The 115343-nt window shown below is 40.1% G+C and carries 90 protein-coding genes, 1 tRNA gene, 1 pseudogene and 2 CRISPR repeat arrays (1 of these 94 running past the window's edge); of the genes and pseudogenes, 48 read left to right on the forward strand and 44 right to left on the reverse strand.

What is annotated here, in order from left to right:
• Window positions 1-641: the 5' portion of a CobW family GTP-binding protein gene (locus MSVAZ_RS01145; RefSeq protein WP_052727841.1), read on the reverse strand. The gene continues 31 nt to the left of window position 1, outside the view; only the first 641 of its 672 coding nucleotides appear in the window; it begins with the start codon at window positions 639-641; its stop codon lies off the left edge, out of view.
• A gap of 1023 nt (window positions 642-1664) precedes the next feature.
• Here MSVAZ_RS01145 and MSVAZ_RS01155 point away from each other — a divergent pair.
• Window positions 1665-2438, forward strand: coding sequence for a helix-turn-helix transcriptional regulator (locus MSVAZ_RS01155; RefSeq protein WP_232316170.1), 774 nt, complete (start codon window positions 1665-1667; stop codon window positions 2436-2438).
• 85 nt (window positions 2439-2523) lie between these two features.
• Here MSVAZ_RS01155 and MSVAZ_RS01160 read toward each other — a convergent pair whose 3' ends face one another.
• From MSVAZ_RS01160 to mtaA, 3 genes are all read right to left on the reverse strand, one after another.
• Entirely contained in the window at window positions 2524-3867 is a 1344-nt protein-coding gene (locus MSVAZ_RS01160; RefSeq protein ID WP_048116990.1) for a GTP-binding protein, read from the reverse strand.
• 108 nt (window positions 3868-3975) lie between these two features.
• Window positions 3976-5595 carry a methylamine methyltransferase corrinoid protein reductive activase gene (locus MSVAZ_RS01165; protein WP_048116995.1) on the reverse strand — a complete coding sequence of 540 codons (1620 nt, stop codon included), beginning with the start codon at window positions 5593-5595 and terminating at the stop codon, window positions 3976-3978.
• A gap of 295 nt (window positions 5596-5890) precedes the next feature.
• Window positions 5891-6910: a methylcobamide:CoM methyltransferase MtaA gene (mtaA, locus tag MSVAZ_RS01170; RefSeq protein ID WP_197078800.1), complete on the reverse strand. Its 1020-nt coding sequence runs from the start codon at window positions 6908-6910 to the stop codon at window positions 5891-5893.
• Window positions 6911-7503: 593 nt separating this feature from the next.
• Between mtaA and MSVAZ_RS01175 the strand changes: the two genes are divergently transcribed.
• From MSVAZ_RS01175 to MSVAZ_RS01185, 3 genes are all read left to right on the forward strand, one after another.
• On the forward strand, window positions 7504-10353 hold the full coding sequence (locus MSVAZ_RS01175) for a cation-translocating P-type ATPase (RefSeq protein ID WP_048117005.1): 2850 nt from the start codon (window positions 7504-7506) through the stop codon (window positions 10351-10353).
• Window positions 10354-10815: 462 nt separating this feature from the next.
• Window positions 10816-14127: a response regulator gene (locus MSVAZ_RS01180; protein WP_048117007.1), complete on the forward strand. Its 3312-nt coding sequence runs from the start codon at window positions 10816-10818 to the stop codon at window positions 14125-14127.
• Entirely contained in the window at window positions 14099-14467 is a 369-nt protein-coding gene (locus MSVAZ_RS01185; protein ID WP_048117011.1) for a response regulator, read from the forward strand. Before MSVAZ_RS01180 ends, MSVAZ_RS01185 begins: the two co-directional genes overlap by 29 nt.
• Window positions 14468-14487: 20 nt before the next feature.
• Here MSVAZ_RS01185 and MSVAZ_RS01190 read toward each other — a convergent pair whose 3' ends face one another.
• The 9 genes from MSVAZ_RS01190 to MSVAZ_RS01225 are packed head-to-tail and all read right to left on the reverse strand — an operon-like array spanning window position 14488 to window position 23656.
• On the reverse strand, window positions 14488-15273 hold the full coding sequence (locus tag MSVAZ_RS01190; protein WP_048117014.1) for a helix-turn-helix transcriptional regulator: 786 nt from the start codon (window positions 15271-15273) through the stop codon (window positions 14488-14490).
• The gene (locus tag MSVAZ_RS19895; protein WP_156150927.1) at window positions 15270-15449 is read right to left on the reverse strand and encodes a hypothetical protein; all 180 of its coding nucleotides are present in this window, start codon (window positions 15447-15449) and stop codon (window positions 15270-15272) included. Before MSVAZ_RS19895 ends, MSVAZ_RS01190 begins: the two co-directional genes overlap by 4 nt.
• Window positions 15450-15455: 6 nt before the next feature.
• The gene (locus MSVAZ_RS01195) at window positions 15456-16328 is read right to left on the reverse strand and encodes a class I SAM-dependent methyltransferase (protein ID WP_052727842.1); all 873 of its coding nucleotides are present in this window, start codon (window positions 16326-16328) and stop codon (window positions 15456-15458) included.
• Between the two features lie 43 nt (window positions 16329-16371).
• A complete protein-coding gene (locus MSVAZ_RS01200) occupies window positions 16372-16890 on the reverse strand; it encodes an NADH-quinone oxidoreductase subunit B family protein (RefSeq protein ID WP_048117017.1) in 519 nt (172 codons plus the stop codon).
• A 10-nt stretch (window positions 16891-16900) separates the two neighbouring features.
• Entirely contained in the window at window positions 16901-18592 is a 1692-nt protein-coding gene (locus MSVAZ_RS01205) for a hydrogenase large subunit (RefSeq protein WP_232316171.1), read from the reverse strand.
• An 18-nt stretch (window positions 18593-18610) separates the two neighbouring features.
• Window positions 18611-20089, reverse strand: coding sequence for a proton-conducting transporter transmembrane domain-containing protein (locus MSVAZ_RS01210; protein WP_232316172.1), 1479 nt, complete (start codon window positions 20087-20089; stop codon window positions 18611-18613).
• Window positions 20089-20787 (reverse strand): hydrogenase subunit, encoded by a 699-nt coding sequence (locus MSVAZ_RS01215; RefSeq protein WP_232316173.1) that lies wholly within the window; start codon window positions 20785-20787, stop codon window positions 20089-20091. The genes MSVAZ_RS01210 and MSVAZ_RS01215 overlap by 1 nt, the downstream gene beginning before the upstream one ends.
• A complete protein-coding gene (locus MSVAZ_RS01220; protein ID WP_048117022.1) occupies window positions 20784-21725 on the reverse strand; it encodes a respiratory chain complex I subunit 1 family protein in 942 nt (313 codons plus the stop codon). The genes MSVAZ_RS01215 and MSVAZ_RS01220 overlap by 4 nt, the downstream gene beginning before the upstream one ends.
• Window positions 21722-23656 carry a proton-conducting transporter transmembrane domain-containing protein gene (locus MSVAZ_RS01225; RefSeq protein ID WP_048117031.1) on the reverse strand — a complete coding sequence of 645 codons (1935 nt, stop codon included), beginning with the start codon at window positions 23654-23656 and terminating at the stop codon, window positions 21722-21724. Before MSVAZ_RS01225 ends, MSVAZ_RS01220 begins: the two co-directional genes overlap by 4 nt.
• Before the next feature lie 514 nt (window positions 23657-24170).
• Here MSVAZ_RS01225 and MSVAZ_RS01230 point away from each other — a divergent pair.
• Window positions 24171-25757 (forward strand): IS1634 family transposase, encoded by a 1587-nt coding sequence (locus MSVAZ_RS01230; protein ID WP_048117034.1) that lies wholly within the window; start codon window positions 24171-24173, stop codon window positions 25755-25757.
• Between the two features lie 276 nt (window positions 25758-26033).
• Here the strand turns inward: MSVAZ_RS01230 and MSVAZ_RS01235 are convergent, their stop codons facing one another.
• Window positions 26034-26705, reverse strand: coding sequence for a dihydrofolate reductase family protein (locus MSVAZ_RS01235; protein ID WP_048117037.1), 672 nt, complete (start codon window positions 26703-26705; stop codon window positions 26034-26036).
• Between the two features lie 156 nt (window positions 26706-26861).
• On the opposite strand from MSVAZ_RS01235, the gene MSVAZ_RS01240 reads away from it, so the two are divergent.
• Complete coding sequence (locus MSVAZ_RS01240) at window positions 26862-27773, forward strand: ABC transporter ATP-binding protein (protein ID WP_048117050.1); 912 nt, start codon at window positions 26862-26864, stop codon at window positions 27771-27773.
• Entirely contained in the window at window positions 27766-29037 is a 1272-nt protein-coding gene (locus tag MSVAZ_RS01245; protein ID WP_232316174.1) for an ABC transporter permease, read from the forward strand. The genes MSVAZ_RS01240 and MSVAZ_RS01245 overlap by 8 nt, the downstream gene beginning before the upstream one ends.
• A gap of 236 nt (window positions 29038-29273) precedes the next feature.
• Here the strand turns inward: MSVAZ_RS01245 and MSVAZ_RS21720 are convergent, their stop codons facing one another.
• The 3 genes from MSVAZ_RS21720 to MSVAZ_RS19905 form a co-directional block, all read right to left on the reverse strand.
• The gene (locus MSVAZ_RS21720) at window positions 29274-29426 is read right to left on the reverse strand and encodes a hypothetical protein (protein WP_198146831.1); all 153 of its coding nucleotides are present in this window, start codon (window positions 29424-29426) and stop codon (window positions 29274-29276) included.
• A 912-nt stretch (window positions 29427-30338) separates the two neighbouring features.
• A complete protein-coding gene (locus MSVAZ_RS01255) occupies window positions 30339-31919 on the reverse strand; it encodes a PAS domain-containing protein (RefSeq protein WP_048117055.1) in 1581 nt (526 codons plus the stop codon).
• A 252-nt stretch (window positions 31920-32171) separates the two neighbouring features.
• Window positions 32172-32348 carry a hypothetical protein gene (locus MSVAZ_RS19905; RefSeq protein WP_157205987.1) on the reverse strand — a complete coding sequence of 59 codons (177 nt, stop codon included), beginning with the start codon at window positions 32346-32348 and terminating at the stop codon, window positions 32172-32174.
• A gap of 118 nt (window positions 32349-32466) precedes the next feature.
• Here MSVAZ_RS19905 and MSVAZ_RS01260 point away from each other — a divergent pair, with 118 nt between their 5' ends.
• Both MSVAZ_RS01260 and MSVAZ_RS01265 read left to right on the forward strand, forming a co-directional pair.
• Entirely contained in the window at window positions 32467-33534 is a 1068-nt protein-coding gene (locus MSVAZ_RS01260; protein WP_048117058.1) for a TRM11 family SAM-dependent methyltransferase, read from the forward strand.
• A 337-nt stretch (window positions 33535-33871) separates the two neighbouring features.
• The gene (locus MSVAZ_RS01265; protein WP_048117060.1) at window positions 33872-35131 is read left to right on the forward strand and encodes a hypothetical protein; all 1260 of its coding nucleotides are present in this window, start codon (window positions 33872-33874) and stop codon (window positions 35129-35131) included.
• Window positions 35132-35431: 300 nt separating this feature from the next.
• On the opposite strand, the gene truA is transcribed toward MSVAZ_RS01265, so the two are convergent.
• Complete coding sequence (gene truA, locus MSVAZ_RS01270; protein WP_048117062.1) at window positions 35432-36241, reverse strand: tRNA pseudouridine(38-40) synthase TruA; 810 nt, start codon at window positions 36239-36241, stop codon at window positions 35432-35434.
• A gap of 8 nt (window positions 36242-36249) precedes the next feature.
• Window positions 36250-37167, reverse strand: a complete 918-nt coding sequence (locus MSVAZ_RS01275) for an ArsR/SmtB family transcription factor (protein ID WP_048117065.1) — start codon at window positions 37165-37167, stop codon at window positions 36250-36252.
• A 189-nt stretch (window positions 37168-37356) separates the two neighbouring features.
• Here MSVAZ_RS01275 and MSVAZ_RS01280 point away from each other — a divergent pair, with 189 nt between their 5' ends.
• Entirely contained in the window at window positions 37357-38427 is a 1071-nt protein-coding gene (locus MSVAZ_RS01280) for a formate--phosphoribosylaminoimidazolecarboxamide ligase (protein WP_048117067.1), read from the forward strand.
• 96 nt (window positions 38428-38523) lie between these two features.
• On the opposite strand, the gene MSVAZ_RS01285 is transcribed toward MSVAZ_RS01280, so the two are convergent.
• Window positions 38524-39159: an NAD(P)H-dependent oxidoreductase gene (locus MSVAZ_RS01285; protein ID WP_048117068.1), complete on the reverse strand. Its 636-nt coding sequence runs from the start codon at window positions 39157-39159 to the stop codon at window positions 38524-38526.
• Between the two features lie 215 nt (window positions 39160-39374).
• Here MSVAZ_RS01285 and MSVAZ_RS01290 point away from each other — a divergent pair, with 215 nt between their 5' ends.
• The 3 genes from MSVAZ_RS01290 (at window position 39375) to MSVAZ_RS01300 (ending at window position 42609) form a co-directional block, all read left to right on the forward strand.
• A complete protein-coding gene (locus MSVAZ_RS01290; protein ID WP_048117076.1) occupies window positions 39375-40706 on the forward strand; it encodes an ATP-binding protein in 1332 nt (443 codons plus the stop codon).
• Window positions 40707-40897: 191 nt separating this feature from the next.
• Window positions 40898-41386: a 3-isopropylmalate dehydratase small subunit gene (locus tag MSVAZ_RS01295; protein ID WP_048117079.1), complete on the forward strand. Its 489-nt coding sequence runs from the start codon at window positions 40898-40900 to the stop codon at window positions 41384-41386.
• A 95-nt stretch (window positions 41387-41481) separates the two neighbouring features.
• Window positions 41482-42609 (forward strand): isocitrate/isopropylmalate dehydrogenase family protein, encoded by a 1128-nt coding sequence (locus MSVAZ_RS01300; RefSeq protein ID WP_048117085.1) that lies wholly within the window; start codon window positions 41482-41484, stop codon window positions 42607-42609.
• On the opposite strand, the gene MSVAZ_RS19910 is transcribed toward MSVAZ_RS01300, so the two are convergent.
• Window positions 42565-42867, reverse strand: a complete 303-nt coding sequence (locus MSVAZ_RS19910) for a hypothetical protein (RefSeq protein WP_157205988.1) — start codon at window positions 42865-42867, stop codon at window positions 42565-42567. The two genes, MSVAZ_RS01300 and MSVAZ_RS19910, sit on opposite strands and share 45 nt — an antisense overlap.
• A 120-nt stretch (window positions 42868-42987) precedes the next feature.
• Here MSVAZ_RS19910 and MSVAZ_RS01305 point away from each other — a divergent pair, with 120 nt between their 5' ends.
• Window positions 42988-44088, forward strand: a complete 1101-nt coding sequence (locus tag MSVAZ_RS01305; protein ID WP_048117087.1) for a GNAT family N-acetyltransferase — start codon at window positions 42988-42990, stop codon at window positions 44086-44088.
• Window positions 44089-44798: 710 nt separating this feature from the next.
• Here the strand turns inward: MSVAZ_RS01305 and MSVAZ_RS01310 are convergent.
• The 6 genes from MSVAZ_RS01310 to MSVAZ_RS01335 form a co-directional block, all read right to left on the reverse strand.
• Window positions 44799-45410, reverse strand: a complete 612-nt coding sequence (locus MSVAZ_RS01310) for an ABC transporter ATP-binding protein (RefSeq protein WP_048117090.1) — start codon at window positions 45408-45410, stop codon at window positions 44799-44801.
• Window positions 45400-46437: an ABC transporter ATP-binding protein gene (locus tag MSVAZ_RS01315; protein ID WP_232316175.1), complete on the reverse strand. Its 1038-nt coding sequence runs from the start codon at window positions 46435-46437 to the stop codon at window positions 45400-45402. The genes MSVAZ_RS01310 and MSVAZ_RS01315 overlap by 11 nt, the downstream gene beginning before the upstream one ends.
• A gap of 217 nt (window positions 46438-46654) precedes the next feature.
• Window positions 46655-47512 (reverse strand): ABC transporter permease, encoded by an 858-nt coding sequence (locus MSVAZ_RS01320; RefSeq protein WP_048117092.1) that lies wholly within the window; start codon window positions 47510-47512, stop codon window positions 46655-46657.
• Complete coding sequence (locus tag MSVAZ_RS01325) at window positions 47509-48501, reverse strand: ABC transporter permease (RefSeq protein WP_048117094.1); 993 nt, start codon at window positions 48499-48501, stop codon at window positions 47509-47511. The genes MSVAZ_RS01320 and MSVAZ_RS01325 overlap by 4 nt, the downstream gene beginning before the upstream one ends.
• Before the next feature lie 421 nt (window positions 48502-48922).
• The gene (locus MSVAZ_RS01330; RefSeq protein WP_232316176.1) at window positions 48923-50542 is read right to left on the reverse strand and encodes an ABC transporter substrate-binding protein; all 1620 of its coding nucleotides are present in this window, start codon (window positions 50540-50542) and stop codon (window positions 48923-48925) included.
• 635 nt (window positions 50543-51177) lie between these two features.
• Complete coding sequence (locus MSVAZ_RS01335; RefSeq protein WP_232316177.1) at window positions 51178-52839, reverse strand: ABC transporter substrate-binding protein; 1662 nt, start codon at window positions 52837-52839, stop codon at window positions 51178-51180.
• A gap of 567 nt (window positions 52840-53406) precedes the next feature.
• A CRISPR array of direct repeats spans window positions 53407-57321; the repeat unit is 37 nt; unit sequence ATTCGTGAGCAAGATCCACTAAAACAAGGATTGAAAC.
• Window positions 57322-57957: 636 nt separating this feature from the next.
• On the opposite strand from MSVAZ_RS01335, the gene MSVAZ_RS01340 reads away from it, so the two are divergent.
• The 15 genes and pseudogenes from MSVAZ_RS01340 (at window position 57958) to MSVAZ_RS01410 (ending at window position 74873) form a co-directional block, all read left to right on the forward strand.
• Window positions 57958-58524, forward strand: coding sequence for a plasmid pRiA4b ORF-3 family protein (locus MSVAZ_RS01340; protein WP_048117097.1), 567 nt, complete (start codon window positions 57958-57960; stop codon window positions 58522-58524).
• A 515-nt stretch (window positions 58525-59039) separates the two neighbouring features.
• The gene (locus MSVAZ_RS01345) at window positions 59040-59957 is read left to right on the forward strand and encodes a YecA family protein (RefSeq protein ID WP_084626041.1); all 918 of its coding nucleotides are present in this window, start codon (window positions 59040-59042) and stop codon (window positions 59955-59957) included.
• Window positions 59958-60243: 286 nt separating this feature from the next.
• Window positions 60244-60495 carry a hypothetical protein gene (locus MSVAZ_RS01350; protein WP_048117098.1) on the forward strand — a complete coding sequence of 84 codons (252 nt, stop codon included), beginning with the start codon at window positions 60244-60246 and terminating at the stop codon, window positions 60493-60495.
• A gap of 93 nt (window positions 60496-60588) precedes the next feature.
• Window positions 60589-60858, forward strand: a pseudogene (locus MSVAZ_RS01355) (hypothetical protein); the annotation flags it as partial.
• Window positions 60859-61510: 652 nt separating this feature from the next.
• Window positions 61511-62223: a CRISPR direct-repeat array (repeat unit 37 nt; unit sequence GTCGAAAAGTAGCTTCCACTAAAACAAGGATTGAAAC).
• A gap of 348 nt (window positions 62224-62571) precedes the next feature.
• A complete protein-coding gene (locus MSVAZ_RS19080; protein ID WP_232316178.1) occupies window positions 62572-63666 on the forward strand; it encodes a reverse transcriptase domain-containing protein in 1095 nt (364 codons plus the stop codon).
• 138 nt (window positions 63667-63804) lie between these two features.
• A complete protein-coding gene (locus MSVAZ_RS01365) occupies window positions 63805-64503 on the forward strand; it encodes a CRISPR-associated endonuclease Cas6 (protein ID WP_048123519.1) in 699 nt (232 codons plus the stop codon).
• Between the two features lie 53 nt (window positions 64504-64556).
• Entirely contained in the window at window positions 64557-65657 is a 1101-nt protein-coding gene (gene cmr1 / locus MSVAZ_RS01370; RefSeq protein ID WP_048117101.1) for a type III-B CRISPR module RAMP protein Cmr1, read from the forward strand.
• Window positions 65658-66932: an RAMP superfamily CRISPR-associated protein gene (locus MSVAZ_RS01375; RefSeq protein ID WP_232316179.1), complete on the forward strand. Its 1275-nt coding sequence runs from the start codon at window positions 65658-65660 to the stop codon at window positions 66930-66932.
• Window positions 66922-69708, forward strand: coding sequence for a CRISPR-associated protein Csx11 (locus MSVAZ_RS01380; RefSeq protein ID WP_048117102.1), 2787 nt, complete (start codon window positions 66922-66924; stop codon window positions 69706-69708). Before MSVAZ_RS01375 ends, MSVAZ_RS01380 begins: the two co-directional genes overlap by 11 nt.
• Entirely contained in the window at window positions 69709-70677 is a 969-nt protein-coding gene (cmr4, locus tag MSVAZ_RS01385) for a type III-B CRISPR module RAMP protein Cmr4 (RefSeq protein WP_048117105.1), read from the forward strand. It begins immediately after the preceding gene.
• Complete coding sequence (locus tag MSVAZ_RS01390; RefSeq protein ID WP_048117108.1) at window positions 70667-71059, forward strand: hypothetical protein; 393 nt, start codon at window positions 70667-70669, stop codon at window positions 71057-71059. The genes cmr4 and MSVAZ_RS01390 overlap by 11 nt, the downstream gene beginning before the upstream one ends.
• A gap of 1 nt (window position 71060) precedes the next feature.
• Window positions 71061-71885: an RAMP superfamily CRISPR-associated protein gene (locus MSVAZ_RS01395; protein WP_048117116.1), complete on the forward strand. Its 825-nt coding sequence runs from the start codon at window positions 71061-71063 to the stop codon at window positions 71883-71885.
• A 578-nt stretch (window positions 71886-72463) separates the two neighbouring features.
• Window positions 72464-72946, forward strand: coding sequence for a hydrolase (locus tag MSVAZ_RS01400; RefSeq protein ID WP_048117119.1), 483 nt, complete (start codon window positions 72464-72466; stop codon window positions 72944-72946).
• Window positions 72947-73106: 160 nt separating this feature from the next.
• Complete coding sequence (locus tag MSVAZ_RS01405) at window positions 73107-73574, forward strand: OsmC family protein (protein WP_048117124.1); 468 nt, start codon at window positions 73107-73109, stop codon at window positions 73572-73574.
• A 219-nt stretch (window positions 73575-73793) separates the two neighbouring features.
• Window positions 73794-74873 carry a class I SAM-dependent methyltransferase gene (locus MSVAZ_RS01410; protein ID WP_198146777.1) on the forward strand — a complete coding sequence of 360 codons (1080 nt, stop codon included), beginning with the start codon at window positions 73794-73796 and terminating at the stop codon, window positions 74871-74873.
• A 233-nt stretch (window positions 74874-75106) separates the two neighbouring features.
• On the opposite strand, the gene alaS is transcribed toward MSVAZ_RS01410, so the two are convergent.
• Window positions 75107-77878, reverse strand: a complete 2772-nt coding sequence (gene alaS / locus MSVAZ_RS01415; RefSeq protein WP_048117127.1) for an alanine--tRNA ligase — start codon at window positions 77876-77878, stop codon at window positions 75107-75109.
• Between the two features lie 634 nt (window positions 77879-78512).
• Window positions 78513-78773 (reverse strand): YhbY family RNA-binding protein, encoded by a 261-nt coding sequence (locus MSVAZ_RS01425; RefSeq protein WP_048117132.1) that lies wholly within the window; start codon window positions 78771-78773, stop codon window positions 78513-78515.
• 931 nt (window positions 78774-79704) lie between these two features.
• Here MSVAZ_RS01425 and MSVAZ_RS01430 point away from each other — a divergent pair.
• Window positions 79705-80496 carry a helix-turn-helix transcriptional regulator gene (locus MSVAZ_RS01430; RefSeq protein ID WP_048117135.1) on the forward strand — a complete coding sequence of 264 codons (792 nt, stop codon included), beginning with the start codon at window positions 79705-79707 and terminating at the stop codon, window positions 80494-80496.
• 134 nt (window positions 80497-80630) lie between these two features.
• Here MSVAZ_RS01430 and MSVAZ_RS01435 read toward each other — a convergent pair whose 3' ends face one another.
• The 3 genes from MSVAZ_RS01435 to MSVAZ_RS01445 all read right to left on the reverse strand — a co-directional run bounded on the left by MSVAZ_RS01435 (window position 80631) and on the right by MSVAZ_RS01445 (window position 85312).
• Window positions 80631-83087: a copper-translocating P-type ATPase gene (locus MSVAZ_RS01435; RefSeq protein ID WP_394297472.1), complete on the reverse strand. Its 2457-nt coding sequence runs from the start codon at window positions 83085-83087 to the stop codon at window positions 80631-80633.
• Window positions 83088-84160: 1073 nt separating this feature from the next.
• Window positions 84161-84397 (reverse strand): hypothetical protein, encoded by a 237-nt coding sequence (locus tag MSVAZ_RS01440; RefSeq protein WP_048117138.1) that lies wholly within the window; start codon window positions 84395-84397, stop codon window positions 84161-84163.
• A gap of 669 nt (window positions 84398-85066) precedes the next feature.
• Window positions 85067-85312: a hypothetical protein gene (locus MSVAZ_RS01445; RefSeq protein ID WP_048117140.1), complete on the reverse strand. Its 246-nt coding sequence runs from the start codon at window positions 85310-85312 to the stop codon at window positions 85067-85069.
• Window positions 85313-85475: 163 nt separating this feature from the next.
• On the opposite strand from MSVAZ_RS01445, the gene MSVAZ_RS01450 reads away from it, so the two are divergent.
• On the forward strand, window positions 85476-85781 hold the full coding sequence (locus MSVAZ_RS01450) for a signal recognition particle protein Srp19 (RefSeq protein ID WP_048123527.1): 306 nt from the start codon (window positions 85476-85478) through the stop codon (window positions 85779-85781).
• A 264-nt stretch (window positions 85782-86045) separates the two neighbouring features.
• Here the strand turns inward: MSVAZ_RS01450 and MSVAZ_RS01455 are convergent, their stop codons facing one another.
• The 3 genes from MSVAZ_RS01455 to MSVAZ_RS01465 form a co-directional block, all read right to left on the reverse strand.
• Window positions 86046-86369 carry a ribonuclease P protein component 4 gene (locus MSVAZ_RS01455; RefSeq protein ID WP_048117141.1) on the reverse strand — a complete coding sequence of 108 codons (324 nt, stop codon included), beginning with the start codon at window positions 86367-86369 and terminating at the stop codon, window positions 86046-86048.
• 63 nt (window positions 86370-86432) lie between these two features.
• On the reverse strand, window positions 86433-87095 hold the full coding sequence (locus MSVAZ_RS01460; RefSeq protein WP_048117144.1) for an MBL fold metallo-hydrolase: 663 nt from the start codon (window positions 87093-87095) through the stop codon (window positions 86433-86435).
• 365 nt (window positions 87096-87460) lie between these two features.
• Entirely contained in the window at window positions 87461-88231 is a 771-nt protein-coding gene (locus MSVAZ_RS01465; RefSeq protein ID WP_048117146.1) for a TrmB family transcriptional regulator, read from the reverse strand.
• 300 nt (window positions 88232-88531) lie between these two features.
• Between MSVAZ_RS01465 and MSVAZ_RS01470 the strand changes: the two genes are divergently transcribed.
• From MSVAZ_RS01470 to MSVAZ_RS01485, 4 genes are all read left to right on the forward strand, one after another.
• Window positions 88532-90892 carry an efflux RND transporter permease subunit gene (locus MSVAZ_RS01470; protein ID WP_052725298.1) on the forward strand — a complete coding sequence of 787 codons (2361 nt, stop codon included), beginning with the start codon at window positions 88532-88534 and terminating at the stop codon, window positions 90890-90892.
• Window positions 90889-92034, forward strand: a complete 1146-nt coding sequence (locus MSVAZ_RS01475; RefSeq protein ID WP_048117152.1) for a COG1361 S-layer family protein — start codon at window positions 90889-90891, stop codon at window positions 92032-92034. The genes MSVAZ_RS01470 and MSVAZ_RS01475 overlap by 4 nt, the downstream gene beginning before the upstream one ends.
• Complete coding sequence (locus tag MSVAZ_RS01480; RefSeq protein ID WP_048117154.1) at window positions 92027-93085, forward strand: COG1361 S-layer family protein; 1059 nt, start codon at window positions 92027-92029, stop codon at window positions 93083-93085. The genes MSVAZ_RS01475 and MSVAZ_RS01480 overlap by 8 nt, the downstream gene beginning before the upstream one ends.
• 271 nt (window positions 93086-93356) lie before the next feature.
• The gene (locus MSVAZ_RS01485) at window positions 93357-93809 is read left to right on the forward strand and encodes a universal stress protein (protein WP_048117157.1); all 453 of its coding nucleotides are present in this window, start codon (window positions 93357-93359) and stop codon (window positions 93807-93809) included.
• A 204-nt stretch (window positions 93810-94013) separates the two neighbouring features.
• On the opposite strand, the gene MSVAZ_RS01490 is transcribed toward MSVAZ_RS01485, so the two are convergent.
• From MSVAZ_RS01490 to MSVAZ_RS01495, 3 genes are all read right to left on the reverse strand, one after another.
• Complete coding sequence (locus tag MSVAZ_RS01490; RefSeq protein WP_048123529.1) at window positions 94014-94601, reverse strand: TOBE domain-containing protein; 588 nt, start codon at window positions 94599-94601, stop codon at window positions 94014-94016.
• 5 nt (window positions 94602-94606) lie between these two features.
• On the reverse strand, window positions 94607-94765 hold the full coding sequence (locus MSVAZ_RS19085) for a TOBE domain-containing protein (RefSeq protein ID WP_084626042.1): 159 nt from the start codon (window positions 94763-94765) through the stop codon (window positions 94607-94609).
• Between the two features lie 164 nt (window positions 94766-94929).
• The gene (locus MSVAZ_RS01495; RefSeq protein ID WP_048117160.1) at window positions 94930-95121 is read right to left on the reverse strand and encodes a P-loop NTPase family protein; all 192 of its coding nucleotides are present in this window, start codon (window positions 95119-95121) and stop codon (window positions 94930-94932) included.
• A 328-nt stretch (window positions 95122-95449) separates the two neighbouring features.
• Here MSVAZ_RS01495 and MSVAZ_RS01500 point away from each other — a divergent pair, with 328 nt between their 5' ends.
• Window positions 95450-97369, forward strand: coding sequence for a sodium:solute symporter family protein (locus MSVAZ_RS01500; protein WP_048117163.1), 1920 nt, complete (start codon window positions 95450-95452; stop codon window positions 97367-97369).
• A gap of 61 nt (window positions 97370-97430) precedes the next feature.
• On the opposite strand, the gene MSVAZ_RS01505 is transcribed toward MSVAZ_RS01500, so the two are convergent.
• On the reverse strand, window positions 97431-98240 hold the full coding sequence (locus MSVAZ_RS01505; protein ID WP_048117165.1) for a sugar phosphate isomerase/epimerase family protein: 810 nt from the start codon (window positions 98238-98240) through the stop codon (window positions 97431-97433).
• An 803-nt stretch (window positions 98241-99043) separates the two neighbouring features.
• Between MSVAZ_RS01505 and mtrE the strand changes: the two genes are divergently transcribed.
• From mtrE to MSVAZ_RS01550, 9 genes are all read left to right on the forward strand, one after another.
• Entirely contained in the window at window positions 99044-99958 is a 915-nt protein-coding gene (gene mtrE, locus MSVAZ_RS01510; protein ID WP_048117168.1) for a tetrahydromethanopterin S-methyltransferase subunit E, read from the forward strand.
• On the forward strand, window positions 99955-100707 hold the full coding sequence (mtrD, locus tag MSVAZ_RS01515) for a tetrahydromethanopterin S-methyltransferase subunit D (RefSeq protein WP_048117171.1): 753 nt from the start codon (window positions 99955-99957) through the stop codon (window positions 100705-100707). Before mtrE ends, mtrD begins: the two co-directional genes overlap by 4 nt.
• Before the next feature lies 1 nt (window position 100708).
• Window positions 100709-101509 (forward strand): tetrahydromethanopterin S-methyltransferase subunit MtrC, encoded by an 801-nt coding sequence (mtrC, locus tag MSVAZ_RS01520; protein WP_048117173.1) that lies wholly within the window; start codon window positions 100709-100711, stop codon window positions 101507-101509.
• On the forward strand, window positions 101506-101832 hold the full coding sequence (locus MSVAZ_RS01525; RefSeq protein WP_048117176.1) for a tetrahydromethanopterin S-methyltransferase subunit B: 327 nt from the start codon (window positions 101506-101508) through the stop codon (window positions 101830-101832). The genes mtrC and MSVAZ_RS01525 overlap by 4 nt, the downstream gene beginning before the upstream one ends.
• A gap of 1 nt (window position 101833) precedes the next feature.
• The gene (gene mtrA, locus MSVAZ_RS01530; RefSeq protein ID WP_048117178.1) at window positions 101834-102556 is read left to right on the forward strand and encodes a tetrahydromethanopterin S-methyltransferase subunit A; all 723 of its coding nucleotides are present in this window, start codon (window positions 101834-101836) and stop codon (window positions 102554-102556) included.
• Window positions 102556-102777: a tetrahydromethanopterin S-methyltransferase subunit F gene (locus MSVAZ_RS01535; protein ID WP_048117182.1), complete on the forward strand. Its 222-nt coding sequence runs from the start codon at window positions 102556-102558 to the stop codon at window positions 102775-102777. Before mtrA ends, MSVAZ_RS01535 begins: the two co-directional genes overlap by 1 nt.
• A 13-nt stretch (window positions 102778-102790) precedes the next feature.
• Complete coding sequence (mtrG, locus tag MSVAZ_RS01540; protein WP_011306266.1) at window positions 102791-103009, forward strand: tetrahydromethanopterin S-methyltransferase subunit MtrG; 219 nt, start codon at window positions 102791-102793, stop codon at window positions 103007-103009.
• Between the two features lie 13 nt (window positions 103010-103022).
• Window positions 103023-103973, forward strand: coding sequence for a tetrahydromethanopterin S-methyltransferase subunit H (mtrH, locus tag MSVAZ_RS01545; RefSeq protein ID WP_048117186.1), 951 nt, complete (start codon window positions 103023-103025; stop codon window positions 103971-103973).
• Window positions 103974-105324: 1351 nt separating this feature from the next.
• Window positions 105325-106437 (forward strand): hypothetical protein, encoded by a 1113-nt coding sequence (locus tag MSVAZ_RS01550; protein ID WP_048117189.1) that lies wholly within the window; start codon window positions 105325-105327, stop codon window positions 106435-106437.
• Window positions 106438-106702: 265 nt separating this feature from the next.
• On the opposite strand, the gene MSVAZ_RS01555 is transcribed toward MSVAZ_RS01550, so the two are convergent.
• The 5 genes from MSVAZ_RS01555 to MSVAZ_RS01575 form a co-directional block, all read right to left on the reverse strand.
• Entirely contained in the window at window positions 106703-108205 is a 1503-nt protein-coding gene (locus MSVAZ_RS01555) for an RtcB family protein (protein WP_048117191.1), read from the reverse strand.
• Between the two features lie 453 nt (window positions 108206-108658).
• Window positions 108659-109099: an archease gene (locus tag MSVAZ_RS01560; RefSeq protein WP_048117194.1), complete on the reverse strand. Its 441-nt coding sequence runs from the start codon at window positions 109097-109099 to the stop codon at window positions 108659-108661.
• 228 nt (window positions 109100-109327) lie between these two features.
• Window positions 109328-109939, reverse strand: a complete 612-nt coding sequence (locus MSVAZ_RS01565; RefSeq protein ID WP_048117197.1) for a CDP-alcohol phosphatidyltransferase family protein — start codon at window positions 109937-109939, stop codon at window positions 109328-109330.
• Window positions 109940-110271: 332 nt separating this feature from the next.
• On the reverse strand, window positions 110272-110862 hold the full coding sequence (locus MSVAZ_RS01570; protein ID WP_332310032.1) for an aldolase: 591 nt from the start codon (window positions 110860-110862) through the stop codon (window positions 110272-110274).
• Between the two features lie 290 nt (window positions 110863-111152).
• Window positions 111153-111707, reverse strand: a complete 555-nt coding sequence (locus MSVAZ_RS01575) for a YkgJ family cysteine cluster protein (protein WP_048117203.1) — start codon at window positions 111705-111707, stop codon at window positions 111153-111155.
• 332 nt (window positions 111708-112039) lie between these two features.
• Here MSVAZ_RS01575 and MSVAZ_RS01580 point away from each other — a divergent pair.
• The 3 genes from MSVAZ_RS01580 to MSVAZ_RS01590 all read left to right on the forward strand — a co-directional run bounded on the left by MSVAZ_RS01580 (window position 112040) and on the right by MSVAZ_RS01590 (window position 115250).
• Window positions 112040-112113, forward strand: a tRNA-Thr gene (locus MSVAZ_RS01580).
• An 804-nt stretch (window positions 112114-112917) separates the two neighbouring features.
• Window positions 112918-113940, forward strand: coding sequence for an alpha/beta hydrolase (locus MSVAZ_RS01585; protein WP_048117205.1), 1023 nt, complete (start codon window positions 112918-112920; stop codon window positions 113938-113940).
• A gap of 107 nt (window positions 113941-114047) precedes the next feature.
• On the forward strand, window positions 114048-115250 hold the full coding sequence (locus MSVAZ_RS01590) for an aldo/keto reductase (protein ID WP_048117208.1): 1203 nt from the start codon (window positions 114048-114050) through the stop codon (window positions 115248-115250).
• Window positions 115251-115343: the final 93 nt, after the last annotated feature.

Raw genomic sequence — 115343 nt, forward strand, 5'->3', positions numbered from 1 at the left:
TGAATCGAGTTTTCTCTGCCCAGGGCTATTTTTCTCCCACTGGTTTCTTCCAGCAGTCCGAGCAATTTGTCTAAATTTTCTCCTCCCTGTCGGGCTGAAAAATGAATCATTCTTGCTCTGGGGTTTAATTTGCGCAGGAACAGGCAGATTTCCAGGAGTTCTTCACGGTTGTTTATAAGTTCAACTTTATTGATGCCCAGGATATCGGCCTCGCCTATCTGATTTTTCATGAAATTATGCAGCTCTCCTGTCTCCTTACTCAGGCGGGCAGCGTCCACAAGATTCAATATCGGGGCAAAAGTTATTCCCGGGATTCCCATATTTTCAATATTTCTTTTTATTTGTCCAGGGGGAGTTATTCCTGCGGGTTCTATTATAATAGTGTCCGGATTGTAAGATTCAATGATATTTCTCAAGGTGTATTCCATGCTGGTTTTCAGGGGACAGTAGACACAGTCACTTGTAATTTCCCTGGTTTCAACTTCCCCTTCCGAGATCGTATCTCCATCGATCCCTATTTCTCCGATCTCGTTAACGATAACTGCCACTTTCTGTCCCTGTTTTCCCAAATGTTCAACAAGTTTTCTTATCAGTGTGGTTTTCCCGCTTCCCGAGAATCCTCCGATTAACATACATTTCATGCCTTTACACCTTCCATAAGTTAAGCAAGAGTCCGAATAACTCTCTGGGTAGTGATAATGTCTCTATAGGGTGGCGAAAGTGGGGAGACATTGCCACAAGTGTTTAAGAACGTTTTTTCGGGGTTATCTCCAGAGAGTGTTATTCTTTTTGACTCTATAATTAAAGATTCTCTCAATTGTATATAGCTTAACCGACACTGTTTTTTTATTGAGGTCCAATATTTTCTCCTTTTAAAAATAAGCTTTTCCTCAAATTTCATACTTGCCTGAATTTTCCAACACATTGTATTTTCGATATTCCAGGGGGATAACAAAATTCCGCAGGCTAGAAAAAAGAAGTCATCAAATATTGAAGGGTATTGAAAATTTGAAGGCTTGACTTGCATATTTAATATATACAATCCAGAGTCTTGAGTATCTAGATTCCTGAGTATCCAGATTCCTGAGTATCCAGATTCCTGAATATCCAGAGGTTTGAAGAGCTTGACCCTGCTTACAGTTCAATGGCATTTATAATATTCTATGATCAAGGTTTTTCGTTGTTTTGTGTAGATATCCTCATAATGTCTTTATAAAAACCAATGCGGTCTCGAATTGAAAGGTATTTTCTCCACAGGGAATGACAAAGAGCCCAAATCAATAAAAGAGCTCTCTTTTCAATATACTTTAAATATGATCTCCACAATATACATTATATATTATCAGAAATTAAATATAATCCTCACAATATTTATTTAGTTCTGGTTGAAAATTATTCCACGTTTTTAAGACGAGAGAGTTCTATCAATTGATACACGGATATATGTCTCTGAGCAGGACCCGAATAAGCAAGAATAAAATCTTAATTGCTTTTAATATTGATTAACGTGATATGTATCGTTGATATGAAACGCTTTTTATTTCATCATCTCTTGACTAAAGGCTGAAACTATGCTGCCTCCATGATCGTGGTGGTTTTTAGGGCAAATTCTGGCGAATTTGTTCCGGTTTAGACAATATATGAGTAATTGGAAGCTGATAAACATGAGTTCACTTATAGACCTGATTTTTTTCTCTGAAAAAAGAAAAAATCTTCTTGTTCAGTTAGCTAATGGGCCGATGGATATTAACGAGATAAAAGAAGTTCTTAATGTAAACTCCTGTGCTCTAATGCCTCAAATTAAAAAACTGAAAGATATGGATATGATAGTGCAGAAGGGAAGTATCTACCAACTTTCGGATATAGGAACAGTAATTGTTGAGAGAATGCTCCCTCTTAAAGCTGTTCTTGACGTTTTTGATGGAAACAAGGACTACTGGTCAAAGCATGACAGGTCTCCTATTCCCGAACACCTGATTAAGAAAATTGATATGCTGGAAAAATGTAACCTGGACGAGCCTGATCTTGACCACCTTTTCGAGTTTCCAGGGTATTTGCGTGACAAGCTAAATGATTCAAAAACTATAAAATCCTTTTACTCTTATTTCTGTCCTGATTGCCCATCGATCCATGCTGCCTGTGCGGAAAACGGGGCCGAAGTACACCTTATGCTCGATGAAAAAGTGTATAACAGATTTAAAAACGACTTCACCGAAGAATTTAATGTATTGCTTGAAAATAAAGTATCGCTTTATATATACTCCGGCAAAATAAGGCCTTCTTCCTTCATGGTTACTGATAATTTCTTTATGCTGAAACTCTTCGGAAAAGAAGGAGAATTCGATCACCGGAAGATCACGAGTTTTACTCCAGGTGCCCTGGAGTGGGGTAATGAACTGGCCCAGTATTATATAGACCGTTCCACGAAGATCAATTAAAAAATTAAGGCTAATTCAAAGATCAGTTAAAACCGGAGATCAGTTAAAACCGGAGATCAATTAAAAAATGTGAGGAAAAATTTCTTTACTCACGAATTTCTTCTTCCTTATTACCATGCTTATGTTTTTCATGGTTTTCATGTTCATGTTCATGATGTTCATGTTCATGGTTTTCATGTTCATGTTCATGATGTTCATGTTCATGGTTTTCATGTTCATGTTCATGATGTTCATGTTCATGGTTTTCATGTTCATGTTCATGATGTTCATGTTCATGGTTTTCATGTTCATGTTCATGATGTTCATGTTCATGGTTTTCATGTTCATGGTGCTCATGTTCGTGGTTATGTTCATGCTCGATTTTGTTTACTTTTATTTGTTTTCTCTCAAAGACCTCATGTACCGAATTTTTTACAGCAGCTTTAACAGCTTCCTTGTCAACGTTTGAGACCGCGGAAAGTATCTTGAGGGTAGGGGCGGCTCCTTCCTTTGATTTGATCACATCTTCCTGCGGCTCTTCATAATATACTGTAACGCTCTGTTTCACGGTTTCTGACCCATTGTCCAGGAAAAGCTTAATGTGCCCTATAAATTCGGGATTTAGTTGCAGCACCTTCGCTTTTATCGTGTTCATCAGTTCGGTTGTTAATTCCCTGGCAGCCTCAGTACTTAGACTTCCGTTTTCAACTGCAAATTCTGCAGAATAACTGCCTACTTTTGAGGCTTCAATTGAACTTTCGGTCTCCTCCGGTGCGGAAGGTTCAGCTTTAGAAGGTTTTTCTTCTTCTGTTATCTCAGCTCCAGGCGCTTCTCTGGATAGTTCTTCAAGATCCGGAAGCACTAACCGCATAAAATTCTCAAAGCTCTCGCCCGTGTCTTTTCCCGAAAGCAGGACTATTTTGGATTTCGGGTTCAGTTGCTGAACCGAGGCTTCAAGTATTGGAATCCGAATAGGTTCTATCAGGTCTATCTTATTTATCCCGAGAATTTCCGCATCAATAATCTGCCTCATGGCAAATTCTTTTACTTCTTTCATCAGGTGCTTGAAACGGCTGCCATCAATCAGGGTCACAAGAGGAGCGATTTTTACCTGCTCGCCAAGGTTCATGAGTTCGATTTCTTTCTTTATTATATTCGGGAAAGCTATACCTGTGGGTTCGATCATGAGGATGTCAGGCTTGTATTCATTTGCAAGATAAGTAACTGTTACCCTTAACCCTACTTTCAGAGAACAGCAGATGCACCCACTCGTGATTTCCTTCGTATCGAACCCGAACTTTTTTATCACATCCCCGTCAATTCCGACTTCCCCGATCTCGTTCACTATAATGGCAACTTTTTTTCCTTTCTCTGCCAGGTATTTGCCCATATTGATAATAGTGGTGGTTTTCCCGCTTCCCAGAAATCCCCCCACCACAATGACCTGCACGTTTTTTCCTCCCTTCGTACCTTCTTGCCTATTGATTATTGCCTATTGATTATTGCCTATTGATTATTTTTCCTTTATTTGTTTTTAATCTCAATAAGCTTACCCGTTTTACTTTCCTGCGACTGTTAGATTTTCCCATTTAAATCTATCATCAGGGCAGGCGTGCAGACAGCGCTGGCAATTTGCACCATCACAGAGGTCAGTCCTTATTTTTACGGTTCCGTTTTCTTCCATTCTCAGGGCTCCGTTAGGGCAGACCTTTACGCACTTATGGCAGCCTTCACATCCCTCGATTACCATAGTAAGGTAAGTCCCGACTTTTTCCAGTACTTCAAGCCCTTCTTCTCCAAGTTCGGGAATATCCCTTTCAACCTGGCGGTCAATTTTGAGAATAGAAGAAGGTTCACCAATTATGGGCAGTTTTTTCTTTTTCAGGAATTTCTGAAGCATCTTAAAGGCCATACCCTCGTTCCAGTAAGCAAGCTCCAGCATATAAGCCTCCTTAAACGCATCGGAGGTTGCAAACATTACATGGGTGCCCACTATTTCCTTTGCAATTGTCTGCAGTTCCCAGAGCCTGTCTTCAGAAAGCAGGATTTCCCTGGCAACGGTTAGGGAGGTATTTCCTATCTGGGAAACATAATTCGCATTGTAAGGGATCATTCCCACCTTATGGGCTTTTGCAGCGTCCATATAAGTACCCGCAGCGCCTGACATGTGAGCGGTCTGAAGTTCTTCCATGTCTATGCCTGCAGATGCACAGAGTGTAATATGTCCTGCCCTGATTGCACCTATTGCTCTTCCTGCTTCAATAAGGTCCTTATTCGTGAATTTTATTCCGTCTTGAAGGTGGAGAACGCCATCTGGAGTTTGAATCTTTGGCAGCACAATTAATTTGTTTCTCATGCCTGCTTCTATAAGGGCAATAACTCCGGTACCAGTGATGCCTTTTGCAGTAAGTTCTCCCTTTTCTATGATTTCTCCTGTTTTTGGATTTACAAGGTCACCCCTGGTGGCTGTCATATCCCTGTCAAGTACGTAACACCGCAGATTTTCTCCTTCAAATTCCACATCAGAAATTGTATGAGGGGAAGCAATAGATCCGTATTCTATCTCCTGTCCCTCAAGAGCTGGGCCTGCAGCGGCTGAACCGGTATATATAACACCGTTTGCTTTAAGAGCCATTTCGGCATTTGTGCCGTAGTCCGTCGCAATAGCGATCTCATTACTCTCAATCATGCCAGCCTTTACAATAAGAGCAAGAGCATCGGCTCCAACTTCGTGTTTAATTGCCGGGGGCACAAATAGTTTGCAATTTGCAGCTTCTTCAAATCCCTCTATTTCAGCCAGGGGTATTATGCGAGCATCCCTGTTTTGCTCTTCTATGTGGTATTTTTGCTTTTTACGCTCTCCTGCGTATGCCAGGTCTTCGATTGGAATACCCTGAAAGATGGAAAGCTGAATTGGATTTCCGCAAATCGAAAATTTTTCCATTTCTGCCAGGTCCACTCCAAGTTCAGCAAGAATATTTTTTACCGCGGTTGCCGAGAGCCCGTGGGCCTTGTCAAGCCCGTAATGGATTGCAAAATCAAGATGGTCCATTACGTTTGCTCCGGGCAGGGGATTTCTCAGTGTTATAACGGTTTTCTTAATTTCACCGGTCTCCAGGTCAATTTTCTGGGCCCTAAAACCGCTGGTTCCGAGGTCAATTGCAACTCCTATTCTCATATCTTAACCTCCTCCAAAAAAAGTTTAAGATTTATTAGCCAGTACGTTTTAGACATATTCTGAGTTTAATATATTTAGATATGTATTATGTTGAATTAGATCTAAAGCTATTTAACTGAATTGTTTATTCTAAACGACTCTCTTCAGTTCACAACCTGTCAGAGTCTGGCTCTAGAGTTTTCACTCCACCTGCTAAAACTAAAAAAATATGAAGTAGGACATAATTCCAGGTATTTTAAAATTCTTAGAGCTATGGAATGTGTCCTTAAAAAAATAAATAAATTTTTGTGCCTTTTCAGGCGTAGTACTCGTCTCTTGCTGCAACCATTGCTTTGATGTTTTCGAGAGGGGTCATGGGTGCAATCCCACAGCCAGGTGCGAGTACATCGATGCCGCCTTCCAGAGCTGCTTTTGCTTCAGCTTTTATCTTGTCAATAGGCCCGGGCAGCAGGGTAAAAGGACTGGAAACGTTTCCTACTAATCTTGCTCTGTCTCCAATGGCTTTCTTTCCTTCCGCTGCATTACCGATCTTTTCTTCTACGCTGAGGCCTTCAAAACCGCAGTCTGCCATGTCACTGAGGATCGCGTTAACCTTACCACAGATGTGGAGTACGGTCACTGAGTTAACGCTGGCGGAGAACTTCTGTAACCTTGCCTGGAGGAACTGTCTGAAACTGTCAGGGCTCATGAGGTCAGGGGAAGCAACAGGGTCTGCAATGGCGATAACATCTGCACCGGCTTCAACCATTGCATTTGCGTAAGCGATTGCAGCTTCTGTGGCGATATCAAGGGCCTGTTCAAAGAGGTCAGTCTTTTTAATGGACCATTTCATGAAGGATTTTACACTTACCAGGTCAGAAGCGACTGTAATAGGGCCTTCCATACCTCCAATAATTGGAACATCAGGACCTACTTTCTCCCTGACAATCTTAATGGCTTCGAGTACGGCTGGGATTCTACCCTTCTGCAGAAGGTCTGCGGGGACGGCTGCGCCATCGAGGCTTTTGGGGTAGGGGTGTTCTATGACAGAAGGCTGTCTGTTCTTGGTACCCATATTGATTTGACAGCCCATTGCTTCAACAAGCACGGTAAGACAGTAAGGAAGCCTTACAGCTTCAAGTCCGCTAAGTTCATAGTTGGCGATTGCCAGCTTTGCCATAAGCTCGGGATTGGTGTGAGCTTCAGGCCAGGCAGCTCCAACTTCATCCATAAGTTCTACAATCCCGGTCTGGGTTACGGAGCAGACAGGTACTTTGTCAACGGGCTTGCCTTCAAGGGCAGCTAAGAGTCTCGTTTTAAGTGTAAATTCGCTCATAGTCATACCTTTTTAAGTTATCTCAATTTATTTTTATTAGGATTTTATTGCCTATTTGACAATATTATTGTTTAGACCTTTTATATCCAAAAGGTTTCACGCCCCGGAATAAAAAATCCAGAGTTTTGAAACACAGTTAAAATCTCAGGTTTTGCCTGGGAACTCAAAAATAAATTCGAATCTCCCTTTCCACCTCACCCGAGTGGAGATGAAAACAAGGGTACTAAAAATAATTCTCAGGCTCCTTTGATTACATTAGAGTACGGGCATTTTTTTAGTTAACAACTTATAAAAGCTATTTGTCAAGAATATTTTTTTACCATATTTCTAATAAATAGGGTCATAAATTTCGACCTCGTTGTTCAGCTTTCTACGGTATCTGAGTTCTCCATTTTACGGTATCTGGGTTCTCTATTTTTCACTTTACTTTGTTAATGGATCAAGCCTGATCTGATAACGAATCAGATGTAATTTTTCTCTGCCTTATTTTCTCTTTTACTTTACTGCCTCTCTTACTTTGGATTTCGAGATGTTTTCGGAATCTATGTCAAGCTTCTTATTCTTGTATCACATTAAATCACAATGGGGATTCGATGGGGAAGAATCTGACTGGCGATAACAGCAAGATTTGTTCGCCCCAGGGGAACGAGCACAGTATTCCACTTTCGGTTTTTCTTCAAAAACTAGGGGTTGACGAAAACGGACTCCGCGATCAGGAGGCTGCCAGTCGGCTCAAAGAATGCGGAGCGAATATTCTTGAGGAAACAGGAAAAGAGAGCATAATTAAAAAGTATCTCAGGCAGTTTCGGAATTTATTCTCGATCCTGTTAACTGTGGGATTTATTCTGTCTTTCATTGGAGAATACATTGATCCAGGGAAGGGAAACCTGTATATAGGAATTGCTCTTGCAGGCGTTGTAGTCATCAATGGGACCTTTACATTCATACAGGAGTACCAGGCTGAAAAAACAATGGAAAGCTTTCGTCAGCTTCTTCCGCCCCATGCCAGGACCCTGAGGGAAGGAAAGGTAAAGGAGATTCTGGCATCGGAGCTTGTGGTAGGAGACGTCATCCTTCTTGAGGAAGGAGATAAGGTTCCTGCCGATGGGCGTTTGATTGAAATTAATACTCTGAAAGTGGATAACTCGGCTATTACTGGCGAATCCGAGCCTCAGCTTCGGTCCCTTGAATGCACTCATCCAAATATGCTGGAGTGCAGAAACATGGTTTTCTCAGGGACTCTGATACAGAGCGGGAATGGAAAAGCTGTTATCTTTGCCACTGGACAAAATACTCAGATCGGAAGCCTTGCAACACTCACACAACAGACTTCGGGCGTGGATACTCCCATTCGAAGAGAAATAAATTATTTCATAAAAGTCATATCTACAATTGCGATTTCCCTGGGAATAGTTTTCTTTATACTTGCTTCTCTTCTTCAGGATGTTTTTCTTACGAGCCTGATCTTTGCGATTGGAATTATTGTCGCCAATGTGCCTGAAGGACTTTTGCCCACAGTCACTCTTGCCCTTAGCCTTGCGTCCAAGCGAATGGCTTCGCGGAATGCCCTTATAAAACAGCTTGAGTCCGTAGAAACTCTGGGCTCGACAACGGTTATCTGTACGGATAAGACCGGTACCCTGACTCAGAATAAGATGGCAGTAAACTCTATCATGATCGGTTTTGAATGTCTCGTTCTCGAAAACCCTGCCAGCACTAAAAAAACAATCACAGAACAGGACATCAGCGAAAGTACAAACAAAGCGGATGTGGAAAAACTTGCAGATTCAGGGGCAGAAGAATTCTGTGCCCTAAAAAAACCTGTATGGGACCCTGAAAAATTGCCCTCTGTTTTCATAAGAGTTTCAGGGCTATGTAATAATGCAAAACTTCGCGAGTCTGCCCCGGGATATACCGGTGACCCAACCGAAGGCGCACTTCTCGTTTTTGCAAATGGCCTGGAGGATATCGGAAAGCTTAAACATGATTATCCGAGGCTGGAAGAATTTCCTTTTGATTCGCTGACCAAAAGAATGGAAGTTATCTGCCGCACTCCGGAAGGAAAACTTGAAGTTTATCTCAAGGGCGCCCCGGAAGTAGTTGTGAAAATGTGCAGTTCATCCCTGGATTCAGGAGGGACCCGGAAGCTGGATGAAACTGAGCAACAGGAGCTTCTTAACCGGCACCTGAACCTTGCAAAAAAAGGAGAACGAATTATAGCCCTTGCGTACAGGCCGATAGAAGAACTAAGGGAATATACAGGGGACTTCATCTTCCTGGGATTTGTAGGAATTGTAGATCCTCCACGCCCTGAAGCCAGAGAAGCTATAGCAAAGTGCCATACAGCCGGGATCAAGGTTGTCATGATCACAGGCGATCACTCTGTCACTGCAGAATCAATAGCAAAGGATGTGGGACTTGCAAACTCCGGAAACCTGGAGATTATTACCGGAAATGAACTGGCAACGCTATCACGCGCAGACCTTGCTTCAAGATTAAAAAATCCGAGCATTGTCTTTGCCCGCACTTCTCCTGTACAAAAACTGAAAATTGTAAAGCTCTTTCAGGCCGAAGGGGAGATAGTGACCATGACAGGAGACGGGGTAAATGATGCTCCTGCAATCAAGAATGCGGATATGGGCGTTGCTATGGGCAGCGGTACGGATGTGGCGCGCGAAGCTGCGGATATGGTACTCCTTGATGACAATTTCGCTACGATTGTGAATGCTGTAGAAGAAGGCAGGACGGTTTTTGATAATATTAAAAAATTCATCGTATACATCCTTGCCAGCAATATTCCTGAGATCCTGCCTTTCATAGCCTTCGTCCTCTTTGCCCTGCCCCTTCCCATGCCTGTACAGCTGATCCTGGCAATCGACCTGGGCACGGATATGCTGCCTGCGATTGCCCTGGGAAAAGAAAAAGGGGAAGGAGATATTATGAAAAGACCTCCCAGAGCGAAAGAAGAAAAGCTTTTGACTCCTCCTCTGCTTTTTACAGCTTACGCAATAAAGGGTCCTGTAGAAGCTATTGCAGGCTTTTTCTGTTATTTTGCCGTACTTTTTGAGGGGGGCTGGAGTTTTGGAGAGCAGCTTGCAAATAACAATCCCCTTTATATGCAGTCAATAACCGCTTTCTTTTCAGCAGTGATTATATGCCAGATTGCTAATGTTTTTGCTTCCCGAACACGTTATCAATCAGTCTTCTCAATGGGTTTATTCAGCAACCGTACTGTCCTGGTAGGAATTGCAAGTGAACTCTTGATTCTGGCATTTATTATCTGGAATCCGTCGGCAAATCTTATTTTCAATACTTCTCCTCTTGACCTCAGATATTTGCTAATTGCTGTTCCTTTTGCGATATTATTGCTCGGAATCGATGAATTAAGAAAATATCTGTTGAGAAAGAATGTAATCTGGGTGACCAGATACCTTAAGTGGTAAATCAAAGTTACAAAAAGCGGGATTTACAATGAAAATTGCAATGCTGGTCAAGGTAGCAAACATAAGTGAGTCCCGATTTTTTCTTCATCTTTCAGATTACTTAATATATCATTCTTAATATATATTATCGATTATATAATGTATGAGCTCCGTAATCAGTATCATTTTGCTAGTATTAAAGCGCCAAAATTAGTATTATTTTGTTAATGATTACTGTTTAAGCCTTTTTTTCCGTAAAAAACTCTAATATCTACTTATAATTGATATCGTGAATTTTGTTGACCTTTAATTTTTGATTTTAGAAAGATATTTTGTTATGAATGAATATAGAAAACTTTTATATAGATTCCAATTTAATTTCATCTGTCAATTATTTTATTACATTATAAAGTTCTCTGCAGACCCACCCCGTGTCTCACCTCCGGTTTAGTTAACCCGAAGCCCCAGCACCGAGCTTAAAATATGAACGTTAGTAGAAAGATCCTTGCTATTATCTATATCATCTTTGCTCTTCTCATTTCAGTTGTTATTTTTGCGTCTCAGAGCATTCTCGGTTCCACTTTTTCCGACTTGCAGGAAAAAGAGGCAGCTGACAACGTAGAAAATATAGAGAATATGATTAATCTTCAGGTCCTACAACTTGAGAAGATTAATTCTGCTCTCTCTTCAAGAGATGATGTCAGGAATTTAATACTTAATCCGGACCCTCAAAATCTCAGCAGTGGGACTTCACTCGGTGACATCTTTTCCGTCAGTGGATGTGATTTTATTTTTCTGGTAAATAATTCAGGGTATATTGTGTATTCTGAAATTTCGGGTCCTGAGCTCTCTACTCTTAATGCTTCTACTCTTGATGCTTCCTCTCTTAATTCTTCTACTCTTAATGCTTCCTCTCTTAATTCTTCTACTCTTGATGCTTCTTCTCTTAGTGCTTCCTCTCTTAGTGCTTCTTCTCTTAATGCTTCTACTCTTGATGCTTCTACTCTTGATGCTTCTTCTCTTAATGCTTCTACTCTTAGTGCTTCTACTCTTGATGCTTCTTCTCTTAATGCTTCTACTCTTAGTGCTTCTACTCTTGATGCTTCCGCTCTTCTCAAAGTCCGTCAAAGAATTAATGATGGCAGTTTACTCTGTACGGGGGCTGAAACTTCTTTAAAAGGTATACTACTGTTTGAAAATGGTCTTGCAGTAATCTCCGGCCAGCCTGTGCTCACTTCGCCAGAAAATAACGAAGTCTCAGGGACAATCATTCTTGGAAAATATCTTGATTCGAGCTTTATCGAATCCGTTCAGGAAAGTACAGGAAGTACATTTACAATTTCCAGTTTCAACAATGCGTCCTCGGATCTTATGCAGGCTTTTTTTGAAAACCCTGGTCCGAACTTCACATATGCGGTAACTGGAGAAAACGTTACCTGTTATTCTGTGCTTGAGGATTTTTCTGGAAGGCCAGCTATTGTAATCCAGGCTGGCGCAGACAGCAGTATCTATGCCAGGGGTCAGAAGGCTCTCAGATACATAGTGTTTTTCCTTCTGTTCGCAGGCCTCATGATTGGGGCAAGTTGCAAGGTTCTTCTTGATAGGGAGGTGGTATCCCGAATAGTTGCAATTGATAATTTCGTGGAGAAAGTAAGACTGAATGAAAATTTCTCCGAGCGATTTTCTACGTATGGGAATGATGAGCTCTCAAGGCTGTCCGAAGGAATAAACCAGACCCTTGACCGCCTGAGAACTACTTCTGATGAATTTAAAGCCCAGGAACACGAAAAAAAGCTAATTCTTGATTCTCTCAGTGAACTGGTAGTCTTTATGGACTCCGACTTGAAGATAATCTGGCTAAATAAAGCAGCTCTTGATCACATGGGCATGAAAATGGGTGACGTTATCGGGCGTCGTTATCAAGATATGTATATTTTATATAAAGAAAACCCGAGTAAGTCACCGGTACTGAAAGTACTGGAGTCCGGGAACGAAGAATTCGGGGAAGTAGTTACGCAGGATGGAAAAGTCTGGACAGTCACTGCGATTCCCATAAAGAACGAAGATGGCAGGATTACAGGGGTCCTGAAAACAGGGCTTGATATTACTGCACACAGGCGTTCGGAAGAAAAACTAATTCAGGCAAAACTGGAAGCTGAAGAAGCAAACAATTTCAAGAGCGAATTTCTTGCAAATGTGAGCCATGAGTTGCGGACACCTTTGAATTCCATTATAGGTTTTTCAGATATTCTTATTGACAAAGTTTTTGGAGAACTTAACGAAAAGCAGTTCCGATACGTAAACAATATCTCAACCAGTGGGAAACATTTGCTGGTACTTATAAATGATATCCTCGATCTCTCAAAAGTAGAAGCCGGGAAAATGGAACTTCACTACAGTGAATTTTCGATTGATTGCGTTTTTGAAGAAGTTAAAGCCGTTCTCTCCCCTCTTATACAGGTAAAATCTCTTGAAGCAACTTTTAATGTAGAATCCGACTGTACAACGCTTGAAGCCGACAGAGGCCGCATAATTCAGATTCTTTACAACCTCGTAAGTAATGCAATAAAATTTACCCCGAATGGTGGGAAAGTCTCAGTATATTGCAAAGAAAGTGGAAACCGGGCGCTTATTTCAGTCATAGATACCGGTATAGGCATTTCTGCTGAAGACCAGGTAAAGCTTTTCAAGCCCTTTACCCAGCTCGATGCATCAACAACAAGGCAGTATTGCGGCACAGGACTTGGGCTTGCTCTTGTGAAGAAAATCGTGAACTTGCACCAGGGAGATATCTGGGTTGAGAGCGATCCTGGGAAAGGTAGTAACTTTACCTTTTCACTTCCTCTCAGGAAACCGCTGGAGCTCAGAAAAGCTGGGATTGAAGATGTAATCATAGAATTCGAAATGAATAAAGCAGAAGCCCTTTCAGTAAAAGAAAACGTTGAGGATTTGCAGGAAGAAGTAGAGCTGCCCGAAATCTGTTTCTCTGAAAAGGGAGATGTTAAGCAGGAACTTATTCTGGTAGTTGATGATGACAAAAGTTCCAGTGAACTTCTCTCCATTATCCTTAAGGACGCAGGATATAGTGTGGCTCTCCTTTATAATGGAAAAAGAGTTTTAAAGGTTGCAAAGATCCTGAAACCCGATATTATCACCCTGGATGTTTTCCTGCCAGATACTAATGGCTGGCTTGTCCTGAGGCAGCTAAAGAATGACCCCTGTACGGCTTCTATACCTGTACTTATTATCTCCATGACCAATAATAATGAGCTCGGAATTACCCTCGGAGCAACCTACTCTTTTGCAAAACCGGTAAAAAGAGTTGAACTGGTAAATTCTCTCCAGGAAATTACCGGAAAGTTCCGGTTTGAATATCCTAAAGTTCTTATAGTAGATGACGATGAAAATACTGTAGAACTGTTGAGTTCGATGATTGAGCCCGAGGGCTTTGAGGCTATAAAAGCTTACAGCGGGAGAGAAGGTCTTCAGAAGCTTTTCTCAGAGCAGCGTCCCGATATTCTGATTCTTGACCTCATGATGCCGGAAATTAGCGGATTTGATGTTATATCCAGCATGAGGGCCGATGTACGCACGAAAGATATACCTCTTATTGTATGCACTTCTGGCGAGCTTACTGAGAAGAATCTCGAAGAACTGAACAGTGAGCTAAAAGGACATCTTATTTCTATTCTGAAGAAAGGCACTTTTGGAAGAAAAGAGTTAATTAATATCATAAAACAATTAGCTATGCTGAAGAGGCGTAATGATGAAAAAAATCCTGATTGTCGAAGATAATCCCATGAACATGGAACTGATCCTGGACCTTCTGGAATTCTACGGACATAACATAACTAAAGCCGAGGATGGAGTAAAGGCCCTTGAACGCCTTGCTGAAACAAAATTCGATATTATCCTGCTGGATATGCAACTTCCGAAGATGGACGGACTTGAGGTTCTCGACCGAATTAAGAAAAATCCTGCGACTGCAGATATCCCTGTGATAGCGGTTACTGCCCATGCTATGAAAGGCAGTGAAGAACATTTCATAGAAATGGGCTGCGTGGACTATGTCTCCAAACCTATAGATATTCACAAATTCAGGGCTCTGATAGATAAGTATCTGGGAGAGAACTAATCTTAACTTCAGAAGGGCAGTTATAGTTTTTCCAGTTGTGTGGACCTGTCCTTATAGTATAAAAAGAGTTCTTCGCACCATTTCAGTGCACTCTCGTCAAAACTCATCAGGCGTTGATGGTCAAACTTTCCCTTCTTGTCGAAAAGCACAAGTGAGCAGAAACGCTCTGTTACTACGTCTTTCAGGGTTACGCTTTTTTCACAGATGTAAATCTCAACATTTTTTGATTCCAGAAGAAATTTCAGATCCGCATAATAATCTTTTTTCATCCTGTCAAAAACAGGTTCTGTCAGGATAAGATCTATTTCAGCCTCTTTTCTTACAAGTTCCAGGTACATTTCAACGTGAAGAGGGTTGAAATATGAGAGAAACATCTTGACGTGTTTTGATTCCAGAAGGTTGCTTCTGAAATCTTCAGGAATTTCAAAAAGCCGGTTAAGGTCGGGTTCAAGCATGAAATAGTTCCCTAATTCATCAATCCTGTTAAGGAGAGCCTCGGGAATTGCGGTAAAGTCATGGTTTGTCCAGTAATCGTAATTTTCTTCAAAAACCCTTACGGTATTTAGCAAAGGTTCCATCTTTTCAACTACTATCTCTCCTATCTCAGAGAGTTTGTAGGTGTTTCTATCGTCCTGTATTATCAGGCGTCCTTCTTTTAGTTTTTTGATCTGGGGCATTATCGATGTCGAGTTGACGTTGAGGGCTGTTTTTATTTCGTCTCCGGTCTTTGGCCCTTCTTCTAGCAGGAGTAATACATCTTTCCTTTTTTCTGAAAGAAACGCCAGATCAATAAGTGATGTTTTCATTTTGTTCCATCTCCCCGGGAAAGTTTTATATTTAGAAGAGATATTTCCCCTTTATTTCTTTTCAGAAAGCAGTCTGAGTTAGTAAAAAATTCTTTCTTCCTCCAGAAGAACTTTGAAGGAACTTCTTGCAACATTATTGCGCTACTTTTCAATTGATCCTTTATATTTTTTTCCAAAAAACCTTATTTTTTTCCCGTAGCCAATACATAACCCACATATTTTGAGGTTAATTTCTTTCGGAATAAAATTTTTTTACTTTTTTCCAGTCTTTTGAACCTGTATCGGACCTTTTTGCTTAAGAAGTAGTACTTAGCCATTTTCGAGATCGTGTCTATAAGGTACTTTATAAAGCTCCAGGTCCCTCCCATCGCTTCTGCCATGTATTTTGTTTCCTGAAGGTACCGGATAGGTTTGCACATTCTTACATTAACATCTTTCAGACCTGCTCTTTCAAGTTCTTCTTTCCATTCTTCAGGCGACAGCAGGGAAAATGGAAGTCCTGTTATTTCTCCAATTATTTTTTCGGCTTGAGCAATTTCTTTGGCGGCTTTAGCAGGAATCTCCTTTTCTCTATACATTTCGTTAATCCCCACATAAGCCCCAAACCTCAGAACCCTTGCGAATTCTTTGAAAGCTGTTTCCCTATCTAAAAACTGGGACACAAACTCTGTTATCACGGCATCGAAAGCCCCTACTTCAAAGGGCAGGGCGTGAGCATCCCCTACTATGAATTTTGCTTTGTCCGAAACTCCCTGGTTTTTTGCCCTTTCTTTTGCTTCCTCAATCGAAAGTTTTGAAATATCAATTCCTACTACCTCACAGCCGATTTCTCTGGCAAGGTAACAGGCAGAAAAACCGCTTCCACATCCAACCATCAGGACTTTTTTTGTAGAGTCAATCCTGCATAATTCAGCAAGTTTTCTGGTGGAGGTAAGGCCGCCTACATGATAATAAGGTACTCCCAGATAACTCATAAAGTCATAATATCCCAGAGCTTCGGCTTGTTTAACTGAAAGTTTTTGTTCTCTGTGTGGAATGTTTCTCTCTGCCTGCATATCAAATCTGCCAGTTTCTCAAATAATTTAGCATTCCAAATGATCAGTTCTCATTTTCCTTATTTTTTACCAGGGCAAAGATCCCGCGCAGGATTTCTTTTGGAGAGGGAGGGTTTCCAGGAATTTTTATATTCACAGGCAGGATTTTATCGACTCCGCCAAGTACGGCATAAGAGCCCTTATAAATCCCTCCGTCACAGGCATCATCCCCGACTGCGACCACGAATTTAGGAAAGGGCATGGCTTCATAGGTTTTTAGAACGGCTTCGGCCATATTCAGAGTGACTGCACCTGTAACCAGCAGGACATCAGCATGCCTTGGGGAAGCCACAAAAGAGATCCCAAATCTCTCAACATCATAATGCGGGGCTCCGAGGTTTGAAACCTCAATTTCTGTTGAATTGTCGCTGCCTGAATCCAGTTCGCGGATTGCAAGGCTGTGCCCGAAAACCCTGTTGACTTTAGTTCTCAGTTTGGAGCCTAGAGATTCAAGTTCACTATCTGAAAACTCAAATTTTTCCGTTACTTTCGGACGGAAGACGTATGTAAGTGGGTTTACCATCCATTTCACCTCAGAGATCAGTTCCAGCATAGGAAAGGTTAAAGCTCTTATTTATCAGAGGAAAATCAGGAACAATATTCCCGAGCACTGCATGTTCTATGGCCTGCCAGTTGCAGAAGGAGGCTGTTCTCACCTTATAGCGGTCGATTAGCCCGCTTCTGACATAAACCCAGTGAAGGTTCTGTCCCCGTGCAGCTTCAACCATTGAAAGGGCATATCCATCTGGAATATTTGAAATTGAAAATTCGGTTGTCTCGGAAATGATTGCGCCTTCCAGGATTGACGCTATAAGTTTCTTTATCAGAGAAGCTGAGTTAAGAACTTCGGCAGCTTTAACCTCAAACCGAGAAAGGACATCGCCTGCCATTTTAATTGCTCTTTCCGGAGGCATATCTTTGTATATACAGTAGGGATGGTCAAGTCTGACATCATATGTAGCTCCGGCCGCCCGAGCAATAGGGCCTGTAAGATTAAGCGGAGCTATCAATTTCTTTTTTAAAACTCCGGTTGTTGAAAATCTGTCAATAAGTGACGAGGAAGTATAAACAGCGGTAATCGCGGATTCAAATTGTGGTACAAATATTTTCAAATAAAGGTCGAGTTTTGAAAGAGATTCGCCTGAAATCTCCTTTTTTACTCCTCCTATATCTATAGTGCCTCTCATAAATCGGGAGCCTGTGAGAAACTCGTTTTGCCTGAAAATATTTTCACGGAGGATAAGGAAAGGCGTTGTCATTCTCGGAAATCCTATATCGGTAATCATGCCCGAGAGATCTCCCATATGCGAGTAAATGCGCTCGAGTTCCAGGAGAATAGCCCTTAAGTAGTTCGCTCTTTCCGGAATTTCAATTCCCGCAATTTTTTCTACGGCCGTACAGAAGGCAACGGCATTGGAAACGGTCTCATCCCCACTTATTGCCTCCGCAATAGGAATACAGGCAGAGGGGCTTTTTCCCTCGGCAAGCTTTTCGATTCCCCGGTGTTTATAAAAGAGCCGGATTTCGAGATTGAAGATTGGTTCTCCGATGACACTGAACCTGAAATGTCCAGGCTCAATAATTCCTGCATGTACAGGCCCGACAGGGATCTGGTAAACGCCGTCTCCCTCTAGCTGTTTAAAAGGATATGCTTCCTCCGGGCTTTCAACAGTCTGGATTTTCCTGTTTTTAAAGGATTTAAGGAGAGGATGAAAGCCTTCAGGATAGGCCTCATGTAAAAAGAGTCTTCTTTTGTCAAAAGCATCTGTAAATTCTATACCAAATCCGTCCCGAATTTCCCGTTCATACCAGCATGCCGAAGGAAAAACCGTGGCAATAGATGTAGTTTCCTTTCTGACATGCCGCATAAACGCAAATACGTCAGTAGAACTGTTCATTCTGAAGATATAAAAGAGAGTAAAACCAGGTTTTCCTTCTAAATCCTGAACGCAGAACAGACTTGTCAGGATAAAACCCTTCTCGGAAAGCGCAGGTACGGTTTTTAAAAACTCCTCTTCTGCCAGGGGGATATAGAATTCATTATTTTTTCCCTTTTCGATCTGCGGCTCTTTACCTGCAATGTCAATCATTAAATCTGTAGCGTGCCGGGTCGCCAGAACCGAAGGAGTCTCCAAAACTGCAGAATTACCTGAAATCTGGTAATTCCCTCTTAATTTCGGGCCTGCCGGCATCAGGGAACTTACTGTGTCTTTGTTTGAACTCATTTTCTTTTTGCCTCCCATTCACAGGTATCCAAGTTCGTACACGATTATGTTCAACAGTTTTTCCAGAGGTTCCGGAAAGACAACTCCAAGGGCCAGAATCATAAAAAGAATGGACAATATTGGAAATTTCATGCCTCCTCGGACTGTATAGGGGATAATCGGAGTTTCCGTGCCTTCGGTTCCAGCATCTTTCGAGCTCTGGGTAAAGGCTTCGATTAAAAATCTTGCAAATGCAGCCGACGCTATGACCAGGAGGAGGAGAACTGCAAAGACAAGCGGTTTCGAAAATCCGAAAGCTTCCAGCAGGATAAAAAATTTGGCCGAAAAAATCGGGAAAGGAGGCATGCCTATGATTGCAAAGCTACCAATAACAAAGCCCCAGCCTGCAACGGGCTGAAGTGAAAAAACATCTTTTATGTCCTTAATCAGGTTACTTTCGTATTGCCTGTGTAGAATGCCTGCCGAAAAAAAGAGTGAGGCTTTGGTCAGTGAGTGGGCAAGGATGTAAAAAAGTGTCCAGAAGAGAGCAAGAGGCGTTCCAATCCCTATTCCAAGGAGGAGAATGCCCATGTGTTCCACACTTGAAAATGCAATCAGCATCTTCAGGTTTTTCTGCAAAAGCATATTCAGGACCGCAACTGTGATGGTAAGCAGGCCAAAACCCAGAAGGAACTGAGATATCATAGTCTCGGCCTGAGTCTGCCTGACAATTGCGTACATCCGCAGAATTCCGTACATGCCTATATTCAACAGGACTCCGGATAAGATGGCGCTTACTGCTGAAGGGGCTTTTGAGTGGGCATCTGGAAGCCAGGTATGGAAGGGGAAAATCCCAGATTTTGCTGCAAACCCGATAAAAAGAAACACAAAACTTGCAGTCAACATTTTAGGTGACAGGAGGGCTGCATTTTTAGCCAGTATTGTCCAGTTCAGAGTCCCGCTGCCCAGTACTTCCCCGGAAAGTGTGTATAAAAAGATCAGTCCTATGAACGAAAAGAGCATGGCTCCCGAGGCTATGAAGATGTATTTGATGGCTGCGTCGATGTTTTCTTTGGCAGACAGGATTGCTACGAGTGCGGCTGAAAAAACTGTTGTCAGCTCGGCAAAGATCCAGAACAGAGCAAGGTTGTCCGAAAAGAAAGCCAGGGTCACTGTCGTAAGCAGGAGGCTGAAAACCATATAAAAGATTTTCAGGTTATTCCTGTGCAGTTCCTGGGCCTGCATCAGGCTCTCCACGTAACCATTTGCATAGACCGAAGCCAGGAAAAACAGCAAGGCCGCAATCAGAACTTCATAGAGGCTGAGATGGTCCACATAAAAGTATTCACTTCCGGTTTCAAAAATCGGGAATGGAGCAGTGAGCAAAACATAAACCCCGATTGTAAGAGACGCAAGGGTGTGTAGAATGAAGAAGGCATTCATTGCCCTGTGAGACTTTGAAAGCGTGATAAGGGCAAGAGCTATGGCTCCCACAGCCAGATAACTGAGTATTATCATTAATCTTCCCTCACTGACCAGATTCTAAGTGTCTGGAGGCGCTGATGATATTCTTCAATTGTAGAATCTATACCAATTGCCAGGATAGTTGTTAACAGTACAAGGATCATCAGGTCTATTACGATCAGGATTTCTATAATAAAAGGGAGATCCGCAACAAAAATCCCGAAAAGAAGAACTCCGTTTTCCATTGTCAGATAACCGATGGCTTTTGTAATCACTTTCCTCCGGCTGAATATCACAAGCATACCCATGAGAGTCAGCGATAAGCCTATAACAGCCCCCATGAAAAACAACTTTCCCAGAATAAATTCACTGAAAAAGCCCGAGAGAAAGACATAGGCAAGCAGAATCAGGCCCATGCTAACAATGAGGGAAGCTGTTGGTTCCAGGTAATTAAACTTCAGGTCTCTGCTAATCTTGATTTTTTCCCCGATATGGTTTATAAAAAGAGGAATTAGCAGTACCTTGGTTACAAGTGTAAGAACTGCTATCGAAAGCAGTGTTTGGCTGCCCTCGATCAGGTAGAGAAATAAAGCGATCAGGACCAGTAGTAAGGACTGGGAAGCGTATACGTTCAGCAGAGAGGCAATGTTCCTTGTGGAAAGGGTAAAAGCTGCAGTGATCAATACAAAGACAAAGAAAATCCTGATTATGTCTTCTAGAAATGCTGGATCTGCCAGTAAAGGAGATATCATGCAAATACCTCCAGCAGGATGGTAAGTGCGGAAAAGAAAAATGCCATCATATAGAAGCTGGGCAATCTGAAAAGCCGCATTTTTGCAATGGAAGACTCAAAAAGGCCTATTAATCCTGCAAGCAAGCTGGCTTTTACAAGGAAATAGAGGCATGAGACTGAAAGGCTTGCAAAGGTGATCTCGGTTGCAAGCCCCCAGGGGGCCAGAATATTTATCAGGACTGCCATCAGGATTGTCTGTTTAACGGCATGGGCAAGCTCTATTAAAGCCAGGTTTTTCCCGGACTGTTCCAGAATCATGGCTTCGTTCATCATGGTAAGCTCAAGATGCGTTGCAGGGTTGTCCACAGGGATCCTTCCTGTCTCCACTATGATTATAATAAAAAGGGAAATCGAAATAAGGGTAAGGGTCGGGCTTTCCGGAATCGTTGACCCGGCAGTTATTGCAAACATCTCATGAAGATTTACGGTTCTTAAGACATATGCAAGTGCAGCAAAGGCTATGACCATCGTAGGTTCAATGACTGCCGAGAGGCTCATTAAGCGGGAGCTTCCCATGCCCCCGAAAGTGCTTCCAGCATCAAGCCCGCAGAGTGCCGTAAAAAAACGTTCTATTGCGAGCAGGTAGAGGAAAACTATTATGTTTCCGATTCCTGCATGGGTATCAGGGATAAAGACTATGGGGACAAAGAGTGAGGCCAGAAGGAGAACTGCCAGGTTGAGGTAGGGAGTAATTCTCATGATTCCGGAAGAGTTGGGTGAGTACACAACCTCTTTTTGCATAAGCTTGCGTAAATCTAAATAGTTCTGCAGGAGACCTGGACCTTTTCTTCCCTGAGCGGATGCCTTGACTTTTTTAATCAGGCTCATAAAAAGTGGGGAAACCAGCAGGATAAAGCCCGTATTTAGCAGGGCGAATAAAAGGAATGAAGCATTCATGCGAAATACCTCGTAAATGTCATCAGTGTTAGTACCGCAATGAAAACGTAGAGTACATAGGTGTCCAGCTTCCCATTCTGCATTCTGGAAACCTGGGAAGAGATAAGGCTGACTGCATAGGCTACGGGAATATACAGGCGCTCTTCAAAGAATTTAATCAGGTGAATTCTCGCAGTTCCATTCTTAAAAATACTTCCTTTAGTATCTGAATATGTTCTTGTACTGGATATTTCAGTCCTGTAAATTTTTTTGAAAATGACTACAAGAGGCTCCGAAAAGCCTGTAGAGGTGTATTCCATTGTCGGGTGCTGGGCCAGGATTCCGCATCCCCAGGTTTCTTTGCTTATCCTTGTTTTTGAAGGGCCGGAATTGCGGACCATAATCCATACAAGCCCGCATGCTCCGACAAGAATCAACCCGAGAAGCAGCATGTCCGGAATCCCAAGGTCAAAGCCTAGCAGAGCCAGAATCCTGGATGAAAACAGCCCTGAAAGGATACAGAAAGCTGCAGGCACAGCTTCTCCGAACAGCATGGGTTTCGGGACTTCGGTGGCTCCCTGTGCACATTTTGTCCTCGGAAGGGCAAGGAAGGTAATTCCGAAAAGCTTTACAAAAAGAGCTGCTGCAAGCGCACTGGTGAGGGCAAATACCGAGAGGGTAATAATTAAAAGCACCTTTATTAGAGGGTCTGGAAGCTCAGAGGAATAAAAGTAAGCTTGAAAAAGCATCATCTCACTTACAAAGCCGCTTGTTGGAGGAAGGCCAGCAATTGAGACCGAACCTATCAGAAAAAGAGCGGCGGTTTGGGGCATTCGTTTTACAAGGCCTCCGAAGGCTTCGATGTTCCGTGTGCCAGTAGCATGGACCACTGAGCCTGCACCGAGAAATAGCAAACTTTTGAAAAGGGCGTGGTTGAAAGCGTGGAAGCAGGCTCCTGCAAGGCTTAAGAGTGCAAGGCTTTCAACTCCTTCCAGTTTAAATATCAAATACAGGCCAATTCCTGTGAAAATGATCCCGATATTTTCTATGCTGCTGTAAGCAAGCAGCCTTTTTATATCGCTTTCTTTAACAGCGTAAATAACTCCCAGTACGGCTGAGAGAGTCCCTGCTATAAGGATCAATGTACCCCACCAGAGTTCTGGGGTGGAGACCGAGAGCAAAAACCGCAGGAAACCGTAGATTGCAACCTTCAGCATAACTCCTGACATCAGAGCCGAAATGCTAGACGGGGCTGCAGGATGAGCATAGGGCAGCCATTTGTGGAAAGGAACAAGTCCTGCTTTGATTCCGAAACCGGTAAAGAGGCAGAGGAAAGACAAAGTCAGGTCGCTTGCCGGGTAATCCAGTGGTCCGAACTCGGCAGAGCCCGTCAGCCTGAACAGACTTATAAAACCCATAAAAAGAAAAGCTGTACTCAGACTTGTCATTATAAAGTAGAAAAGCCCTGCTTTTTTGTTTTCTTCCGAGGTATAATCGTGGAGTACCAGCATCAAGGAAGATAGGGACATCACTTCCCAGAAAACCAGGAAACCTACCATATTTCCTGCAAGTACGACCATCAACATGGCAAGGATAAAGAGGTTTGTGAGGGCTGCCTGAAGATCTTTTCTTGCTTCACTTTTAGCATGCTCCACATATTCAACGGAATATATTGAAACCCCTGACGTAACGGCTGCAATCAGCAGAATAAAACCTGCCGAAAGCTTGTCTGCGGCCAGGGTGAAATCCAGCCCTGGAAGAAATCCGATGGCTGGAAAAGCAGGCTCTTTTCCGGTGTACAGGATGATGCCTGCAAAAGCCAGAAGCAAGATCGAAGAAAGAAATGATAGGCCAAAAGAAGCTTTTCTTGCGTTTTTACTGCGGCACAGGAGAGGCAAGACAACTCCAGCTATAAGGGCTATAATAGCGCTGTAAATAAAAGCTTCTAGCAAACTCTTTCACTCCTTAAGCTGGCTAACCAAGTGTTCAGCCTTTTCAGCCTGTGTTTACTTAAGGCAAGATTACTTAAAGCAAGATTTTTGGAACTGGCTCCCCTATTATAAATTATGAAAACAATATCGTGGTTCGTATTTACACTCCACCCAAAATTTCGATTTCAAAAATTTTCGCTCGAATATTTTTCGCCTAAATCTTCCTAACATTACACAGATTTACATTATAAACTTTTTTGTAATTAATGCTACTTTTTCATTTTTGACACTTGCTTTCTAAAAATAGGGTGTATAGAGCTTCTCAACATTTAATAAAAAAGATTTTTTCCTGCTTTAAGATGAAAAATCTTCATTTTTTACACCATATCTACCCTTAATTCCCAAATTTTAAGCGCATACTTTTTGTATCCCTATTTTGCTCATTTAATTCGTGTGCAGATGCATACTAACTTACTCATTTCCAAACAACAATTCAAAAACTATCTATACTATTATGCGCTTATTATATAAGCGCATGAAGTCTATCCTCCGCATCAAGAAAATAAATGGAATTGAGTACTGGTACGAAGATATTCCTTATTACGATAAGGAAAAGAAACAAATTCGCCATAAATCCAAATATGTTGGCAGAAACATAAACGGTAAACCTGTTAGAGTTCGTGACGCATTAAACTCTTCCGATGAAATCGTGCAAGATGAGACTTCTTTCGTTTCCAGCAAACCTGTAAATGCTTATAACTATGGTGAGTTCCTTCCATTACAGAAAATAGTAGAAGAACTCAAAATTGAAGAGTATCTTGGTGATCTGTTCAATGAAAAAGACAGGAACATGATACTTTCAATGGCACTTAATCGTGTAATTCGTCCTACAGCTATGTATAACCTTAAAACCTGGTATGAGAATTCTGTTCTTTCTCTCCAGTGGCCTGAGTTACCCTTGAAAAGTCAAAACATCAGTAATCTACTTGCAAAAGTAGGTAATAGCGACATTCCATCCATGTTTATGGGTAAAATGTTTAGAAATCTTGGGACAAAACGCACATTAATGTACGATCTTACCAGTTTATCGAGCTACTCACAACTAATTAATCTTCTTGAATACGGATACAATAGAGACAATTGCGATCTTCCTCAAATAAATCTCTCCATGATTGTGGATAAGGAAAAAGGAATTCCGGTGATGTATGACATCTATCCTGGAAGTATTGTAGACGTTACAACTCTTAAAAATACTCTAAAAAAGATAGAAGCTCATGGAATGGAAAACTATACACTGGTAATGGATAGAGGCTTTTTCAGCAAGGGAAACATTGAGGAATTAGTAAGGGAAAAGATTCCTTTTATTATGCCAGCTACAATGGCACTTAAAAGTGTCAAAGAGCTTATGAGTTCAGTACAAAAAGACATCGAAAGTCCGGAATATCTTCATAAGTTTCACAAAAAACCAATATTTGTAAAGCCAGTGACTCTTGAGGAAAAGGAATTCAAGATCAATGGATACTGTTTCTATGATCCAAAGAGAGAAATGGAAGAAAAAAGCACATTTTACTCCCGTCTTTATGATATGAAGGAAAAACTGGAAGAAACAGCAATACCAGGATGGAGAAATGCGGCAGAGGTGTTCAAAGAGAGAGCAAGGGAAATGGCAAGTTTCTATTCGTGGAAAAAGATAGATGACCATTTCAAAATCAATATCAAGAAAAATGCAGTATCGCAGAGAATAAACAGAATGGGAAAGTTTTTCCTTTTTTATTATGGAGAACGTGATTGGGTAGAATGTCTCACTTACTACAGAGAAAGAGATATTGTTGAGAAAGGATTCAAAGTAATGAAAAATGATATTCAGTCGCTTCCACTAAACACAAACAAAGATTCAACAACAAAGGGATTCATTTTTGTCTGCTTTATCGGACTAATTATTAGAATGAAGCTACTGAGTATGATGAAGGAAACAAAAATTATTGAGGATTATACAGTAGAGAGTTTACTTTTAGAGCTTGAGAAGATCAGAAAAGTAGAACTGCAAAATGGAGAGGTAATAGTTACAGAACTCACAAGAAAGCAAAAAGAAATTATGGAAAAATTGAATTTATGCGCTTAAAAAAGCGGAAGTCAGGATCTACCTATATATATTAAAAATGTTTATGCTCTTTAAGTGACCATTGCCTTAGAATGACATTGATCAGAGAGAAAAAAGCTATTAAAAGAGAAAAGCTATTAAAAGAGAAAAGTTTGTATTAAAAGAGAATAGTTTGTATTAAAAGAGAAAATTTTGTATCAAAAGATCGGATTTCATATTAATAAAAAAATTTTGTATTAAAAGAGATAAGCTATTAAAAGAGAAAAGTTTGTATTAAAAAATATGTTTTTAACTTTTTTATTCTTTCAAAACCCGATATACCAGATGTACACATTGCTTTTCCACGATTTCATTTCTTAAAAGTTCAAGCCGAATACCGCTTTTTCCCAGTGTCCTGAAAAGATTTGTTCCATTCTTCCCTACAATTTCGGGAGTGAGAATAAGGCTGATTTCGTCGACAAGTCCATGTTCGAGTAATATACTGTTCAGAACTCCCCCGCTATCTGAAACTACAAGTTCAAAACCATATCTTTCATTTGCAATTTCAAGTGCCTGTCTTATGTTTACACGGTCTGAGCCTGTCCGGATGAAATCATAATTTCTTTCTTTGAGGTAATTGATGTAAGCTTCAGGAGTCTTTTGCGAGACCAGAACGATTGCGTCTTTGCTGAACTCGGAACGCCTGAACACATGCATTAACCCTTCAAGGATTCCCTTTGAGTCCGCAATCAGCCAGTATGCCCTGGGGTCGTCAGGATGAATTTCAGGTTTCTTGAAATCCGCTTCCTCTTCAGGTGGAATTTTTTCGCAGAAGAACTGGGTTCCGGTTTTCGCAGTGTTCGAGCCTACTATCATGGCATCGGGCAGATAACTGCTCAGGATTTTGTAGTGAACTCCAATATTTGCTTCGAAGCCCGTAGTAGAGCCGTCGAGACTTATACTGTTGTGAATAATTACTTTTGGTATCATACTATCCCCTGAATTTTCCTTATTTATCCGATTGAACTCCCATTAACCCTTTTAATACTGAAAAATTACTTTTAAAAGTCAAATCAGCTTTTAATTCCTTTAAAATTTCTATAATATATCGAAGAAGTTATCTGTATTGGAATGTATTTAATTTTAATGCATACTATAGAATTTGAAAGCGTATCAAAGTCTTTTTCAGAAAAGACTATTCTCGAGGATATATCGTTTTCAGTGAATCAGGGCGAGATCTTCGGGCTTCTCGGGCCAAACGGGGCGGGAAAAACCACGCTTATAAGGCTTCTTCTTGATATTCTCAGGCCGGACTCCGGGGAAATACGCGTTTTTGGAGATTTTCTGAGCCCGGATGCAAAAAACAGAATCGGGTACCTTCCCGAAGAACGGGGGTTGTATAAGAAAACGAGACTTCTTGATATGCTGGTTTATCTTGCACAGCTTAAAGGCGTACCAGAAAAACAGGCACATTTAAAAGCCGAATCCCTTCTCAAATCCCTGGAATTAGATCAACATAAAAACAAAAAAGTTGAAGAACTTTCCAAGGGAATGCAGCAGAAAATCCAGTTCCTTTCCGCAATTATCCATGAACCTGAACTCTTAATCCTTGATGAACCCTTTTCCGGGCTTGACCCTGTAAATACGAAGACAGTTATGGACAGAATCCTGGGACTCAGGGCAGCAGGAAAAACAATAATCCTCTCCACACATATGATGGAACAGGCCCAGGCACTTTGTGACAGGATCCTTATGCTTAATAAAGGCAGGAGAGTACTTTACGGTTCTGTAGATGATATCCGGAGAGAGCATGGAAAAAACTCTCTGATTGTAGAATTTGCAGAAAAAGGAGATTTGAACGCAATTCGGGAAATTTCTGGCATAAAGAAAGTAATAGAACATGGAAAATCGGTTGAAATTTTCCCTGAAGAAGAAATAAGCGTCCAGATCCTTCTTGAGGAGCTTGTCCAGAAAGCAAACCTCATACGTTTTGAAAAAAAGCTTCCTTCTCTTAATGAGATCTTTATTCAAACTCTGGAGAGTGCTTCCAATGAATAGTTTTTCCAAAAAAACCTTTATTGTTGCAAGGCATGAGTTCCTGAAAACAATAAAGCGTAAAGAATTTCTTTTTATGACCCTCTTCTTTCCCGTCCTGTTTGCAGGAATCAGTGTTGTTCCTGCAATGATTTCAGGTATGAGCCCAACTGAAGACCAGAGAGTAGGTTATATTGATATGACTGGCTCTTTCGAATTTCCAGAATCAATACAGAGCGAAGGCTTTTCTCTAGAGCCCTCAGAGACAAAAACCTCAGTTGTAGAATTTGTAATGTACAGGGACATTTCCGATGCAAGTCAAGCCTTACAGGCAGGAAAGATTTCTTCCTACCTCGTTATTCCTGAAGACTTTCTTAAAACCGGAACAATAGAACTGTATAGCCTTGAAAAAGAATCATCTATGCAAAATATGGGGCTGTCCTCCGGACTCTCGAATATCGTTATTACTTCCCTCCTTAAGGACAAAGTGGACGAGCTAACTCTCAACAGGGTCCAGGATCCGGTTAACATCAAGTTTTATAATGTGGGAGAGACCGGAGAGTCTTCTGAGCAGGGTATTAATGATATCTTTGCCAGCTTTGGTCTTCCTTTTCTTACAGCTTTTTTCCTCTTCTTCAGCATTTTTTCATCATCCGGCTTTCTGCTTCGCGGAGTTGCCGAAGAAAAAGAAAATAGGATTATAGAAATTTTGTTGTCCTCGGCAACTCCTTTTGAAATCCTTACAGGCAAGATCTTTGGCCTTGGCGCAGTCGGCCTTCTGCAGGTTGTAATCTGGCTTGCGGTAATATCGCTCAGTAGCGGGTATGCCCTTACTGTAAAAATCGAGCCTGTTACTCTCTTCCTTGCTGTCATTTATTTCATATTTGGTTTCCTATTTTTTGCCAGTGTGATGGCAGGAATCGGGGCTATCACCAGTTCCCTTCAGGAGAGCCAGCAAATTGCAGGAATTTTTACGTTTGTAGCTGCATTTCCCCTCATATTCGTGCAAATGATCGTTACAAGCCCGAACAGCTTATTTTCAGTCTTTCTTTCTCTCTTTCCCATTAGTGCGCCTGTAGCCATGCTTGCCAGGATGGGAACTACATCTGTGCCTCTTTACCAGATCCTTGCCAGCATCTTCATCCTGTTGATTTCGGTTTATGTTGTGATCCTGCTTTCCAGCCGGATTTTCAGGACTTATCTACTCATGTACGGGAAAAGACCGAAAGTAAAGGAAATATGGAAGAATATATGGACGGAATCCAGATCAATGAACAAAGGAACCTAATGCCACACATAATAATTGGTCAAATAATAATTGGTCAAATAATAACTGGTCAAATAAACTAGAGTTTTATCAACAGGATTTTATAATATTGAGTACATAGTATAAATTGGTTCATAGGGGAGTAGCTGTGAAATGGAGGGAAATACCGGACAGCTTCAAAACTGATCCAGTAATAAACTTCATTGACATAGAATAAACCTTGTGAACCACCTAACTGATTTTAATTCAACTTTTGTTCAATGCCTAAATTTTGCGAATTCTGTATCTACGAATCCTGAATCTACGAATCCTGAATCTACGAATCCTGAATCTACGAATCCTGTATCTACAAATCCTGAATCTACGAATCCTGAATCTACGAATCCTGAATCTACGAATCCTATATCTATGAATCCTGTATCTACAAATCCTGAATCTACGAATAGATCCTTTTTTCAGCCTTCTTTATCTATCCTCTACTGTTTTGTCCACTATTTTTTACTTCTGCGGTGAGTACAGCAGTCTCTCGGTTTCTACAGCAATTTTATTCTTTGCCCCAGATTTTTTTCTTTGCCCTGGATAATCGTGAATATTCCCTGTGATAATGCAGGTGCCATATTTTACATGGGAAAATATGGCTTTACGTAAGAAAAAATGGCTTTATATGGGAAAACATGGCTTTATATGGGAAAACATGGCTTTACATGAGATGCTGTAGCACCGATTGCAATCAACAGAAAAAGCATAACTATGAATCTGAAATAAGTAGGGTGTGATACTTTCAATTTACTTTCAATAGGATCCGCAATTGCAGGAATTGACATACTACTTATCAGAATAGAGAATATACCAGGGAGAATCTCACCTTGAAAGATCAATGCCATTCCTACAAACAAAAAATAAGCACCAATGGCATATCGAATAATGTTTATCAAAATAAACATTTTGTATCTGTGTTCATCTATTCTATCACCCTCACAATGAGTCGCAATTTTCTAAAACTTGTGGCACCTCATATTGAATATGAAGTGAGGCTGGAGCACTGCAGTAGGGCTGCGATTGTGAATTAGATTCTTTCCCTTCGTTTTTGCTGCCCTCAGATTGCATATATAAACAAGCACATTAGACATTAACAGTAAAGGCACATTTTGGGCAGTTGAATATGTAATTCTATTGAGTTTTCATTTCAACCACGTAAGTCTCACTTTTCACAGGTTGCAGCAAGCCGATAGCAGCAAGTATTTTCCATATTTTCTACTTTTATCTACGACTATTTATACTTTCTAGCAGGCCCTTTATGAGGTCTCCTAAAATTTCGAGACTTATGAAAGTTCTGCTTGAATACAGACTGGAGCGATATAGTTTACCACCTGGAGAGCAATGCTCTCAATGAAGTTTCGGATACTCCAGGGAATCTTATCAAGGGTATGGGAGGCGAAGTTCAGGCTGCCCACAATCTCTCCTCTATAGTTAAGAGGAATTATGGCAACAGATTTTATTCCTTCCCTCTTTACTGCGTCAACCATTGTATCGGAGTAGAACTCCAGTGAGTATATGGGCTTTCCAATCAAAATTTGCCTTGCCTCCAGAGAATCTGCCTTATATCTGGAAACTGTTTCTCTAAACTCGAGGGAAATTCCCCTATATGAAACCAGGTTTAGCTGGTCCAGGAGTTCGTCCTTGAGGTATATAACCCCTACATCAAGTCCGTTTATTTGAAGGCAGGAATCAAGAACCAGGTTGAGTATTGTCTGGAGGTTCCAGGTAGTACTCAGTTCCTTTCCGAGTTCTCGCTGGATCTCAAGCATTTTATGGGCTTCTTTCCTTTCTGTAATATCAACTACAAGGCCCTGGAAATGAGTTACTTTTCCTTCCTCATCTCTCTGGATAAAAGTTTTCTCTTCTACCCAGAGCATTTTTCCATCCCCCGTAAAAATTCTATATTCAACGTCGAAGTAATCCTGTTTCTCTGCAATGTTGCGTTTGAGGGTTTCAATAACTGGGCCTATATCATCTTTGTGAATAATGCTATTGTAAGGGATTTTTCCTGAAGTAAAATCTTCTACTCTATATCCGAACTTAGTTATGTTTTCTGAAACGTACACTGTTGGCAGGTTTTCTTTGTTTTCCCACAAAAAAGCTACTGCCTGGCTGTTATTTATTATAGTTCTCAAGAGTTTCTGAGTCTCCAAAGACTTTCGGAGAGCTTCTTCGCTCTCTTTTCTCTCAGTTACGTCCAGCACAAGCCCTTGAAAGTGAGTCACTTTTCCGTCAGGACTTCGCTGAATAAATGCCCTTTCATTTACCCAGTGGAGATCGCCAACTTTTGTAAAGATTCTGTACTCTATATTGAAGTCAACTTCACCTCTCCGGATACGCTCTTTAAGCGAATCCTCCACTCTCTTCAGGTCATCAGGGTGGATAATATCTCCATACAGGACCCTGCCTGAAATAAAGTCCTCCACTGTGTACCCAAACTGGACCACATTTTCAGAGACAAACTCAGAAGGCCATTTTTCTTCATTTTTCCAGAGAAATACCACTGCAGGACTGTTATTTACAACTGTCCTGATTATTTCCTGCATCTCAAGGACAGAAAGTAAATCCACAATTCCTATTGCTGCAATAACCTTCCCGTCCTCTGAGAAAATTGGAGAAACAACCACGTTCCTGCCAAGATACGTGCCTTCCTTGGGCACTCCACGTATGGTTTCGCCGGTCCTGAGCACCTCTTCGAGTACAGGGCCCGTATATTTTCTATCAAGGATTTGACCTTTCTCCAGGCGAAGTCCCTTTCGATTGAGGCTCCGGATAGTAGTTGGAAGCCCAACAAGAGAGTGTACTGCGACCGCTATAGGCTCAAGTTCATCAGATCCCGCATCTTCAGATATTAAATAAGTAATTCTTTCACCCCCAGAGATCCTGAAATTCTTAAACGTAAAAAGATCGAAGAATTTTCAGCAAGAAGAACTAAGATCTTAACCCTTTATATGTCTTTTTTTCCTTATTTTAAGACATTTTTAGTGGTAAACATTTTTAGTGGTAATACATTTTTAGTGGTAAACATTTTTAGTGGTAAACATTTTTAGTGGTAACCATTTTTAGTGGTAATACATTTTTAGTGATAATACATTTTTAGTGGCTATATATTAGTCTTAATTTATATAATTTTGATTTTTCTCAAATTTCCAGATTCCAAGTTTCTTTGAGACTGTTCTTTTCTGGTTTCCATCCGGTTCTTGATCACGGTTTCTTGGCAGGTAGTTTTCTAGCCTGCGCGGAAACGTAACAGTTACAGGAATTTTGGTGTCCGTGAAGAGGATACAAATCATCAGTTACTTTTAATAACTACTTTCACGTTTCACGCACGGAGTTTTGTATTTACTTCCACACTGTAATGGTGCGGATGTTATTTCCAATTTATAATCATCAACCTATTCCCGATCACCAATGTTATACGCTTTTGAACTTTCTGGAGAACATGAAGAACTGCCCGTTGCCGAAGTATTTGCCTGTCTCAAAATTGAAGGACTTGATTTTCGGGCCCATACTATTATTGACCAGTGCCTGGTAGTGGAAATAACTGGCAAACAAGAGGATGTGGAAAAAATCCTTCGAGGCCCGATAACTGACAGACTGGCAATGACCCACCATATCCTGAAGGTCGTTGGGATTACCGAAAATACGCCGGATGCAATCCTGAACCTTGCAGAAGCCTTTGATTTATCAGGCTACATAAAGGAAGGGCAAAGTTTTGTGGTCAGAGCAAAGCGAATCAAACATCATGTGGATTTTCCGGGCGAGTTTCTGGAACAGAAAGTCGGAGGATGTATTTACAGGAAAGGCTTCAGGGCAAACCTGAAAACCCCTGACGTGGAATTCAGAGTGATCCTGAGTGAAAAAGCTGTATTAGGAATTCTCCTGTCCTCTATCGACAGAAGTGCATATGAAGCCAGAACTCCCCAGAATAAACCTTTTTTCCATCCCGGTGTCCTTATGCCGAGAGTTGCACGCGCCCTTGCAAATCTCTCTGGAATAAAGCCAGGAGAACTCTTTCTGGACCTATTTTGCGGCACGGCAGGAATTCTTGTTGAAGCCGGGCTTATGGGAGCAAGGGTTATAGGAATTGATGCCCAGGAAAAACTTGTTACGGGTGCCCATATGAACCTTGAAGCCTTTAAACTGGATTATGCCCTGATGGAAGGAGATGCCTGCAGGGTTCCGTTAAAGGAAGAAACAATAAATGCAGTCGTCACTGACCCACCCTACGGTAGATCGGCAGCAATTCTCGGCGGGTCCCTGGAAGAACTTTATTCCTGCGCTCTTAGTGAGATTGAGCGTGTCCTTAAGCCTGGAGGCATCGCAGTTGTAGTTTCGGATAAAGCTGCAGCGGAATACGGAGAAAAGGCAGGGCTTAAGGTTCTTAAGATTTACTCCCAGAGAGTACATCGAAGCCTTACCCGGACAATAACTGTTTTTCAGAAAGAATTGAAGAATGAGAATGGCAAACGGGAATGAAAAATGAGAATAGTAAACTGGAATGAAGAATGAGAATGTCAAACTGGAATGAAGAATGAGAATAGTAAACGGGAATGAAGAATCAAATCTGCATTCAGTAGGTAATCTGTAACCTGTTTTTCGCGATAGTTTTATTGATCTCGTTTTTGTTGGAAAACACATTATCCATGACGCGAAATATTATTGCAAGCAGCACCTTTGTTTATTAATGGGGCAAAATTGCAAAAAACTATAACAAGTTGCAAAACTGGAAAGAATTACAAAAACTGGTAATCTTTTCTACCTGCAAGTTGTATAAATATTACGAGGAAGTAATTGACCTGAAAAGAGTGATCCTATGGCATTGCCCCCGTTAAAAGACCGAAGCCGTGGTTATGAATTTGCGGCAAGCGAATATAATCTTATTTTTAGAATGGAAAATACGGGTTATGTCAGGTACAAAGACAAGGAAAAAGGAATCTTCTATCTTGATCCTTCACCTTATTATAATGACCCTAAAAGCCAGATTTACGCAGTAAAAAGCGGGGAATTTCCACCAAAGGACAGATTAATAGAAGTTGCTGTGACGGAAACTGAAACATTTTATGAACTTAAAGGGCAGGAACTTGATCCAGTTTTAGTTAAATATACAATTGGCTGGAAATACATAAATCCAAATAAAATTCGGGGTAAAGACTTAGCAAGTACTGAAGAGTTTTTGGAGTTTTTATCAACTCCTGTGAAAAACCCCAATTTTTACAACATTGAGGATTTTCGATATTGTTTGGGTATGTGTGCAATCTCAGCCCCTCAAATAACAGACCTTGAGAAAGGCGGAGTAAATACCGTAGCCCTGGACACTCATCGGGACAGGCAGAAATGGGCTGCGTTTAAGCGGATATTAGGAATTGTTCCTCAAGAATTTCGGCAGCCTTCCTCCAAGAACTTTTATAAGTTTCTTGAAAACAGCGAGGAAATTTATCCTCTTAACAGCCGTGAAGTTAATTTATCCTATTTTAATGTGACCGACGTGCCTATTCACCTTCCAATTCCTTTGAACATGGCATTTAAAACACACGGAGAATATAAACAGAGTTTTGAAGAATACCTGCCTGTAGCAAGGGCATACATGATTAATTCTCTTCTATTTCAGCCATATGTTCCTGAAAAAATAGAAAAAAGAATGGAAAATGCAATGTATTTCATTCTGGAGGAAATATCTTCAAGGGAAGATATGCCATATTATCAGGACATAGGATCGGTTATTCCGAAATTAGCTACTTCCTTTGCCAGACTTAATTTTAAATCCTGGGTAACACTTAATGATTTGAAATCAAGTACAGGACTCTGGTCATATGTAATGGACGGGTCAAGACATAACACAAGTGAACTTAATAAAATATCAACAGACTATCTGTATAGATTGTCTCCTGAAGCAGAAATCCTGCTTAAAGAAATAACAGAACTGGACGACGCAGGAGTGCCTCTTTTATTAAGTACTGTTAAGAGTTATACAAAGCTGTTTGATTTTACTTTTGATAATGCTTTAAGAAAGCTGAAGGTAAACGGATCTATATATTTCCCAAGCGGTGAAAAGATAGGGCTTGTTCATTATTAATTTTCATCTTACTCTATCGATGTTTATTGATTTTAACAATTATTCAGCTTAGGTTAAAGTCAATTCCCCGCTAATGATTTCAACTTAGTTGAGATTCAAACACCAACCAGCGAAAATAAAAAAAGGGAACCAACAGCTAATAATTGCGGAAAATTAATTTAGAGGGATATGCTTATTGAATTTAATTAAAGAAGGGTATTTATATCGTTTTACTTACGATAAATACTAAGCAAGTATACTCGAAAAAAAGTAAAATCAAAATGAAATTCGAAACATTAAGAATCCCTGTAAAGGCACTTTTTACTCATGGGAGATCAGTTCTTCCAGCACTTCTGCCATAACCCTGTGTCTGAGGATACGTTTCTGGTTCTGCTCGCTTGCTCTCCTGATAGAATAACTGTCTTCAATCCATTCTATTTTCTCGTTATAATTAACTTTCAGAAGGGTCAATCCATATGCAGGAGCAGGCTCGATACCTTCTTCATAAATATCCGGATTCAGCATCTGGAGCAGCCAATCGGTATCACGCACCCCGTTGCCTATCATGGAAAGGGCGGTTACGATTTTCCGGACCATATTCCAGAGGAAACTATTTCCAACAACATCGATTTTTATAAGCTCTCCATCTATTCGGGCATCGATCCTTTCTATGGTTCGAACCGTACTTTTTTCTCCATTGGTTCGCGAAAAGTTTTCAAAATCGTGCGTCCCAAGCAGAAATTTAGAAGCTTCCCTGATTTTGGAGATATCATACTCTCTTCCGCTCATTACATAGCGGTAGTGTCTGGAAATCGCATCTCTTCTGGCATCAAAGCTTAGGGGCACTTCCGCGTGAGCCCAGACCCAGATTCCCGAGGGAAGTTCGGAATTTATTACTCTTGGAATTGCCAGGTTCATTTTATCCGTGTCAAAAGCGAAAACCTGTCCAAGGGCATGAACCCCGGCATCGGTTCTGCCAGCGCAGATATAATTCGCAGACTTGGGGCTTTCTATAATCCCGAGATTCCGAAGAGCCTTGAAGAGTTCTCCCTCCACAGTCTCGACATTGGGCTGGATCTGGGAGCCGTGAAACTCGGTGCCTATGTATGCAAGTTTTAAAGCGACTCTCATAAGAATCTCTACTTGGCTTTATTCTTATAATAGACTTCTCTTACAATCAGTAAGACTACTATAAAAAGACACCCTAACAGGAACCAGAACCCGGGGTGAAGAGAAAGCATGTCATAAAGCCCGTGAATCCCGCTTGCATGAGCTAACCCTTCAGGCGGGATAGAAGAACACCCCTGTACAGAGTTTAAACCATCCGGTGTGGACATTGGGACTTCAGCAACTCCCTGAGTCGGGTCAGTTTCCACTCCATAGGACAGATTTCCTGCTCCGGATTCAGGAACTCCAGAGCTTGCATTCGAAACTCCCTCAGGCACCTGCTGGTCGAGAGCTATTTTTGGGCTTACGTTATTGCTCTCGTTTATTCCCAGGACCATTTGCTCTGGAGAAGAATTGTCAAATGTTTCCATAGTCTTCATTCTCAAAGGAGCAGTTGCATCAATAACCCTTTTTGCCTTCATGTAAGCTGAAAAATACTCTATACCCGCAGATGCAAAAAAGACAGCTACTATTACTCCGAGGTACTTTTGCAGCAGGCTTACGAGAGAGAGTTTGTCTATAGAACTTTTTGAAGGAACGAGGACAATAAGTTTTTCGGCTGACTCGTAGATTTTTACCTGCCGTCCTTTCTTGCTCCACTTTATTTGTTTGATTTTTATAAGATCGGATTCTATAAGGGAGTCAAGATTATACTTAACAGTAGTAAGGGGAAGTTCCAGCTCCTCTGCAATACTGGTTGCAGACATGCTTTTTTTCCCGAGCAACTCAAGAATCTTTATTGATGTTTCATTGGAAAGAATCTGAGTGATCTTTCTGGATTCTCCATTTACCGGAAGAACAAGTACCTTGCCGCCCTGCTCCATTTGCCCAGGCCCCGGCAGGGGGTCGCCGACTTCCGATAACTCATCTTGATCTTTAAGCCCGTCCATAATAACTTCCTGGATTAAAAACCTGTCTATTTTTAACTCAGAGTATAATCTTAGTTTGCGCGAATCAATATAAAGTTTTATTTTTAAGACAGAATATTCGTTCACTACCACATCTAGATATAGAATCCAGACCTTAACCTTAAATAGAACATTGTATATACTAATCTAAATTTTCCGCTGGTACCAATCATGATCACAAAACAGCAGGTTCTTGAATTTCTGAAAAATTACGATTTAGAAAACATTACTATTGCAACAATTTGCTCCCACTCAAGCCTTCAAATTTTTGACGGAGCTCGGAAAGAAGGCTTCAGAACTCTGGGAATCTGCGTCGGCAAGCCCCCTAAATTTTATGAGGCTTTTCCCAAAGCAAAACCCGATGAGTACCTTGTCGTCGATAGCTATGCCGATATAATGAACAAGGCTGAGGAACTTCGAAAGAAAAACACCATCATTATCCCTCACGGCTCAGTAGTTGCTTACCTTGGCACGGAAAATTTTGCAGAGATGGCCGTACCCACTTTTGGAAACCGGGCTGTGCTCGAATGGGAATCGGATAGAGATAAAGAGCGTGAGTGGCTTCTTGGGGCAGGCATTCATATGCCCGGGAAAATCGATGATCCCCACGATATCAATGGCCCTGTAATGGTCAAGTACGACGGGGCAAAAGGAGGAAAAGGTTTCTTCGTCGCAAAAACTTACGAAGAATTCAATGAACTCATAGACCATACCCAGAAGTACACGATTCAGGAATTTATTACCGGAACCCGTTATTACCTTCATTACTTCTACTCCCCTATCCGAAACGAAGGATACACTTTAAGCCAGGGCAGCCTTGAACTTCTGAGCATGGACCGCAGGGTAGAATCCAATGCGGATGAGATCTTCAGGCTCGGTTCACCCAGAGAACTCGTAGAAGCAGGAATCCGCCCGACATATGTGGTCACAGGAAACGTTCCCCTGGTAGCAAGAGAATCACTCTTACCCCTTATCTTCTCTCTTGGAGAAAGGGTAGTTGAAGAATCTCTTGGCCTCTTTGGTGGGATGATAGGTTCTTTCTGCCTTGAGACCGTCTTTACGGATACGCTTGAGATTAAAGTCTTTGAGATCTCGGCCAGAATTGTTGCAGGGACAAACCTTTACATTTCAGGTTCTCCTTATGCCGACCTGATGGAAGAAAACCTCTCAACCGGAAGAAGAATAGCCCGGGAAATCAAAGTAGCAGCTCAGACAGGCCAGCTGGATAAAATAATATCTTGAGCAGGTAATAAACTTCAAGAAAATGAACTTTTAGAGTATCTTGATAATTAAGTTTTCAAGCTCTAAAAATTAGATTTTTCAAAGTTGACTGCCTTTTTAACCTTTAATTTTTTGAGATTTCAAACAAGTTTTATCAGGACTGATCGGGAAATACATATCTACTGTTTCTCTCACTTCTTTTAACCAATCCAGTCGTTCTTCAAGCTTACTGGTAACTATAACCCCAAACATTTTTCTATGAAAGTTTTTTACTCCGCAGAAATCGAAAACGCAGTTTTTCCATAATATCTCAAGTGGGTCCCCAAATACTTGCAATTCCCGTTCTCTCGGCGTGTTTGATGTGTTGAATACTAAAGCAGTTTCTGCTTTCAATAGTCCTATTGGTATTCCTTCGCCATTATCTCCTTCTTTAAATTCATATGCTACTCCAGCACGTATTACTCTATCTACCCATCCTTTTAAAATCGCTGGTGGCTGCCCCCACCAGTTAGGATGAACTATAACGATCCCGTCAGCATTGCTGATTTCATTACAGTGTTCTTTAATTATTCTTTCTAACGAGGCGCCTTTGGGAATTTCCTGACCTGAGAGAATCGGATCAAATTTTTCCTCATAAAGATCGTGAAAAAAAACTTCATGCCCATTATTTGAAAGGGTTTCTATAACGGTATTTGCAATCGCATGATTAAAACTACCTTTATTTGGGTGTCCAAGAATTACCAGTATATTCATCGAACTTTGCCTTCCTATCCTGTGAATATATGCTTTAATGACGACGTCACATATCTATGCGAGCCTGATACTTTCATATCTACGTGAGCCTGATACTTTCCAGATATCATCCTCATATCGAAAAAAAGAGAATTCGAAAAGATCAAAGTGTGGATTTTTATTTTAATTTCTTATAACTAAATTATTTTAAATAGTTTTCAGTTCGATAATATCTAATGCAAAAAATCGAAAGTAGAGAGTCCAAGCCTGTTTTTCGGGGAAAAAATACTGGGGCGCTGCGTGTACTTGGAAGTGAAGAGAATCCCGGGAAGGGCCTTTTATCGATTGGAAATTACATGGCACTTGACCATTCACGGGGAGCAGCCGTTTATCTTGATGCCCTGAAGCCTCATGCTATTTTGATTTGCGGGAAAAGAGGATACGGAAAATCCTATACTATGGGCTGTTTGCTTGAAGAACTTGCCTTTCTTGAGCCGGCTATCAGGAAAAAGCTTGCATCCGTTGTTATTGATACTATGGGGATTTTCTGGACGATGAAGTATCCAAATGCGTTTGAAGCGCGGAAGCTTAAAAATTGGGATCTCACTCCAGCCGGGCTCGATATCGAGATTTTCGTGCCTGTGGGCAAGATTGAGGCTTACAGAAAGCGGAATATTGATGTAAAGCCATTTTCCATCCCGATAAGCGAACTTTCAGGAAGCCAGTGGTGCAGGATTTTTAGTATCGAAGAGGTTTCTCCTCCTGGAATTCTGCTGGTAAGGGCAATCGAATCCCTCAGGGAAAAGGGAGAGGCGTATTCTTTTGAGGAAATTCTCAGTGAAATTGCCGGAGACCCTCGCTCTGACAAGGTTTCGAAAGGAGCTGCAGAGAATTACTTTAGAGCAGTAAATTCCTGGGGCCTTTTCTCAAAAGAAGGGACAAAACTGTCAGATCTCGTATCTGGAGGTAGAACAACTATCCTTGATGTGAGTACGCTTGAAAACGAAAACGTCTGCGCTGCAGCAGTATCAATTATTGCAGGCAGGCTTTATGAAGCAAGACTTGAGGCAAGACGAACCTACGAAAAAAAACTTATGGGGGAAAAGTTCGATGAAGAAGTATTTCCCATGGTCTGGCTCTTTATAGACGAGGCTCATATTTTCATACCTGCAAAGACTGAAGGCCTTGCCTCAAAAGTACTTATTAACCGCTGTCTCAGACAGGGTCGGCAGCCTGGCCTTTCCTTGGTCCTGGCAACCCAGAGGCCTGCAAGCCTTCATCCCGATGTTGTTTCCCAGAGTGACCTTCTTATCTGCCACCGCCTTACGGCAAGTGATGATATTCTTGCTCTGGAAACTTCGAGGCCCCTTTATATGCAGGAAAATCTCCAGGCATATATTAAGAAGATGGGAAGTGAAAGAGGGGCTGCCCTGATAGTGGACGACCATTCCGAGTCAGTCCATCTTGTGCGCATCCGTCCGAGGCTAAGCTGGCACGGAGGGGGAGAACCAAGTGCTTTTGAACCTCATACAAAGGATAAAAGCAAAGAAAATACCTTTCAACTATAAAAGGAACTCATTTTGTAGATATTCTGGAGAAACTCAGGAGTAAGAGTAAGAATTGTTAACTAATTTTTGGTCCCTGTTAGAAAATAATATAAATATTACCTGTGATACTTCAACCCTGTGAATGCAGCTAAACTCAGGCTGTAAAAATTTTAATGTAATAGCATTTAATTGCAACAAAGACCGGTGATGTTATGAAAGGAAGAGCCTGGAAGTTCGGAGACGACGTGGATACTGATGCAGTGATTCCCGGAAGGTACCTGATTTACAATACCCCTGAAGAGCTTGCAAAGTACACGTTTGAAGGTGTGCGCCCCGAATTTGCAAAAAACGTTCACGAAAATGATATAGTGGTCGCGGGAAACAATTTTGGTTGCGGCTCATCGCGTGAGCATGCGCCCCTTGCCCTGAAAGGAGCAAAGGTAGCCTGTGTAATTGCAAAATCTTTTGCAAGGATCTTTTTCAGGAACGCAATAAATATCGGAGTTCCTGTCCTGGAATGCCCTGACACTGACAGGATTGATGATGGAGACGAGCTTGAAGTAGACCTTGCTACAGGAACTATTGAAAACAAGACAAAAGATGAGACATACCAGGCAACCCCTCTCCCTGATTTCGTGCGTGAAATCGTGGATGAGGGAGGACTTATAGAATATGCCAGGAAACTGGTCTCTGAACGCTAAAAAACAGGAAATCTGTCCTGAGACAGTCCTGTCCGCGTTTGAGATCTCTCAATAAAAAAGGCAGTTTTGCCTGTAAATTCCAAAGGAGTATAAATATGACGCAGTATAAGATTCCGGTCCTCCCGGGCGACGGGATAGGCCCAGAAATTATCGCCGAAGGCAGAAAGGTAATAGATGCCGCTGGCGAAAAATTCGGTTTTGATGTAGAGTGGATTGAATACCCGCAGGGAGCAGATCATTATCTTGAGACGGGAGAACTGATTTCGGAAGATACATTAAAGGAGTTGTCCGGATACCCTGTCGTTTACCTTGGTTCCATCGGAGACCCAAGGATTGCCCCTGGCGTCCTTGAGAAGGGAATCTTATTAACTGCGCGCTTTTATTTTGACGAGTATGTTAACCTTCGCCCGATAAAACTTCTTGACGGAGTGTGGACCCCGCTCAAAGACAAAACCTCAAAAGACATCGACTTTGTGGTTGTCAGGGAAAACACCGAGGACTTCTACGTAGGTGTCGGCGGCAGGGCAAAAAAAGGAGTGAGTAAAGACCTTCTTGAAGTAAAAAGAACGCTCTACTCCGCAAAATTCGGTCTTGATATCGAGACTGACAGCGAAGAAATAGGATACCAGATAGGCTTGATCTCCAAAGAAGGCACAGACAGGGTTATCGAGTACGCCTTTGACCTTGCCGAAAACCGGAAAAAACATGTTTCGTCCGTTGACAAGGCAAATGTGCTTTCCGATATCTACGGCTTCTGGAGAGAAGAGTTCAATGCAATTTCTGCAAAACATCCCGGCGTTACTACAGACTTTAACTTCGTTGATGCCATCACTATGTGGTTTGTGAAAAACCCCGAATGGTTTGATGTGGTTGTAACCCCGAACATGTTCGGAGACATTATTACTGATCTCGGAGCCATGATCCAGGGCGGCCTCGGCCTTGCTCCCGGCGGAAATATCAATCCGAAAGGCACAAGCATGTTCGAGCCGATTCACGGTTCAGCCCCGAAGTACAAGGGACAGAACAAAGTCAACCCAATTGCTACAATCTGGGCAGGTGCAATGCTCATAGAACAGCTCGGAGAAAAGGAAGCCTCAGACGCCATTGTCAATGCAATCCAGAAAAACATCCTTGACAGCAAAGTAAAAACCTACGACATGGGCGGCAAGAGCACAACCTCAGATGTCGGAGACGACATTACAAGGATAATAAAGGGAGAGTAATTCAACTCTCCCTTCACTATATTTCTTTTTTCCCCATTCTCTTTTCCCCATTCTCTTTTCCCCATTCTCTTTTCCCCATTCTCTTTTCCCCATTCTCTTTTCCCCATTCTTTTTTCCCCATTCTCTTTTCCCCATTCTCTTTTCCCCATTCTTTTTTCCCCATTCTCTTTTCACCGTTCTCTTTTCATCATTCTTTTTTCCCCATTCTCTTTTCCCCATTCTTTTTTCCCCATTCTCTTTTCCCCATTCTCTTTTCACCGTTCTCTTTTCATTAATTTTCTCTAAATTTTCTCAATGTTTCAGTTCTAATATTTGTATGCGGTTGAGCACTACAAGTAATATATATTTAGTGTGTGATAATTAGATAGGAAGGTATAGTTGAAAGGAAAAAACCCAATGATAGGGGGCATGTTTGTGATCTCAATTAGACCTTTCAGTGATAATGATAATCAAAACTTGCTTGAAATAGAAAGACTGTGCCCGCAGGGCGATGAAAACTGTGCTCTGGGTGTAGATAAGACGGATATAATTGCCCGTTATAAAATGTATGATAACTGGAATATGCTTGTGGCAGAAGAAGAAGGAAAAGTTGCTGGCTGGATCGGTTTGACTGTGAAACCGGCTTTTGAAAGGAATGTGAAATATGCATACGTTACTGAAGTGATGGTTCATCCGGCCTTCAGGAAGGCAGGAGTTGCCACACAGCTTATGAAGAAGGCAGAAGAAAAAGCCCTGGGAATGGGATCAAGTTATACCTATGCCTATGTGTACGAGTCGAATAATGCTTCCAAATCCTTATTCGGCAAGATGGGATATTCCAGCGTGAGATATATTAAAACGCCAGCACTTCCAACTTATAAAAAATCGGATATATCACCAGAGTATTCAATAAAACCCGTTGATAGAAAAGAGATTGGTGATGCAGTCAGCCTTATTAATGAGTATAATTCAGGATTTATACATTTCCTGCCGTTTACGGCTCAAACTTTTGAAGAGCGTTTGAAAGCCATTCCCTGGTATGGGCTGGAGAATTTCTGGGTGGTCAGAGACAAGAATAATAAAATCGTAGCCTGTGCCGGACTATGGAATAATTCCAAACTGGGAAATTTATATTATGCCAGAGAACCGGTAGTAATGAAGATGATGAGATCTATTTTTGGAGTCCTGAGTCATATTACAAAAGTACCGAAGATTACAGCCGAAAAAGAACATTTGAAATTGCTTTATATTGCTGATTATGCATTTGATAAACGACAACCTGAAGCTATGCTGGCGCTACTTAAATGGCTAAGTAACCTTTCAATTGATATGAAACAGGATTATCTTATGACTGCAACAGATCCGGATGATGATTTTCTTGCAATTATAAAAAAACTGAAACCTCAGATCGAAACCTGGAACATATTTGCAAAATCGTTCGAAGGAGACTTACCAACTTTCAGTCCATTTTATACAGATATAAAAGACATGATTCCCTGAGGAATTAAATTCCAATGGTCTATATGAAGTTAAAAAATACTGAAAACAATATTAAATGAGTTGACGCTTATACCTCCTGAGCTACCGACACAGGGGTTTTACGCTTCTTCATATAACATAAATTCCGGGGCATCTTCGTAAAATTTTTCAATACGCAGTCAAAATTGTTGTATGCGAAACACCATAACCTCAACTATGAAATAAATTTAAATATGTCAATCCCATATATTAGCATATGAAAATTTTTAACATAGTTTTTGGGAAAAAAAATTTGTTTGATATGAAATGTGAATACACATCGAAATGCACTGCATATAAAGATAATTCCTACACATGTACAGAAGCTCTGGATAAAAGCTACTGTGGAATTTATAAACTTTTCTTGCAAGAAGCCTGAAATTTTAGACACAGAATCATATTTCGGGTACTGAGAGTTCCCAGTTAAGCTGAAAAACTTCTGTTTTCTTGTTTTATTAATATAGTTTTGTAGTAAAACCTGTGCATAGACTTTGGAGTAAATTAAAATCAGACGAGAGAGCTCTGTACTGAAACAGGTCGTTAATACTATATAAAAAAAATTAGGTTTGCGTTACAACCTCCAGGTCAGAGTCAGGTGGTTTTACGCTTCGTTATCAAAGGCTTCAGGATTAAACTCTGGGCATTCAGTTAAAGACCAGTTCAGTTTTTTAAAACCATTATCTTTTCTTTTATTAAATATTATTTATGTCTTTTAGATAAATGGTATCTTGACATAATCTGTCAATTAAATTTATGTCATGGCTTACGACCAGTACTCCAATATTAAGTTCTTCGACGATATTTAAAACAATATTCCAGATTTGAGCTTGAGTAATAGCGTCTACCATTGTAGTAATTTCATCAGCAATTAAAAACCTGGTTTTAGGGCTTAAAGCTCTTGCAAGGGCAAACCTCTGCAGTTCTCCTCCTGAAAGCTCATTAGGCCATCGGTTGAGCCAGTTACTTTTAATTCCAAATGCTTCATTAATATCCTGTGAAACAAGGTGTCCTTCGTTTAGAATATCTTTCATTCTCCATTTAGGGTTTACAGCTTTTTCCGGGTGTTGAAAGACAAGCTGGACCGGGTTATAGCCTTTTGACGGGATATCTTTTCCATCTATACTTACTTTCCCCTGATACTTATTTTCGTAGCCTGCTAAGATCTTACATAGAGTAGATTTTCCGCTTCCGCTATCCCCAATGAGGCCCAGTACCTCCCCGCTACCTAACGAAATATTAACATCCTTTAAAATCAAATTATTTCTTTTATACCCGAAGCTTATGTTCTCACTTTTAAGACGCATTATTGCACCTCACCACCCCACCGTTGATCTGTTTCAATTGTGGAGTTCCCTGAGAACAGATAGCTTTCTTTTTTGAACATCTTTCATAAAAGATACACCCGTCGATGACTTCATCCTGCATTGGTTGATGGCCTTTGATTGCCTGGAATTTATTCTGGGGAAGGGCACTCCAGAGTGCACGGGTATATGGGTGTCTCAGGTTCTCACCATTATTTTTAAAGTCTTCAACGTTAGCTACTTCCAGAACCGTACCTGCATAAAATACTGCGATTTTATGGGAGATTTTTAATGCAGCTTCAATATCATGAGTTATAAGTATCACTGCACACCCCTTATCTGCCATGTCTTTGAAGTAACTCAGGGTCTCGTTCAAAGTTTTTTCGTCTAACCCCGGGGTTGGTTCATCCGCAATTACGAGTTTTGAAGAGCTTATTACAGCAGTCGAAACCAGAACTCTTCGGGCCATCCCTCCTGATAGCTCATGAGGGAGCATTCTTTCGACCTCGGGTTTTAAATTGTATCTCTGAAAAATTTCTCTCTGAAGTTTCCTCATTAAGCCTTCGTTTTCCTTTTCAATGCATCCTATTACTTGATTTGAGACTTTCATTAAAGGATCAAGGTAGGTTATCGCTTGCGGAATCAGGGCTATTTCTTTGCCTCTCATTTCTTCTTTTCTTTCCTGAGTAAGTTCGTTGCCATCGTATTCTATCTTACCATCAAGTTTTGCGTTTGAAGGTAAAATTCCTAAAATAGCATGAGCCAGAAGACTTTTACCTGACCCGCTTGACCCTACGATAGCTAAAATTTCACCTTTATAAGCCTGGATACTCAAATTAGAAATTACTTTCAGTTCAGTCTGCCTAAGGCCCGACGAATATTGAGTAAACGACAATGAAAGATCTTCTACGTTCAACAGAGCTTCAGTTTTTTTCCGTCCTCTAGCAACTGTTTTATCTCTTTTTCCAACGACTGTTTCAAGTCCAGTGGCTAACTCTTTTTCAGGGTTTATTTCAGCTTTATTTCCCATAATTCACACTCTCCAGATGTAAATATAACATATTTTTTATTCAGTACATTTTAGATCCAGCATACCTCTAATCTGGCACACTTCTAATCCAGCACACTTCTAATCCAGTACACTTCTAATCCAGCACACTTCTAATTCAGCACACTTCTAATTCAGTACACTTCTAATCCAGCACACTTCTAATTCAGCACACTTCTAATTCAGTAACAGATGAAATTTATTCATGAGCATTTTTCGGATTCATCAGCTTTCCTAAACCTTCTCCAATCATATCAAATGCCAGAACTACAATTAACAGCGATAATCCCGGGAAAAATGCAAGCCACCAGTATCCTGCTGAAAGATACCTCATAGATTCGGAAAGAATTATACCGATTGCCGGTTCATGCGGTGAAAGCCCAAACCCCAGGAATGTGACTGAAGCTTCGTGTAAAATCGCATGTGGAAACATTAAAATCGTGCCTAACAGTATCTGAGGAGCCAGATGAGGTAGAATGTGTTTTGTAGCTATCCACCATTTAGACCTGCCAAGATTCCTGGAGATCTGAATGTACTCCTGGGTTTTCAGCTGCTTGATTTCTGCTCTTACGACCCTTGTTAAGCTCGGCCAGTGCGTTAATGCAACTCCGATGATAACTCCTGTTGCTCCCCCTCCAATTCCTATGGAAATGAGAACTATTAAAAGCAGGTGCGGAATTGAAAGAAAGAGGTCTACCAGCCAGGACACAAAGGTGTCTGCAGTTTTTCCTGCACTTGAAAGTAATCCTAAAATTACGGTCAATAGAGTGCTGATTATGGAAGCAAGCCCTCCAACCAATATGCTTAAACCCAGTCCTTCCAGAGTTCTTATAAACATGTCTCTTCCCATCCAATCTGTCCCGAATGGGTGTTCCATAGAAGGAGCGAGGTTTTTAGAGCCGAAATTGGTCTGTAGAGGTTCCTCGCCTAAAAAAACGCTGGAAGCCACAATTACAAGTAATAAAAGTGAAGTGAAACCTATTATCAGAAGCGTTTTCTGCCTGAGATTTAGTCCTCTAAATAGTCCCCTGTTAACTGTCACAACAGCAGTGCTCATATTAATGCCTCCTGTTGCTTTATCCTTGGGTCAACAAATTCATAGATGATATCAGCAATCAGGTTTCCGAAGAAAACAAAGAAAGTGCTGAAGATGACTATTCCCAAAAGAAGAGGTACATCGGATCTCAGTCCTGCTGCTACTGCAGCCTGTCCTATTCCGGGATATGAGAATACCTGTTCAACCAGGACTGTTCCCCCGAAAAGTTCACTGAATCCTAAAAACTGCAGGGTAATGGCCGGAAGTGCAACATTTCGAATTCCATGCCTCAATACAAGGTCCAGCCCATTTTCACCTCTTGCCTTTGCAAATAAGACGTAATCACTGGATAGAACTTCGATTAATTTTTCTCGAGTGAACATTGTAATTTTTGCAATGTCTAATAAACTCAAAGTTAGTGCAGGGAGAATTAAACGCTTAAACCATTCAAAAAACGTCACATTGTCGGCTGTAACTCCTATAGGGACACTTAATCCTATTGGGAACCAGCCCAGATATACTGAAAACACCATCAAAAGGATAAGTGCTAGCCAGAATGTTGGTGCAGCAGCCAGAGCGTAACAATAAATCTTTATCGCCTTATCGACCCACGTATCTTGCTTTGCACCAGCTATTATTCCTAAAACAAAACCCAGAATTCCTGAAAACAGCCATGAAATCCCCATCAGGGCGAGGGAAGCTGCAAATCGTTCTTTAATGACGTCAATAACTGGAATTCTATAAATCAGTGAAGTTCCAAAGTCTCCTTTAAGAATATCTCCAGCCCAGTTCAGGAATTTTTCCTGCGGAGGAGTATTAACCCCCCAGTATGCTTCAAGTTTAGCTTTGTGCTCTGCAGTTACTGGCATTTCCCCAATATAGGCTCTAACGGGATCTATAGGCGAATACTGGATAAGCATGAAACTTGCAAGACAAACTATAATCAAAAGGCTTGTCAGTCGGAGGGCTTTTTTTCCGATGAAGCCCGCTATTTTTTCATTGTTTGACACGCTACTCCCTCATACGTAATTATTCTATAATGATGTCCATTTTAACGTGAATATCAGTCTGTGAACGGTGTCCAGGGGTTATTAGGAGTTTTTGCATTTTTTTAAGTAGAATGGAGTTAAATCTGGTAAAATAGTCATTTTATTGCTTTTTCCAATCAGTCACATTAAACCCGGCTGTGGATAAAAAGAAAGGAAAAAGTGAGTAGTTGAGCCTGCAAGATCAGAATTAAAGGCTCAGTTATTCACTATACCGGATTTATTGCTCGTTAACTATGGAATTGATTACTTGCTAATTACGAGATTGATTACTCGCTAATTACGAGATTGATTACTCGCTAATTACGAGATTGATTACTCGCGAACTGCAGGATTAATCAACCATAATTACAGGATTAATCTCCATACTTTCAGGATTAAGTCCTCATTTGGAAGTCGGGCTGTTTGTGTCTACTCTTTTCCATTCGTAGATATTTCCTAAAACATCTGCTCCTGCGTTTCTTTGTGGAGTACCCATATCCAGGGTTTCGTCTGCCATGTAGAGGTAATCAATCGTCACCAGCCATAACCATGTAGCATCTCCTGCTGGCCCAAAACCGGTATTTCCGTCATATGCAGCTAATTTCCAGTACTTTGTAGCCTGGTCCTGATCTGTAGACTTTAAAGCTGTTTCCAGATATCCGTCTACAACAGAGTTATTGTAAAGGCCGGGGTTTCTGTAGGTATCGTCGGCTTCTTTGCTGTGGTACTGCTGGTAGAGATTAAAGGTATCTATGCTGCTGTAAGCGTATAACACAGCGGAACTGTACTGGTTGGCATATATTTCGTCCCAGCTTGCTCCTACAAGATCTATTTTTATGCCTAATTCTTTGGCCTGTTCGCTTACAGCTACCGATAGAGCTTGCCTTGTCTGGTCCGAAGCAGAGTAGTATAGCTTAAATTCGGCTTTTGTTCCGTTCTTCTCCCGAATTCCATCGCCGTCAGTGTCTTTCCAGCCTGCGTTTTCCAGTATTTTTTTGGCTTCTTCAGGATTTGAATCATTAACTTTCGCTTCAGGGTTCCCAAAGTTCCGCTGGTCTACTCCGGTGTATTCTACGGCTCCTTTTCCGTATATAACTCCTTCAAGCAGGTTTTTTCTGTCTATACCGATGTTTAAGGCTTTTCTAATTGCTATGTCTGCTGTGACATTATTGCCTATTGGGTCTCCCTGAAGGCTTTTTTTGCCTGTGTTATTCTGCATAGGGAAGGATAGTCCCTGAGCTCTTGCTGCCGGAAGAGCTACTAACTTGTACCCATCCACGGTCTGGTTTGCATGGCTAATCTCAATCTCAGCTATGTCCAAATCCCCGGATTTTACTGCTGCAAGCGCAGTATCTTTATCCAAAAACAGCATGGTTATTTTTTTGAAGTACGGCTTTTTTCCATAGTAATTTTCGTTTAATTCTAAGATTGCCTGCTGGCCCTTATCCCATTCTACGAGTTTATATGGCCCAGACCCTATCGGATTGGACCCGTAGGTTTCTTTTTTGTATGCATGTTCTGGTACAATCCCAACGTATCTGAGTCTCCATATGAAACTGGACTGAGGTTCTTTCAGTTTGAATTCAACTGCAGTATTATTTATTGCAGTGGCTTTTTCGAGATTGCTCATATCCAGTTCGGAGTTACTTCCAATTGCGGTATTAAACGTAAATGCCACATCTTCTGCAGTTAAGTTTTCACCGTCTGTAAACCTGACATCATCTCTTATATACACAGTCCAGTTTTTCCCATCCGAACTGACAGAATAATTCGTAGCAAGATCGTTTATTATGCTTCCATCATCAGCTGATTTAAAAAGAGTGCTCTGTATAAGTGGCTCAAAATTCACATGCCCGCACCCCCATCCCAGAAGGGGGTCAAATCCGGTTTCGGGTTCACCTGTATGTGAATTTACATTCACCACAAGTTCATCAGAGCTTTTAGAAGCCAGATCATCCGAGCCTCCGGAAACTGATTCCTCCGAATCCCCGGAAACCGATTCATCCGAATTCCCTGAAACCAATTCACCCGAGCTCCCGGAAACCGATTCATCAGAAACCTGGGATGACGAGCTAATAGGACCGCCAATCGATGTTAAAATAAAAATAATCGCTATAATTATGATTACTGTCCCTATCAGTAGATACTGTTGTTTTTTCTGAATCTGAATACCTCCTCTATTTTACCAGAGTCCTGAACATTTAAGCAAAAATTGAACTATCAAGTAACGATTTTTAAACTTGACCAGATGATCCTGAATTTTGTATTAAATGTTATTTTCTTGATGAAACTTGATAATTATATGTTACTTTTTTTAGTAAAGTTATGATATCTCAATTAAAACAATTTACTATAAATACATTCCGAAATATATGTGTTACAAATTCTTCGTTTTAAGTAATTTAGTAATACTGAATAGAAACTTTTGCGCGTTTTCTTGAATTTTCAAATAGTCGACGCGTTGAATACTGAAAAAAAGTATAAATTCTATCGATCCTGAAAAAGAGCAAAGGCAAAATATAAATTTCAATCAAATTTGCCAAAAAAGAGTCACACTGAGGAGTTTTTCATCCCCAGTTTTACTAAGAACTTTAAGGAATAGTTCTCAATCTTTCTAAGAGACTTTTATGACCGTTCCTTGAAAATCCAGATTTCAGTTTAATTTTCTGTACGTTTCCACTCCAGGATATTGCCGAAGATATCGGCACCATGAGGCTGAATTTTGGGAGTTCCGAAATCTATATCCTTGTCCATAATGTACATGTAATTGATAGTTGCAATCCAGAGCCAGGTAGCGTCTCCTTTTTCTGAAAATCCTGTTGTTCCATCCCAGGCAGCCAGTTGCCAGTTTTTATTGGCAGTATCCTCATCAGTGCTGGTTATGGCTGTCCTTAGATAGTTATCCACGACCGAATTGTTGTACAGTATTATATTGTTGTAGTTTGCAGGGTCATAGCTTTTGCTGTAGTATTTCAGGTATAAGTCAGTCGGGTCCAGTGTGCCGAAACCGAAAATTACCGGAGTTGAATGCGCCAGAGTGTCAATCTCATCCCAGCTCTTACCCTCGACTTTAATGTTTATTCCCAGTTTTTTAGCTTCCTCGCTCAATGCAACGGATAATGCTTGCCTTTCCTGGGCGCCTGAGTAATATAATAATGTAAATTCTGCTTTCGTCCCATTCTTTTCAAGGATACCATCACTGTCGGTATCTTCCCAGCCGGCGTCTGCTAATATTTTCTTTGCTTCGTCTACTTTTCCGTCTTCGAATATAGCTTCCTTATTGCCCCAGGGCAGTTTGTCCACTCCAGTAAATTCCTCTTCACCCTGCCCGTTTAATGCACCATCGATTAAGGTCTGTCTGTTTATTCCGATATTCAGGGCTTTTCTTATCGCAGGATCGGAGGTTACATTATTTCCGATTGAATAGCCATTTTCCGTTTTCTTTCCTGTGTCGGGTTGCATCGGGAAAGTTATACCACGAGCATCAATGGAACTAAGAGACACTATTTTCATTCCATCTACTTTTTGATTAGCGTATGAGGATGGAATTTCAGCTACGTCGACCTGTCCTGATTTAGCTGCTGCGAAAGCTGTGTCGGACTGCATGAAGAGTAAAGTTAATTTTTTAAAGTACGGTTTCTGGCCATAATAATCCGGGTTTGCTTCAAAGATTGCCTGCTGGCCTTTATCCCATTCTACGAATCGGTATGGGCCAGACCCGATTGGATGTTCTCCGTAAGTCTCATTGTAAGCATGTTCAGGCACAATCCCGACAGCTGCAAGCTTGTGAATGAAAGTCGTCTGCGGGTCGTTTAATGTGAATTCAACCGTGTAGTTATCGAGGGCTACAGCATTTTTCAAAACTGAGAGATCGACTCCACTCGAATTTGCCGCAGTGTTAAATGTGAATGCTACGTCCCTTGCCGTTAAGGGCACTCCATCATGGAATTTAACGTCATTCCTTACATCAACAGTCCAGGTAAACCCATCGTCACTGACAGAGTAGTTTGTAGCTAAATCATTGATCAGAGATCCATTACTGTCCTTTTCAAAAAGAGTACTTTGAACCAGCGGCTCACGACTATAACCCCATCCTGTAATCGGGTTAAAACCTGTTTCCGGTTCTCCGCCATGTGTCCCTATGGCTGCCACCAGCTCGTCCGAGCCCTGGGAAGTTGATACATTCGAATCTCCGGAAGCTAACTCATTCGAACCTCCGGATACTGCTTCATCCGATACCCCTGAAGCCGGATTGTCGGTCTCATTTCCCGGAATGAAAGCAATAGCCGCTACAATAATTATGGCTATTAAACCTATCAAGAGATATTGCTGATTTTTCTGGATTAAAATTCCTCCTTTCTCGTAGTTATATTAAATTACTGCAATATTGTCGCCTATCAGTAGTGTTTTCAGTAATCTCAAATCAGTTAAATAACACGTTTCTGAGAAAACATAATTGTATAGTAATACTTTTTTGATAAAAATTAAGATGAATTAGACTAAACCTGTTTTGCTATAAATACATTCCTAAATATATGTAATACAAATTAGTAATTATATAAAATTAAATAATACAAAATAATATTTAATTCGTTTGTTAGTTTTGGATCAATTCGGGTTCTGGATGAAAAAATAGTTTAAATTTGGTGTTTTTAAAAAATAACTAAAGTATTGCTGGATTAGGTCAGTCTTTGAATCTATTTAAAACGACTTAAAATACAAAAGTTAAATAGAAAGAAAGGCATATACCAGAATGTTTCCAAACTGCTAGAAAACCTGTTTTTCTTGTATTTATAAAGGGTTTGATAATTTTCCAGCAAGAATTTTAGCCCCCAAATTGGGCTCATTTCAGGCCTTTTCTAGCCAAATAACGGAAATTTTTGCCCTATTCGTGAGCAAGATCCACTAAAACAAGGATTGAAACTATATACTTTGAAACCTATTACTATATACTGAAAGAATTCGTGAGCAAGATCCACTAAAACAAGGATTGAAACTATTTCTTTTTTAGAAACAGATGACAATTTCCGTGAATTCGTGAGCAAGATCCACTAAAACAAGGATTGAAACTTCCCCACGCTCGCTGCTGCAATCGGAACAGTCGGTAATTCGTGAGCAAGATCCACTAAAACAAGGATTGAAACCATCACCATCAACGGCAATATGGACAGCGACTTTTGATTCGTGAGCAAGATCCACTAAAACAAGGATTGAAACCTACTGTAAGAGAGACTGTGATATACTCGATAAGGCTTATTCGTGAGCAAGATCCACTAAAACAAGGATTGAAACTAAAAGATCATGGGTTTCGATGGGGGGGGTTTGACGTATTCGTGAGCAAGATCCACTAAAACAAGGATTGAAACCTTATATGATACTGTAGTATAGTAGTATTGTAGTATTCGTGAGCAAGATCCACTAAAACAAGGATTGAAACGTTTTAGAAACTGATTTAACTCTACCAGCATATAAATTCGTGAGCAAGATCCACTAAAACAAGGATTGAAACCCTTCTCCAGTATCCCACTTAGAATCCGATCTGGGAATTCGTGAGCAAGATCCACTAAAACAAGGATTGAAACCGATCATGACAAAATCAAAAAAGGTTTCTTGGATGGAAAAACAATTCGTGAGCAAGATCCACTAAAACAAGGATTGAAACTACACTTCTGTCCTTTCTTTGCGCCGGGAATAGCGGATTCGTGAGCAAGATCCACTAAAACAAGGATTGAAACTACCTGTATATGTTGAAGAAACGGAACCCGAATAAAATTCGTGAGCAAGATCCACTAAAACAAGGATTGAAACAGAGTATCTAAAACTGTTCGAAAGAATCGGCAATATATTCGTGAGCAAGATCCACTAAAACAAGGATTGAAACTAAAATCCAAGTCATCTTGGGATAAACTGATGCTGGATTCGTGAGCAAGATCCACTAAAACAAGGATTGAAACACATATTTTCACAATATTGTCCATCATTTGGCCAAATTCGTGAGCAAGATCCACTAAAACAAGGATTGAAACTCAACTACAAGGAAATTTAACCCCATACTTAAAAAAAATTCGTGAGCAAGATCCACTAAAACAAGGATTGAAACCAGTCAAGTTTAACGGTAATATTCCGCTTTTACCCTATTCGTGAGCAAGATCCACTAAAACAAGGATTGAAACAACGACAGGCACTCGCAGATGAACTTGAGAAGTATTCGTGAGCAAGATCCACTAAAACAAGGATTGAAACAGACCAAACCCAAAACACCAAACCCGATAACCAATATTCGTGAGCAAGATCCACTAAAACAAGGATTGAAACGTTACCCAGACTTCCCGAACTCCAGTTCCTACCATCATTCGTGAGCAAGATCCACTAAAACAAGGATTGAAACTGTTTTCCACCCCTAACGTAACTTTGATCCCTCTTATTCGTGAGCAAGATCCACTAAAACAAGGATTGAAACATTAGAGGTTGATAGACTTTGTTTTTCTCTATTATATTCGTGAGCAAGATCCACTAAAACAAGGATTGAAACTTATTGACCTCCAGCATACGCTTTTTACGCCGGTGAATTCGTGAGCAAGATCCACTAAAACAAGGATTGAAACGGATCTGAATTGCCGTATATGGTACAGGGTTAGATTCGTGAGCAAGATCCACTAAAACAAGGATTGAAACACGTTGTTGTATGATGCTGTTGCATTTGCGTCGTTATTCGTGAGCAAGATCCACTAAAACAAGGATTGAAACTTTCTAAAAAATCTGATGAAAGAACCTGTTACCTTATTCGTGAGCAAGATCCACTAAAACAAGGATTGAAACTCAAATCTGTTAACATTTTTCTCACCTGAAAATTAATTCGTGAGCAAGATCCACTAAAACAAGGATTGAAACTTTTCTAAAACTCCGCACCACTCACAAACATATGTTTCCATCTTTTATTCGTGAGCAAGATCCACTAAAACAAGGATTGAAACAATAGCACACCAACTTTAGTAATATTATACATTAAATTCGTGAGCAAGATCCACTAAAACAAGGATTGAAACCTTATGTAATTCATATTGTGATTGCGATATGTATAATTATTCGTGAGCAAGATCCACTAAAACAAGGATTGAAACTCGTGTTCATTACATCACCTCCCTGTGTAGTAAATATATTCGTGAGCAAGATCCACTAAAACAAGGATTGAAACATTTCCATCATGAATAATATAATAGATCCATTTTTATATTCGTGAGCAAGATCCACTAAAACAAGGATTGAAACCTGTTGGCGCATCTGGAAAAATTACACAAATTGTTATTCGTGAGCAAGATCCACTAAAACAAGGATTGAAACCTTGCTTTGATGTTTTGATGAGCAAGTGCTCTACTATTCGTGAGCAAGATCCACTAAAACAAGGATTGAAACTTCAGAGTTCCCGTATCATCGGTTGCTGTTTTAACGATTCGTGAGCAAGATCCACTAAAACAAGGATTGAAACCATTTGGAAAAAACAGATTGAGAGGGCATTATATGACATTCGTGAGCAAGATCCACTAAAACAAGGATTGAAACATCTGTTGTAATTTTTTATCTCCTGAGCCTTCAGGATTCGTGAGCAAGATCCACTAAAACAAGGATTGAAACAACCCCCTTCTAATTTTGGAGATCCCCTGGTATAATTCGTGAGCAAGATCCACTAAAACAAGGATTGAAACCTAAGACTAAGATTGCTGAGTTCTCGGGTATTCCGGTTATTCGTGAGCAAGATCCACTAAAACAAGGATTGAAACATCTGTTGTAATTTTTTATCTCCTGAGCCTTCAGGATTCGTGAGCAAGATCCACTAAAACAAGGATTGAAACTTGTTTGACCGTCCACATCAATCCATGAAATAACATATTCGTGAGCAAGATCCACTAAAACAAGGATTGAAACCGTCAGATTCACCTAGAAAAAGGATTTCAGGGAAAATTCGTGAGCAAGATCCACTAAAACAAGGATTGAAACTTGTTTGACCGTCCACATCAATCCATGAAATAACATATTCGTGAGCAAGATCCACTAAAACAAGGATTGAAACCAACCTACCTTATCTGCTATTTCTCGGGTTTTCTGCATTCGTGAGCAAGATCCACTAAAACAAGGATTGAAACTCGTGATCGAGTACTCGTTTTGCTCCTTTTCGGTTATTCGTGAGCAAGATCCACTAAAACAAGGATTGAAACCAACCTACCTTATCTGCTATTTCTCGGGTTTTCTGCATTCGTGAGCAAGATCCACTAAAACAAGGATTGAAACTCGTGATCGAGTACTCGTTTTGCTCCTTTTCGGTTATTCGTGAGCAAGATCCACTAAAACAAGGATTGAAACTTTAAACAATGTTATGAAATTTGTATGACTTTTTGGGTATTCGTGAGCAAGATCCACTAAAACAAGGATTGAAACTATTAATAATAGATGATTGCATTAATATTAATAAAATTCGTGAGCAAGATCCACTAAAACAAGGATTGAAACCATTCAATATAGTCTAATATGTGTTTTCCATCAGCTATTCGTGAGCAAGATCCACTAAAACAAGGATTGAAACTGTATTATCAGTACCGCTGTCACTACCCGAGCAACCAAATTCGTGAGCAAGATCCACTAAAACAAGGATTGAAACACAATATACTCTTCTTGAGCAGTAAGTATACGTTCTTATTCGTGAGCAAGATCCACTAAAACAAGGATTGAAACATTACACCATTTTCGAGTTGTGGAACTCTTTTTACAACATTCGTGAGCAAGATCCACTAAAACAAGGATTGAAACTCGAAAAACCGGGATACGGCGAAGCCCGGATATTTTATTCGTGAGAAACAAAGTTTGCACGCATGGAATATGCGAGAGATAGACTTTTTTCAACATTTTATTCATGAGACATACGGGAAGATGGTTTGAAATTTTTAGAAATTGATCTATAGATGACTGTTTGGAGACAATCAAGGTTTTTTTCCACTTTCAGTCATGAAAGAAATTCATTCACATGTTACCTGTTTTGTCCGCTTTAAGGTAATTATTGAAGAGCATTGAATATATTGAATCCATTAGATACATTAGATACATTAGATACATTGGATACATTGGATAGTACTGGATATTATCAGTATTTGAAAACATTATCAACATCATAGTATATTGTTAAACATTAGCGAGTACTCTTAGATGCTATAAACTATTCTTAGATGCTATCGAATATTCTTAAACATTACAGGGTACGATAAGACATTGCTGAATATTATTGGGAATTAATAGCCGTTATTATATGTTAGAGGCCATATTGAATAGTATCTAAGATTAGCAAAAATTAATGAATATTGGCAGAAATTAATGAATATTAGCAGAAGTTAACGAACGTTAGCAGAAATCATCCAACGTTGACGGTCGTTTATTCTGGGGAATAACTATATGAAAGACACGTTTAAAAAGATATACCAATTAAAGCTTTCAATAAAAGGGATTAGCCCTAAGATCTGGCGGCGAATCCAGGTACCGGAATCTTATACTTTTCTGGATCTTCATAAAGCTATCCAGACTGCAATGAACTGGGAAGATTACCATTTGCATGAATTCGAAATGCAAAACCCAAAAACCGGGGAGCTTGACAAAATAGGGAAAACAGATGACGAGTGTGAAACTGTCTGTGAACCCCTGGTGCCGGAGAATAAGGTCAAGCTTTCCAAATACTTTTCTTCGGAAAATAAGGTTGCTCTGTACACCTATGATTTCGAGGACAACTGGAAGATAAAAGTCCGGCTTGAGGAAATCCTTCCAAAAAAACAAGGGGCGAAGTATCCAGTCTGCACTGCAGGAAAAAGAGCAGCTGCCCCTGAGGATATCGGAGGAATATGGGGTTATGAAGAGATGCTCGATATCTTGAAAGACCCTGAACATGAGGAATACGAACATACAATGGCCTGGTTAGGGAAAGGGTTTGATCCCGAGCGCTTTAACCCAAAAGACGTTGCTTTCTGAGATTCAAAAATGACAGGGTTTTCACACCCAGGCTTTAAATGTAAAAATACATCTGCAGAATTCAACTAATGTATGGGGAGTCCTGACTTCTCGGGGAGTGGTGTTAATATTTTTGAAACTTTCTCTAAAAACATTAGGGCTTGCGCAGTTGAACTGAAAAAACAATAGTATCAGACCATTAACCGCCTAAAACATGATTTCAATCCACAGTCTTTGCTGTGATTGATTTTATTCCTCAGGTGCATAAGTCCTAAATATATAACTTAATACATACTAAAGAAATATGAAGTCATAATTCATATATCATTAATATATATTAATGATTTATCTGTTGTATATCACATATTAATAATTTCTCTATTATAAATTCCATATTAATAATTTATCTGTTAATAAATCAAGCTTCTCGTGGTTTTTTTCTGAATTTAAATATATCAGGTACTTGAAAAACAATCAGACACAAGAAATAATGTCGATTCTGAATTAATCCTCATAAAACAAAGGAAATAATCAAAATGTCAAAGAAAATTGGTAGAAATGATCTGTGTCCGTGTGGTTCAGGAAAAAAATATAAACATTGTTGTTTAGGTCGTAGCAAAGTAGTTACTGGAAATCAAACTCCTACAAAACAAACTCCTATAAAACAAACTCCTATAATTCAAGCCTCTCCAAAATCCGAAAAATCAGACATTAGTATGCTGGCCATTATGAGATTTGAACAGAAGTTACAGGAAAAGCCCGAAGGATTGGAACAAATTAGCAAACAATTTGAAGAATACTCTGATCTCAAGGACATAAGCTTCAAAGATTTCATTCTAGAAAGCTGGAATTTTAATAAATTAAAAAAGATGGGCACTTCGGAAATAATTGAAAAATTGAAATCAATGAATGTCGATTTTGAAATAGAACGTTTCAAAGAACAGGCTCAAAATTATATCTCTGCAATCCAGTTGGCAGAAGACCATTATTACACACAGAACTTTCAGGCACAAGGCAAGGATGAAGATTTCATCTGGCTAGCAATAATAGAATTATGGAAACGGATAATCCCAGAAAAATACAATATGGAAATGATTGATGATCTTATTCAAGATGGCTATGACGACATTGAAAACCAGAATTACAAAGATGGAATGGAAAAGTGGGAAAAAGCGTGGAATATAATAGTAAATATTGTTCCTTCTCATATAAAATCTGTTACCGATGCTGATAAATTCATTCCCGTTCTAACACAATGTATTTTTAATTGGTGTCAGGATTTTGAAATGGAGTTAGCGAACGCAGCATTGGAAGATGCCTCTTTCCATCAGAAAAGAATAAAATACTGCCAGGATTTCCGCCGGGTTTTCCCTTATTCTGATAAATCAATAATAAAAAATATGCTCAAAGCAGAAGCCGAATCACGTGCTGAGCTTGGGATACTAAAACAGTAAAAAATGAGTTAAGGGATGAATTCAGTGGTTTCAGAATAATTTCTGTGGTTTTATTGACGCGGAGATGAGTAGTTTGAGCGTGAACTACTAACGGCTAAAGCATGTTTGCTTCTTGAATCGGTCCCAATTTTTCAGTTATTTCCGAGGTACTCATCTATCCCGCTTCCTTATGGAAATCAGTCATACAAGCCTTTTCCCGCGTTCCGCAGGTGTAGTTAAGAGTCTATATAATTATTAGATAACAAGACATATTCACAGCAAAGAACTACTCGAAAAGGTGAGCACAATGTCAGATCCTAATAAATTCGATGTAGAAGCAAAAAATATCTATGAAGCCCATAAGGAAGCATGGGAAAAATTATACAGTGGGAAAATAATAGCCATAGATGTTGATGCTAATGACATTGTGTCGGTAGGGGATCACCTTAAAGATGTTAGTTTAAGAGCAAGAAAAGAGCGTCCAGGCCACCGTTTCTTTGTGCGTAGAGCAGGTAAAAATCCTTCAGTTGCTCGACTCAGGAACAGAAACTATTCATGAAAAAGCTACTTTTGATTATTATGATAATGACCCTCTTGTCGTCGTGACTCTCATTAATCCAGTTTTAAGAAAAAGACTAAAACTTGTGCATATCTTGATACTGGCTCAGATGCAGTTGTCATACCAGAAGACATTTGGTTTAAACTCGGGTTAGATAAGGACTTAATGGCAAGTGTAAGTGTTGTTGGAAACACAGTTAATACATGGTACACTTTTATAGACCTGGAATTCCTTCAGAATAAACATAAAGATATTGAAGCTTTTTATAATGATGCAGCAGGAGCTATTTTGATAGGTAGAAACATCCTTGATGAATATTCTGTAACGTTCGATGGTAGGAATTCGAAGCTGTATATAGAATGAGTATGAATAGTATTTTCATGTCTCCTGCTATGGGAGAAGCTAAGAACCTTAAGGAACTGTAGAGTAAAAATCTACCACAGATACCAAATCGTATAAAAGAAGGTATTCAAAATGTCAAAACCCATTGAATTGGGGCTTGTTGCTTTTTTCTGGAGTCCGAATTCTGGAAGTAAATTACCCCGTTTTCCTCATAAATCACGCTTTTTCTCAACTTTATAAACTAATTTAACAAAAAACAATGTCCTGAGAATCAGTATAAATGATTGTTTTGAATTATCCAAAAAGAAGTTCCAATTTTTCCCTCCGATCCAAAAATTAAAAATCACATTATAGAGGCAGAGTAAAACATTTTAATAAAATTTTAGACTTGCTGCCCACCCTTTACTTTTTTAATAATTTCTTTATAATGACCACGTTTGTTCATTATTAAAAAACTAATCTCAATATAGGACGGTTAAAAATAAAAAAGTTTATATGTTGCTGCTCCTTATATACTATTCAGTTATTTGTCGACCAGCAAATTTTGTTGACCAAAATAAAAACAGGTAAATTTCAAAAATTATCTAGTTCAAGCAAAAAACAATTTGCTCGATATTGATTCTTAAATCAGAGATTGTCTCCGAATTCGCTGAATATAAGGGAAAACGACCCTGTCGAAAAGTAGCTTCCACTAAAACAAGGATTGAAACTAATTTTATGCCATTATTTATAGCTTGCTGATGTGCATAGTCGAAAAGTAGCTTCCACTAAAACAAGGATTGAAACTGTTTGATCTACAATGTTTTGTAGAAATATTTTTATGGTCGAAAAGTAGCTTCCACTAAAACAAGGATTGAAACAATAGGTTTATCAAGGTTAACAAAGCGGAATGTTGTCGAAAAGTAGCTTCCACTAAAACAAGGATTGAAACTATCAACCTCACGCTGTTGCGTTTTTTGCTTCTTTTGTCGAAAAGTAGCTTCCACTAAAACAAGGATTGAAACACTCATGCCAAGTTACAGCACGAGCGTATACTGCTGCATGTCGAAAAGTAGCTTCCACTAAAACAAGGATTGAAACCCTTTTGGAAGCATCTGGCATCCAGTTCTGAATTCAACATCGTCGAAAAGTAGCTTCCACTAAAACAAGGATTGAAACATAACATTTTCACCTTGAACCAGAAAGTATACCTCTTGGTCGAAAAGTAGCTTCCACTAAAACAAGGATTGAAACTCTTCCGATAATGCATCGAGAACAGGGATAGAGTTTTCGTCGAAAAGTAGCTTCCACTAAAACAAGGATTGAGACAATTTTTTATCTACGGTATAGCGAGCAACATATTGCACGTTGTCGAAAAGTAGCTTCCACTAAAACAAGGATTGAACCAGTTCCTTGCTCTCTGTAGTCGGTTTCTGGGTAAAATAATAAAACAACAACTGCCACTGAAAAACGGATTGAAGTCCTCGCTCGTTTTTATATTTTTGGTTTTATATATCTCAAAAGTCTATTTCTATTAGAAGTAGTTCACGAAAAAGTATCGAGTCCTTTAATTCGGAAAAAAGCCGAATTCTTCGCAGCTAAATATATCAAGTTCCGTAGATGATTGAAAATTAAGAATCATTTACGGAGGTATCTGAGATCCAGAAGCAAAAATTGGCAGAAATTCAATTGAAATTGTACAATAAAGCAAAAAGAAACCCTGGAAAAAGGTTTAAAAAGCTTAAAAAACTGTTTTTGAAAGAAGAAGTTCTTTACACAGCCTGGAAGAATTTAAACCGGAATACAAAAGGCACTGGTTTTGATTCTCTTACTATCCAGCAGGTAGAGGCTTCAGGGGTCGAAAACTTCATCCGTTCAGTAAAGAAAGAGCTTAAAAGTGAAAAATACGCTGCTGGCGAAGTGAAAAGAGTCAAAATTCCAAAAAAGAACGGGGAAACGAGACAACTTGGAATTCTTACTTTAAAAGACCGGCTTGTCCAGGGAGCTGTAAAACTCGTTCTTGAGCCGATTTTTGAAGCTGATTTTGAAAACTGCTCCTACGGCTACCGTGCTTACAGGTCTGCAAAACTCGCCAGCCTTGAAGTTTACAAATGGCTTGAAACTGGGAATATCCATTACCTGAAGGGAGATATTGAGGACTGTTTTGACAGCGTCCCGCATGATAAGCTCATGAAAGTCCTTAAAACAAGAATCGAAGATGAGTTAATACTTTCTCTGATTGAGGACTGGCTTAAAAAAGGTTCAGTTGAAAGCAGTTCTGGAAAATATTCCGGAAAAGGGCTGCTTCAGGGCGGAATAATCTCACCTCTTCTTTTAAACTTCTATCTTGACCAGTTTGACAACCAGTGGGCTGAAATCGGGCTGAAGAACATTGAAGGGGACTCAGTTGAGCATCTTGTGCGTTTTGCAGATGATTTTGTGATCCTTTCAAAGGAATGGATCAATCCTGACAGAGTTGAGGCTGTTCTGGATGTACTGGGCCTTGAATTTAACAAAGAAAAGACCTATGTTGGGACTGCAGCTAATGGGTTTGAGTTCGTAGGCTTCTATTTTCAAGAGATTGTTGATGAGAAGGGGTTCGAAAGGAGTATAAAAATCATACCTACTGAAGGGTCTATTGAGAAGGTAATTAAGAGCATTGAAAGTATGGGATGTGTGGAAAAAGCAATATTTGATCATAAAAATGAAAACGGGGCTCCAAAGCGTTCTATTAAAAATATATCTAATGTTGTTGACCCGTGGGTGAACTATTACAGACATACGGATTACGCGGTTGGGCTTGAAAGAATTAAACAAAGCGTTAACAAATGGATAAAAGAGTTTACTTAAATATAAACAAAGTATTTATTTTTGTAATAAGGCTTATCCATAAATTATCAAAATTTATTTATGTTAAAAGTAATTTATGTTAAAATAAATACAAATAAAATTAAAATGATGCTTTTTAAAAAATTCGTTGTATTTACCATGACTCCAGAAAATATTAAGCTCAAAACTCTTGAAATGACCTTTGAAGGCTCAGAAGAGTTCAGAGGGGACGCAAATCAGATACGTGGTTTCTTTGCGTCAAAATTTAATGAATACGATCAGCTCCACAACCATAATACTGACAGATTTTATTATCGTTACCCTCTGGTGCAGTACAAAGTTCTTGATAGAATACCGCTAGTGGTTGGTATAAATGAAGGAGCAGAAATTCTAAAAGGTTTATTTGATAAATTTGATACGGTTACTCTTCCTCATGAGGACTTTGAAATCACTGAAAGGTCTCTGAGGCTTAAAAAACAGGATTTTGGCCTTACAAAAAACCTCTACTTTTACGAATTTCTCACTCCCTGGCTTGCCCTTAATAAAGAAAATGAAGAAAAGTTCTTTGAGACCAGAAACCCTGAAGAAAAAAAGGAAATCCTCAGGAAAACGCTTGTAGGAAACCTGCTCTCCATGTCAAAAGCTTTTGGATATACGGTTCCTGATACCATAAAATGCGATGTTGATGTGGAACTCAGATGTTCAAAGTACAAACAAATGGATTTTACTTCTTTTACAGGCGGTTTTATAGCTAATTTTTTGATTCCGGATTTTATGGGAGTGGGGAAGGGGGTTGCTAAGGGGTTTGGGACTGTAAGGAAAATAACAGAAAATCGAAGAAAAGTGAAATCATTCTAACTTGAATAATATTCAGTAATTGTACAAATTTAATCATAATTAAGGAGTTATTTATGATGAAACCTGAACCCATTGTAATTGAAACTCTTACTCCAATATGGACAGGTGGAGTAAATGGGAGTTCGGACACAGTAAGAGAAACAGGTATTATTGGGAGTATGCGTTGGTGGTATGAGGCAATAGTAAGAGGAATTGGAAAATATGCTTGCAATCCATTAAGTGATAGCAAATGTATGCTTGATGGAAAGGAAAAAGAGAATGACAGAAATAATAAACTGTGCCCAGCATGTTATCTTTTTGGATGTGGAGGGTGGAAAAGAAGATTTCGATTAGAAATAGAAGATTTTGGTGTAAAAGAACCTTTTCACTTAGTTACATTCGATAGAGATGAAATTGGAAATAACTGGTGGCTATCAACAATATTCGAAAAAAATCTTAATAATAACTTTTCTTTTGGAAAATTTATGTTTAGAATTTATCCAGTTGGAAGAGGTGACAAATCGGAAATAATCGCACAGATCAAAGCATTACTTTCCATAATGTCCCATGTTGGTGCCATTGGTGCCAAAAGTCAGTATGGTTTTGGTCAGTTTGAAATGGAAAATAGGATGGATTTTAAACGAGCCCTAAATGAGATAAATAATTTTTGTAACAAAGATGAGTTCAAAAAAGAAGCAAACAAACCAGACTTCTACTCTTTATCTAATTTTTGGTGTTACGAGTTTAAAATTCCTGCAAGAAACCAGTTAGTTCAAAGTTTTCAGAAATCGTACATTGTTGGAAATCAGTCCTTGTCCACAAGTTATCTGCCTGTATCTTTCGATATCAGGTACAAACTTCCAAATCGTAATAAAGGTTCAGGATTGAGACAGGCATATTATTCTCATTGTAATGGAGATAAAAACCAAGTTTGTCAAATATTTGGCACACTTCCTGAGAACAAAAAAAAGGAAGATGGAATTGGAAGTAGAATTTTTGTAAGTCATCTATTTAGAGAACCTTCAGAAAGTGATTATTTCTTACGCATTTGGGGGTTCACTGAAAAAATTGTGGGTAACTTAGTCAGTATAGAGATTAATAAAATGTTTTCTCTTCAAGAAGCTCCAAAAAGGAAATATGAAGAGGAAATAACTAATTTTTCAGGGGGTGTCTAATTGAATATTGATTGGGGTTCAGTTCTTTATCAACAGGAAAAAGCCTCTATAAATGATCTCAAAATAATTGTTGAGGAAATCGATAAGGCAGGAAAGGAAAAAAAAGAAGAATTAGAAAAAAAGTTAGAGAGCAAACTTAAGGACCTAATTTTGCCCAATGAACATCTAGCATATCATTACATGGCTACCATTAATCAAAAATTGTCAGATAATTTCCGAGAAGCATGGCAGAAACAAAATTTGAAAGTTAATTTAGAAGAAGTTGTCGAAAAATGGGAACTTACAAAATACATTAAAGACAATTTCATATGTCCAGAGGTAAATATTTCTACGCTACCCAGTTACTCCTTTGTTCTCAACTTTATGTTCAAACTTAAAAAGTCCTATATATCCCTTGATGAAAATGATTTTCACATAATTGATAATCCTCTGAGAAAAGATAAAGTTCTACATCTCCCATTTGTCGCACCTTCTTCTTGGAAAGGAAGTCTCAGAAACTCTCTCTGGCAACTTAATTATGATTATGAAAATGATAAAATAAGGCGTATTTTCGGAAACGAGAGATCTCCAAACTCCGAAGATATAATTCTAAGAATGGGAAGACTGTATTTTTTCCCTACATTTTTTACCAAAAAATCATTGGAAATAATTAATCCTCATGACCGAGAGCGTAGAGTTGGGACAGTGCCGATTCTAATGGAAAGCGTTCCGCAAGATACAACGGGTTTTTTTACACTTCTATATGTTCCTTTTGACTTGATTGGATGTGATGAAAAAAAGATCAGAAAGCAGGTCTCAGAAGATATACAATTGGTCTCAGAGGGATTAAAATCGATGTTTACTTATTATGGATTTGGAGCCAAAACATCAAGTGGATATGGGACAACATATGAAAATATTACAGATGGTGCGATCACTTTAAGAAACAAAAGTGTAAAAGTTTCGGTTCAAGAAGAAAAATTTGAGTTTCCAAAAGATTCTTATAAAAAATTCCTTGATGAAAATGGAATTTTAAAAGATGAATTCAGGGGTAAAAATGGTGGGCCTCTTAGTAATTCAGAGTTGGGTAATTTTAATGGAAGTCAGAAGGAATTTAAAAAATTTAAAACATGGTACAATGATAATATCGAAAAGTGGCAGAAATATCTGAAATCTCAAAATACCCCTACATCTGAATGGCCAACATGGAGATTTGAAGGTTTCTCTGAATTAATTGATGTTTCCAAAAATATTGCTACTTCTTTAGAACCTTCGGGGGTACACAATGAGTCCTGATCTCAAAATCCTTGCTGACAATAGGGAAACATTATATTTGGCTGAAATTGCTGCTTGGTTGCATGACATGAGAAAGTGTAGTGATAAATTTTTAATCGGAAATTCTTTGGATCGCCAATTAGACTCTACTGAAAAGAACAGTGAAGTTACCCATTTTCTTAAAGATATAAAGACCATATTTAAGAAAATCGAAATTGATTTTTCTGAAGTAAGTCCTATTTTCGAAAAAGTAACGTTAAATGAGCTTATTGAAAAAGGCCGTCCTGCTACTCTAAAAAAAGAAAATCTGCAAAAAAAATATCCTTGGATTGTAAAGACCTTAGGTCGTTGTCATGGTGCAGCACATATTGAAAAAGAAAATGTTTCTGAAGAATTATTTAAGCAATATAAAGATTACACGATGATCAGCAATCCATTTGGATTTGAAATAGAAATAGAAGAGCTTACTCCTAAATTAACAAGCATTCCATATGATAAAATAAATGATAGATCTTTTTTTGTAAAGTCATTAGTTGAATCTTTTGATTATGCACTAGGGGAAACCAGAAGACCTACAAATGAGGTTACGCTTACTGAGTGGTCAGGTATTGTTGCTGCGTTATATAAATCTGCTTTAGCGGGTTCATTGCTTCTTGGAGAAAAAACAGATCCTCTAAATCTAAAGTGGCAATTTTTAGTAATAAAGTTTAATTCCGAGCAGATATGGGGAAATGCTCAAAATATACCAATATTAGCAACAAGAAAAGAAATGTTAACAAAGGGATTAGATAGGGTGAAAGTTCTAATTGAAGAAAAATATCCATTAGGGAACGAAGTATATCGAGATCAAAATAACAGTCTGTATGTTGTACCCAATATTCCAAATCTATTGGAATATACAATTTCTGAAGAAAGTAAAACACAACTAAAGCAATTAATAGCAAATGAATTTGCAGTTGATGAAGAACATAACTTCGGATTTAAAGGCGAAGTCATTCTCACTACTGACATTGATAAGCAAGCATGGTGGGGGCAAGAGCCGAATAATGAAGATAAAGAAAAGAATGAAATTCCACCTATAGCACGAATTCTCTCTAATGATGAACTTTGCTCTCCAGCAGATGTTAATGCGGTTGAGAATTTTTGGAAAGATGTTTCTGATTGTGGGATATGTACTATTTCCTGGTTACGTCCTCAGGGGCCCACTTCAAAGGGATTTAACAGAAAAGCTTCAGATTGCTGGGTCAAGAGAGTAACTTGGCGAGCGAGTGAATGGTATCATAGTCTCGATAACACAATATGGATTGATGAGGTTGCTGACTCAAACGGTAGAATTTGCCTGCTAACTGGAAGATTAGACCTCTTAGAATGGCTAAAACCAGACGGATATATTTCTACCATAAAGGTCGGATCTGACGCAAATAGCAAAGCCATTTTGAAAACTCCATCTTTTGCTCGTATGCACAGGATTTGGAGAACAACCAACAAATTTTGGGAAGATGTTAAGGATGATTTAGCGAAAAAAATAGGTCGTGTTGATAATAGACTGAAGATTTTTGGAAATTTTCAATCTGAAAATAATAATTCCCTTAAAAGAGATCATTCTTATAAAGCTATGTTAGACAGAATCGGTTTCAGCATTTTTTGCGGTAGAAATAATGAATTTCTTATAATCGAGAACCTAACAGAATTAGCTAATAAATTTGATTTTGATTTAGGAAAATCTACTGATAAAAGCCCTACCGAATATCTTAAAAAATATCTTTCTAATAAAAAAGTTAAAATCTATGACTCTGAGGGAAAAAACCGCTTAAATCCAATAGGATGCTTGAAAATACTAGAAATTGAAGACGAAAACACTTCTTATGTTCCTGTAATTCCTATATTAGCTGAACCAAGTATATTTATGACTATTATTCCAGCAGATAAAGCTCTTGAAGCATCCATACTAATAAAAACAAAATATGAAAAGGAAATGGGTAAAGTAAGGAATCGTTTGCCTTTAAGTCTTGGGATGGTATTTGCTAAGTCACATACTCCCCTAGCAGCTTTAATGGATGCAGGCCGCAAGATGCTGCGCAAATCAAATAAAGATAGATCAGTGAATGAGGATAAATGGATACTGGAAGAAGATCCAATTGAAAACGATAATAAATTCACTCTTAAATTTAACAATGGAACAAAGTGGGAAATTAGTTCAAAAATGGGAGATGAAATAACTACTGATTACTGGTATCCCTATTTTTATGCTCAGGGGGATTTTCAGGAACGGTCCAACTCCTTTATACATTCCTTTAGAAATTATGAGAATTCCAATAGATGGCTGATTCATGTTAGTGAGTTAAAAAAAGGAGATATGGTAAGTATTTTGCCTTCTAAATTTGATTTCGAATTTCTAGATTCGGCTTCCCGCAGATTTGAAATTTGTTACAATGAAAAAGGATATAGAAGAGACAGTTTGAAAGCTCTAAGACCATATCTTCTTGAAGAACTTGATAATTTCACTTATCTATGGGATCTATGCTCCAAAAATTTATCAAATACGCAGATAAAAAATGTAATTACTCTTGTTGAGAAAAAAAGGGAAGAATGGGCTGTTGGGGAAGATACAACTGTTTTTGAAACTTTTGTTCATGATGTTCTTTACAATGCAAACTGGAACAATGGAAGAAGACCAGATGATGCAAAAATGAGTGAATTGGAAGATGCAGCAAAGTCTGGAAAATTGAGGGATATTTTGGAGTTATACATGAATATTTTAAAATATAGAGCAGAGGAACCTTTTGGAGGAATTTGAATGGGTGAATTAAACAAACTCTATACTCGACAACGTTATCTATTCATGGCACTAGACCCTGTTCATATAGGTACTGGACAATCCCAGCTTGGAAGAGTTGATAACACGATAGTTAGGGAGCCTGGAACAAATCTTCCAAAAATTCCAGGAACAAGTTTAATGGGAGCAGCGCGTCACTATGCCTCAATGAAATATGGAAAACCACAAGCAGCTGGCCAGCATAAAAATTTAAAGGCAAAAGACCCAAAAAAATGTCCAATAATCTATACATTTGGTACATATACAGAAACTGAGGGGGGTCAGCAAGGTAAAATTAGCATTAGTGATGCACAAATTTTGCTATTTCCAGTAAATTCTATTGCAGGGCCTCTATGGGTTAGTACAAAAGAAGCTCTTGAATTTGCTGGATTTTCTATGCCAGATACTGTTGAGCTTTCTGATGAAAGCTTAAGCGTATTTACTTCTGTTAATTGGGAAAAAGACACATTAAATCTTGGGTGGCTCTCACTGAAAGCGATTACCGGATTAAAAATAACTCCTCCAGATGTCATTATAGAAAACAAAGAGTGGAATTCTATAGCTAACCGACTTTCAATTGTATCTTCCAAATTATTTTCTCAAATCGTTAACAGTAACCTTGAAGTTCGTACTTCGGTTGCCATAAATCCAGAAACTGGAGCAGCTGAAGATAAAGCTTTGTTTACTTATGAAGCAATCCCTCGAGCGACTTGGTTATTTTTTGATGTAGTACAAGACGATTATATGAGTGAGTTTCCACAAACTGAAAAACAGTATAATGGTGAAGATAATATAGGTGATCCTCTTGGAGAAACCTGGAATTCACCGATAGATGTTTTGAACGCAGGCTTTCATTTGATAGAGTATCTGGGTATCGGTGGAATGATTACCAGAGGATTTGGGAGGATGAAACAAATATGTTCCTGGGAGGTTTGTGAGAATGAATCTTGATCTTGAAGCTGCACGAACTTCTCAAGAAATCATGAAAAATACAATGGGCAAACAAAGTAAAAGTGTAGAAAATCTCGTTACAAAGACTTTAGGCGTTTTGCAGGAAAACGGAATTTATGCTTGTATGTTATTTCTTTGTTCTTGCAGTAATACTGAGAAAGAAATTGCAAAAATTATAAAAAGCGAACTTCTGAAAATGACTGATTTTGTGGAAAAAATTTCACTAAATAGTGATAACTCTAAAGAGATTCCAGATAAAGAGATTTTAGAGTTCCTTACAAATAATATCTGTAATGATATTGATACGCTTTTGTTAACCAAACAACTCTGGGAGCAGACATTAATCTACACCCGATACGGAGCAAAGGCGAGGGAGGACTAAAATGACATGGTCCCTCTATCGTGTGAGTTTACGTCTTCTTTCTCCAGTTCATATCGGATGGAAAAAAACAGATAATTTACAGCAGACACGGCCTTACGTTCCTGCCAAAACGATATGGGGTGCATTGACTGCAAGGCTAGCTAGAGATTATGGAAGTTTTAACTATGAAAAAGTTGGAAATGAAGTAGCAGAAAATCTAAGATTCAGTTATTTTTACCCTACAATCATAAATACTAAAATTGCTAAAGTTCCTGCCAATATTGATATTTTTCCGTGGAAAAATATTGATGATTTTTCTTGGAAGTACCTGAATAGTTCCCAAAATACTGCTCTAAATCAAAAAACAGCAGAAGAAGGTTCACTCCACGAGACCGAAAACATCTCCCATAAAACGCGTAATGGAGATTCCGTTTATCTATTAGGTTATATTTTCGAAAAAGAAGGATTTGACTTAAAATGGCAAGAGTCATTGAAAAAAATCCAGATTGGAGGGGAACGTGGGTACGGATGGGGAAAAGTGGAAATTATAGAGATATCCAAACTCTTTGAAAAAATCATTTTTGATGGATACGCTGTAAATTTAAGTGGCGACCATCCAATTATAAATGTCATTAAAGGAAATAAATATGTATTAGCGCATGTCATTACGAAAAATTTGAATCTAAATGGTTTGGTAGAACCTTTTGTTGGTAGAGAAACATCGAAAAATAAATATTTTGGTGGAAAATATTCGAATGCTGAGATTTGCTGGATGCCTGGAAGCACTGTAAATAAAAACGAGGAATTTGAAATTCTACCTACAGGATTATGGAGAATATGCATTTAAGTATTCAACACAGAGAATATCTGTTGAAGGTCTGTTATAAACTTCAACTAAATAATTAATGGGCTAAAAAACATTGAAAATTAATATCATTTGAGACTGTGAAGGTATGTATTTTAGTGGAAATGGAAACAGAACCCCATAAAAGCTAGCTTTCACTTCAATACAGCAGAGCTATAATGAAAGTGACACAAAGACAAATTACGACAGTTGCTGTCTCACTCATTCTTTTCACCTCCGTATTTTTAGGGTTCTGCACACTATAAATCTAGATTTGCTCTAGATCTACAGGTCAGAAAGTGACCTTTTGAGCTAAACCCAAAAAAATAACGGACGCTACTTTTGATGGAAGTGTTCTAGAATTCCATCTCCAAATATTTTATATTCATTTTTGGTATAAGTATCTATTCTTAGCTTCTAAAGTTTAATCTTACTTTATTTTCTTGTAAATTTTTTAAAGAAAGATTCCTAAGTTGTCTTCTTTCTATCGTAAAATTTGTACCTTTGCAAAAGGACAAACTAAAAACTTAAACCAAAACCTAAAATAACCCCCAAAGTCATTACTTAACAGGGTGAAACTCATGACCACCAACTTCGAAACTCCTGAATGTTGTCCTCGTTTTGACCCAGCTCCCTGGGACGGAAAATTGTTTGAATGGAACAATAAAAGGTTCATCAAGGACTCGGTTACCACACAGTTTTACATGCCTCTGAATTTTGGAGAGGTAATAATGCGGATGAACGAGAAAGTCGCCAGGGCAGGCGCAGAAATGCCGGACCAACTCTGTTTGTCAGACCACACCTCAGAAAGCAACATGGACCTTTATCTGGCTGTTGATAAAGAAGTGGACGGCGCCGAAAACGTAACACTGAGCGGAAAATTTTTGAGCAAAGTCTATGAGGGAAACTTTGAAAAAACAGAAGAATGGTGCCAGGACTTTGAAGCATACGCAAAAAGCCAGGGCCTGGAAATCAAGAAATGGTATATGTGGTATACCACCTGTCCCGCCTGTGCCGAAAAATACGGGGAAAACTACGTCGTGATTATTTCCGAAGTTGAATAAAAGTAAAGTAATAATACCAACGATTTGCTTCTCAGTGATTTGAGATGATATAACGTATTACAAAGACGGTCATTTACATAGCGAAATCTCCCGCTTGAAACGATAAAGCAAAGATAATCTCAGCAAGTATTGGAATTTAGGAATAGAATGAGGTGTTTGCATGCCCGAGAACAATCCTCCTATAACTATATTATATGAAGGTGGAATGCAGTTTGTTGCAGAGAATGGAACTGGATGCAAAATTCCCGTAGAACCGGCTGTTTCTATGGGTGGAAGCGGTAAAACCCCAAATCCGGTAGAGTATCTAGTTACGGCTCTTGGTAGTTGTGTAGGTATTATTATGGTCATGGATTTTTCCAGGAAAGGCTTTAAACTGGACTCTTTTACAATGAAGATCGATGGTACCAGGAGCAAACTATGCGATTGCTTCTTTGAGAAGCTGCATCTTATAATCACTCTTTCCGGAGACATGGATGACCACACAGTCGCTGAGGTGATTCAGAATACGATGCATACCTGTCCCATTGCGGCGATGTTTAAACAAACAATGGAAATTACCTGGGAATACCAGATTATAGATAGGATTCACGCACTTGAGGTACAAAATCAAGCACATTGGGCTTTGTGACTGGTTTAATGTTTTAGACAATTGAAGGTTTAATGCTATTGATTTCTCATTTCAACCGCATAAGTCCTGATAGAATGAGATTCGGGAGCAACTTCAGTTAAAAAACTAAAAATATTGAACTCGACTCATTTCAAAAAAGCAACCCGTTTAAAAAGCTGTTTGACCGTAAATGCTGGCCAGAGATTTAAACTAAGGATTTTCCAAACCTCTCTATTTCAGTTGCCTTTAAATCCCATAAACTATCTACTAATCCTGATCGACGTGGCACGGAGAAAACAATTTGAAAAGCCCCTGCATGGGGATAAGGAAAGCCTGCGCTTTGCAACCCCTGAGCCAATTGCCCGCTACAGGGCGCAGCGTTTAAGATCAAAGGTTCTGGCTGACATAAGCTGCGGGATAGGAGGCCAAACCGTCTTTTTTGCCCAGCAGTGCGAGTTCGTATATGCAGTGGAAATCGACCCCCAAAAAATCGAGTACGCAAAGCAGAACTGCGCAATGTACGGTCTTGACAACGTGAAATTCATTTGCGGGGACGCCCTTGACCCGAAAGTCATAGAGCAGATCCCGGCCGTTGACGTAATATTTTCTGACCCCTTCAGGCCGGCCGAAGAAAGCGAAAGGCACGTCTCAAGCCTTGAGCCGGGAATTCCAAATGTTCTGGCTGCTTACGGTGAAAAAACCCGAAATTTTGCTTTTGAAGCTCCGCCCCAGATGCCGCCTGAAAGGATTCCTTTTGACTGCGAAAAAGAATACATCTCGCTTGACGGGCAGCTCAACCGCCTAACCCTTTACTTCGGCGGGCTGAAGCAGTATGACAGAATGGCTGTAGCTCTGCCTGCAGGCGAAGGGCTGGTCCCAAAATATGGTCTCCCGCAGGTAAGGGAAACTGACAAAATGAAACTTAACGCCTACGAGCCTGAACCGTCAGTAGTTGCAGCCGGACTGCTGCCTGAGCTTGTTGAATCAATGATGCAGATGGCAGGGCCTTTTATGGGGGGTTTCGAGCTTTTCAGAGTTGACAAAAAAAGGCTTTTATTGACCTCGGATGCCCTGATAAAGCAGTCCATGATCAAAAATCATTACCTCGTACTTAAAGTCTGCCCCTTTGAACCAAAAGAGATCAATAAATTCCTGAAAGGCCAGAATATCGGGAGTGTTGTGCTCAGGGCAGGCGTGAAGCCCGAAGAATACTGGGAAGTGCGAAACGAGGTTGAAAAAAGCCTTGAAGGAAATAAAACCGTGCACCTCTTTGTAAAAGACGGGACTGCAATCCTTTGCGAAGTTATCTTTAACGATTAATTGAAAAATAATTGAAAGAAGAAGTAAAACGGGAGAAAAAGATAAAAGAAGAAATTGTTGGGAATTTAAAACCCGATACCTTTAGACTTTTGTTACATACTTCCTTCTTTCAGACTTCCTTACATACTTCCTTCTTTCAGACTTCCTTACATACTTCCTTCTTTCAGACTTACTTCCATACTTCCTTTTTGAAGGCTTACTTCCATACTTCCTTCTTGAAGGCTTACTTAGACTTATTTGCAGGCTTCTTTTACGAGTTCAAGCCCGCGGGCAAGCGCATCCTGAATTCTTGAAGGGTCAGTTCCACCGCCCATAGCAAGAGCAGGTTTCCCGCCTCCACCTCCGCTTACAAGCTTCGACATCTCACGGACAAGGCTGCCGGCATTGATCCCACAACTTACGGCTTTTTGTCCGGCAGATGCCACGAGTTTAACTCCTTCGGCATCACTTGCAAGAAGAGTTACCACATCTTCATGTTTCAGAAGTTCAGTAGCTGTCTTCTGGAGTTCAAGGGAATCGGCTTCGGGAATAAATTCGGCAATAACCTTGAGACCTCCAACCTCGGAAGCTCCTCCCAGCAGCCTGTAAACCCTGGCGCGGGCAATTTCTTCCTTGAGTTTTTCGTTTTCTTTCTTGAGGTCTTTCCATTCCCCAAAGAAACGCTCAACACTTGCCGGAAGCTGTTCTGGAGGCACACTCAGGGTCTTTGCGGAATCTGCCAGGAGAGAATCTATCTTCTGCATGGCACGTACGGCTGCAACTCCTGCTGCAAACTCAACTCTTTCAACTCCATCCTGGATCCTTTCTGCCCTCAGGATTTTGATCGGGCCGACAACTCCCGTACTGACACAGTGCGTACCTGCACAGGCTTCAACATCGTCTCCGACCTTTACAACTCTAATTTTTTCTCCTGGAGGCACTCCACCCTGATAGAGCCCAAAGCCGTATTCCTGCTCGGCTTCAGTCCTTGGCGTCCACTCCGTAACAACACGCTTGTTTTCCATAACCGTGCGGTTTGCCAGGAGCTCTATCTGCTTCAGTTCATCAGGGGAGATATGCTTGTAATGTGAAAGGTCAAGCCTGGAGTGATCCACAAACTTCTGGGCACCGGCCTGCCAGATGTGTTTTCCAAGGACTTTCCTGGCTGCATCGTTTACGATATGGGTTGCCGTGTGGTGCCTGGCAAGGGTCATCCTGCGCTTTTCATCCACTTTACCGTTTACAATGTCACCCTTACGGATATCCAGATTCCCCTCAGGGTTTTCTATTGTATGTACTATTACGCCGTCGTAGACCTGGACGTCCACAACCTTATATACCGCATATCCGGTAGCGATTGTTCCCATATCTGCAGGCTGTCCACCGCCTTCGGCGTAGAAAAAGGTGTTATCCAGCACTATATTGTTGTCAAAGATATCCAGTACAACAGCTTCGAATTCAAGGCGAGTGGGCTCGTCATAGAAACTGCGCTTTGTCTTCGGGAGGTGTTTAAGCCGGTCTGCAAACGGAACTACTTCTTCTTCCTTTTCCTCAGCCTTGTTATGCAGTTCACCAATAATGGAATAGAAGTTGTCAGGGAATTCGACGTCCACTCCGATTTCGGATGCTACTTCTTTTGCCATCTCGGGTGGGATTCCGTGAGAATCGTAAAGTTCAGTTAACTGAGATAAAGGAATCTTTTCCCCGGTTTTCTTGAAATGAGATGCCGATTTCTGAATGATCCTGCGGCCTCTTTCCATTGTATTGCGGAACTTCTCTTCTTCGGATTCCAGAATGTCCTGTATGACCGGGAAGTTTTCTCTGAACTCGGGATACTCCGGCATATTCTTTATATGCATATCCATAATCTCAGTAAGCGGAGTCCGGATGTCAAGGTCACCCATCATGCGTAAAGTCCGCCTGATGACAAGCCTTGCAAGGTATCCTGCCTTGACATTCGAAGGAATAATCCCGTCTCCAAGCATGAAAGTCAGACAGCGTGTATGGTCAGTGATTGCATAGACCTTTTCTACAGGTTCCATGATATCCGAGAGTTTTTCCACGGTCATTCCAATGCTTGAAGCAACCTTTTTCCTGAGTTCCAGAAGGTTTGCCTGTTCACTTACGTCCATAAACCCTGCAAGCCGAGCATTCTGGGCCAGGATATTTGCATATTCGGAATTGTCCAGTTCATGCTCAAGCCCTGCAAGCCCCATGAGTTCGTTTACTATGCCTGGGAAGAGTGCGTCATAGATTGTAGGGGAACCCTTTGAAGCCCAGACGAAACGTTCGAGTCCGTATCCTGTATCCACGATGTAGTTATCCATCTTCGAATAGGTCTCACCTTTGATGAGGATGTCACCCTTTTTGTCGGTTTTCAGACCCATGAAAACAAGGGTAGCAAGCTCAAGCCCGTTCACAAGGACCTCAACACAGGGCCCTGCATTTCCTCCGCCGGCCCATGGCTCTTCCTTGTAACTTACAGCAAAGGGATCTAACTTAAGTGAATTAAAGAGTTCATCACATAGCTCCAGAGTATGTTCCTTCCAGTAAATTTCGTTGTCCCTTTTATTGAAGGCGTGATGTGCCATCATTTCAAAAGTTGTAAGATGGCGTCCGCTTCTGCCCACTGAATCCAGGTCGTTCAATCGAATACAGGGCTGGGAAATCGTGAGGGGATTTGCAGGTGGGGGAACCTGCCCCGAGGTTACGAAAGGCTGAAAATCTGCAATGGATGCGATGGTAAGATAAAGGTCATCTCTCCAGCGAGCAACTACAGGATAACGGTTGATCCTTGTGTGCCCTCTCTCCTCAAAGAATGAGAGGTAATACTCACGCATCTGGGAGATATCAAATTCCCTGGAAAAAACCGGGTTTCCTATAAAGGTATAAGGATCACAGGGCGCATCTCCACATGTCTTTCGGTCAGGGTCACGTGTCCAGAAGAATTTGCCACATGACTGGCACTGCTTCCGGACGAACCCGTTATTTTTGAAAAATTCAAGTTGATATTCATCTTCAAGCATAACAATCTCTCCGGAGGGTTGGGTTTTGCTCTGCCCTGGTCTATCTGATAACAAAAGGGGAAATACCCCAACTCAACCGTTTTAAGAAACTTCCAGGCACTTTAAGTGCTACTATGGAATTTTGAATTTCTATACAATAATTCAGTTTATTCATTGTTAACTTTTATATAAATTATAGAGAGCTGATTTGAAATAATGAAACATCCATAAATCGTGTGCGAATAATTTGCAACTCGATGTTGCTTTTGCAGCATAAATAACTTACCAACATAACGAAATATATAATGAGTTTGTATTAAAGCAACTTCATACTTATAGACTTTAACCTATTACAGATACACTACAGAAAAACCTTATTCCTCATTTAAAAGGCAGGAAGTTATTCTCATTTAAACAAAAGGTAGCTTTGTATTAGAAGGCTCACCAAAAATCGGAGTTCGGAAAAGGATAAATTCCTGCGTCTTAACTCTTTCCGGTATCGAATTTTTACCTGTATAGAATTCTTCCTGTATAGAATTCTTCCTGTATAGAATTCTTCCTGTATAGAATTCTTCCTGTATAGAATTCTTCCTGTATAGAATTCTCATCTGTATAGAATTCTCATCTGTATAGAATTCTCACCTTTATAGAATTCTCACCTGTACAGAACCACGGTCCTTCCACGTACCTCTATCACAGTGGATCTCGTAGCAGCAGCAATTTCCTCCGCGATAGCCTTTAAGTCTTTTCCTTCTTCAGCGCTTTTCAGTACTCTTACCTTCACAAGTCTGTTAGCTTTTATCTGCTTGTTCAGTTCCTCAATCAGAGTGTCCGTTACCCCATTCTTTCCGATATTAAGAATAGGGGAAAGCTGATTTGCTTCGGCTTTTAACCTGTATAACTTTTCTTTCTCCATTGACCTTCCTCACATTAATTGTAAAACTAATTTTATCAAATATGAAACACTCATATTATTATAATTTATACCCTATTATAATTCACACATTATTATATTTTTTACGAAAAATTATACAATCAATAAATGAAAAGATTATTTACTTCTGAAAACTGTTTGCCACTTACTCGAAGCTACTTGTCACTTACCTGGAGTCATTTACCATTCATCCAGGCTTCTCCCTTTTCTCATTATCTTCTATATCAACGTTTCCTAGCAACCCGAAAAGCAGTCAGGTGAACCTCTGGATTTATAGTGATAATGAATTATTTTTTCGAGTTTAAGACTATCAGTAATTTAAGTTTCAGATTAATACTTTCAGTAATTTAAGTTTCAAATTAATACTGGCAATAAGTTAAGTTAAGCAAGCAATAAGTTAAGCAAGCAATAAGTTAAGTTTGTTCAGGCTTCTGCGATTATTCTTTTCACTTAACAGGACTTTTCAACTTATTCCGGACTCACATTAAGTAGATAAAAATAAAATAAGGGTTTTAAGGACTCAGTACCAAAATCCAGTGATAAACGTGAAATTGAAAATCACTAGATTTTATAATTGGTTATAATCCATTAAATACGTCCTCTCGATGGAAGTCTTTCGATATCAAATATTGAGTTTGATTGAAGAACGAATTCTTCCTGCAAGTTCATGATTTCAATCGAAAAATACAAAAATCACTAGATTTTGGACCAGAGTCGTTTTAAGAAAATCTTTATCCGTAAACTCGTTAAATTATGGCTATTTTCCCAATTTGATAAGAAACAGGACGAAGTTTTCAAATAATTTCGACACCTTTATTAGCAGTCTGGGACTCATAAAGGATAAAAAGCGAACCCTAAAAACAGAACCGGCGAACAAAACTTTTTTTCATAAGTTCAGGACGGAGACTTTAAAATGAATCCCGGCTTGCTTGATCTTATCCTGTTTTCAGAGAAAAGAAAAGATTTTCTTCTGTTCCTGAAAGAAGGACCTAAGGATATCGAAGAGATACTTGAGAGGCTTCAGGTGCCGAGGACGGCTCTTCTTCCGCAGATAAAGAAGTTAAAAGAAGAGGGTCTGGTAATACATGAAGAAGGCATATACCGGCTTAGTGCAATAGGGGAAATTGTCGTCGAAAAAATGCAACCCCTGATTGAGACCCTGTCAGTGTTTGAGAAGGACGAAGAATTCTGGGCCAATAGAAAGCTTGCTCCTATTCCACCCCATCTTGTAAACAGGATTAACGAACTTGGAAGCTATCGTCTCATAGAACCGGATCTAAGTCATACTTTTGATCTGAACCCGGAATTTATAAAAAACCTTTCTAACTCAACCTATATCCACATGTTTTATTCGTATTTCCATCCTCAACTTCCAGCTCTTATTCTCAACCTTGCAAGAAAAGGCATTGAAATTTCCCTTGTTTTGAGTGAAGCTGTATACTTACGGCTTGTAGAGGATTTCAAAGAAGAGGGAAAAGAATTTCTCAAAATGGAAAACTCAAGCCTTTACATTCTGGAAAAAAAAGAAATTGAAATCCCCGCGCTAATTTCTGTCTCAAACGGGATAATGACTATAGGATTGTTTAATGAAAACGGCAGGTTTGACCGCCAGTATGTGATAAGTTTCGAACCACAGGCAATAAAATGGGGACAAGAGTTTTTCGAATACTACAGGGATATGAGCAGGGAAGTGAACTATCGCTAGGCTAAATACCGCTAAGCTAAATACCGCTACTAAAGACCTGGCAGCTTCCTGAGTCATCCTCCCGCCTAATAGCGAAGGTAAAGACTCAGAGGTATTATTATACTGTTATACTGTATACGATTCTCAGCATAAAATCAACTCATTTTTAAAGTTTTAGCGTTTACTGCTACGATTACAGTGCTCAGGCTCATGAAAACAGCACCTATAGCAGGGCTCAGTAAGATTCCATATCCATAGAGTATTCCGGCTGCGAGAGGAATGGCAAAAATGTTATACCATGTTGCCCAGAGGAGATTCTGATACATCTTGGAATACGTTTTTCTGGAAAGCCTGATGATATCAACTACATCTCTCGGATCGTTTTTTACCAGAACTATATCAGCGGTTTCGATTGCAACATCCGTCCCTGCTCCAATAGCTATCCCGACATCAGCCTGAGCCAGGGCAGGTGCGTCATTAACCCCATCTCCGACCATTCCTGTGATGTATTCCGCCTGAACTTCCCTGACCTTCTCGGCTTTCTCATGAGGGAGGACTTCTGCGAAATAGTCGTCAAGCTCCAGTTCCTTAGATACCCAGGCTGCTACATAACGATTATCTCCTGTGAGCATGAGGCACTTAATTCCCATGCTTTTAAGTTTCGAGATAGCTTCCCTGGACTCTTTCCTGATAATGTCGGCAAGTGCAACGGCTCCAAGTACCCTTTTTTCTTCAAGCAAGAACACGACAGTTTTTCCCTGCGATTCGATTTCTTCAACTTTATCATTTTTGAGAGCAATTCCGTTTTCTTCAAGATAGCCAGGACTCACAACAAGGAACTTTTTTCCTCCAATCAGGCCCTGTACACCTTTTCCAGGAATTGAACTGAATTCTTCCACGGATTGAGTCTGCAAACCTTTTTCCCTTGCACTTTCCAGAATTCCTGCTGCAATGGGGTGTTCAGAACTGGCTTCCAGGGAGGCTACAAGGCTTAAGATTTTTTCATCATCCCTCCCATCCTTTCCGGTTCCATTTCCTTCTCCTGAAAGAGAAACGACATCCGTAACACCAAACCGGCCTTCGGTTAGTGTACCGGTTTTGTCAAAAATAATAGCCTGAAGGTTCCGAGCTCTTTCAAATGCCTGCCTGTCCCGGATGAGAAGCCCGGATTTTGCAGCAATGGACGTCGAAACTGCAACTACGAGGGGTATTGCAAGCCCAAGGGCATGCGGACAGGTAATAACCATTACAGTCACTGCCCTTTCCAGTGCAAAGACAAGCTGTTGACCGAGAAGAATCCAGAGAATAAAAGTGATAGCTCCTACCGTCAGAGCTGTGATTGTAAGATACATGGCCGCCCGGTTTGCCAGGTCCTGGGTTTTTGATTTGCTTTCCTGAGCAGCCCTGACAAGTTCAACAACTTGGTTGAGATAGGTATCCTTTCCGGTCTTTTCTACACTAACAATAAAAGCCGCTTCTCCATTAATTGAGCCGCCAATAACGTCATTTCCCGGCTTTTTCGTGACAGGCTTTGATTCTCCGGTAAGCATAGACTCGTTGACACTGCTTGTCCCCTCTACAACAGTGCCGTCCACAGGCACTTTTTCCCCGGGCTTGATCAAAACCTTATCCCCTATTTTTAGCTGGTCAACCCCAACATCAACAACTTCTCCATTTTTCTTCAAGTGGGCAACTGAAGGCATGATCTTTACCAGCTCCTCAAGAGCCCTTGAAGCCCCCATAACCGAACGCATCTCCAGCCAGTGTCCGAGCAGCATTATATCGATAAGAGTCGCAAGCTCCCAGAAAAAGACCTTACCATAAAGCCCGAAAACTACAGCCGAACTGTAAAAATAGGCTACGCTGATTGCAACAGCTATAAGGGTCATCATGCCAGGCGATTTTTCAGAAAGTTCTTCTTTAATTCCCTTCAGGAAAGGATACCCACCGTAGAGATAAACGACCGAAGAAAGCAAAAAAGTTAGATAATCAGCACCTGGAACACGAAGCTCAAAGTTAAAAAAGTCCTGGATCATAGGAGAGAGCAGCAAAATAGGAAACGTTAACACGAAAGAAACAATAAATCTCCTTTTAAAATCTTCAAGCATGTGAGTATGATGGTTGCCGTGTCCTTTTCCACCCGCAGCCTCATGGCCTTTATGTTCCATTCCTTCGTGTTTCATCTCTTCATGTTTCATTCCTTCATTTTTCGTTTCTTCATGTTTCATCTCTTCATGTTTCATTCCTTCATTTTTCGTTTCTTCATGTTTCATCTCTTCATGTTTCATTCCTTCATTTTTCGTTTCTTCATTTTTCGTCTCTTCATGTTTCATCTCTTCATGTTTCATCTCTTCATGCAGCTCAGGTTTTCCAAGCTTCATTTCTTCATGTTGCTCTTGGTCCAGTGATTTCTCTTCAGTATGCATCGTTTGTGCTTCGACATGGTCCTGGTGCGCCATATTTCCGGCATGCTTATTCCCACTTTCTTCGTGAGACCTACGGGAATTACCGTGCATGTCCCTTCCAGAGCCGTGTTCATTACCATGAGATATAGATACATTTACCTGAGTTTTAGAAATCCTGGTGTCCACTCTCTTCTCTTCAGTCTCCATATTTTCCCCGATTCCTCTGATTTAATTTTGTTTTTTAATATATTAGAATTTATTATCTATTTGAAGCTAATGAAGCTAAAAGAACCAAATATCCTGAGAGAAAAAAGAAATTCTTTTATAACCAGCTAATTCAAAGGATTAGTTTCAACCTTAGTTCCGCATTTTTAAGCACATAAATCTCGCTTGATATCGATACATGTGCTTAAACTTAAGCACATTATATACAAGGTAAAAATTTCTAAATCGCAATCATATGACCCCGCAGAGATACAGAAAAGCACATATGCGCCTAAAAAAGCGGAAGTTAGGTTTCAAAGGATAAAAAGCAGGAAAAGCAGGAAATGAAAGAAAAGAAGGAAATGAAGGAAAAACAGGAAAAGCAGGAAAAGCAGAAAAAATACTCAAAAAATTGACAAACAAATATAGGGAAAGGAAACCGAAGCCAAGCTAATTTAAGCCCTCCAAAGGGAGAATAAAGAAAAAATGGGTATGTGAGAATATTTAACTACTCTTTGCTATCCGAACACTATGACGCACAGTGAGGAACAGAGTTAATAACAAAACGACACAAAAGATCCCGATAAAAATAGCATCCCTAAAGGCTATGTCCAGAGGAATATGACTGATAGACCCATAATCAGGAGGCAAGTAAGTCATACTTTAATCTATGTATCCAAATATAATAAACTTACCGAATTGTCTTATATACCAACTAAAATAAATACATGTGTTTAATTCTATGTTCTGAAAAGCATTTTTGAGTCATGGGATAGGCTCGATAATTGCATTGGTTTAAAAGTTCTCCGCACAAAGGTGAGAAGATAAAAAGTTAATTGAAAAATTGCATAAGCAAGCGTTTCACACTCAGTCTGTACTCAAAAGACAGCAGGCTAAATACCAAGCTGTATTCAGATAACACAGAAAAACGATAAATGAGAAAAATCTATCAGGTAATTCAGATAACACCGAAAAACGATAAATGAGTAAAATCTATCAGGCAATTCAGTCTAAATTAAACAATATAAATTCTTCAAAAGTTAACTGGAAATCTTATAATAGGGTTTCTACAGAACTTAAAAATCATATACATATCTGGTTTCCTTAATGACTTTACCATTGCTATCTTTTTCTACGAATCTCATGATTTCTTTGTCATGGGTAACTACTGTGTTGCAGTAAGGGCACAGCTCTGTATTTTTGTACATTACAGAGTGCAGAAATGACTCTTCATCTTCAAACTGAAAAAGCTGTGAGCTGAACCATCTTCTACACTTTGTACACCTAACTTCACAGTCTTTTATGTTGTTCATTTTTTCATCTTCACATTTAGTTTTAGCCTTAGTATTAATAAAATATTATTAAACTTATATATAATCAACGTGGCTGAAATTAGTTATGTCCTAATACCTGAAAAATAAGCTTACTCCAGACTTTTCTATGTATCCTTAAAACAAAGAGCTTCACAGAATATGTGCTGCTTATGAAGAAAAAAACAAACGCCGAGTAACAGTCCAGGGTAGCAAAACTAACTTTGAAACGCTTTAAAACGCCTTAAAAATGGCTCGATGTTTGCTCATGAATGTTTATCCTGAAAGTAACAGTTTTAGGTTCAAGCATTACATTCAAAGCTTAAATCTAAGGCAACCTTATGAATAATGGGCTATAAACCGATACTAAATTATCTTTAAATGAATTGTAACTCTTGAGCAGGGTTCATTAAAATATATTTAAGGCGGTTTGAACAAAAATTTAGAAGCCCTGTGCAATGATTCTCAGGCGCAGTTATCATTGCTTTGGTCTTATGGTCACGCGACCTGGCGATTACAAGTCACTCACTTTACTGGAATATGTCATAAATGCATGGTCTTATGTAACAAATCATTAGAGCTTGAAACGAGACTTAACTTGGAGACTTGTTCTGACTGTTCTACATAAATTATTGATAAGTTTCAAGCTCTGGAAATTGAATCTATCTACAATTAACTTTCTTGATTCAGGAACCTTTCTACCATAGCCCACTCAACTTTCTTTATATACTTTGCTTGAAGCTTGGAAATATAAAGAACATTGCTACCAATCAGGATTTTCATATCTGACGGTTTGGGCTCGGCTGTACTAATTGGGAGAAGCACAGGGCCCCCTGGGGAGGTACAGAGCCTGAAATCCTGCCCGCTTTTTCTGATATAAGCTCTTACCTTTTCATCAATTGTAAACGACGGAATCATATTAACACCGTGCAGAACTTGTCCGGGAAAGATAAATAATTACAGGTTATAGTTTCAATATAATAAAATTTCTCATAAACAGGAAAAAATTCCTGGTTTGTAAAAGTCTCCGGGGCAGTTTTAAATTTCATGAAAGCAATCTAGGACGAAGATAACCATGATGATGAGAGACAGGGGAAAACTTGTAATCTGGCCTGTATATCTCGACCAGACAAAGTCAAGGAGCAGCGGCAGAATAATATCCCGAAAAAATGCTATAAAGGAACCGCAGCTTAATGAGATAAAAGAAGCAGCCCGACAACTTGGCCTGAATCCCGAAGTAGAGCCTGAAAAAGCATATCCCAAGTCCTGGTGGGAAGTAAGCGGGAGAGTGCTTGTGGATGATAATGGCCCGAAAACCGTTATTGCAAAACAGATAGCTTTAGCCATAAAAAAGATGCGAGGGCCGGAGAGCTCTGCTAAAGCTTAAAGTTAATATTGCTTCTTAATAAAGAACGTTAGTAAAGAAACGTTAGTAGAGAAACGTTAGTAGAGAAACGTTAGTAGAGATACGTTAGTAGAGAAACGTTAATAGAGAAACGTTAGTAGAGAAACGTTAGTAGAGAAACGTTAATAGAGAAACGTTGATAGAGAAAAAGGGATTTTGAGAAATCCTGAGAGGTCCAAAAAGCCCCAGATCCCTGAAAATCTTTTTGTCTGGGCTTTCGGAAGCTCTAATAAGTTCAGCTAGCCGTTATTTTAATTTTTTATAAGGATACCTCATCTCTTTTCCGCAGCACTGGCAAGAAACAATTATATATCCTTCTTTCAGCCTGTAACGGGCATTTTTTCCGGGCACGAGAAAAGCATAGCAGTGTTTGCAAATTCTGCTTTTTATTTCTCTTGGAATACTCATCCGGTTTCTCATAGAGATGTTCCTTATAAGTTGCACGTAACGCTCGCTGCGTTCAGGATGTTCTGCATGTTCTCTTTTTGCAAGCTCAAAAAGCCGCCACATGCGCTGGGTTGCGATTACCTGAATCAGGTTTTTCTGCTGTTTTCTTGCTATTCTGGACATGGGTAGATTGATCCTGTATTTTCGTCTCAGATCTTGATTTTTAAGCTTCTTTAAGAATCAAAATCAGGAATCAAGAATAATCACATTAATCTCAGGGTTTTTGCTGTGTACAAGGGCTTTAAACTTTTCGGGATCTCCATCTGTTATGTCTGGCTTCCCGTAGTGCATCGGAATTACATCTTTTGGGGAAATTGCTGCGGCTGCACTTGCTGCTTCTTCTTCGTCCATTGTGTACGTGCCACCTATAGGCAAAAGAGCAACATCTGCCCTGATATTTTTCATCTCAGGGATAAAATCGCAGTCTCCTGCATGATAGATCCGGATTCCTCCAAGTTCCACTATATACCCCACTCCCAATCCACGGGGATGATAGGGTTTATCTAGGTTATAAGCCGGAACTACTTCAATTCGGGTTCCCTTAATCTCAAGCCCGTCGGCTAGCACATCTCCCTCAGCAACCCGCCTTGCGTCCCCCTTGAATTGCAGGGATAAATTTTCAGGGATCAGAGTGGTTGAGTCCGACCGCCGGACTTTTCGGATATCATCAGGGCTGCAGTGGTCAAAGTGCTCATGAGTAATTAACAGGATATCAGCTTTATCTTCAAAAGCTGGTTCTTCGCTGAGGTCGTAGGGGTCAATATAAATCTTCTTTTCATCCCCCTCAAGTAAAAAGCCAGAGTGTCCCAACCACTGAATTGTAACATTTCCAATCTTTACTCGGGTCATTTCATACACCTGTGGACTTCAGTAACTGAGTTTAACAATAAAAACCTTAGAGAAAGAAAACCTTAGAGAATGAAAACCTTAGAGAATGAAAACCTTAGAGAATGAAAACCTTAGAGAATGATTTCACGATTAGATTTATAGAAGGATTGTTTTCTGATTATATTAATGATACCCGAAAGAGTTTATTCTACCTTCAAAGAGAAAAATAATCTTTAAAAAGCTAGCAAACTTCTGCTTTATACTCCTGCTTTAAACTTCTGCTTTATACTCCTGCTTTATACTCCTGCTTTATACTCCTGCTTTATATTAGTAATCACAGAATAGAGGTTTTGATAAAATTAGGAAATTCTTATTGATATGCTGGGTTATCTGTCTTGTTTGATAAAACCTGGTTCAAGCACCCTCTCATAGATCATTTTCTGCATATAGGAAACAATCGGCAATTTGATTATCACTGCTTCTCTTTTGTTTCCTGCGCTGTGAACCCCTATTGATTCCTTTCCATCGGCAATCATAAAAAATTCTTCTTTATACTGGATGCCGTCAATTACAATGTTATTCATGAAATCCGTAAACTCTTTATTGGTTTCCTTGAACTCAAAAGGAAGTGAATTGAACCTATCCAGTTCATCAACTATAAGAGTTAGATTACAGGTTTTTTCCAGTTTTTTTATTTCCCGCTTAAATTCCTTGAGTAACTCAGGGTTTGATGAAAAAATAATTAATTCTTCTCTTACTCCTGCCATGATTTCACGTATCCGGTTCTTTATTCCCCAGTCGCTCTGGATGTACCATACAGGAGAAGTTTTTGGAAGTTCATAACTCAATTCATTGAGCTGTCCAAGTGTCTCTATTGCACAGTTTAAGAATTCGTTTTTTATTTCTCCGATTACCTTCTTAGGATCAACTGCTCGGAAATACGTTGGAGATCCCTGTCTCACTTCCAGATAGCCTTTTTTTGCAAGTACCTTCAGAATTTCATATATTTTGGCTCTTGGCACATTTGTAAGTTCGTGAATCTCACGGGCTGTAGCCTCCCTCAAACTAACGAGCCCAACATATGCTTTTGCTTCATTTTCGGTTAGCCCCAGTTTTTCAAGGTTATGAATTAACTGAGGATTTGTTTGTAATACCATCTGTTACCCCTAATGTAACAATAAATTTAAATCTTTTCTGTTTGTATACGTCAAAAGATCTAAGTCACAAAAGATTTGCCGCAAAATAGTATAATCTTAGCAAAATATTATATTTATTAACATTTATACAAACTTTGGATGTTATATTTTCAGTTCCGGGATAAAAAAAGGCAAGTATTATTTAAATGTACACAATATTAGATAATGAGCCTTCGGCCCAGAGAAAAAAGGCAAATTCAAGACGTGTACCAAGTTCCTTAAATTGTATTTCACACTAAAAATATATGAGGGGAATCTACTATTAAAAATATTTTTGAAAAACTGGGATTTTTCATTCAGAAGAACCGTTTTTCCATACTCCTGATAGCTTTACTGTGTATACTTATAGCAACGCAGGGAGCGCAGCTCATTGAGATGGAATCAGGAACAGAAACCTTTGTTGGAAAAGACTCTCCTCTCTACCAGGATTATGATCACCTTTATCAAAAAATTTTCCAGACACAATCTGTTGTGGTAATGGTAGAGGGCAACGATGTAGAAACTGCTGACGTGATGAAAGCTGTAGACAGGCTAGAACATCAGGTCCAGGCAACCAATGGGGTAATTGAAACTACAAGCCCCGCTTCACTGATCAAACAGATCAATTATAAGATGACAGGGAAATCTAAACTCCCTGATACCGATGAAGAAATAAAAACCATTGTGGATGGAAACCCTGATATTTTCGGCCAGCTTATTCCTGATAATACTCATATGGTAATTTCGGTAGTCATGGCCGGTTCAGCTAGTGAAGATAATCAGGAAGATATCCTTGCTTCCACTCAAGAAGCTGTTTCACTTGCGGATTTTCCACCTTCCTACAACATTATTGTTACTGGCGATCCAGCATTCAGCGTTTCCATGAACGATGAGATGACTTCCAGTATGGGAGTGCTTCTAGGACTTTCAGCGGTTTTCATGATTATTGTACTGCTTCTTGTGTTCAGACATGTTCGCTGGTGTCTTCTTCCTCTGCCGATAGTTCTTCTTGGTATTGTTTATACCTTCGGAGCCATGGGTTATATAGGAATTCCCATGTCCATGGTTTCCATGGCTGCATTCCCTATCCTTATAGGCTTAGGAATTGACTATGCTATTCAGTTCCATAACCGACTTGAGGAGGAACTTCGGGAAAAAGGGAACAAAACAACAGCAGTTATAGAAACCGTAAAGCATACCGGGCCTGCAGTCCTCACAGCTCTGGTAATGACAGCCCTTGGATTTTTCTCCCTTTTTACATCTACAGTGCCAATGATCCAGGATTTTGGTAAATTGCTTATGATAGGCATTTTAATGTGTTACTTCTCTGCTATCTTTGTAGGGGTTATAACAATTTCTTTATTTGACAAATACTCGGATAAAAACCCCCTGAGGAAGGTAATAAGTAAGATAAAACCTGCAAATCCGGAAAAGAAGAAAAAGTCTGAGGAAGGAGACGAAAGTGATCGCCTGATAGGGAGGATCCTGCAGAAAACTACAAACCTGACTATCAAATATGACGTTGTAGTACTGGGAATTGCACTCTTGCTCTGCTTTGGCGGACTTTACCTCGACCAGTCCGTGCCTATCCAGACTGATGTTGAAACTTTTGTGCCTCAGGACATGCCTGCACTCGTGGATCTTCAACATATGGGAGATATCATGGGCAATAGTGATGAATTAAACCTTATCATCAAGGTTAAGGACGTAGCTAATCCAGACGTCCTTAAGTGGATTGATCAGTTTTCCGAGCATGAAGCAGCGTCTAATAGCCACATTTACGGCTCTTCGAGCATTGTAGATCTCGTAAAGGAATATAATGGAGGGGTAATTCCCGATACCAGCCAGGAAATAAAGGATATTTACTCTGAAATTCCTGATTCACAGAAAGACCGCTATATATACGGGAATAATATGCTTCTCCTGAACTTCGACATAGGAAATGCGGTTGCGGACATAAAGGTAACAGGTATTGAGGAACTCAGGAATGTTGTCAAGCAAGACATGCAGTGGATGCCGGCTCCACCGGGCACAGCTGTCACGATTACCGGAAACTCGGTTGTGTACATAGAGGTTATCTCTGCTCTTACCAGCGGAAGAATTACAATGACTTTCCTTGGCCTGATCCTCGTGCTCGCAGGGCTTCTTATTGTATACAAAGACTGGGTGAAAGCCCTTGTTCCTGTAATCCCAATGTTAATAGTTATTGGTTGGTCAGGCGGAGTTATGAGCCTTCTTAATATCAGCTATACTCCCCTCACAGCAACCCTGGGAGCTCTGATACTGGGAGTCGGGTCAGAATATGCTATCCTCATGATGGAACGTTACTTTGAAGAAAAGGATAAAGGAGCAAGTCCTTTAGAGGCTATCCAGCTAACCAGTTCCAAAATAGGAAGTGCAATTGTTGCTTCAGGGGCCACGACGGTATTCGGGTTTATGGCCCTGCTGGCTTCTCCTTTCCCCATAATAACCGACTTTGGTACAGTTACGGTTATCGATGTCTTGCTGGCTCTCTTGGCAACCTTTGTAGTCTTCCCCCCGCTTATGGTTACTTTTGATATCTGGCGCGATAAAAGAAAAGGGGCCAGGACAGCAGAAAAACAGACAGATACAAAAAAACAAATTCAGGGGGCCGAGATATGATACGAGTGCCCATAACAAAACTAAGGCAAAGAATGATTAAAAAAATTGCTACGTTTGCGTTAATTATACTGGTAGTATCAGTGACTGCACTCCCAGCTCTCGGAGAAGACGATGATGAAAACAACTTCATTGCTCTAGATCATGGGTATACTGTGGATTACTACAAGAGTTACGGGTCACCAGTAATACAGGCGTCAATTACAGGGGATCCCGAGCTTGAAAGGGGAGAAACTGCAGATCTGAAGATAAAAATCGCAAATGCCGGAGCTATATCTGGTTTTAAGAGGTTAAACGCAAATCAGAAAAGAATAAACGATTCCATTGAAGAAACAATTGCACTGGGAGAGATGGGAGAAGAAGAAGAATGTACGACAGCAAAAGATATAGACGCTACTCTTCAATCAGAAACGAAGTACATTGAAGTAGAGTCAACAGGCAATTTTCAGAACGTTGAGGAACTTGAAACCGGTCATATAGCACTTCTTAGTTACACAATAAAAGTTGATGGCAATGCACCTGCTGGAAATTATGAACTTCTTCTGCCAGTGACCTATCAATACCAGGCAAATGTCCGAACTGTAACTGCGGATGCGGTAAATCTCGGAATTACTGATGTAGACTATGCAAGAGAGTACAAAACGAAAACCGAAACTCTCAAAATACCTATTTCCATAAAAAGTGAACCTAAATTCGAAGTAACCAATGTTTCTGGCAACCTGGTGCAGGGTGAAAGTAAGGTTGTTAATGTTACTTATAAAAACACAAGAGAAACCGTAGCAAAAGACGCTTTTGCCCGGATAATTGTGATGAGCCCTCTAAGCACTGAAAAAGCTACGGTAAGATTAGGGGATATTGGACCGGGAGAAGAAAAGACTGCCAGTTTTGAAATTAAGGCCGATTCGGATGCTACTGTAAAAAAGTATGGAGTTAATAGTGAAATAAAATATCTTGATAATGACGGAGATTCTAAATTTTCAGAAAGTATGAAAGTAGACTTACCTCTTAAAGCAACAGAACAAAAATTTAGCATAACAGGAATAGCAATTTTATTGATTATAGTTATCGCCCTTTACCAGATAGTAAACGTACACCGGAAAAGAAACCAGAACGATGAGAATGTATCAGGTGATGAAAATGAATAATAAAAATGGATTATTTATTACTGTCACAACTCTTCTGATCCTTTGTTGGGCAGTCTTCCCAGCGCAGGCAGCTGTACCAGACAATTTTGATATTAGTGAAAACTACTACTCAGTATACGGAGGGCCTGACCTTAATGCAACACTTGTTGGAGACAACCAGTACTCTAGAGGAGATACTGTAACTCTCAATCTAAATATGATGAATAAGGGTGAAATTTCCGGCTTTAAATCTGAAAAGGATGCAGATATTGGGGATTATGCAAATGAGATGCTCCAGCAGTCAGAGATGCAGTATGAAGCGCAGGCTACGACAGCAATAGGCATTCTTGCAACCCTTAAATCTGATGATCCTAACATTAAAGTTAAGTCTGGATCCCAGGAAGCTGGAACTCTCAAACAGGGAAAAGAGAGTGCAAGTCCCACAAAGTTTACAGTTGAAATTAACAAAAACACTCCTGCAGGTACTTATCCTCTTACCCTTGAGCTTTCTTATCAGTACCAGAATAATGTTCAGGTAGGCGGAGATGACTTTGACAGTGTTACAGGCCTTGTAACGAATAAGGAAGTCGGTCTCTGGTATGAAAACAAGACACAGACGCAGACTATAAATATCGAAGTCAAGAAGGAGCCTTACTTTGAAGTTACAAATGTAACAGGTGACCTTTACCCTGATGAAGGTGGGATGCTTTATGTTACATATAAAAACACAGGAGAAGAAACTGCAAAAGATTCAACTGTTAGAATTAGTGCATCTGATCCCTTCAGTACCACTGATGACCAGGCTTACCTTGGAACTCTGAAACCCGGAGACAGTGAAGTTGCTGTTTTCGATATGGATGTAGACGAAACTGCTACTGCAAAGCCATACTCTATAAGCAGCGAGATTTTCTATGAAGATGCTGATGGGCACGACCAGACTTCGGATACTATTAAATTAAATACCGAAGTTCTGGAGGCAAAAAATTCTCTCCCGGGATTTGGGCTTGTGACAGGGATTACAATGGCTCTAGCTGCATGCTTTGTAATGCTCAGGAGAAAGAAACAGGATTGAAGCAGAAAGGTAAATAATAGTAAAGTATGCACGTAGCCTTTTTAAAGGCTACGACCCTCTATTTTTGGAAATATACTCGTGCAGTTTTTCTTGCGATTTTCTAACTTTTGAATTTTACCTGTAGTAGTAATTAGAATTAAAGCTGAACATATTAAGTATAACCAGGCTATTTTATAACTTAATTAGTTTAATTCTGTCATATTGGTACTTTTTATGTGAAGGTGCTTTTTATGTTAAGATACTTTTTATGTGAAGCAAGTGGAGATAAAATATGAAGAGAAAACTTTTCCGAAATATAGTTATTGCAACAGATGGATCTAAGAATGTTCAGAGGGCTATTTCTCACGGTATTGAGTTTGCAAAACTTAGCGGAGCCATTGTCCACGCTCTTTACGTAGTAAATACACCCTCTACAATTTCTGAAAATTGGACTGCTGGTAAAGAAACAATCTATAATATTATGAAAAATGATGGGCAGAAAGCAGTATCTAAAATTAAGAAGATTGGAGAGGCCTCAGGTGTAGAGGTCAGAGAGGTCCTTTTAAAAGGGTATCCAAGTAGTGAAATCATCTATTTCGCGGAAAATAACAATATTGATTTGATAGTAATGGGCTCCCTTGGAGCAACCGGACTTGAAAGGTTCCTAATAGGAAGCGTTGCAGAAACAGTAGTAAGAGGTTCTAAAGTCCCGGTCCTGGTTGTCCGGAGTGAAAAGCAAAGCTGAACTTTCTGTTAACTGGAAGCCTTTGAGAATATAAATAAATCAGAATTCAGGACTAAAAATAGAAAATATAACTCCATCTATAGTCACGAAGCTAAATAATGCAAATATTCAATGAGGTGCAATGAAGGTTTTTGTTGCAACAATCACAGGTGTGACTATATGTATTGGAAAATGTATGCTCCTGTCAAATTGGGTTATAATTTTTCAGTCGGAGCGATCCGTCTCCATTGAATCGATTTTTGCAGGTTTTTTTTCACCGACAATTTTTGCAACCATTACCTCGGTTGATTTGATGACCGCGTAAACCATGTCTCCTGGTTTGATATCGAGTTTTTCTACAGCTTCTTCAGTGACTACTGAGGTTATAACTGAAGGTTCCATTTCTATCGTAATTTTAGATACAAGCCCGTTTTTTTCCACTTCAAGCACTTTACCAGGTAGCTGGTTTCTGGCTGATAATTTGAAGCTTACGTTTTCCCAGGCTGTTTCATCCCCTATGGTTTCACTAATAAGCTGCTTACTGGATTCGTACTCAGCTAACAGCTTTCTTCCGAGGTCTGTCAGGAAGGTACCCTGATTTTTTCCTCCTCGTACAGTGACGACTGCGGGTTCGCCAAGAGCTTCATTCATTTTTTTAAGTACTATCCAGGCTTGTTTATATGATATCTCAAGCTTCTTGCAGGCTTTCCGAAGTGAATGCTCTTCTTCTATCGTCTTCAGTAACTTAGCTCTTCCAGCACCCATGACGGTCTTTCCGTCTTCCGTAAACCAGACCTTTGTTCTTGCTTTCACAAATTTCACCTTTTACACCGGAGCACATGGACAGAACTTGCCCTGTAATGGGCATACACCGGAACTCCAGGAAGGGTACCCATTTCCTCTGCTGATTGTCGGGTTATGAGGGCATTAAGAAGAACGCTGCAATCAACTTTCACCCGAACAAGAGCTCCCAGCATCCAGCTTTCAGTAACCTTGCCCTGTAGAGAGTTTCTGATTCAGGATTGTGTGGAAGTCTTACTTAAATCTATGTTCTCAGACGTCAGGAAGGCATGTAACTGGCTACCTACCTTAATATCCCTGAAGCGTGAATAATTCTCTCTCCGGCTTCAATCCTTATAAGTCAACGGCCTGCAGAGGTAACCTTACCGTTCAGCATATTTTCAAACCCTACGAAGCTGGCTATCCTGCTATCAATCGTTTTTTCGAAAATTCCTCCCGGAATCCCTACCTGCATAAGTTTTCCGTCTATTATTATCGTGATCCTGTAAGCCATTGTCCGCTGTTCGGTCTGGTCATGGATAGTATGCAGCATAGTCAACTTTTTATTTGCCCATATATCCTGAAAAATGACGGAAATTACAACAGTAGCCTGAGACTATTTTAAAAATAAACTTTATAATATAATTACTAAAAATAAATCTAGTTTTAATTAAAGCTAGATTGTCTAACTGTAAAAAAAGATGCCTGTAAGACTATAAAGTGTTAAATAAATGTTGTAGTGAAAGTAAATGTTTATTTATTTATATGCCGATACGATGAGCATATATATAAAGTCTTATATTTGAAAATTGAATAATATCTCGAAAATTCGATAAAATAAGTGGCTTATACACATTACTAATATCTCTGAAGGTCTATTTATGAATGGCTATAGTGTTTTTCTTTTAATGCTTACAGTCTATATAGCTGTGCTTGTGGCTATTAGCTGGTATTTTAATAGTAGACAGAAGTCCATTACCGATTTCTGGCTTGCCGGCCGCATGATAGGGCCAACAGCAATAGGTTTTTCGGCGGCAGCTTCATGGTTAACAGCCGGAGGAATTCTTGCAGTTGTCGGATATTTTATGTTAGGAGGAATGGGTTCTATATGGGAATTTGTTGCTCCTAATATCCTTGCTCTCCTTGTTATTGCCGTGCTTGTAAAGAAGATTAAAAGCCTGCCCGCAATCACACAACCCGAACTTCTGGAACAACGTTATGGTAGTTCAATAAGATTGCCAATTGCCGTGATTATTACTGTTGTAATGACCCTTTTTTCAGTATCGGATATTACAGGGCTTTCTCTAGTGTTGCAGGTATTTTATGGCCTTGATCCCCTCTATGCTGCAGCTATTATTGCGATCTCAGTTTCTCTCTACGTAACTTTGGGAGGACTTTCAGCAGTGATCTGGACAGATGTTATCCAGTTTTCCTTCCTTGCGATCTTCGCATTGGGAATGGCTTTTGCATCAGTAGGAACAGTAGCTGACGGAGGACTTAATACTACTGCAATAAGCGCTTCCCAGCTTTTTGGAAATGTACCTGGCAGCTGGTGGAATCCCTTTTCGGTTGGTCTTCCTCTTATAATGATCCTTAGCTTTGCCTTAATTCCTGGCTGGATTACTGAGCAGGATCCCTGGCAAAAAGTCTGGGCTGCAAGAGATGCAAAATCTGCCAGTCGTGGAATGGTAGTCGGTGCTCTCATGATTACTGTAGTCTTCGCAGCCTGCGCTGTAATTGCGATAGCTCTCAATTCTGTATATCCTGAAATAGCAAAGATGGGTTTTCCTGCAGGCATGGGTCTGGCAGAACCTGCACTCCTGAACTTTGTCAATACACGTTTTGCCTCTGCCCCTGTGATTATAGCCTTAAGCGCAATCGGGCTTGCGGCAGCTTCCATGTCCTGTACAGATACTTTTTCAACTTCAGGAGCCTCCTGTGTCTCCAGGGACATTTTCCAGAGATACATAAAGCCTGATGCCACAATGAAAGAGATGCTCGCGGTAAACAGAATCAGTGTCATCGCTATCATACTTGCGGCAACAGCAGGCTCATTTGTAATTCCAAACATTATCGATGCCATTCAAATCGCAACTTTCATTGCAAGCTCGTCCTACTTCTTCCCTTTAATGGGAGGCCTATACTGGAAGCGGGCTACTAAAGAAGGAGCTTTTGCAGGAATGGTCGTGGGATTCTTAGTTCAGGTGGTTCTTGTGGCGTTGGATCTTATAAAAACACCACCTTTGGGCACCAACTATCTTGAGACAATCCACCCGATCCTCACAGGTCACGGAGTAATTGTAGGAATGACCGTGAGTGCAATTGTTTTCTTTGGAGTATCCCTTATGACAAAACCCTCAAGCAAGATTCACCTTGCGCCTTTCTTCGAAGAGGAAGCCGAAAAGCTCGCCCATTACGAAGCAAAGGGAGTCAGTGAAACAGATAAGTCTTACAGCGCTTTTCTTGAAAACGTTGATGAAAAAATTACCGGGGAACGTGCTCATCTCCAGCTTAATCTCCGAGCTTCTGGAAATCTCAACTGGCATGAAATAACAGAACGGCTTAAAATCAGCTATCCTGCCTGGATAACTCCTACAGGAATTGATTCGGTATACAGGTTGACCCATGGTGATATGCTTTCCTGTGTTGCGATAACGAGAGGGAGCGGAGATAGAGATATCTGGCTCAAAGCCGAGCCTACCCTTGAAACCGTGGGAAGGCAGAAGAGGGAACTTTTCACAGCCTACGAAGAGTTAACAAAAGTACTTGGCCAGAAGAACATAAGCCTGGACTTTTTTTAAGTAAAAGTTGAGGTTCTTACCAGAACCCATCTGTTCTTCTTTTTTCAGATTTAAGCAAATTTTATAGCTTGAAGGCGTTTCCAAGGGTCTTTTTTCCAAACAGAATATCTTCAAGAGAGAATACCTCAAAATTATAGACGCCTCTGTATCCCGAAAGCAATTTCAGGACTGAAAAGTCCGCACAACCTTCTCCGGGAGCCATATGCTCATCTCCATCGTATTTTTCTGTCCATTGACCACTATTATCATGCAGGTGAAGATGGATAATATGCTTCTTCAAGGTTTGGACAAATTCCCTGAGTTTTTCAGGATCACCTCCACAGGTAAGGTTTGCGTGTCCTATATCAAATGTGGCTTTCAAGTGTTCGGAATTCACAGCTTCTATGGTCCGGGAAAGCTCATCAGCCTCACAGCAAAAATTCGAAGGATCTGTACCTTCCTTGTTTTCAAGGCCCAAAATAACCCCATAATCTTCAGCCACGGATGCAAGCATGCTGAGATTTTTGACCATCGAAAAATAAGATTTTTCCCTGTCAGGTCCAATCCTACCCGGATGTAATACCACAACAGGGGCTCCTATGCGGCCTGCAAGCGAGATTGATTCTTCCATAAGGGTAAATTCCCTCTCGCTCATTTTTGCAGTATCAACCTGGAGAGCTGAAGGATATTTCAAGTCTCCAGCAGAGTAAGGGGCGTGAACTGTATATGCAAAATCGTGTATCGAGATTTCGTCAAGTACCCGGTCAAGCTTTTCAATTTCAAGTGTCGAACCTTTGTAGATCCCAAGTTTGGGGATATACAATTCTATGGACTCAACATGTTCCTTTAAATCCCCAGGGCGGCCGGCAAAAGATGAAGCTCCTAAAATCACGCATTATGCAAGGAAACTAAATATAAAAATCCTTTTCTGATGCCTGCAGAAATCAAATTCATAAATAAATATTAGCCAAATTCCCAAATTTCTAAAATAATTAATTCCTGGATAAGTGAAATTGAAACTATACAGTGAGTTTCTCTTAAATTGCGGCCAAACAGGTTTTTGTCTTATTATTATTTAATAAATCAGCCAACATATTTATATATAAATAAATGTTACCAGCCGCACAATCTAAATTTATTTATAAATAATTTTTATATTAAATATATAGTTTATCGTGAAAAATATATTTTGACTATGGGTACAAACAGTGTTAAATACTTTTTTATATATGACACAGAAAACATACCTTCTTCTTTTCTCAAATAAACGAGAAAGTTAATAGATCGTACATTTTATAAATATTTCTAATATAAAAACTACATCGGGAAAACTTATTAATATAAAATTATTAATTATATTCCTGAAAATAAATACAAAAATTCATTAGTTACAATCGGAATCTTTATATTATATTGGGGAGAGTTGAATTTTTTTATTTATATAAATTTACGACTTTGTTTATTTTTACCTGCGCTGGCTGTCTTATAAAATTGATTGTATATTATATAGGCATATAATAATATTTTAAAAGCCTACATATTTCGAAAGGTTTATGAATGATCCTCTCTAATCAAAAAATTAACGCGCGTCATAATCATATTTCTTTGTAATGATATGGCAGACGATTTTAAAAAAATGTACAGCGTTTTTTGAATCCACCTTATTACATGTAATAATACAAAGGAGGAAAATGAATGGAACCACTCATAAGCATGGGAGTGCTTGCACTTATTGGAGTGGCTGCGACCATTGCAGGTGCCTCAGAGGACCTGGAATCTGATATCGGTTCGCAGAGTAACCCTAACTCTCAGGTGCAGTTAGCTCCCCAAATGATGTTTCCCCACAGAATATTTAACAAAGCGATATCTGGAGAACCACCATCAAATGCATTAATGTGTTCGATCGGTGCAGCCGTTGCAACAGTACTAATAAGTGAGTTTACGATGTCCCCACTTTTTGCACTGGTATTTGGTTCCCTCATTGCAGCATGCGTACACGGTACCTTTGCGGTAACTGCTACAATGGGCAGATGTGCCAGTCAGAGTCGGTTCAAGCAGCCGATTTATCTTGATATGATAAGGGCTCACACCCCAGCAATTATGGGATATGCGTTCATAACAACTTTCTGTGTTCTAGTGGTATCGTATTTGATGACCGTTGTACTCGGACACCCCTTCCCTCTAACTATGCTGGCTTTTATCTGGGGTATCACGGTGGGTGCAATTGGATCGTCAACAGGTGACGTTCACTACGGTGCAGAGCGTGAGTTCCAGCAGTTTGAATTCGGTTCAGGGCTGAACGCTTCGAACTCAGGAAACATTGTAAGATATGCCGAATCTGGTCTCAGGGATGGTTTCGATAACTCCTGGTTCTGTGCCAAGTTCGGAGGTCCTGTCACAGGGCTTGCTTTTGGTATGACTGTATTCCTGGGAAGCTGGGTAACAACTATTTTTGATCCTGCAAAAGGTCTGACCATGGGATGGCTTTCTGTTGTTGCAGGTGTTGTCATTGTCTTTATTTTAATTATCTGGAACTGGAAGATGGAAGTCGAAGCCCGCAAAGCATTTGGACCTTACAAAGAAGATAAGGCTGAGGAGGCTTCAGCATGATTGACGCTATCTTTGGAAACATTATCTGGATGGCCCTTATCACAATCGGCGGCGTTCTAATTTCCTGGAGTGTTCACTTTGTGCCTGTGGGCGGTGCACCTGCAGCTATGGCTCAGGCAACCGGTATCGGTACAGGTACAGTACAGCTGGCAGCAGGTGCCGGTCTGACAGGGCTTGTTAGTGCAGGCTTCATGATGAATGTAACAGACAACCTTCCACTAATTCTTGCCTCAGGCGCAGTGGGTGCAATGATTATGATCGCTGTGACCATGATTGTTGGTACCTGGGTTTATGTTTATGGTGTGGGAGTTGTGCCTTCTTCAGCAAAAGTAAAAATTGATCCTATTACAAAGTACAGGCAGGATCTTTATGTATCCCAGGGTACTGAAGGGCACGGGCTTCCTACAGTAAGTTTTGTGAGTGGAGTTATAGGCGGTGGCCTTGGTGGAATTGGAGGGTCCCTTGTTTACTATTCACTCATAGAAGTGGGTATGAACGCAGGCCTGGAAGCTGTTGGAGTTACCAATTCTGTCACAGGACATGAGCTTGTAGCAGTTGCAGCAATATTCGCAATAGGTATTTTCTTTGTGAACGCTGTAATTCCTTCCTATAACATAGGAGGTACAATTGAAGGGTTCCACGATCCAAAATTCAAAAAATGGCCAAAGGCGGTAGTTTCCTCCCTCGTAGCAACATTACTGTGTTCTATCGTGGCGGTAATTGCAATTGCACAGCTTGGAGGTATCTAAAATGTCTGCAGGTGGAGCAGGAGAAGCCAAAGGCGGATATCCTGCACAAACAATAATGGCTTTAGGTATAGTCGGCGGCCTTGTCGGGATTTACCTCGGTCACTTTGCGCCTCCAGCATATTCTTTCTTCGGAGGAATCGGGGCAATTTGTGCAACGGTCTGGGGTGCTGATGCGGTTCGCCGTGTTGCAAGCTATGGACTTGGTACTGGTGTCCCATCAATAGGTATGCTATCCCTCGGTATGGGTATTATAGCAGCTCTTTTCGGGCTTTCAATAGGAGGTCCCGCAGGGCCCATAGTTGCATTTATTGTAGCAGCAATTATAGGTGGTGTTATTGGTGCCCTTGCAAACAGAGTAATTGGAATGGGTATCCCCATTATGGAACAAGCAATGGTAGAGATTGCAGGTGCAGGTACTCTTGTAATTATCGGGCTGAGTGTCGTCATTGCTGGATCCTTCGATTTTGCTGCAGTTGTCCAAAACGTCGTTGCAAACGGATACATTGCACTGATCTTTATAATAGGTGGTATGGGAATCCTTCACCCCTTCAACGCTAGCCTGGGACCTGATGAGAAGCAGGACAGAACCCTCATGCTTGCTGTTGAAAAGGGAGCAATTGCATTAATAATTGCAGGCTTTGCTTCTTCACTCAATGAAGGACTAATGGCTGCTGGCTTAAACATGCTTATAGGAATTGTCATCTGGTATGTTGCCTTTAGCAAGCACTACGCACTCATTAAGAGAGATGCATACGCAGTGGTTGGTAGTGGTATGCTGCCAAGTCCGGAGGAACTACAATGAGCATGGTTAGAATAGCTCCCGAGATAAATTTAGTTCTGGACCCAGACACGGGAACCGTGACACAAGAACGGAAAGACTCGATTCAGTATTCTATGGAACCCGTGTTTGAGAGAGTGGACAAACTGGACGCAATTGCAGAAGACCTGCTGAATTCCCTTTCGCCCAGCAAACCGCTTCTTAATTCCTGGCCAGGCCGTGAGAACACCTCCTATATGGCAGGATTTTATGGAAACACTTTCTACGGAGTTGTTGTAGGTCTTGCCTTCAGCGGGCTACTGGCTCTTATCATATATATATCAAGTTTGATGAAAGGGGTGGTGTAAAATGGCAGATAAGAGAGAACCAGCCCCAGGATGGCCTATCCTGAAAGGAGAATATGAAGTAGGCGATGCCAAGAACTGTGTACTGGTAATTACCTGCGGATCACACCTCCCGGGAAAGCCAGTCCTTGATGCAGGAGCAGCCGTTACAGGGTCCTGTAAAACCGAAAATCTTGGTATTGAAAAGGTAGTTGCCCACGTTATCTCAAATCCTAATATCAGGTATCTGCTTGTAACTGGCTCTGAAGTTAAGGGGCACGTTACCGGGCAGTCAATTATGGCCCTCCATGCAAACGGTGTAAAAGAAAACAGGATTGCAGGGGCAGTAGGCGCAATTCCATATGTGGAAAACCTGAATGCAGATGCAATTGCCCGCTTCCAGCAACAGGTTGAGGTTGTCAACCTTCTGGATACTGAAGACATGGGTGCTATTACCTCCAAGGTGAGAGAACTCGCCTCAAAAGACCCGGGTGCCTTTGATGCAGAACCACTGGTTGTGGAAATCAGTGAAGAGGGCGGAGAAGAAGAAGAGGGCGGCGTTGTCAGGCCTGTCTCCGGGGAAATTGCAGTTATCCGGAGCAGACTGAAAGCAATTGAATCCCGCATGCTTGATATAGGAAACTTGAACAAGTTCCACTCAGGAGTTCACGCAGGAAAGATCGAAGGTGCCATGATTGGTTTGACAATAACCATATCCCTGCTTGGGTTCTTACTGCTAGGGAGGTAATGAAAATGGCAGAAGAATACGATAAAGGCGTCCCAATGGTGCTTGCCCCTCAGATGGGCGCGATTGATGCTACTGTTGAGAGCATTCGATATAGAGCACAGTTGATTGCGAGAAACCAGAAGCTGGATTCCGGGGTTGCGGCTACCGGAGTGATCGGCTTTGCAGCAGGTTTCATCTTTTCGCTGCTGATGGTCATCGTACTCCCGTTACTAGTCTGGTGAGAGGTGAAATAATATGGATGGAAAAGCACCAGCAGCATTTGTAGAGCCAGGTGAATTTAACGAAGTAATGAAAAGGCTCGATAAGATCGATGAAAAGATTGAGTTTGTCAACAGTGAAGTTGCGCAAAAAATCGGAAAGAAAGTAGGAAGGGATATTGGAATTCTGTACGGCGGATTTATTGGCCTGCTGCTCTTCCTGATATATACCGTGGTATCATCAATGTTCATGTAAATGAGGGATCAAAATGTTCAAGTTTGACAAGAAACAGGAAGTTTTTGAAATAGGTGGAGTTAAATTCGGTGGACAGCCGGGTGAAAACCCAACCGTATTAGTCAGTACTATGTTCTATGCAAGGCACAAGATTGTGACCGATGAAGATAAGGGTATCTTCGACAGGGCAGCTGCAGAAACCCTCTGGAACACCCAGGTCTCACTGAGCGACGCCACAGGTCTCCCCTATGTGAACCAGATTGTAGGAGAAACCCCTGAAGCGATCAAGCACTATATCGACTGGTTCATTGAGATTGACGACAGGACACCTTTCCTGATCGACTCCTCAGCTGGAAATGTGCGTGCAGCCGCAGCTCAGTACTGTACTGAAATAGGTGTTGCAGACAGGGCAATCCACAACTCGATCAACGCAAGTATTGAACAGGAAGAAATCGATATTCTCACAGAAAGCGACGTATCAGCTGCAATCGTTCTTGCCTTCAATGCAACCGACCCGACCGTAAAAGGAAAGGTAGATATCCTTGAAGTCGGCGGTTCCGGACAGACCAAGGGTATGCTCCAGGTCGGAGAGGAATGTGGAATAAAGTATCCCATTATCGATGTTGCAGCCATGCCTCTTGGTGCAGGCTCAGGTGCAACAATCCGTTCGATACCCACACTGAAAGCAAAATTCGGATTGCCAATTGGTGGTGGATACCACAACATGGCTTCTGCATGGGACTGGCTCCGCAAATTCAAGAAGACTCAGCCTGACCCCAAGGCAATCTACATGCCTGCAGATATTGGTACCAACCTGGTGGCTCTGATTGCAGGGTCCGACTACCTGCTCTACGGTCCAATCGAGAACGTAAACCAGATTTTCCCGGCTGTTGCAATGGTAGACATCATGCTCGGTGAAACTGCAAAGGAACTTGGTGTCGAGATCGCAGACCTGGAAAACCACCCGGTAACCAAGTTGACATAATCAAAAAGAATAAAATTACAGAGAGTCTCAGGACTCAAAAGCAGAGGAAATTTTCCTTTGCTTTTTTCTTCTTTTAAAAAGTTTTGTAGTATTTTCATCTGATTCAGGTTCTTATTCTTGATTTTTTTGGTTTTGCTTCCCTCAGTGCTTTCTGTATTTATCCTCTATATTACTTTGAGAATATTTTTTGACTTGTCTACTTTCATATTATTTTTATCTACTCTTAAGTCTGATCTCCAGATGATAGGACTTTTCGTTGTTTTGTGTGGCTATCTCCATAGTGTACTCATAAAAACCAATAGTTATGCCTGTAATTGTTGCAACAAAAAAACTCCACTGTGCCTCATCGGCAGTTGCATTATTTAGCTTCGTGACTAAATGTGATCTTGAATTGAAAATCATTTTGTCATAGGATGGCAAAGAGCCAAAAATAGAATATTTTGGTAAGCCAGGAGATAATGCCAGTGAATAGGAATAATATGAATTTAAGGGCAAATAAGTGTGTTATGGATGAGCTAGAAAGGAAAAGATAATGATAAGCTTCTGTCCTTCATCAGGAGAAAAGTCCCTGGCTGGCTAAATAATCCATCTGAACCTGCCAGGTACTTATGACTCCACTCCCAAACTCGCTTTTTGGGACTGTTATTGCCTCTGAAGATTGTGAGTTTTCAGGAAAATTGTAATAACCTGTGAGTTTTTATCCTGCGCTTAAGCAGGAGCTATACAATCTACTCAGAAACTCACGGCTTTTGAACATGTCAACCTATACTCTCAAAATTAAATTAGGGTAGATAATCGAAGGTTAAACAAACTGTAAGGATAGGGTGAAATCAATAATGCGATCTTCCAGGTTATAGCAGTCCGACTTACATCCCAATGTTTTTAATTTACATATTGTACACTCTCTTAACATATATATATAAAGAGTTGTGAACCAGTACCATTCGTTTCCAGTCGTTTGTCAAGCTTTCAGTTCAACGTTCTAACGAAAATTAATTACACTTTGAAAGTAGGACAACATTCTAAAATATACATCCAGGCAATTCGACGGAATTTATAGGTATGCCAATATTGTTATTATATTTTAAAATTAATCGGGACTTTGGATGGAACGTCTTTTAATCCTAATAATCAAAGAGTAGTAATAAATAGAAAGATTTAATATTCGGTAGCACTTACCAGTATCATAAATAGAGTCCTAAATAAGAACTTTTAGAACTCAAAGTGTACTTCTTAAGAAAAAATGTTTTTCTAAATCTCTAACCGGAAACCACAAAAAGTCCTGATCTTACGGGCATCAAAACGGATCATAGCATAAATAGCCAGGAAACCGGATCTATCGGGTGGAAATATGCTGATCAGAAAGAACATTTCCCTGGATGATAAATACCTTAAAAAGTTACAGCCCCTTCTGGATGCCAATAATGGAAATTTGAGTGCCGCAGTCAGGGATACCATTGAAGTTGCGGATACAGCTCTTTTATGTCATAAAAGTATTGATGAAGCAATTCGATTTTTAAAAGAAACTCCTGCAAAAGAAGAGTTAAATGAGACAATCCAGAACGGAGAGAACATCGTTATAAATAAAACGATGCTTGAATGGCTGTTCAGGTGTACCAGGGGTAGGCTAACGGATGAGGATCTTGTTAATGAGCTTATCAATCCATTTGAGATCCAGGATATGAAACAACTCGAAGATTACCTTAATAGGGTTTCCAGAAGCTATCAATGGGTAATTCGAACTTCAATAAAGTGTGAAGATATTAATAATCCTGAATCTGCACTGGTACTTATTTCCAACTCGACAGTACACAGTAGAGACTTTTTTGCTCAGCTTGTGGCTCATTTTCTTTCAAGATGGAAACAGCTTGATGTTGAGCATGTTTTCAGGAGATCAAACTCGACCCAGATTTCTTTCAAAAGAAATACCTCTATCTCATCGAACGAAATTATGCCCGGAATCCGGAAGAATTTTGGATATCTTGATATTTTATGTAAGGAGTTGGACGACAATACTGAATTCTGGACTCAGCTTATGTATACTTATAGTGCTGAGCGGTTCAACCTCGTGACTCTTCATCGGAGCCAGTTTGAAGTTTTTGCAACTGGAGAAGTCCCAAACCCGACAAAAATTCTTGAGCGCCTTTGCAAGCAGTTGATAAGTGAAATGACTCTTCCGGACTTGCTGGTTCATTTTAGAAAAATGTACCTTGCAACTCAGCTTGTCAAAAATATAGAAATCTCCCTTGAACCTGGAAACGAATCAGTAACCATTTTCCATGACTTCAAAGATGAAAGGGTTATTCGTAATCTGGTTAAGTATTTTTCAAATATATTCCGGGAAAACGGCACGCCTTTTGAGACATTTTCATATTCGAGCATGATTGTATTTCGGTTCTTCCAGGGGCGAGAACCTGACAGTTCAGATTTATGTTTGATAGAATCAATGAAAGATCCCGATTAAATTGATCCGAATAACCTGAAGAAGTTCAAAGGTCTACTGGAGTTCAAAGGTATATTGGCCAGAACCAGAAAATAAATAAAATATTTTTATGACCCCATTGAAAAAATTCAGGGCTAACATTAAGAGCTAAAATCCAGGGCTAAAATTCAGGGCTAAAATTAAAGGGTAAAATTTTAGCCCGTAGATTAAAGTTCCCATAGAAACTTCAGGTACTGAAGCCTATAATTTCTGACACTTATTGTTTAAACCGGTCGTTTAATCTTAGTTAACCTTTTGTAACCCCCAAAGGAAGGACTCTTGCGACCTTACGGGCAATTCCGAGTTCGTGCACGACATTTACCACTTCGCTGCTGGACTTGTATACATCCGGAGCTTCCTCTGCAATGACTGAAGGATGGGTGGCTCTTACTGTAATGCCCCGAGCTTCAAGGTTTTCTTTTATGCTCTGTCCGCGGAATTCTTTCTTTGCATGTGCTCTGCTCATGACCCTGCCAGCCCCATGACAGGCACTACCGAAAGAAACATTCATAGCCTCTTCTGAACCGCATAGTATATAAGAAGGAGTTCCCATGCTTCCAGGAATCAGCACTGGTTGGCCTACATCTCTGTATACGGCCGGGACTTCGGGATGCCCTGGAGGAAAGGCTCTTGTTGCTCCTTTCCTGTGTACATACACCTCTTTTTTCTTGCCGTCCACGGTATGTTTTTCAAGTTTTGCCACGTTATGAGCAACGTCATAAAGCAAATCCATGCCCAGGTCGTCAGCATCTCTCTCAAATATTCTTTCAAACGATTCCCTTGTCCAGTGAGTAATTATCTGACGATTTGCCCATGCATAATTTGCAGCACAGAGCATGGCTTTAAAATAGTTCTGGGCTTCCCTTGACTGGGCAGGGGCACAGGCAAGTTGTTTGTCCGGAATTTCTATTTTATAGTTCTTTACGGCCTGAGAGAGTTCCTTTAAGTGGTCAGTACAGATCTGGTGCCCTGCACCTCTTGACCCACAGTGGATCATTACCGTAACCTGGCCTTCTTGAAGCCCAAAGGTTGAGGCTATTTCCTGATCATAGATCTTATCAACATACTGCACCTCAAGGAAGTGGTTGCCGCTTCCAAGAGTTCCTAACTGAGGTTTTCCTCTTTTTCTGGCTTTTGTGCTTACCTGGGCAGGGTCAGCTCCTTCCATATACCCATTAGCTTCACAGTGCTTGACATCAGCTTCTACGCCATACCCGGCTTCTACAGCCCAGCTTGCCCCTTCTAAAAAAGCACTGTCCAGTTCTTTATCCGACGCCCTGATCCGGCTTTTGGAACCAACGCCTGCGGGCACATTACTAAAAAGCTCGTCAGTTAACCTCTTTATGTTTGGAACTACCTCTTCTTTCTGAAGGTTGGTACGGATTAACCTTACTCCGCAGTTGATATCAAAGCCCACCCCGCCCGGGCTGATAATACCTTCTTCTACATCAAAAGCGGCAACTCCCCCTATAGCAAAGCCATAACCAAGATGAGCATCAGGCATTGCCATAGAGTACTTCTGAATACCAGGTAGGGTTGCTACATTTGCAATCTGGTCGATAGTCTCGGGTTCAATGCCTTCAAGCAAACTCTGGGATACAAACAGGCGGCCTGGAACCCGCATGTTAGGGATGTGGCCAACAGGAATTTCCCATTCGTTTTCGGAAAGCTTCCTGACCATACCCTTTACATCCTTCTGTATATTTTCCGTGCTTAATTCCTCAATAGCTGTATCTTCACTCTCTACCATGATTTATGCTCCCTGCTCCTTCATGCTTTAGATATAATCCTGGAACTACTAATTTATCTTCCGTTTTCCAGGGGTTCTGCATATTAATTTGGAAATGTGATCAAGATATACTGTGTCAGGCTGGATTAGAGCCACAATGAATTTTGGAAACGGATTTAAGATCGGTTCGATATAACAAAGTCGATCTAAATGTTTGATATAACAAAGTCGATCTAAATATGACTGAACCAATTCAGGACTAGATAATTCAACTTGAGATATACTTGAGATATACTTGAGATATACTTGAGATATACTTGAGATATACTTGAAATATTATAGTACTTGAGATATTATAGTGCAGAATAGGATAATTCCTATACATGAAGATATGCATGGTGCTAGTAGTTAGAGGAGAAACAGCCAGTATTCGGTGAACCAATTCCGGGAAATCGGAAGAAAACTTCTGCGCCTTTATATATCCACAACAACCTGAGCCTTCCAGCCGTCAGCAGTCTTCGTTATTTCTAACTGGTTATAGGTAACGGCCTTAATTTCAGTCTCAAAGGGGAGTTTTTCTAGATAGTACTTTTTGCCCAGTGCCTGAGCTGTTATTGAATATTCACCTTTTTCTTCCCTTATTTTCTCAACTCGAAACTCCCTAAAAACGATTTCATCAACTTCAAAGAGATATAGAAGTTCAGAAAGCCAGTCCACAAGCAGGGATTCCAGGTCAGGTGACTTGAGAAAAATTTCTCTTGCGGTGTCTCCCGAGATTTTTCCTGTATCAATTATGACATTAAACATAGCGAGAGCCGCATTTTCAAATACTTCTTCTCGAGTTTTTCCGTAAGCCTGGAACTTTATATCTGCAGTGTGATCCAGATACTCATACTGTTTTCCTTGAGATGACATAGCCAGGTAATTGTGTTTTTTGTTACATTAACTTATTTACCACATAAATCTGTTTTCAAGCCTAGAATTTCCCTTAACTTGGGTAACGAACCTAAACAACAAACCTAGACAACGAATCTGACAACGAATCTAGACAACAAATCTGGACAATAAATCTGGACAACGAATTGAGACAGAACTCTAATTGAAATAAAACTAAGTTGCAAAATTATTAAAAAAAGGATGTTGTTACTGCAGCTCTTTCCATATATAGTAGATTCTCTGGATTGCTGTTATGTGGCTGGTTACAGCAATCAGAATGACGGCCCAGCCAAGAATTGAAAAACCTGCAATTGGACCTGGAAATACAAAGTTGCCAAAGGCTGCAAGAATTATGACTACAAGTCGGTCAGCCCTGCCCATTATCCCTCCATAGTATCTTCCAAGGCTGAGCGCCTGGGCCTGGGTTCCAAGATAGCTGGTAAGGAGCACACCTACAATTGCCGTAACTCCTAACTGCCAGGAAACGTAACCTGCAAAAAAGATGCTACATATTATAAAAACATCCGAGTAACGGTCAATGACGTGATCCAGAAAGTCACCTCTTGGGGTTGCCCTATTTGATTTCCGTGCAATTATCCCGTCAAGGGCGTCAAAAATAGAGTTAAGTATTACCAGGATGCCTGCCAGCAGGATAAATTCCCTGGATGCAGGCGAATAATAAAAACTCAGTCCTGCAAAGAATGCACATATAAGGGAGGCTATGGAAACCGTGTTGGGTGATACCTCATATCTAATGAAATAGTCTGCCAGTGGGTCGATAACTTTTGAGGCAAAAGGTCTCAGGGTGTTAAACGTCATGGTACTCGAGATTTTTCTTTAGGTGATACTCGTAACAGAAAGCTGCTCCAGAAACAGGCGTCTCGTCTTACTCGGTATTCTGGGTTGGATTTGCTTATTTATTCATTTCTGTGTTTACCTGCTTTTTTATATTTATACTTAAGCTGTATGGTTATCCACTTACTCAATAGATAAGTTTACTCATTTTATTTCCTGTTTTTCAAGCTCTTACTTATAAATCGTGGATTAAACAAGCGAACGTTTATGTTTACTCATTTTCTCTTTCTGCTGTCACACTCTTAAGGATAGAAAAGAATCACACGAACAAGCATTTGCAAGCGAGCGTTTATAGTTTATTTATTTTTCTTTTCTGCTTTTGCACGCTCGTACAGGTACTTAACTTTGCAGGAATGCTCAAGCTGCGTGGTCACTATATAGGCGTCTCCAAGTGTTCTTCCGATTGCAAAAGTCCCATGACTGTAAACTATAGCGCCTCTATGCCTTGAGAGCGCATTTGCAAGATTTCCTGCAAGCTTGCGGCTGCCTATCCCTCCTCCTACGACCGGAATCTCCCCAAGGAAGTACTGCCCTTCACTATCTACAGGTGAAATTCTTCCTTCAGGGCCTGCGAGCAGGGACTCAACAACCGCATATGGAGCATGAGCGTGAATGATTGCAAGTGCTGAGGTCTGCCTGTAAATCTCCCTGTGCACGACAGCTTCAGAAGATGCAATTATATCCAGGGAAGAAGTGTCCCAAACGTCAACTTCAACAACGTTATTTTCTGTAATTTCATCAAGTGCGGCGCCTGTCCGGGTGATAAGCATCCTGTCGCCAGCTCTGAGGCTGATATTTCCAAAGTTGGATTCAACAAGCCCGTGTTCAACCAGCTTGCGCCCATATTTTGAGATTTCCTGCCACATCGTAAGCGGTATATTACACATTTGGTTAATAATACATATTGCTTAGAAGTTTGCGGTTATGTTTCTAAAAAAGACTCTAATAATTCTTCTTTTCTTCTTAAAGTCTAAAAAATCTGAAACTATAATCCATTTAATCTTTTTAATTTTATGAAACTTTACCTGTTTTGAGCGTATGCTTAATGGGCACACTAACCTCATCTCTATTCTTCAAAAGATCCTTTGGGTCCTTGTAGTCACCAATAACAAGAGCCTCTAAAATACTAAACCTGCTTTTCTTCTAAGAATATTACACAAAAAGGAAAAATTAATGATTATGTCCTTTCAAGAAATTCTATGAAAGAATCTAAATTCTGCTCTTTCATTTGAATACAAAAATCATTATTTTTGTCTATATTTTTATATTGTTCGTACATGGAAGTTAATTGATTATACATTGTTGAGTTTACTGATTTATACCATTGCGCATAATCGTAAATTATGTTAACAGACATCGGACACAATAACAACGTTAAGCCAAATCCTGCTTCCTCATCCTGAAATATTACAAAAGGGAATGTTCTACATGCTTCCGATCTGTTATCGTATATTCTACATTTCGAATTTATCAATAATGGACACTGCTCAACGGCATTTATTGCTTTATAACATCCTTCCAACTCTGATTTTACCGCATTCGATTTTAAAATATTCGCACTTTCTCTATCTGCATTTTTTAAAATTTTCTCATATTCTTTTCTATGAAAGTCAATAATATGATGTTTGCAGCAACTCGCATTACATGATTCAGGACAGATATAATGTTTAAGTATGCTTTGAGTTTTTGAGAGTAACCAGTCGTGTTTTTCAATACGTTGTCTTCGATCCATGGCCAAGCCTCGTAAACTTCCTTTTTCCACATCTCATAAAGTCTTTTTCTTTCCTGAGCTTCTTTGCTACTCTCAATAATGTCTCTACTTTCTCTCTGCTTCAAGAATATAAATCATAGGAGTCGGATCCTTCTATTAGTTACCCTGGATATAATGTCTTAAGCGAGATAGACACAGGACTCTCTGAGGTCTATGTACTATAACCTCTGGTACCCGGCAAAAAAGAGAATAGATCACAGGCAAATAAAGACGGCTGGCTTCCGGATAAAGAATCCGGCCATAAAGTTTATCTGTGAGTATTGTATTTAGGTAAGTCGCAGTATTTTACAATTGCCTCGTTGGCTCAGCCCGGTAGAGCGAGTGACTTGTAATCACTAGGTCGCGTGTTCAAATCACGCACGGGGCTTTTTACTAATTTTGAATCCAGCTCTTCGCTGTTTTGTATGGGTAACTTTTATTCATCTCCTAATAACCTATCCGAAAAGTGGTTACCTGCTATAACTTTTACGATATGCAATATGCAAAATCGACACGGGTGCCCGGGTATTTATACCTATTGTAACTTTTCGATGTGCATTACTGATTTTTCGGATAGGCTCTAAATGCTAAAGTAACATATCTAATATCTAAAAACACTTGTTATGGAAAATCATATTCAAGCTTCATGTTTCTCTTTTTGACCTGGCTACTTCCTAACTGAGCAATTATTATCAATCCGCACAAAACAGCGAAGAGCTTTTACTCCTATTCCAAAGAGTCAGTTTGGGTGGGAACAGGTACTTGTGACAATATGAGTGTTCAAAAACGTTTAAAGTCATTGAAAAATACGCCGATATCCTTATTCGTAAGGAGCTAATTTGGCATGAAAGTCTGGAATAAAACTGGCTCTCAATACTCCTTTTGGTTTTCTGCTCCTTATCAAATTTAAGTCTTCTATGGCAATTTACTGATTAGTTTAGCGATGGTTTGAAACATCAAAATTAGGACAACATTACTACCTAAGTTAATGACGAAATCGATAGTAAAAAAGGGTACGATGAAAAGTACTTTCATTTCTTTGTGCCTGTTATTCGAAGAATTTCATGTGTGTATTTTATGAGTGGCTAGTCAATCATAAAATACATATACTAAAAGCCATATCATAACTGACTGTTCAGTCAGTCAGTGGCGATATTATGTGATACAATTCTAATATTCAGGAGAATTAAAAATGTCGGGAAATATGGAATCTAAAAATGAATCAAGTATGAAAACTTTTGAACTCAGTGAAAAAGTAACTGTAGAAAAAGTATCCTATAAAACCCGATACGGAATTACCGTTGTAGCAGACATGTACTTGTCAAAAGATATGGATGAGTCAAAAAAATATCCGGCAATTGTCATAGGAACACCTTATGGAGGTGTAAAAGAGCAAGGTGCTGGTATTTACGCACAGAATCTGGCAGAACGAGGATTTGTTGCCATTGCGTTCGATGAATCTTTTAATGGCGAAAGCAGTGGTGAACCAAGACATGTCTCTTCCCCGGATATATTTGTTGAAGATTTTAGCGCGGGAGTAGATTTTTTGGGAACACGTCCTTTCGTGGACAGGAACAGGATTGGTGCTATCGGTATCTGTGGAAGTGGTGGATTTTCAATTACTGCAGCTCAAGTTGACCCACGTATCAAAGCAGTTGCTACTGCAAGTATGTATGATATAAGTAGCATGATAAGAGATGGATTTGGGAAAACAATGACTGATGAACAGCGTGCTCAAACTTTAGTTCAGTTGGGCGAGCAGCGATGGAAAGACTTTGAGAATGGCACTCCAGAAGTGCCGGTGGGTTTTCCAGGTGAACCAGCTGATTCAATTCCAGAAGGATTAGATCCAATTTCAAGTGAATTTTTTGAATACTACGGAATGGGGCGTGGACATCATCCTAATGCAGGAGCTGCATTCACTATTACAAGTAGCATGTCATTCATGAACTTCCCTTTGATGAACTATATTGATACCATTTCACCAAGACCAATTTTGTTCATCATCGGTGAAAATGCTCACTCAAGATATTTCAGTGAAGATGCCTATGAAAGAGCTGCCGAACCCAAAGAACTCTACATAGTTCCGGGAGCAAGACATATTGATCTGTACGACAGGACCGACATGATCCCATTTGACAAATTGGAATCATTCTTTGCAAAATATCTAGGTTACAAAAACGAACAGAGCAGTGTTCTACAAACCGAAATTTGAACAATTATCTGGAGATGACAGGCTGGATACTTTTTTTTCAGTCTCGCCTGTAAGTGATTAGTCAATCACAATGCAGCTAAACAATTCAAAAATTCAGGAGAATTAAAATGTTATACAGAAAAATGCCAAAGAACGGGGACGAGCTCTCGATACTTGGATTCGGATGCATGCGCCTCCCCGTAAAAGAAGACGGTAGTATAGATGAAGAAAGAGCCATCAAGCAGGTGCGCTATGCAATCAACCAGGGTGTAAACTATATTGATACTGCCTGGCCATATCACATGGGAGAGAGCGAGCCTTTCTTAGGTCGTGCCCTTGCCGATGGATACCGTGAAAAGGTGAAACTCGCAACAAAACTTCCTTCGTGGCTTATAGAGAGCCGAGAAGATATGGATAGATTCCTCAATGCTCAATTAGAGAAACTCAAAACCGACCACGTTGACTATTACCTTATCCACGCTCTCGTTGGTGACCTGTGGGACAATATTGAAAATCTTGGTGTAGCTGATTTCCTTGACAAAGCCAAAGCTGATGGCCGAATAATTAACGCAGGTTTCTCCTTCCACGGTTCGGGAGAAGACTTCAATCGAATAGTGGATGCCTATGACTGGGACTTTTGTCAGATCCAGTATAACTTCCTGGACGAAAAGAATCAGGCAGGTACCAGGGGTTTGGAATATGCAGCTTCAAAAGACCTTGGAGTAATCATTATGGAGCCCCTCCGTGGAGGAAACCTCACAAATCCAGTACCCTCTGCTGTAAAAGAGATCTGGGATGAGGCTCCGACGAAGAGGACCGCTGCAGAATGGGCTCTTCGCTGGGTATGGAATCACCCAGAAGTCACTGTTGTCCTCTCTGGAATGAATGAGGAAACACATATTGAAGAGAACCTTAAGGTGGCAGGCGAGGCTTACCCGAATTCCCTGACAGAAACTGAACTGCAGCTAATAAATAAAGTAGAACAGAAGTACCGCGAACTGATGAAAGTAGGCTGTACAGGCTGCAGATACTGTATGCCCTGTCCATCAGGGGTGAACATTCCACTCTGTTTCGAATTGTACAACAATCTCTACATGTCCAACAATGCAGACGATGTAAAGTTCTTCTATGCTGCACAGTTGAGTGGTGCCATATCCGTTGGAGAATCCGGATTTGCATCTCAGTGCGTACAATGTGGACAGTGCCTTGAAAAATGTCCCCAGCACATTGATATACCAACGATGCTTGAATCCGTTGTCGAAGAACTTGAAGGATCTGACCTGGAGGAGAGAGTTAACATGGCAAAGCAGTTGTTCAAGAAGCAAATTTAAAAGCGAGAACAATTCTAAGTGCCAAAAAAGCAAATGAAGATATCTTTTAATCTTTAAAAGCCAGACAAAACGATATCTTCATTTTCCGCTGTT

The sequence above is a fragment of the Methanosarcina vacuolata Z-761 genome (genome assembly GCF_000969905.1).
GTDB classification, from domain to species: domain Archaea; phylum Halobacteriota; class Methanosarcinia; order Methanosarcinales; family Methanosarcinaceae; genus Methanosarcina; species Methanosarcina vacuolata.

Coding starts and splice junctions, on each gene's coding strand:
- MSVAZ_RS01155 (WP_232316170.1), top strand. CDS start 1,665: ATGAGTTCACTTATAGACCTGATTTTTTTCTCTGAAAAAAGAAAAAAT.
- MSVAZ_RS01165 (WP_048116995.1), bottom strand. CDS start 5,595: ATGAGAATAGGAGTTGCAATTGACCTCGGAACCAGCGGTTTTAGGGCC.
- mtaA (WP_197078800.1), bottom strand. CDS start 6,910: ATGAGCGAATTTACACTTAAAACGAGACTCTTAGCTGCCCTTGAAGGC.
- MSVAZ_RS01175 (WP_048117005.1), top strand. CDS start 7,504: ATGGGGAAGAATCTGACTGGCGATAACAGCAAGATTTGTTCGCCCCAG.
- MSVAZ_RS01180 (WP_048117007.1), top strand. CDS start 10,816: ATGAACGTTAGTAGAAAGATCCTTGCTATTATCTATATCATCTTTGCT.
- MSVAZ_RS01185 (WP_048117011.1), top strand. CDS start 14,099: ATGAAAAAAATCCTGATTGTCGAAGATAATCCCATGAACATGGAACTG.
- MSVAZ_RS01190 (WP_048117014.1), bottom strand. CDS start 15,273: ATGAAAACATCACTTATTGATCTGGCGTTTCTTTCAGAAAAAAGGAAA.
- MSVAZ_RS01195 (WP_052727842.1), bottom strand. CDS start 16,328: ATGCAGGCAGAGAGAAACATTCCACACAGAGAACAAAAACTTTCAGTT.
- MSVAZ_RS01200 (WP_048117017.1), bottom strand. CDS start 16,890: ATGGTAAACCCACTTACATACGTCTTCCGTCCGAAAGTAACGGAAAAA.
- MSVAZ_RS01205 (WP_232316171.1), bottom strand. CDS start 18,592: ATGAGTTCAAACAAAGACACAGTAAGTTCCCTGATGCCGGCAGGCCCG.
- MSVAZ_RS01210 (WP_232316172.1), bottom strand. CDS start 20,089: ATGATAATACTCAGTTATCTGGCTGTGGGAGCCATAGCTCTTGCCCTT.
- MSVAZ_RS01215 (WP_232316173.1), bottom strand. CDS start 20,787: ATGATATCTCCTTTACTGGCAGATCCAGCATTTCTAGAAGACATAATC.
- MSVAZ_RS01220 (WP_048117022.1), bottom strand. CDS start 21,725: ATGAATGCTTCATTCCTTTTATTCGCCCTGCTAAATACGGGCTTTATC.
- MSVAZ_RS01230 (WP_048117034.1), top strand. CDS start 24,171: ATGAAGTCTATCCTCCGCATCAAGAAAATAAATGGAATTGAGTACTGG.
- MSVAZ_RS01235 (WP_048117037.1), bottom strand. CDS start 26,705: ATGATACCAAAAGTAATTATTCACAACAGTATAAGTCTCGACGGCTCT.
- MSVAZ_RS01240 (WP_048117050.1), top strand. CDS start 26,862: ATGCATACTATAGAATTTGAAAGCGTATCAAAGTCTTTTTCAGAAAAG.
- MSVAZ_RS01245 (WP_232316174.1), top strand. CDS start 27,766: ATGAATAGTTTTTCCAAAAAAACCTTTATTGTTGCAAGGCATGAGTTC.
- MSVAZ_RS19905 (WP_157205987.1), bottom strand. CDS start 32,348: ATGATTTGTATCCTCTTCACGGACACCAAAATTCCTGTAACTGTTACG.
- MSVAZ_RS01260 (WP_048117058.1), top strand. CDS start 32,467: ATGTTATACGCTTTTGAACTTTCTGGAGAACATGAAGAACTGCCCGTT.
- MSVAZ_RS01265 (WP_048117060.1), top strand. CDS start 33,872: ATGGCATTGCCCCCGTTAAAAGACCGAAGCCGTGGTTATGAATTTGCG.
- truA (WP_048117062.1), bottom strand. CDS start 36,241: ATGAGAGTCGCTTTAAAACTTGCATACATAGGCACCGAGTTTCACGGC.
- MSVAZ_RS01275 (WP_048117065.1), bottom strand. CDS start 37,167: ATGGACGGGCTTAAAGATCAAGATGAGTTATCGGAAGTCGGCGACCCC.
- MSVAZ_RS01280 (WP_048117067.1), top strand. CDS start 37,357: ATGATCACAAAACAGCAGGTTCTTGAATTTCTGAAAAATTACGATTTA.
- MSVAZ_RS01285 (WP_048117068.1), bottom strand. CDS start 39,159: ATGAATATACTGGTAATTCTTGGACACCCAAATAAAGGTAGTTTTAAT.
- MSVAZ_RS01290 (WP_048117076.1), top strand. CDS start 39,375: ATGCAAAAAATCGAAAGTAGAGAGTCCAAGCCTGTTTTTCGGGGAAAA.
- MSVAZ_RS01295 (WP_048117079.1), top strand. CDS start 40,898: ATGAAAGGAAGAGCCTGGAAGTTCGGAGACGACGTGGATACTGATGCA.
- MSVAZ_RS01300 (WP_048117085.1), top strand. CDS start 41,482: ATGACGCAGTATAAGATTCCGGTCCTCCCGGGCGACGGGATAGGCCCA.
- MSVAZ_RS01310 (WP_048117090.1), bottom strand. CDS start 45,410: ATGCGTCTTAAAAGTGAGAACATAAGCTTCGGGTATAAAAGAAATAAT.
- MSVAZ_RS01315 (WP_232316175.1), bottom strand. CDS start 46,437: ATGGGAAATAAAGCTGAAATAAACCCTGAAAAAGAGTTAGCCACTGGA.
- MSVAZ_RS01320 (WP_048117092.1), bottom strand. CDS start 47,512: ATGAGCACTGCTGTTGTGACAGTTAACAGGGGACTATTTAGAGGACTA.
- MSVAZ_RS01340 (WP_048117097.1), top strand. CDS start 57,958: ATGAAAGACACGTTTAAAAAGATATACCAATTAAAGCTTTCAATAAAA.
- MSVAZ_RS01345 (WP_084626041.1), top strand. CDS start 59,040: ATGTCAAAGAAAATTGGTAGAAATGATCTGTGTCCGTGTGGTTCAGGA.
- MSVAZ_RS01350 (WP_048117098.1), top strand. CDS start 60,244: ATGTCAGATCCTAATAAATTCGATGTAGAAGCAAAAAATATCTATGAA.
- MSVAZ_RS01365 (WP_048123519.1), top strand. CDS start 63,805: ATGACTCCAGAAAATATTAAGCTCAAAACTCTTGAAATGACCTTTGAA.
- cmr1 (WP_048117101.1), top strand. CDS start 64,557: ATGATGAAACCTGAACCCATTGTAATTGAAACTCTTACTCCAATATGG.
- MSVAZ_RS01380 (WP_048117102.1), top strand. CDS start 66,922: ATGAGTCCTGATCTCAAAATCCTTGCTGACAATAGGGAAACATTATAT.
- cmr4 (WP_048117105.1), top strand. CDS start 69,709: ATGGGTGAATTAAACAAACTCTATACTCGACAACGTTATCTATTCATG.
- MSVAZ_RS01390 (WP_048117108.1), top strand. CDS start 70,667: ATGAATCTTGATCTTGAAGCTGCACGAACTTCTCAAGAAATCATGAAA.
- MSVAZ_RS01395 (WP_048117116.1), top strand. CDS start 71,061: ATGACATGGTCCCTCTATCGTGTGAGTTTACGTCTTCTTTCTCCAGTT.
- MSVAZ_RS01400 (WP_048117119.1), top strand. CDS start 72,464: ATGACCACCAACTTCGAAACTCCTGAATGTTGTCCTCGTTTTGACCCA.
- MSVAZ_RS01405 (WP_048117124.1), top strand. CDS start 73,107: ATGCCCGAGAACAATCCTCCTATAACTATATTATATGAAGGTGGAATG.
- alaS (WP_048117127.1), bottom strand. CDS start 77,878: ATGCTTGAAGATGAATATCAACTTGAATTTTTCAAAAATAACGGGTTC.
- MSVAZ_RS01425 (WP_048117132.1), bottom strand. CDS start 78,773: ATGGAGAAAGAAAAGTTATACAGGTTAAAAGCCGAAGCAAATCAGCTT.
- MSVAZ_RS01430 (WP_048117135.1), top strand. CDS start 79,705: ATGAATCCCGGCTTGCTTGATCTTATCCTGTTTTCAGAGAAAAGAAAA.
- MSVAZ_RS01435 (WP_394297472.1), bottom strand. CDS start 83,087: ATGGAGACTGAAGAGAAGAGAGTGGACACCAGGATTTCTAAAACTCAG.
- MSVAZ_RS01440 (WP_048117138.1), bottom strand. CDS start 84,397: ATGAACAACATAAAAGACTGTGAAGTTAGGTGTACAAAGTGTAGAAGA.
- MSVAZ_RS01445 (WP_048117140.1), bottom strand. CDS start 85,312: ATGATTCCGTCGTTTACAATTGATGAAAAGGTAAGAGCTTATATCAGA.
- MSVAZ_RS01450 (WP_048123527.1), top strand. CDS start 85,476: ATGAGAGACAGGGGAAAACTTGTAATCTGGCCTGTATATCTCGACCAG.
- MSVAZ_RS01455 (WP_048117141.1), bottom strand. CDS start 86,369: ATGTCCAGAATAGCAAGAAAACAGCAGAAAAACCTGATTCAGGTAATC.
- MSVAZ_RS01460 (WP_048117144.1), bottom strand. CDS start 87,095: ATGACCCGAGTAAAGATTGGAAATGTTACAATTCAGTGGTTGGGACAC.
- MSVAZ_RS01465 (WP_048117146.1), bottom strand. CDS start 88,231: ATGGTATTACAAACAAATCCTCAGTTAATTCATAACCTTGAAAAACTG.
- MSVAZ_RS01475 (WP_048117152.1), top strand. CDS start 90,889: ATGATACGAGTGCCCATAACAAAACTAAGGCAAAGAATGATTAAAAAA.
- MSVAZ_RS01480 (WP_048117154.1), top strand. CDS start 92,027: ATGAATAATAAAAATGGATTATTTATTACTGTCACAACTCTTCTGATC.
- MSVAZ_RS01485 (WP_048117157.1), top strand. CDS start 93,357: ATGAAGAGAAAACTTTTCCGAAATATAGTTATTGCAACAGATGGATCT.
- MSVAZ_RS19085 (WP_084626042.1), bottom strand. CDS start 94,765: ATGCTGGGAGCTCTTGTTCGGGTGAAAGTTGATTGCAGCGTTCTTCTT.
- MSVAZ_RS01495 (WP_048117160.1), bottom strand. CDS start 95,121: ATGCTGCATACTATCCATGACCAGACCGAACAGCGGACAATGGCTTAC.
- MSVAZ_RS01500 (WP_048117163.1), top strand. CDS start 95,450: ATGAATGGCTATAGTGTTTTTCTTTTAATGCTTACAGTCTATATAGCT.
- mtrE (WP_048117168.1), top strand. CDS start 99,044: ATGGAACCACTCATAAGCATGGGAGTGCTTGCACTTATTGGAGTGGCT.
- mtrD (WP_048117171.1), top strand. CDS start 99,955: ATGATTGACGCTATCTTTGGAAACATTATCTGGATGGCCCTTATCACA.
- mtrC (WP_048117173.1), top strand. CDS start 100,709: ATGTCTGCAGGTGGAGCAGGAGAAGCCAAAGGCGGATATCCTGCACAA.
- MSVAZ_RS01525 (WP_048117176.1), top strand. CDS start 101,506: ATGAGCATGGTTAGAATAGCTCCCGAGATAAATTTAGTTCTGGACCCA.
- mtrA (WP_048117178.1), top strand. CDS start 101,834: ATGGCAGATAAGAGAGAACCAGCCCCAGGATGGCCTATCCTGAAAGGA.
- MSVAZ_RS01535 (WP_048117182.1), top strand. CDS start 102,556: ATGAAAATGGCAGAAGAATACGATAAAGGCGTCCCAATGGTGCTTGCC.
- mtrG (WP_011306266.1), top strand. CDS start 102,791: ATGGATGGAAAAGCACCAGCAGCATTTGTAGAGCCAGGTGAATTTAAC.
- mtrH (WP_048117186.1), top strand. CDS start 103,023: ATGTTCAAGTTTGACAAGAAACAGGAAGTTTTTGAAATAGGTGGAGTT.
- MSVAZ_RS01550 (WP_048117189.1), top strand. CDS start 105,325: ATGCTGATCAGAAAGAACATTTCCCTGGATGATAAATACCTTAAAAAG.
- MSVAZ_RS01555 (WP_048117191.1), bottom strand. CDS start 108,205: ATGGTAGAGAGTGAAGATACAGCTATTGAGGAATTAAGCACGGAAAAT.
- MSVAZ_RS01560 (WP_048117194.1), bottom strand. CDS start 109,099: ATGTCATCTCAAGGAAAACAGTATGAGTATCTGGATCACACTGCAGAT.
- MSVAZ_RS01565 (WP_048117197.1), bottom strand. CDS start 109,939: ATGACGTTTAACACCCTGAGACCTTTTGCCTCAAAAGTTATCGACCCA.
- MSVAZ_RS01570 (WP_332310032.1), bottom strand. CDS start 110,862: ATGTGTAATATACCGCTTACGATGTGGCAGGAAATCTCAAAATATGGG.
- MSVAZ_RS01575 (WP_048117203.1), bottom strand. CDS start 111,707: ATGGATCGAAGACAACGTATTGAAAAACACGACTGGTTACTCTCAAAA.
- MSVAZ_RS01585 (WP_048117205.1), top strand. CDS start 112,918: ATGTCGGGAAATATGGAATCTAAAAATGAATCAAGTATGAAAACTTTT.
- MSVAZ_RS01590 (WP_048117208.1), top strand. CDS start 114,048: ATGTTATACAGAAAAATGCCAAAGAACGGGGACGAGCTCTCGATACTT.